The 115343-nt window shown below is 54.7% G+C and carries 97 protein-coding genes, 2 tRNA genes and 1 pseudogene (2 of these 100 running past the window's edge); 56 read left to right on the top strand and 44 right to left on the bottom strand.

Features of this window, described 5'->3' with window-relative positions; all coding sequences use genetic code 11:
- Both BXP70_RS15700 and BXP70_RS15695 read left to right on the top strand, forming a co-directional pair.
- On the top strand, positions 1–1191 hold the final stretch of the coding sequence (locus tag BXP70_RS15700) for an efflux RND transporter permease subunit (protein WP_086595039.1). 1920 nt of this gene lie to the left of the window's left edge; only the last 1191 of its 3111 coding nucleotides appear in the window; its start codon lies beyond the left edge, outside the window; it ends in the stop codon at positions 1189–1191.
- Between the two features lie 144 nt (positions 1192–1335).
- The gene (locus BXP70_RS15695; protein ID WP_086595038.1) at positions 1336–2754 is read left to right on the top strand and encodes a TolC family protein; all 1419 of its coding nucleotides are present in this window, start codon (positions 1336–1338) and stop codon (positions 2752–2754) included.
- Positions 2755–2848: 94 nt separating this feature from the next.
- Here the strand turns inward: BXP70_RS15695 and BXP70_RS15690 are convergent, their stop codons facing one another.
- Complete coding sequence (locus tag BXP70_RS15690) at positions 2849–4009, bottom strand: zinc dependent phospholipase C family protein (protein WP_179197711.1); 1161 nt, start codon at positions 4007–4009, stop codon at positions 2849–2851.
- 522 nt (positions 4010–4531) lie between these two features.
- Between BXP70_RS15690 and BXP70_RS15685 the strand changes: the two genes are divergently transcribed.
- The 3 genes from BXP70_RS15685 (at position 4532) to BXP70_RS15670 (ending at position 7522) form a co-directional block, all read left to right on the top strand.
- Positions 4532–4999: a VOC family protein gene (locus BXP70_RS15685; RefSeq protein ID WP_086595036.1), complete on the top strand. Its 468-nt coding sequence runs from the start codon at positions 4532–4534 to the stop codon at positions 4997–4999.
- Positions 5000–5672: 673 nt separating this feature from the next.
- Positions 5673–6269: a hypothetical protein gene (locus BXP70_RS15675; RefSeq protein WP_086595034.1), complete on the top strand. Its 597-nt coding sequence runs from the start codon at positions 5673–5675 to the stop codon at positions 6267–6269.
- Positions 6270–6937: 668 nt separating this feature from the next.
- The gene (locus tag BXP70_RS15670) at positions 6938–7522 is read left to right on the top strand and encodes a cysteine hydrolase family protein (RefSeq protein WP_086595033.1); all 585 of its coding nucleotides are present in this window, start codon (positions 6938–6940) and stop codon (positions 7520–7522) included.
- Positions 7523–7847: 325 nt separating this feature from the next.
- On the opposite strand, the gene BXP70_RS15665 is transcribed toward BXP70_RS15670, so the two are convergent.
- The 8 genes and pseudogenes from BXP70_RS15665 to BXP70_RS15635 all read right to left on the bottom strand — a co-directional run bounded on the left by BXP70_RS15665 (position 7848) and on the right by BXP70_RS15635 (position 19022).
- Entirely contained in the window at positions 7848–9932 is a 2085-nt protein-coding gene (locus BXP70_RS15665; protein ID WP_086595032.1) for a CehA/McbA family metallohydrolase domain-containing protein, read from the bottom strand.
- Between the two features lie 342 nt (positions 9933–10274).
- The gene (locus BXP70_RS15660) at positions 10275–10637 is read right to left on the bottom strand and encodes a MerC domain-containing protein (protein WP_086595031.1); all 363 of its coding nucleotides are present in this window, start codon (positions 10635–10637) and stop codon (positions 10275–10277) included.
- Positions 10638–10853: 216 nt separating this feature from the next.
- Entirely contained in the window at positions 10854–11393 is a 540-nt protein-coding gene (locus tag BXP70_RS15655; RefSeq protein WP_143436524.1) for a hypothetical protein, read from the bottom strand.
- A 448-nt stretch (positions 11394–11841) separates the two neighbouring features.
- Positions 11842–12021, bottom strand: coding sequence for a hypothetical protein (locus BXP70_RS31060; RefSeq protein WP_394334992.1), 180 nt, complete (start codon positions 12019–12021; stop codon positions 11842–11844).
- Positions 12022–12233: 212 nt separating this feature from the next.
- A pseudogene (locus BXP70_RS31055) lies at positions 12234–12749 on the bottom strand (glycerophosphodiester phosphodiesterase family protein); the annotation flags it as partial.
- A gap of 310 nt (positions 12750–13059) precedes the next feature.
- Complete coding sequence (locus BXP70_RS15645; protein ID WP_086595029.1) at positions 13060–14634, bottom strand: RagB/SusD family nutrient uptake outer membrane protein; 1575 nt, start codon at positions 14632–14634, stop codon at positions 13060–13062.
- Between the two features lie 87 nt (positions 14635–14721).
- The gene (locus BXP70_RS15640; RefSeq protein WP_086595028.1) at positions 14722–18099 is read right to left on the bottom strand and encodes a SusC/RagA family TonB-linked outer membrane protein; all 3378 of its coding nucleotides are present in this window, start codon (positions 18097–18099) and stop codon (positions 14722–14724) included.
- Positions 18100–18158: 59 nt separating this feature from the next.
- The gene (locus tag BXP70_RS15635; RefSeq protein WP_086595027.1) at positions 18159–19022 is read right to left on the bottom strand and encodes a hypothetical protein; all 864 of its coding nucleotides are present in this window, start codon (positions 19020–19022) and stop codon (positions 18159–18161) included.
- A gap of 244 nt (positions 19023–19266) precedes the next feature.
- Between BXP70_RS15635 and BXP70_RS15630 the strand changes: the two genes are divergently transcribed.
- From BXP70_RS15630 to BXP70_RS29510, 4 genes are all read left to right on the top strand, one after another.
- Positions 19267–20541 carry a YdcF family protein gene (locus BXP70_RS15630; protein ID WP_086595026.1) on the top strand — a complete coding sequence of 425 codons (1275 nt, stop codon included), beginning with the start codon at positions 19267–19269 and terminating at the stop codon, positions 20539–20541.
- A gap of 389 nt (positions 20542–20930) precedes the next feature.
- The gene (locus BXP70_RS15625; protein ID WP_086595025.1) at positions 20931–21911 is read left to right on the top strand and encodes a Na/Pi cotransporter family protein; all 981 of its coding nucleotides are present in this window, start codon (positions 20931–20933) and stop codon (positions 21909–21911) included.
- A gap of 202 nt (positions 21912–22113) precedes the next feature.
- The gene (locus BXP70_RS15620) at positions 22114–22572 is read left to right on the top strand and encodes an energy transducer TonB (RefSeq protein WP_086595024.1); all 459 of its coding nucleotides are present in this window, start codon (positions 22114–22116) and stop codon (positions 22570–22572) included.
- 925 nt (positions 22573–23497) lie between these two features.
- Positions 23498–24097 (top strand): hypothetical protein, encoded by a 600-nt coding sequence (locus BXP70_RS29510; RefSeq protein ID WP_143436523.1) that lies wholly within the window; start codon positions 23498–23500, stop codon positions 24095–24097.
- Positions 24098–24489: 392 nt separating this feature from the next.
- On the opposite strand, the gene BXP70_RS15615 is transcribed toward BXP70_RS29510, so the two are convergent.
- From BXP70_RS15615 to mltG, 5 genes are all read right to left on the bottom strand, one after another.
- Positions 24490–24574: transfer RNA gene (locus BXP70_RS15615), tRNA-Ser, on the bottom strand.
- Between the two features lie 82 nt (positions 24575–24656).
- Positions 24657–24743, bottom strand: a tRNA-Ser gene (locus BXP70_RS15610).
- 101 nt (positions 24744–24844) lie between these two features.
- A complete protein-coding gene (locus BXP70_RS15605; RefSeq protein ID WP_086595071.1) occupies positions 24845–25828 on the bottom strand; it encodes a YihY/virulence factor BrkB family protein in 984 nt (327 codons plus the stop codon).
- 98 nt (positions 25829–25926) lie between these two features.
- Entirely contained in the window at positions 25927–26430 is a 504-nt protein-coding gene (locus BXP70_RS15600; RefSeq protein ID WP_086595023.1) for an acyl-CoA thioesterase, read from the bottom strand.
- A gap of 116 nt (positions 26431–26546) precedes the next feature.
- Positions 26547–27623 carry an endolytic transglycosylase MltG gene (gene mltG, locus BXP70_RS15595; protein WP_086595022.1) on the bottom strand — a complete coding sequence of 359 codons (1077 nt, stop codon included), beginning with the start codon at positions 27621–27623 and terminating at the stop codon, positions 26547–26549.
- 279 nt (positions 27624–27902) lie between these two features.
- On the opposite strand from mltG, the gene BXP70_RS15590 reads away from it, so the two are divergent.
- The gene (locus tag BXP70_RS15590) at positions 27903–28532 is read left to right on the top strand and encodes an L-threonylcarbamoyladenylate synthase (RefSeq protein ID WP_086595021.1); all 630 of its coding nucleotides are present in this window, start codon (positions 27903–27905) and stop codon (positions 28530–28532) included.
- Positions 28533–28561: 29 nt separating this feature from the next.
- On the opposite strand, the gene BXP70_RS15585 is transcribed toward BXP70_RS15590, so the two are convergent.
- Positions 28562–29461: a lysophospholipid acyltransferase family protein gene (locus tag BXP70_RS15585; RefSeq protein ID WP_086595020.1), complete on the bottom strand. Its 900-nt coding sequence runs from the start codon at positions 29459–29461 to the stop codon at positions 28562–28564.
- The gene (locus BXP70_RS15580; protein WP_143436522.1) at positions 29458–30324 is read right to left on the bottom strand and encodes a hypothetical protein; all 867 of its coding nucleotides are present in this window, start codon (positions 30322–30324) and stop codon (positions 29458–29460) included. The genes BXP70_RS15585 and BXP70_RS15580 overlap by 4 nt, the downstream gene beginning before the upstream one ends.
- A gap of 275 nt (positions 30325–30599) precedes the next feature.
- Here BXP70_RS15580 and BXP70_RS15575 point away from each other — a divergent pair, with 275 nt between their 5' ends.
- From BXP70_RS15575 to BXP70_RS15550, 6 genes are all read left to right on the top strand, one after another.
- On the top strand, positions 30600–31232 hold the full coding sequence (locus tag BXP70_RS15575) for a WbqC family protein (RefSeq protein ID WP_086595070.1): 633 nt from the start codon (positions 30600–30602) through the stop codon (positions 31230–31232).
- 122 nt (positions 31233–31354) lie between these two features.
- Positions 31355–33961, top strand: coding sequence for an ATP-dependent Clp protease ATP-binding subunit (locus BXP70_RS15570; RefSeq protein WP_086595018.1), 2607 nt, complete (start codon positions 31355–31357; stop codon positions 33959–33961).
- A gap of 197 nt (positions 33962–34158) precedes the next feature.
- Positions 34159–35727 carry an acyl-CoA carboxylase subunit beta gene (locus BXP70_RS15565; RefSeq protein WP_086595017.1) on the top strand — a complete coding sequence of 523 codons (1569 nt, stop codon included), beginning with the start codon at positions 34159–34161 and terminating at the stop codon, positions 35725–35727.
- Between the two features lie 16 nt (positions 35728–35743).
- The gene (locus BXP70_RS15560) at positions 35744–36040 is read left to right on the top strand and encodes a hypothetical protein (protein WP_143436521.1); all 297 of its coding nucleotides are present in this window, start codon (positions 35744–35746) and stop codon (positions 36038–36040) included.
- A 39-nt stretch (positions 36041–36079) separates the two neighbouring features.
- Positions 36080–37150, top strand: coding sequence for a M42 family metallopeptidase (locus BXP70_RS15555; protein WP_086595015.1), 1071 nt, complete (start codon positions 36080–36082; stop codon positions 37148–37150).
- Between the two features lie 100 nt (positions 37151–37250).
- Positions 37251–38051, top strand: a complete 801-nt coding sequence (locus BXP70_RS15550) for an ABC transporter substrate-binding protein (RefSeq protein WP_086595014.1) — start codon at positions 37251–37253, stop codon at positions 38049–38051.
- A 91-nt stretch (positions 38052–38142) separates the two neighbouring features.
- Here the strand turns inward: BXP70_RS15550 and BXP70_RS15545 are convergent, their stop codons facing one another.
- A complete protein-coding gene (locus tag BXP70_RS15545; protein WP_086595013.1) occupies positions 38143–39384 on the bottom strand; it encodes a 3-phosphoshikimate 1-carboxyvinyltransferase in 1242 nt (413 codons plus the stop codon).
- Positions 39381–40421: a 3-dehydroquinate synthase gene (gene aroB / locus BXP70_RS15540; protein WP_086595012.1), complete on the bottom strand. Its 1041-nt coding sequence runs from the start codon at positions 40419–40421 to the stop codon at positions 39381–39383. The genes BXP70_RS15545 and aroB overlap by 4 nt, the downstream gene beginning before the upstream one ends.
- Positions 40422–40752: 331 nt before the next feature.
- On the opposite strand from aroB, the gene BXP70_RS15535 reads away from it, so the two are divergent.
- The 7 genes from BXP70_RS15535 to lysS all read left to right on the top strand — a co-directional run bounded on the left by BXP70_RS15535 (position 40753) and on the right by lysS (position 49593).
- A complete protein-coding gene (locus BXP70_RS15535) occupies positions 40753–41175 on the top strand; it encodes a hypothetical protein (RefSeq protein WP_086595011.1) in 423 nt (140 codons plus the stop codon).
- A gap of 182 nt (positions 41176–41357) precedes the next feature.
- Positions 41358–42548: a proline dehydrogenase family protein gene (locus tag BXP70_RS15530; protein WP_086595010.1), complete on the top strand. Its 1191-nt coding sequence runs from the start codon at positions 41358–41360 to the stop codon at positions 42546–42548.
- A 110-nt stretch (positions 42549–42658) separates the two neighbouring features.
- A complete protein-coding gene (locus BXP70_RS15525) occupies positions 42659–43048 on the top strand; it encodes a hypothetical protein (protein WP_086595009.1) in 390 nt (129 codons plus the stop codon).
- Positions 43049–43197: 149 nt separating this feature from the next.
- Positions 43198–44058 (top strand): hypothetical protein, encoded by an 861-nt coding sequence (locus BXP70_RS31050; protein ID WP_394334991.1) that lies wholly within the window; start codon positions 43198–43200, stop codon positions 44056–44058.
- A gap of 365 nt (positions 44059–44423) precedes the next feature.
- Positions 44424–46577 (top strand): carboxy terminal-processing peptidase, encoded by a 2154-nt coding sequence (locus tag BXP70_RS15515; protein WP_086595008.1) that lies wholly within the window; start codon positions 44424–44426, stop codon positions 46575–46577.
- A 318-nt stretch (positions 46578–46895) separates the two neighbouring features.
- Positions 46896–47921: a hypothetical protein gene (locus BXP70_RS15510; protein ID WP_086595007.1), complete on the top strand. Its 1026-nt coding sequence runs from the start codon at positions 46896–46898 to the stop codon at positions 47919–47921.
- 109 nt (positions 47922–48030) lie between these two features.
- Positions 48031–49593: a lysine--tRNA ligase gene (lysS, locus tag BXP70_RS15505; RefSeq protein ID WP_086595006.1), complete on the top strand. Its 1563-nt coding sequence runs from the start codon at positions 48031–48033 to the stop codon at positions 49591–49593.
- 323 nt (positions 49594–49916) lie between these two features.
- Here the strand turns inward: lysS and BXP70_RS15500 are convergent, their stop codons facing one another.
- The 3 genes from BXP70_RS15500 to BXP70_RS30940 all read right to left on the bottom strand — a co-directional run bounded on the left by BXP70_RS15500 (position 49917) and on the right by BXP70_RS30940 (position 51194).
- A complete protein-coding gene (locus tag BXP70_RS15500) occupies positions 49917–50123 on the bottom strand; it encodes a hypothetical protein (protein ID WP_086595005.1) in 207 nt (68 codons plus the stop codon).
- 74 nt (positions 50124–50197) lie between these two features.
- A complete protein-coding gene (locus tag BXP70_RS15495) occupies positions 50198–50629 on the bottom strand; it encodes a YtxH domain-containing protein (RefSeq protein WP_086595004.1) in 432 nt (143 codons plus the stop codon).
- Positions 50630–50759: 130 nt separating this feature from the next.
- Positions 50760–51194 (bottom strand): YtxH domain-containing protein, encoded by a 435-nt coding sequence (locus BXP70_RS30940; RefSeq protein ID WP_086595003.1) that lies wholly within the window; start codon positions 51192–51194, stop codon positions 50760–50762.
- A gap of 265 nt (positions 51195–51459) precedes the next feature.
- On the opposite strand from BXP70_RS30940, the gene BXP70_RS15485 reads away from it, so the two are divergent.
- From BXP70_RS15485 to BXP70_RS15470, 4 genes are all read left to right on the top strand, one after another.
- On the top strand, positions 51460–51702 hold the full coding sequence (locus BXP70_RS15485) for a Kazal-type serine protease inhibitor domain-containing protein (protein ID WP_086595002.1): 243 nt from the start codon (positions 51460–51462) through the stop codon (positions 51700–51702).
- Between the two features lie 15 nt (positions 51703–51717).
- A complete protein-coding gene (locus tag BXP70_RS15480) occupies positions 51718–52089 on the top strand; it encodes a cupin domain-containing protein (RefSeq protein WP_086595001.1) in 372 nt (123 codons plus the stop codon).
- Between the two features lie 288 nt (positions 52090–52377).
- Entirely contained in the window at positions 52378–53235 is an 858-nt protein-coding gene (locus tag BXP70_RS15475) for a dienelactone hydrolase family protein (RefSeq protein ID WP_086595000.1), read from the top strand.
- A gap of 990 nt (positions 53236–54225) precedes the next feature.
- Positions 54226–55248 (top strand): acyltransferase family protein, encoded by a 1023-nt coding sequence (locus tag BXP70_RS15470; protein ID WP_086594999.1) that lies wholly within the window; start codon positions 54226–54228, stop codon positions 55246–55248.
- A 177-nt stretch (positions 55249–55425) separates the two neighbouring features.
- Here the strand turns inward: BXP70_RS15470 and BXP70_RS15465 are convergent, their stop codons facing one another.
- The 3 genes from BXP70_RS15465 to BXP70_RS15455 all read right to left on the bottom strand — a co-directional run bounded on the left by BXP70_RS15465 (position 55426) and on the right by BXP70_RS15455 (position 61728).
- A complete protein-coding gene (locus BXP70_RS15465) occupies positions 55426–56982 on the bottom strand; it encodes a M20/M25/M40 family metallo-hydrolase (protein ID WP_086594998.1) in 1557 nt (518 codons plus the stop codon).
- A gap of 126 nt (positions 56983–57108) precedes the next feature.
- The gene (locus BXP70_RS15460) at positions 57109–59205 is read right to left on the bottom strand and encodes a tetratricopeptide repeat-containing sensor histidine kinase (RefSeq protein ID WP_086594997.1); all 2097 of its coding nucleotides are present in this window, start codon (positions 59203–59205) and stop codon (positions 57109–57111) included.
- 81 nt (positions 59206–59286) lie between these two features.
- Positions 59287–61728 (bottom strand): outer membrane beta-barrel protein, encoded by a 2442-nt coding sequence (locus BXP70_RS15455; protein ID WP_086594996.1) that lies wholly within the window; start codon positions 61726–61728, stop codon positions 59287–59289.
- A 127-nt stretch (positions 61729–61855) separates the two neighbouring features.
- Here BXP70_RS15455 and BXP70_RS15450 point away from each other — a divergent pair, with 127 nt between their 5' ends.
- From BXP70_RS15450 to BXP70_RS15435, 4 genes are all read left to right on the top strand, one after another.
- A complete protein-coding gene (locus tag BXP70_RS15450; protein ID WP_086594995.1) occupies positions 61856–62950 on the top strand; it encodes a sensor histidine kinase in 1095 nt (364 codons plus the stop codon).
- A 23-nt stretch (positions 62951–62973) separates the two neighbouring features.
- On the top strand, positions 62974–64116 hold the full coding sequence (locus BXP70_RS15445; RefSeq protein ID WP_086594994.1) for a sensor histidine kinase: 1143 nt from the start codon (positions 62974–62976) through the stop codon (positions 64114–64116).
- Positions 64113–64814 carry a LytR/AlgR family response regulator transcription factor gene (locus BXP70_RS15440; RefSeq protein WP_086594993.1) on the top strand — a complete coding sequence of 234 codons (702 nt, stop codon included), beginning with the start codon at positions 64113–64115 and terminating at the stop codon, positions 64812–64814. Before BXP70_RS15445 ends, BXP70_RS15440 begins: the two co-directional genes overlap by 4 nt.
- A 111-nt stretch (positions 64815–64925) precedes the next feature.
- On the top strand, positions 64926–66212 hold the full coding sequence (locus BXP70_RS15435; RefSeq protein WP_086594992.1) for a M20/M25/M40 family metallo-hydrolase: 1287 nt from the start codon (positions 64926–64928) through the stop codon (positions 66210–66212).
- Between the two features lie 157 nt (positions 66213–66369).
- Here the strand turns inward: BXP70_RS15435 and BXP70_RS15430 are convergent, their stop codons facing one another.
- Both BXP70_RS15430 and BXP70_RS15425 read right to left on the bottom strand, forming a co-directional pair.
- Complete coding sequence (locus tag BXP70_RS15430; RefSeq protein ID WP_086594991.1) at positions 66370–66936, bottom strand: cupin domain-containing protein; 567 nt, start codon at positions 66934–66936, stop codon at positions 66370–66372.
- Between the two features lie 77 nt (positions 66937–67013).
- Entirely contained in the window at positions 67014–67841 is an 828-nt protein-coding gene (locus BXP70_RS15425) for an AraC family transcriptional regulator (protein WP_086594990.1), read from the bottom strand.
- A 334-nt stretch (positions 67842–68175) separates the two neighbouring features.
- Here BXP70_RS15425 and BXP70_RS15420 point away from each other — a divergent pair, with 334 nt between their 5' ends.
- The 3 genes from BXP70_RS15420 (at position 68176) to BXP70_RS15410 (ending at position 70960) form a co-directional block, all read left to right on the top strand.
- Positions 68176–68466 carry a putative quinol monooxygenase gene (locus tag BXP70_RS15420; protein ID WP_086594989.1) on the top strand — a complete coding sequence of 97 codons (291 nt, stop codon included), beginning with the start codon at positions 68176–68178 and terminating at the stop codon, positions 68464–68466.
- A gap of 77 nt (positions 68467–68543) precedes the next feature.
- A complete protein-coding gene (locus BXP70_RS15415) occupies positions 68544–69044 on the top strand; it encodes a phosphoribosylaminoimidazolesuccinocarboxamide synthase (RefSeq protein ID WP_245849647.1) in 501 nt (166 codons plus the stop codon).
- A 104-nt stretch (positions 69045–69148) separates the two neighbouring features.
- Positions 69149–70960 (top strand): ABC transporter ATP-binding protein, encoded by a 1812-nt coding sequence (locus BXP70_RS15410; protein ID WP_086594988.1) that lies wholly within the window; start codon positions 69149–69151, stop codon positions 70958–70960.
- Positions 70961–70968: 8 nt separating this feature from the next.
- Here the strand turns inward: BXP70_RS15410 and BXP70_RS15405 are convergent, their stop codons facing one another.
- The gene (locus tag BXP70_RS15405; RefSeq protein WP_086594987.1) at positions 70969–71838 is read right to left on the bottom strand and encodes a DUF4261 domain-containing protein; all 870 of its coding nucleotides are present in this window, start codon (positions 71836–71838) and stop codon (positions 70969–70971) included.
- Between the two features lie 184 nt (positions 71839–72022).
- Between BXP70_RS15405 and BXP70_RS15400 the strand changes: the two genes are divergently transcribed.
- Positions 72023–73036 carry a hypothetical protein gene (locus BXP70_RS15400; protein ID WP_086594986.1) on the top strand — a complete coding sequence of 338 codons (1014 nt, stop codon included), beginning with the start codon at positions 72023–72025 and terminating at the stop codon, positions 73034–73036.
- Positions 73037–73133: 97 nt separating this feature from the next.
- On the top strand, positions 73134–73955 hold the full coding sequence (locus tag BXP70_RS15395) for an alpha/beta fold hydrolase (protein WP_086594985.1): 822 nt from the start codon (positions 73134–73136) through the stop codon (positions 73953–73955).
- Positions 73956–74091: 136 nt separating this feature from the next.
- Here BXP70_RS15395 and BXP70_RS15390 read toward each other — a convergent pair whose 3' ends face one another.
- Positions 74092–75267, bottom strand: a complete 1176-nt coding sequence (locus tag BXP70_RS15390) for a hypothetical protein (RefSeq protein ID WP_143436520.1) — start codon at positions 75265–75267, stop codon at positions 74092–74094.
- Between the two features lie 336 nt (positions 75268–75603).
- Here BXP70_RS15390 and BXP70_RS15385 point away from each other — a divergent pair, with 336 nt between their 5' ends.
- From BXP70_RS15385 to BXP70_RS15365, 5 genes are all read left to right on the top strand, one after another.
- Positions 75604–76302, top strand: coding sequence for a hypothetical protein (locus BXP70_RS15385; protein ID WP_086594983.1), 699 nt, complete (start codon positions 75604–75606; stop codon positions 76300–76302).
- A gap of 146 nt (positions 76303–76448) precedes the next feature.
- A complete protein-coding gene (locus BXP70_RS15380; RefSeq protein ID WP_143436519.1) occupies positions 76449–77693 on the top strand; it encodes a M1 family aminopeptidase in 1245 nt (414 codons plus the stop codon).
- Positions 77694–77750: 57 nt separating this feature from the next.
- Positions 77751–78152 (top strand): ACT domain-containing protein, encoded by a 402-nt coding sequence (locus BXP70_RS15375; protein WP_086594981.1) that lies wholly within the window; start codon positions 77751–77753, stop codon positions 78150–78152.
- Positions 78153–78284: 132 nt separating this feature from the next.
- Positions 78285–79379 (top strand): lipase family protein, encoded by a 1095-nt coding sequence (locus tag BXP70_RS15370; RefSeq protein WP_086594980.1) that lies wholly within the window; start codon positions 78285–78287, stop codon positions 79377–79379.
- 56 nt (positions 79380–79435) lie between these two features.
- A complete protein-coding gene (locus BXP70_RS15365) occupies positions 79436–80122 on the top strand; it encodes a metallophosphoesterase (protein ID WP_086594979.1) in 687 nt (228 codons plus the stop codon).
- Between the two features lies 1 nt (position 80123).
- Here BXP70_RS15365 and BXP70_RS15360 read toward each other — a convergent pair whose 3' ends face one another.
- Positions 80124–80540, bottom strand: coding sequence for a TerB family tellurite resistance protein (locus BXP70_RS15360; protein WP_086594978.1), 417 nt, complete (start codon positions 80538–80540; stop codon positions 80124–80126).
- A 275-nt stretch (positions 80541–80815) separates the two neighbouring features.
- Here BXP70_RS15360 and BXP70_RS15355 point away from each other — a divergent pair, with 275 nt between their 5' ends.
- Positions 80816–81223: a hypothetical protein gene (locus BXP70_RS15355; protein ID WP_086594977.1), complete on the top strand. Its 408-nt coding sequence runs from the start codon at positions 80816–80818 to the stop codon at positions 81221–81223.
- 67 nt (positions 81224–81290) lie between these two features.
- Here the strand turns inward: BXP70_RS15355 and BXP70_RS15350 are convergent, their stop codons facing one another.
- On the bottom strand, positions 81291–82172 hold the full coding sequence (locus tag BXP70_RS15350; protein WP_086594976.1) for a sterol desaturase family protein: 882 nt from the start codon (positions 82170–82172) through the stop codon (positions 81291–81293).
- Positions 82173–82233: 61 nt separating this feature from the next.
- Positions 82234–83208, bottom strand: a complete 975-nt coding sequence (locus BXP70_RS15345) for a pectinesterase family protein (RefSeq protein WP_086594975.1) — start codon at positions 83206–83208, stop codon at positions 82234–82236.
- A gap of 410 nt (positions 83209–83618) precedes the next feature.
- Here BXP70_RS15345 and BXP70_RS15340 point away from each other — a divergent pair, with 410 nt between their 5' ends.
- From BXP70_RS15340 to BXP70_RS15295, 10 genes are all read left to right on the top strand, one after another.
- Complete coding sequence (locus BXP70_RS15340; RefSeq protein ID WP_086594974.1) at positions 83619–84185, top strand: RNA polymerase sigma factor; 567 nt, start codon at positions 83619–83621, stop codon at positions 84183–84185.
- Between the two features lie 212 nt (positions 84186–84397).
- Complete coding sequence (locus BXP70_RS15335; RefSeq protein WP_086594973.1) at positions 84398–85429, top strand: FecR family protein; 1032 nt, start codon at positions 84398–84400, stop codon at positions 85427–85429.
- Between the two features lie 141 nt (positions 85430–85570).
- Positions 85571–88900, top strand: coding sequence for a SusC/RagA family TonB-linked outer membrane protein (locus BXP70_RS15330; protein WP_218779801.1), 3330 nt, complete (start codon positions 85571–85573; stop codon positions 88898–88900).
- A gap of 17 nt (positions 88901–88917) precedes the next feature.
- Entirely contained in the window at positions 88918–90450 is a 1533-nt protein-coding gene (locus BXP70_RS15325) for a SusD/RagB family nutrient-binding outer membrane lipoprotein (protein ID WP_086594971.1), read from the top strand.
- An 80-nt stretch (positions 90451–90530) separates the two neighbouring features.
- Positions 90531–92159 carry an alpha-L-fucosidase gene (locus BXP70_RS15320; RefSeq protein WP_086594970.1) on the top strand — a complete coding sequence of 543 codons (1629 nt, stop codon included), beginning with the start codon at positions 90531–90533 and terminating at the stop codon, positions 92157–92159.
- A gap of 32 nt (positions 92160–92191) precedes the next feature.
- Entirely contained in the window at positions 92192–94492 is a 2301-nt protein-coding gene (locus BXP70_RS15315) for a glycoside hydrolase family 20 protein (RefSeq protein WP_218779800.1), read from the top strand.
- 6 nt (positions 94493–94498) lie between these two features.
- Positions 94499–95815, top strand: coding sequence for a gluconate:H+ symporter (locus tag BXP70_RS15310; RefSeq protein WP_086594969.1), 1317 nt, complete (start codon positions 94499–94501; stop codon positions 95813–95815).
- 188 nt (positions 95816–96003) lie between these two features.
- Positions 96004–96468 carry a RidA family protein gene (locus BXP70_RS15305; protein WP_086595067.1) on the top strand — a complete coding sequence of 155 codons (465 nt, stop codon included), beginning with the start codon at positions 96004–96006 and terminating at the stop codon, positions 96466–96468.
- Positions 96469–96488: 20 nt separating this feature from the next.
- Positions 96489–97592, top strand: coding sequence for a D-TA family PLP-dependent enzyme (locus BXP70_RS15300; protein ID WP_086594968.1), 1104 nt, complete (start codon positions 96489–96491; stop codon positions 97590–97592).
- A 3-nt stretch (positions 97593–97595) separates the two neighbouring features.
- Entirely contained in the window at positions 97596–98666 is a 1071-nt protein-coding gene (locus tag BXP70_RS15295) for a dipeptidase (RefSeq protein ID WP_086594967.1), read from the top strand.
- 193 nt (positions 98667–98859) lie between these two features.
- Here BXP70_RS15295 and BXP70_RS15290 read toward each other — a convergent pair whose 3' ends face one another.
- Entirely contained in the window at positions 98860–99318 is a 459-nt protein-coding gene (locus BXP70_RS15290) for a YybH family protein (protein WP_086594966.1), read from the bottom strand.
- An 85-nt stretch (positions 99319–99403) separates the two neighbouring features.
- On the bottom strand, positions 99404–99910 hold the full coding sequence (locus BXP70_RS15285) for a YMGG-like glycine zipper-containing protein (protein WP_086594965.1): 507 nt from the start codon (positions 99908–99910) through the stop codon (positions 99404–99406).
- Between the two features lie 366 nt (positions 99911–100276).
- Here BXP70_RS15285 and dinB point away from each other — a divergent pair, with 366 nt between their 5' ends.
- Both dinB and BXP70_RS15275 read left to right on the top strand, forming a co-directional pair.
- Entirely contained in the window at positions 100277–101317 is a 1041-nt protein-coding gene (gene dinB / locus BXP70_RS15280; protein ID WP_245849646.1) for a DNA polymerase IV, read from the top strand.
- Between the two features lie 162 nt (positions 101318–101479).
- Complete coding sequence (locus tag BXP70_RS15275) at positions 101480–102310, top strand: maleylpyruvate isomerase N-terminal domain-containing protein (RefSeq protein ID WP_086594963.1); 831 nt, start codon at positions 101480–101482, stop codon at positions 102308–102310.
- 70 nt (positions 102311–102380) lie between these two features.
- On the opposite strand, the gene BXP70_RS15270 is transcribed toward BXP70_RS15275, so the two are convergent.
- From BXP70_RS15270 to BXP70_RS15235, 8 genes are all read right to left on the bottom strand, one after another.
- A complete protein-coding gene (locus tag BXP70_RS15270; protein ID WP_086594962.1) occupies positions 102381–103211 on the bottom strand; it encodes an enoyl-ACP reductase FabI in 831 nt (276 codons plus the stop codon).
- Positions 103212–103339: 128 nt separating this feature from the next.
- Entirely contained in the window at positions 103340–105013 is a 1674-nt protein-coding gene (gene recN / locus BXP70_RS15265) for a DNA repair protein RecN (protein ID WP_086594961.1), read from the bottom strand.
- Positions 105014–105180: 167 nt separating this feature from the next.
- A complete protein-coding gene (gene porD / locus BXP70_RS15260; RefSeq protein WP_086594960.1) occupies positions 105181–106095 on the bottom strand; it encodes a type IX secretion system protein PorD in 915 nt (304 codons plus the stop codon).
- Positions 106088–106843, bottom strand: coding sequence for a phosphopantothenoylcysteine decarboxylase (locus BXP70_RS30935; protein ID WP_317044472.1), 756 nt, complete (start codon positions 106841–106843; stop codon positions 106088–106090). The genes porD and BXP70_RS30935 overlap by 8 nt, the downstream gene beginning before the upstream one ends.
- Positions 106844–106852: 9 nt before the next feature.
- Complete coding sequence (locus tag BXP70_RS30930) at positions 106853–107401, bottom strand: flavoprotein (RefSeq protein WP_086594958.1); 549 nt, start codon at positions 107399–107401, stop codon at positions 106853–106855.
- Positions 107402–107416: 15 nt separating this feature from the next.
- Positions 107417–107773, bottom strand: a complete 357-nt coding sequence (locus BXP70_RS15245) for a DNA-directed RNA polymerase subunit omega (protein ID WP_086594957.1) — start codon at positions 107771–107773, stop codon at positions 107417–107419.
- 127 nt (positions 107774–107900) lie between these two features.
- Positions 107901–108731, bottom strand: a complete 831-nt coding sequence (locus BXP70_RS15240) for an outer membrane protein assembly factor BamD (RefSeq protein ID WP_086594956.1) — start codon at positions 108729–108731, stop codon at positions 107901–107903.
- A gap of 56 nt (positions 108732–108787) precedes the next feature.
- Positions 108788–110449 (bottom strand): OstA-like protein, encoded by a 1662-nt coding sequence (locus BXP70_RS15235; RefSeq protein ID WP_245849645.1) that lies wholly within the window; start codon positions 110447–110449, stop codon positions 108788–108790.
- A gap of 152 nt (positions 110450–110601) precedes the next feature.
- Here BXP70_RS15235 and tilS point away from each other — a divergent pair, with 152 nt between their 5' ends.
- Positions 110602–111936, top strand: coding sequence for a tRNA lysidine(34) synthetase TilS (gene tilS, locus BXP70_RS15230; protein WP_086594954.1), 1335 nt, complete (start codon positions 110602–110604; stop codon positions 111934–111936).
- Between the two features lie 130 nt (positions 111937–112066).
- Positions 112067–113008: a malate dehydrogenase gene (gene mdh / locus BXP70_RS15225; protein WP_086594953.1), complete on the top strand. Its 942-nt coding sequence runs from the start codon at positions 112067–112069 to the stop codon at positions 113006–113008.
- A gap of 84 nt (positions 113009–113092) precedes the next feature.
- Here the strand turns inward: mdh and BXP70_RS15220 are convergent, their stop codons facing one another.
- The 3 genes from BXP70_RS15220 to mutL form a co-directional block, all read right to left on the bottom strand.
- Positions 113093–113983, bottom strand: coding sequence for a rhomboid family protein (locus BXP70_RS15220; RefSeq protein ID WP_086594952.1), 891 nt, complete (start codon positions 113981–113983; stop codon positions 113093–113095).
- Between the two features lie 12 nt (positions 113984–113995).
- Positions 113996–114790, bottom strand: coding sequence for a rhomboid family intramembrane serine protease (locus BXP70_RS15215; protein ID WP_086594951.1), 795 nt, complete (start codon positions 114788–114790; stop codon positions 113996–113998).
- Positions 114791–114903: 113 nt separating this feature from the next.
- Positions 114904–115343: the final stretch of a DNA mismatch repair endonuclease MutL gene (mutL, locus tag BXP70_RS15210; protein ID WP_086594950.1), read on the bottom strand. 1495 nt of this gene lie beyond the right edge of the window; 440 of the gene's 1935 nt are visible here — the last part of the coding sequence; its start codon lies beyond the right edge, outside the window; its stop codon occupies positions 114904–114906.

The raw sequence follows: 115343 nt of genomic DNA, 5'->3' as shown, positions 1-115343 counted from the left end.
AAGCCCTTGACCGGAGCTAGGGTCTCGGTATCGCAAGAACAGAGTATTGGTTCGGGCGGCGGTCGAGGGGGCGGGCTCCCGGTGCAGTTTGTGGTACAAACCCAGGATTTTGAGAAGCTAACAGAGATTGTTCCGAAGTTCTTGGATGCCGCGCGCAGCAACAACACGTTTAGCTTCGTGGATGTCGACTTGAAATTCAACAAGCCGGAGCTCCGCGTGATCATTGACCGTGAGAAAGCGCAGAGCCTAGGGGTATCGGTGCAAGACATTTCGCAGACGCTACAGGCTGGTTTGAGTGGCCAGCGCTACGGGTACTTTATCCGCAACGGCAAGCAATATCAGATCATCGGACAGGTGGCGCGCCAAGACCGGAATCAGCCGCTGGATGTGCGCACCCTGAACGTGAAAAGCAGCTCCGGCAAGCTCGTGCAGCTCGACAACGTTATTCGGCTGGAAGAAAAAAGCACGCCCCCTCAGCTTTACCGCTTCAACCGCTACAACTCCGCTACGTTCTCGGCGTCGCTGGCCAAGGGTCAAACCCTGGGCGATGGCATTGCCGCCATGCGCGCCATTGCGGATAAGAACCTAGACGATTCTTTTACCACCTCGCTGGCCGGTACCTCACGCGACTTCGAGGAAAGCTCCTCGTCGCTGGTGTTTGCCTTCGGCCTGGCCCTGGTGCTGATCTACCTGATTCTGGCCGCGCAGTTTGAGAGCTTCCGCGACCCAGGCATCATTATGATCACGGTGCCGCTGGCACTATCGGGCGCACTTCTGAGCTTGTGGTACTTCAACCAAACGCTCAACTTGTTTTCCCAGATTGGCATTATCATGCTCGTGGGCCTCGTAACGAAAAACGGTATTTTGATCGTGGAGTTTGCGAACCAAAGCGTGGAAAAGGGCGCCGATTATATGACGGGGCTCATTGAGGGCGCCACGGCCCGCTTCCGCCCTATCCTCATGACCAGCCTTTGCGCCGTGCTCGGTATTCTGCCTATTGCCGTTGCGACGGGTGCGGGTGCCCTAGGTCGGCGCGCCATGGGTATTGGGGTAGTGGGCGGTCTGTTCTTCGCAACGGGCCTCACGCTGTTTGTGGTGCCGGTAATGTACTCGTACTTCGCCACGGCGAAAAAGCACAAACCGGAGCCTAAGTCGGAACCGGAGAAAAAGCGAGAAGCGGTGCCCGCCTAGCCTTCTGCCACGACCTAGGGTAAGTTACCCTAGGTCGTGCGCTACTTCCTTTTTATAGCATCATCTTTATAGCACTGGCCTTCCACAAGGGATAGAACAGCCGCAGCAAGGCATCCGCCACGCCCCTCCCTACTTACTTTGCCAATGGCTCTTTTTACGCTTCGTCTTAGTATTTTTTCTTTCTTGCTCTTACTGACGCCTTTCGTGCAGGCGCAGCAACAAAATCAGCTTGCCAAGCCCCAGACCGTAGCCGATGCCCCGCCGCTTACGCTTCAAGATGCGATTCGACTTGGCCTAGAGCACAACTACAGCATCCGGCTGTCGCAAACGGACCAGGAAATTGCCCGCAACAACGTGACCCGCGGCAACGCGGGACAGCTACCGATTGTGGATGCTAGCTTTACGCGAACCTACAACCTCAACTACTCGCGTCAGCAAACCGGCGACAATGCCCCTAGCGTAGTGCGCGGCGGACGCTCCAACGCATTGGTAGGCAACGCTGGCGTTACCTGGACGATCTTTGATGGCTTCGGGATGTTCATTGCCTACGACCGATTGCGGGCGCTGGAGCAAAGCCAACAGCACCTCACGCGCGCCACGGTCGAAGAAACCGTTGAGGACATCAGCAATGCGTACTACGACGTGGTGCGCCAGTCCGGCAAGATCAAATCGTTGGAAGAAGCCTTGCTTATTGGGCAGCAGCGCATCGACTTAACCCAGGCGCAGGTTGACGTAGGCGTAAGCGCCAAAGTGGAAGTCCTGACAGCTCGCGTCGATTTCAACGCCGACCGCTCTTTGCTAATCCAACAGCAGGAGCTATTGACCACGGCCAAGATCAACCTCAACAACCTGCTAGGCCGTACTGCCACAACTGACTTCAGCCCCGCCGACTCTATTGTCGTGGAGCGCACCCTCAACCAAGAAAGCATCTTGCAGGATATTGCCGCCCGCAACCCACGCTTGCAGCAAGCGCGCGTAGGCGTGCAAGTCGCCAACTATGACCGCCGCCTCATTCGGGCTAACCGCTTTCCGCAGCTCGACCTGAACGGCAACTACGGCATCAATCGCAACATCAACAACAATGCGATTGTCATCACCCGGACCAACAACACCATCACCACGAGCGTCACGACAAATACCAACCGGATATACGGCCCCAACTACGGCTTTACCATTGGCTTGCCGGTTTTTAATGGGTTCAACAATCGGCGCCTAGAGCAGAATGCCCGCGTGGTAGAAGCCCAAAGCCAGCTGCTGCTCGAACAAACGAACCTCAACCTGAGTACCGAAGCGGCGCAAGCCTTTGCGCAGTACCAAAACCGGTTACAGCTGCTTCAACTGGAAGAGGATAATATTACCCTAGCTCGCCAGAACGTTGCTATTGCATTAGAGCGTTACCGGTTGGGTTTGCTCACGCCGCTGGTATTGCGCGAAGCCCAACTCAGCCAAATTGCCGCGGCCACGCGCCTGCTCGATATTCGTTTTCAGGCCAAACAGGCTGAGCTAGCTTTGCGGCGCCTAAGCGGCACGCTGGTTCAGGAAAGCGCTACGCAACAGCCGTAAGCACCTAAGTCTCATTGCGGTAAGTGACACCAATATCAAATAGTGGCGGCCTGTACATTCGCGCGAAGCTTAACGCCCTAGTTTGGGCTCAGCCCTAGCCGCCCGTTGCTCCCTTCGTCGCTCGCAGAGCCTTAATTGCCTCCTGCGTTTGGCGAATAGTATTCGCTTCTTTCTCGTCTTCTGCGGCTGGCGTTTTTGCCCCTTCAAAGAAGCTCAGAATATTCTTTCGTAGCTCGGGCTCAATATTTTCAAACTTGTGCTCGGCTAGCTTGCGCACCAGTTCCCCGTACGTTTCATCGGCCAGTGGGTACTCTCCTACTTTGGTCGCGTGCCCGGTATCGAAGTCGTAGTTTGGCAGCTCCGGTGATTTACCTTTTGCACTGGCATTTTCTTCGCGTTTGAGCGCCATGCAATAGTCCTGCATCACGTCCGCAAAACTTTGCTTGAAAAACTCCTGCGCTTGGGGCGTAGGCAAGCGAAAAGCAAAAGGCTTTAACGGACCAATTTTCGGTAGCACGGCCACCAATTTAGACAACAGACGCGCCCCAAAGCCGGGTTTTTCGTACGCTACGCCGTATTCACGCCGGAATTCGCGGGGGCTTTGGTGATACACGTAGTCCCGGCGTCGAGCACGCGGGCTGAGCTTGCGAATTTGCTTGCGCTCGGCGTGCCAGGCCGCACGAGCAGCCGTCGGGATAAGTTGCTGCACCGAAAATCGAAAGCTCCCTACGGCTAGGTCTATATTGAATATCACCTTGCTTAGCTCCAAGCCATAGGTTTTGTAAAAGGCTCTTTCCAGCAAAGGCTTACTCACCTGAAAGCCAATGAAATCGTGGTAAGTATCGGAGCGGTAGCGGCCAGCGGCGAGCTGTACCACGTCGAAAGCAAACTCTAGCTGCGTGTGCTGCTTAGGGGCTTCCTCGTACGTAATAAAGTTACCGAACTTAGCCGCTAGCTCGGGGTACACCGACGCCATAGCCCGGTTTGTTCCTTCTGAGTGGCCTTTTATATCGGCTACGTAGTGCGCCAAAGCACCTAGGGCAAAGGCGTACTCGTTGCGGTCGTGCGCTTCGTCGAGGAGGTTGCGCACTAAGTCGCCGCTGCGCACATAGTGCGCTAGGTTGGTGAATAGCTGCGAGCCGAAGGGGTAGAAACCCATATCCTGAATAATGGAGCCGCCATACGCATACGATTTGGCTTCTTTCCACTGCTCATAGGTCGCGCCCGGATAGCGCTGGTTCAGTAAGGGTACCAAGCATCTACGCCAACACGAATCGACATTTGCTTGATGGGTAAGCACGGAATAGGCAGATACCGAGCCTGGTGCAAATACCAGCCAGACCAAGATCCAGAGTAGCCTTTTTAACATGAAAGTAGAGCGCGAAATGCAAAGACGTAAACTACTTAGCCGAAGGTGTGTCAAACAGCAAGTAGCAACTTACAAACTTCCTTATATAGGAAAATTACTACATATACGAAAAAGCTCAAGCATAGTTGTAACCTCAACAGTAGTATTCATGCCTGCCTTGATACTGGCGCGCTTAGAATACGGGTGAGGGTCTACCTAGCTTTTGGCTGCATTGCGCAAGGCGTCAACGACACGCAGGCACGGCCCGAAGCTTCTACAAAAGCTGAAACAATCACCATTGCTGCGGAAATATTCACCATATATCTCGCTCGGGCAACCTAGACCTTTGTACTACCTAGCTCAGTCGCCTCGGGCTTTATCATTGCTTATCACACTTCGTCGAAAACGGCGACGCTCAACCTGCAGTACATGCAAAACCCAATAGACACTACACCGCTTGAGATGCCGCAAAAAACGTCGGATGGCATCAACGAAAAAATGCGCGCCGCTCATGTCGGGCTGCGCACCCCCGATTACGAAGGAACCATTCGATGGTACACAGAGAAGCTAGGTTTCCGGTTGCTCCAACAATGGACAGTAGGCGACTTGCAGCTCGCCTTTCTGGCACCGGCGAATGATGATGCCTTCTGGCTAGAAGTGCTGAGCGGCGGAATCCCAAACACCCAACCAGCTCCCTCCCACCTAATTAGTTCGGGCTTCCAGCACTTATGCCTAGAGGTTGACAACGTTGAAGAAACGTTAGCGGTACTGCGCACCCGTGGGGTTGAGGTTGTTCGAGAATCATTCAACGTGCCAGCTATCGGAAAGCGTTGCGGCTTCATTGCTGACTTGTACGGCAACGTAATCGAGCTAGTATCAACCATCGAGGCCAACTAGTTCCGGTTAGCTACTGCAAAGAGCGGATGCTCAATGAACCCTTCCTCCTAGCGATACCCTGAAAAGCAAAAAGCCCCGTCTCCTACTCGGAAACGGGGCTTTTTGCATAAGTAAAGCTTTGATCTTCGCATTCGACACTCAAGCTCATGAAAACGCCCTGTTGGCAGCGCCTGATAACTTATTCGGGGAAACAGCTGCAAGGACGAGTGAGTACTTCGAGCTACAAATGAGTGGTTTTGCTCTCTTATCTGAACCTGGAGATATCGCAGTTTTGAGTGGCAACTTTACCATCCGTTAGGGCTATCATCTCTCCCTTGAGAGATCCGAAGATAGATAAGCAGACAGTGTTTTTGCATTTGTCAACCTTGGAGGCTAGCGCATCAAAGTTCACAGTAACCAATCCATCCTACCCGCGCAAAGGAAAAAGACCTTTCACTTAAACTAATCCGGCAGAGAAAAAGGGGAATCCCGCTGGCAAAGGTTGGGGCGTAGCTTGGGAGGTAGTTTTGCCGGCAGTCCCAGGCGGCGTAACGGCGTCCGGGCCATCAGTTAAGTTACTTCCAGTAGTCGTGCTTTGCGTGCTATGCCACGAAAACTTCCATCCACTACCTCCGATTCTAGTCGTCAACGAGAAATGGTACGACCCACCTTTACATGGTGCAGCGCCCTGTTAATGAGTTTGAGCGTAGGGGCCGCAGCGCAAACGCTTGACTCCACCACAACTCCCGGTGGCAGCCCAGTATCCACGAAAAAGGCGCTGTTAGTTAAACTAACAACTGGCTTTACGCGGCCTTGCCCCACGGCGTACTCCGTAGGAACGGTGCCCTTAGTAGTCGGGCTAGAGTATGCGCTGCCTACAGGTTGGAGTGTGTACGCGAACGGGTTGAGCGGCTTTTTGGTGAGTGTGGGGCAACCAAACCTCGTGCAGCTAGGGGTTGGCGGGTTTGAGGCGGGGGTGCGGCACTACTACAACCAGCCGCGCCGGCAGCAGCGCGGCCGCCGTACTGGCGCGGGCATTGGCAACTACTGGGCTTTGCAAACGGCTAGTTTATGGCAGGAAGGCAACGGGTATCAGGCCGCATACGAGTACACGGCCGGCACAGCCCAATGGGGCCTGCAACGCCGTTTGGGCGGGCACGGACTCGTAGATGTTAACCTAGGCCTGGGAGTCTACAATCCGGAACGGACCTCAGGTTTTCGCTCGGAGATTCGCACCCGTAAGCTGGAAGTACTGCCAGAGGTAGGTCTAAAGCTAGGTTTAGTCTGGTAAGCGACATCTCGCTAAGGCCCGGCTTGTTGCATTCCAGGCTTGTGGCCCTAGCTTGCTTCGCGCCCAAAGCAAAAAGGATCATCCGTTAGACCAGCATGGCATGGCTAAGCCTGTCTTCTGATACTGAGCTAGAATCTTTCGAAGAGACGCGCGAAGCTTTTACCAAGGCACCAATACAGGAAAGCAAGGCAGACGGCAACTAGTTGTTGCGTCTACCGCGCAGGCGCGGCCAACACGTTATGCTTAAAGCAAGGTTGATGTCCCAGGCAGAAAGTCCTGCCAAACGTTTGATGACAAAAATCCGCTTGAGATAAGTGGAAATCCGTTTGGCGAAAGTGAGCCGTAATGAGCTTTCCTAGTTTTGGCATGACTCTGCGGCCCGCTCTCCTCCGATTATTTGACTAGCCCTGAGGTTAGCAAGGTCCTATTCGGCACGGTGCTTTCCCTGGTTTCTACTCCCTCCCGATGCACACCCCTCACCTACTGCTTCGGCAATAACACCCGCATAATTTAACCGCGCTAAACGAGAATGCAAGAGTGATGGAGCCTTTTCCGGCATAACTAGGTCACGCGGATAATTATCTAATACCCAGCCAACCGGAGGTGTTTCCGCTGCACGATCGAATGCTTTTTCCATCTACCTACGTCTTCCTATACGCATCCATCGTATGCCGCTTTTGCCAACCACTAAGCCTGCTTTGTTGCTGATTGATATACAGCAAGGCTTCGATAACCTAGCGTACTGGGGTGAGCGCAACAACCCCGATGCGGAGCACAACGCTGCTAGGCTGCTAGCGTACTGGCGCGCTAAACAATTGCCCATTTTCCACGTGCAGCATTGTTCTACTGATCCAGCTTCCCCCTTGCGACCTGGGCAAGCGGGTCATGCCTTTAAGAAAGAAGTTCGTCCCGTCTTCGGCGAAACAGTAATTCAAAAACAGGTCAACAGTGCTTTCATTGGGACGGACCTCCACGCGCAACTAGCGGCCCAGCACCTCACGACGTTGGTTATTGCAGGCCTGACCACCGATCATTGCGTTTCGACCACCACCCGTATGGCGGGCAATTTTGGGTTTGATACCTTCTTAGTGGCCGATGCGAGTGCTACGTTCCCCAAAAAGAGCCTTGAGGCACAAACATTTGGGGCCGAACTCATCCACCAAACTGCACTAGCTAGTCTGCAGGGGGAGTTTGCCACTGTAGTCGATACGGCCACTATCCTTCACCAACTAACCGAAGGCAAACCCGCGTAAGGCTGTGCGTATGAGCCAGTGGCGGATGCATACATGGCAGCAGGCAGAGCCGTTAAGCCACCTAGCACTTTACGGTCTGACGGCTTTCGCCCTTACTCCCACACGCGTACCGCGCAGATAAGCAGCTAGCATTCTTCCTGTGCAAGCCACATTCTTAGCAGGACCTTACCGTTGCTGCTTCGTTCCAAATACCTTGAGCTATGCCGACAGGAGTTCTAGCATTTTGTATCCTTGTAGCTGCCCTGCCACTACACGTCCTAGGACAAACCTGCTGTGTTCAACTTTTTTTGAGCTTCCTGATTTTGCGCATACGTGTCGCGGCCAGCTAGTTAACTAGGTACACGGTTTGGGTAAAGGCGCCATTGGCGGCCACGTCCCACGCTTCTAGACGCACCCATTTTTTACCGGTTAGATCGGCCGGCACGTGGAACACCTGCTGGCCGAGCGCCTGCGTGCTGCTCAGATCTACCCGTTGCCGATAAACCCGCTGGCCGTCGCCCGAGATGATTTCGGCAAAGGCCAGCGGAAAGGTCCACCGTAAGTCAAACGTCACGTCCGTTTGGGCGGGATGAGGGAGCTTCGCCGTCTCGCCCGCGCTTTTCCCAGCCACAGTAAACTGCGGAATTAGCACCTCACCGGTAGAGCAAAAAAACCGGCCTTGTTGCAGCGCATCTAGCACCGGCTGCCAGCCCGCCTGGAAAGCAGGAAGGGCCGGCAGCTGCACGTAGTTGACGTTCAGGTGCGCGTACATCTCATTGGCAAAGTTGACGGTGAACAGGTCCGCTTCCGCCAGCATCTTCTTCTGCGTGCCCCAATTGTTGAGGTCGTCTAACAGGTCCAGCGCCCGTTTGCCTAGGCGGGGTTGGGAAAGGTCGGCGGGCAAGGCTTTCCAGGCGGCACCGAGGAAGCGGTCGGCGGTAAAGAACGCCTCTTTCCTGTATTCGTCTGGGTACCCCACCGACCCTTTAGTACGCGCGTGAGCCGTCCAAGCCAAGCCGTTTTCGGCTTGTAGCAAGTCCAGCAGCTGCGTCTTGTCACCAACGTGGTACACCGTACCGTAGCGGGCATCCTGCTGCACAAACGGCACGTCCGGCTTGCGGGCCATTACCCAGTAGACTGGCCGAGGAAACAAGGCCAGCCAGTGTCCGCCCAAGAACTCGTTGGGCTCCTCGCCCGGCAAGAGCAGAAATTTCTCGTCCGACGATTGTCGGCATAGCTCAAACAAAGTAGCTAGCTCCCGCAGACGCTGGTCGTCCGGGCCTTTCGGGTGGGCGGTGTAGTGAAACTCACCTAGGTGCACGATGTCTAGACCTACGCTCTTGAAGAATCGCACGAACTCTGGAACACCTGCTTCTGGCTTGCCAGCCAGCAGAGCCTGCATCACGTACTCGTTGTGAAAGTGGCTGGCCATGGTTTTGTAGCCCGGCACCGTGGCGTACGTATCGTCGTGCGTGTAGCGCTTCACCTGCGTCAGCAGGTTGGCCGCCGAGCCGGCACCGAGCAAGCAGTAAAAGTGCAAGCGTTGCGCCGTGTTCGGCGGCGCATTAAACCAGGGCACGTAGCGTTTATCACCGTACAGGTCTTGCCGAATACCTAGGCCGTAACCCGGCAGCAGCTGGCGGTAGTTGGTGCCAAACCACGTGAATTTCAGATTGAACGCTTCATCTAAAGGGTAGAAATACTGGTGCGGCGCCGGAAATACTGCCAAGCTCCCCCCGGCGGTTTCGCCCAGCACCGTGCGGTATTTTACGGCCACATTGCGGCTGCTATCCGTAGCACCGACCGGAATGCTATGCCACTGATCGTCGGGCGTGGCCCAGCCCACGCTACGCCAGTTCGGCTGCGCGCTTACTAGGCCTGCGTCGTAGAGAATGGCCGTTGAATCTTGCGAGGTCGTCAGCACAGCGGCCACGTTAAACAACGGGCTACCGTGATAAAGCGTCAGCTCCAACTGGCCGCTAAAGCCTGGCGCATGCAGCCCGCCGAGCGTTACTGTGGTGCGCGCACCCGTGCTGCTGACTGCCGCTGTTAGGTGGTCGCGGGTTAGCCGGTACGCCCGAAAGGGCTTCTGAGGCACCTTGTCGAAAAAAATATTCCAGCCATTCTGCGACACTAGGTCCCGCTTCCCTACCGTTAGAATAAATGCGGGCTCTAGGTTGCGGGCAATAACTTGGTTGTGGCCGCGTGTGCGGAGCTGAATGCTGCGAAAAAGGGGAGCGTTGGCCGTTAGGTTCAGCACTACCTTGCCACGATCGGCGCCGGATGCGGGCCAACTTACTTCTAATCGCCCTTGTCGGACCAAGGCAGTGGCGCCACTTTTAGGGTTGAAGGCCGTTAGATCTGCCGTCTGTTGCGCGCGCACCAGGCAAGTAGGTAGCAGCAAGAACAGCAGCAGAGCACCCGCTTTCATAGGCAAAACAAAAGGTAGCAACAACCTAGGCAAGGTAGCGTCCAAGCACACGCTTGCTGCGCCGCCGGTTGCCCTCACGCATAAGGTACCGACAACGGCTTGCATGTGCAAACGATGTATGCCGACTGCGCGCGTCGCATCAACCCATTGGGGCGTGAGCAACAGATTTTCGATGTTTCGCCCTAGTAGTGCGTTTTTCTCGTTTAAGAAAAAGCTCTTTATACTTCTCTTGTTTAGTTATACCAACTTCTGCTACTGAGCTTCTTGGTGCAGGATATTACGCCCTCTACTACGATGATCAGTACTACCGTGGTCAGCGAGAACAAACCGGAGTAGTATCTCCTAAGCACATGTCCGACGACAATAGCGCATATTCAGCAGGTGCGTGCCGATCAGCCCCGCTGAGGCCCCATACTGCACGATTTCCAGCCAAGGATAGTGGCCCTCCCACAGACTCGCTCCCACAAACAACGTGAAGAAACCCCAGAGCGCTATCCGTAGCCTCGTGGCAGACATGCGCCAGGTAGCTAGCATCACTAGCAGCCCACTAGCTAGCAGAAACACACGTTCCCATTGCGCCGTCGGATGATGGTGCACGCCCCAAAATGTGACCAGTAAGGGGCCCGCTACACAATGCAGCAGGCACAAGCTGCTGTTTAGTATGCCGCCATAATCGGCGGCTAAACGAATCCATTGTGTTTTCATATTCCTAGAAGTGAGGCCTACCGGTCTGCAACCGAGTCGCTACGCTGCCAAGACAAGAAGCAGCATACGGGCAGTAGCGAACACGCGAATAAAGGCAGCAGCGGAACAGGGTTGTTCCGCGTAACAAAGGTAAACGGCGGGTCTATTATATGCAACAATGTTACATATAATAGACCCGCCGTTCTACCACCAAGGGGTGTAAGACAGTGTCGCGATTTATTTCTTGGCCGCTAGCAAGGTTTGGTGTTCCGCCTGTATCTTTTTGTGATCGTTGACTAGCCGCTGGTGTTCTTGCTGAATCTGCTGGTCTTCGGTCTTCATCTGGGCATGGTCCTGCTGCATCTGCTCATCGGTAACGTTGCCACTGGCGTGCTTCTGCTCTAGTTCCGCATGGCGCTTCAAGACGGCATCATGTTGGGCCACAACCTGCTGATGCTGCGTAATCAAGCTATTGTGGCGCTTTTCTAAGTCGGCAAAAGCTGGCTTATCGGTGATTCCAGCGGCCTTTGCTGCTGCTACAGCTTGCTGGTGGTCCGTTTCCATTACGGAATCTGCCTCCTGCATCGTGCGATGATCGGCTTCCATCTTTTGGTGGTCGACCACGAGTTGATCGTGTGTAATAGCGGTAGCGGAGGAAGTTGTTTCCGTAGCTGCTCCGGTTGTCTTTTCCGGTGAACTCTGGCAACTGGCGGTCAGCAGGCTAAAACTTAGTAGCCCTAAGGACAGCATAGGGTAAATGAGAGGAACTCGCTTCATGTAGTAAGAAGTGAAGAATATCATATGAAACTATGTTGCAAGTATACGCAGTACTATTCTTCTGGTTGGGAAATTTATAGTTGGGGTCGGCTTAGGATTACTGCGGATGACCTACTAGCTAGGTGGCGTTACTACTAACACGGTCACGCGGCTCAGGCAGTACATGTGCCGGCATGCAGTGCATTTGAAGTGCACACAGTCTGGTGCAGCCGCAGCAGCAAGGTGGTGCCCACGGCACAGCGCGATTTCAGAGTCATTAATGGATCGATGAATCCTTTTCCTCAGTGCGCAAGGTCCGATAGAGGAACCACAGCTAGCTTGGTACCAAGCGGCTGTTTGAAAATGTTTTTTCAGGCCGGCTTGCACCCCGAGCTAGTATCGAAGCAGGTAGCTAGTTTCCGTTGAGTATTAACCCCTAGTAGCAGGTGCTCACGTCGAGCATGGGTGTTTATGGGTGCAGCTTCTTTTTGCGCAGATACGCAATTAGCTCGGCGGGGCGGTCGGTCTGGATAATAGTGGCTCCGTGCGCCAAGAGCCAGCCCCACCCCGCTTCGGGCTGGCGTTCTTCCACGCTGCGCTCATCGTCGTGGCCGGCGTCAAGGCTCGCCCACAAGCTATTGTACCAGATCCGGCCGTTGTCTTTCGGAATAAGTTGGTAGTTGGAGCGCAGCAGCGCACTGTCGGTGGCGAGACCACCTCGACGGCTACGGGATTGAGCTTTTGCTCGTAGTCGCGCAGCATGGTGGCGGCATTGGGCTTGCCTAGGTCCACGATGGGCATGTAGGCTAGCTGCTTGTTGCTGAGCAGATTGCCATTCTCAGCCTTTACCTTCTCATACGGCTCACTCGACTTGATAATGGCGTGGTCGACTGTCCCGATTTTCTCCAGCACGGCGTAGGCTTCCTGGAAGTAGTCGTAACCCTTGTCGACGTTGATCATCACCCGGCCTTTGGCTGCTAGCATGCACTGCTCGAAGGTGGGGATGCGCTGGCGCGTGGGCGCACCGTGCGGGTTCTTGAGGGTGAGCTGCTGTAGCTCAGCCCAGGTGTAGTCCTCGGGTTTGCCCTTGCCCGACGTTGTGCGGTCAATGGTTTGGTCGTGCATGAGTATGAGCACGCCATCTTTGGATTTCTTTAAATCAATCTCGACCACATCCACGCCTTTCTCAATGGCGTACTCGATGGCTAGCAAGGAGTTCTCCGGGGCATTGCGCCAGTCGCCGCGGTGAGCCACCACCAATACCTGCTTGCTAGCAGGGTCGCGCAAGCTGCGGATAATGCCATCTACCCGGCGCTGTTGGGCTTGCGTGGTTCCGACGAGAAGAATGCTGAGAAGAATCAAGGAAATACGAATCATAAAAGGGAATAGGCTAGGTTTTCTGTTGAAATGTAGCGGTGCGGCGGCAGCCTGTTTTATGCTAAATAGGGCTTCAAAAGCGCTTCCGCGACTTTCGAAGCCCTACTTGAATGAGGTACCTACTGTACACCCTAGGTACATTGCTTTATGCCATGCTTTAGGGGCTTAAGCTATTCAACTAAGTTGTCCTTTCGACCAACGGAAAAAATCTTGCTTGTTCCAGGTAGCGCCATCTAGCGTCAGCATGCGAGGTTTCTCCCGTTGGGCAAAAGGACATCTGCTTTGCTGGAACACCTAGTTGGACACGCCCTTAATAGCCGGGGTTCTGGTACATGCCCGCCGGGTTCAACCTGACTTCGTTGAACGGAATGGGATAGTAGTAATCCTTGGCGCCGAAGTTCGAGAGCTGCGCGGCCCCGAAGTCGGCCTGGCTCTTGGTGCGGAAATAGGCGACCAACTCCTCAGGCGTGAAGAAGCGTAGCAAGTCGAACCACCGCTGGTTTTCGAAGGCTAGCTCTACGCGTCGCTCGTGCAGAATGGCGAGCTTGAGCGTGGGATACTTGGCGCTATAGACTGGGTTAACGCTGGCTACTGCGTAGAGCGGCAAGCCGGCCCGCTCGCGCACTTGGTTGAGCAGGCCAGTAGCAGCGGCCACGTCACCTAGGTAGAGGTTTACTTCGGCGAGCATCAAAATCACGTCGGCGTAGCGGAGCAGGAGCCAGTCGTTGCCGCCGTAGCCGTTGGTGCCAGCGGCTGCGCTGGTGTCGCGAAACTTTGTGATGAAGTAATCGCGCACGACGGCGGCGTTGGCGTACTTAATGGAGAACTCCTTGCGCACGTCGCCGGTTTCGTAGTCCTTCACTAGGTCGGGCGTCACGTTGCCGCCCACGCCCGTATTCGGACGCAGCGAGTTAACGGTTTCTCCCTGCGCCTGGGTGTTGGCCGCAATGCGCGAGGAATAGTTGATGTCACCCTGCCGGTACACGATGCGGAAAATAGCTTCTGGGTTCGCCGACTTCTTGGCCACGTCGAACACGTCGGCGTACGGGATTTCCTTTAGCTGCCCAAACGTGCGCTTGTTGTAGGCGTTGGTCAGGTACGTTTTGGCTTGGTTCAGGTTGATGGTGCGGTTGGCTGGGTCGAGCGTAGTGGCCATGGTTAGGTACACTTTGCCTAGCAGGGCCTGCCCCGCCACCTTCGACACGCGCCCCGTGTTGGCAGCCGCTTGCACGTCGGGCAATGGGCTGTTCACCACGTCGGTTAGGTCGGCTACAATCTGCGCGTATACAGTTTCTTTCTTCTCCCGGAACGTGTTGGTATTCGCCTGTTCCGGCGTGGTGAGTTGCGTGGTTACCAGCGGCACATCGCCCCACTTGCGCACTAGCTCGAAGTAGATCAGGGCCCGGATAAACTTGGCCTCGGCTTGGTACTGCGCTTTGGTTTCGGGCTTGGCGAAGGTCACCGTTTCCGAGCCGGCCAGCACGTTGTTGGCCCGCGTGATGATCTGGTAGAGGGCCGTCCAGTGCGTTTGTAGGTACGAGTTGCTTGGCAGCAGCGAGAAGGCGTTGAACTGAAACGGCTCGCCCGCATTCGATTGATTGTCGTTGGTACCGGTGTTGTCAGAGCGTTCTTCCGAGTACAGGCCGCTGCTCTCGGCAATGCCGCTGTTGCTGCGCAGGCCCTGGTACACACCATTCAAGGCGAGCAGCACGTCGTTTTCCGACTTATAATAGTCGGTGGCCGGAATGGCGTTGGGGTTATCTTGGTCCAGAAAATCTTCGCGGCACGCGCCAAGCACCAGCGAGCCGCACAGCAGCACCAAAGTAAGGCCCGAAACCGTGCGGGGCCAAGTACGCCGAAATTTAGTAGGAAAGAAACGTAGCATAGTTTCGGTTGATGAGGGATGAAGAAGCTACCCTAGGTCGCTCACGAGCTAGCGAGCGAACTAGCGAGCGAACTAGGGCAAAGCGACTTAGAAAGAAACGCGCACACCTAGGTTGTAGCCGCGGGCCAAAGGGTACTTGCCGTAGTCGACGCCGGGGGCTAGGTTCGAGCCGTTGTTGTAGTCCACCTCCGGGTTGTAGCCCTTGTATTTGGTGAGGGTGAAGACGTTGTTGGCGTTGACGTACACGCGCAAACCGCTCACGTGCACCTTGCTCACCAGCGCCACGGGCAGGTTATACCCTAGGGTCAAGTTGGTGCAGCGCAGGTACGAGCCGTTTTGCAGGTAGAAGGTCGACAGGCGCGTGCTGTTGCTTTGGGTGCCGCCCCGCGAGGCGCGGTACACCTGCCCGTTGCCTGGCTCAGCCTCGGAGCGGTAGCGCTCCGTTACCACCGAGTACTGGTTGCCCGAACCCTCCATGTTGTAGAGGTAATAATCCTGCCCGTCAAGCACTTGGTTGCCATAAATGCCGTTGAACGAGGCGTTGAAATCCAAGGCTTTGTAGGTGGTATTCAGCGAGAAGCCGTACGTAAACTTCGGATAGGGCGAGCCAATTACTTGCTTGTCGGCGTCGTTCACCACGCCGTCTTTATTGACGTCCTCAAACAGCAGGTCGCCGGGGCGGAGCGGGTTGGTGGAAGCCGTAGAGCGGGCCGGCCCTTGCAGCACGTAACCAGCCGGAAACGACTGAGTAGCCGCGTTGTACACGGCGTTGTCGGCGGCTAGCTTGTCCATGTCGGCTTGGCGCACCATGCCGATTACCTTGAAGCCGTAGAACATACCCACGGGTTGCCCTTCCTGGGTGATGTGCGTGATGTAGGAGCGCTCAGCGCCAGCCACTTGAATGGTGTTCGAGCCGCCCATATCGAGCACTTGGTTGCGGTTGAAGGAGATGTTACCGCTCAGATTCAGGTTGAAATCTTTGGTCGACACGGCCCGGCCATCCACCTGAAACTCTAGGCCTTTGTTGCGAATGCGCGAATCACCTAGGTTGGTGAGGATGCTGGTAGTGCCCGAAATAGCCGAAATGGGCTGGTTGAACAGCAAGTTGTAGGAGTAGCTCAGGTAGCCGTTCGTAACGAGCGTCAGGCGGTTGTTGAACAAGCCAAGGTCCAGACCTAGGTTGAACTGCGACGTCGACTCCCACCCTAGCTTTTGGTCCCGGAGCGCGCCAGCGTAATAGGCCGTTTGAATGGTGCCGGCTCCGAATACCGCGCCCGTCGGGCTGGCTATGGTTTGCTGGTAGCCATAAAGCGGAATGTTGTAGTTGCCGGTCAGGCCCCAGCTGCCGCGCAGGCGAAGCGTAGAGCCCGCCCCGAGCCAGCTGTTGTAAAACGACTCATTTGAAATCGTCCAGCCCGCCGACACCGAGGGGAAGTTGCCCCAGCGATTGGCCGGGCCGAAGCGCGAGGAGCCGTCGGTGCGGAAGGCGGCCGTCAGGAAGTAGCGCTCATCGTAGCTATACTGCACCCGGGCTAGGTACGAGAGCAACGTTTCTTCTTGCTTGCCCGTGCCGGTGAAGCCCACGCTGCTGGTGGCGGTACTCGTGCCCGTGAGGCCTTGGCCACTGCCGGCAAAATTTTGGAAGAAGTTGGTTGGGTCGGCGCCCTGGGCGGTGATTTCCGGCACGGCGTCGTTCTGGAAGCCCTGCGCCGACACGCTGATCTGGTCGAGGTTGGTTTTCTGGGCGGTATAGCCCACTAGGCCGTTCAGGTTGTGCTTACCGAATTGATGCACGTAGGTAGCCGTAAATTCACCAAGCACGTTTTGAGTATTGACCGTCAAGGCAGTAGCGGTGGCGGCCGCAATGGCCTGGGGCGAGTAGGGCGGGTTATTGCCGCTGCTCAAGCTCGTGGGCAGGTAGTACTCATACTTCTCGTTGTAGGTCTGCAAGCCCACGTTTGCTTTCGCCACTAGCCCCGGCAGCACCTCGTAACTTGCTGTGCCATTATAGGTACCACGTAAGCCTTTGCGCGTAATCTTCGTTTCTTCAGCTAGGGCCACCGGGTTTTCCACGGTCTGGTAGCCGTAAGCCGATTGCTGGGCAGCTACTTCGTTTTTCACGAGGTTGCCGTTTTCGTCGCGGGCGCGGAACGTCGATGGGTAAATGAGCGCCCCTAGGATGGGGCCTTGGTTGAAGCGGCCTTCCTGAATTTCGCGGTTGTTGGTAGAGGTCACGAACACATTGGCGCCGACCTTCAGCTTCTTACCAACGTCTCCGTCGATATTGGCCCGGAAGTTCACCCGGTCTTGCTTCGTAGCCACCACGATGCCCTGCTGCGTTTGATAGTCGCCGCTAAGCAGGTAACGCACGCCGTTGCTGCCACCCGAGAAGGTGAGGTTGTGGCGGTTGAGGGGCGCGTTGCGGTACAGCTCATCCTGCCAGTCGGTGTTGTACTGCGGCGCAATCAGCTTTTGGTTGGTGAAGTCGTAGATGTCGGTGGGGATGCTGACCGAACCGGCGTTGCCGACCCGTGCGATGCGGGTGGCGTTGTTGTCGGAGAACATCCCGTCGTTCCAAGGGCGGCCGCTGTTCTGCACTAGGTCGCGGTACGTGTTGTTGCGCGCGTCAATCATCAGCTGGGCAAACTCGCTGGCATTCAGCAGGTCTACCTTTTTAGCGAGCTGGTTGACGCCGAACTGATACTCGTAGTCCAGCCGACCTTTGCCTTCCTTACCGCGCTTGGTGGTAATGAGCACCACCCCACCCGAAGCCCGCGAACCGTAGATGGCGGCCGACGCGGCATCCTTCAGCACGTCGATGCTTTCAATATCATTGGGGTTGATAAACACGTCGTTAGCGGCCGGGAAGCCGTCGATAACGTAGAGCGGCTCCGAGCTAGCATTGATGGAGCCAATGCCCCGCACCCGGATTTTGGTGCTCACGTAGGGGGCACCGCTCACCTGCGCGGCCTGCACCCCGGCGAGCTTGCCCACCAGCGCCTGACCTAGAGTGGGCGCGGTGGTGTTTAGCTCCTTAGCTTTCACGTCGGCCACCGCGCCGGTCAGGTCGCTTTTGCGCAGCGTTTGGTAGCCCACGGCCACTACCTCGTTGAGCTGGTTTGTTTCGGCCTTCAGCCTGACGGTATACGTTGATTGGGAGCCCACTACAAGCTCTTGTGTGGCGTAGCCGATGGAGGAAATGACGAGCGTCGCGCCCGGATTTACCTCAATGCTGAACTGCCCTTGCGCGTCGGTGGCCGTGCCGTTGCGAGTTTGCTTTTCAATGACGTTGGCGCCCGGAATGGGCTCGTTCTTGTCGTCCGTCACGGTGCCGGTTAGCCGCACGAGGCGGGCCGGGCGCCGCGTGGTGCGCAGCTCAGCGGCGTGCGCAACGTGATAGGTGGGCACGCTGCCCAGCGCGAGTAGCACCAGCAACCGGCTCAACGGAATGGAGTAGCCTTGCATGTCAATAGACCTAGGGGTTGGTTGTGAAAGAATACAGGGAAGGTTGGTAGGGCCGTTTTCTACCAAGCCAAGCGCATGAAATGCGCATTATCACGGGGCGAAGACGTTACGGCTAGGCCCGTGGCAGCATCACCTAGCAGCGTAAAGCCTTCTAGCTCATCAGTTTTATCAACATCCACCACTTTGCGGACGACCTCATGGCCCGTCGCTAGCGACTTGGCTAGGTCCACGAACGTGAACCGCCAGCGCCGGCCTTCTACTTGGTTCTGAATCAGTACCAACACGCCTTGGGCCGGAACCCAATGGAGGTTTTGCACCCAAGGCGAGCAGGCAAACTTCTTGACCAGCACGCCCGGCTCGCTGGTCTTGCGTGCCTTGGCTAGGCGGGCGGGGTCGTAGAGGCGCACTTCGTTGCCGTGGTCACCATAATCGGCCGTGGCAACATACTGCTTGCCTTGGTACTGTACGTATTCGGGGCGGGTGCCTTGGATGCAGGCGTCATCCTCGATGGTGTTGAGCAAGTTACCGTCGAGCGTGCCAGTGCGGAGCAGCCCTGCCCAATCGACGCAGTAGATAACAGCCCGCCACTTTGTGCCCTCGGGGTTCAGGCGGATGCTGTTACCGATGAATGTGGGACCTTGCCCGTTCCAAGCGATGCCCGTGGGGTGGTTGATAACGTCTTGGCCTTTTTCAGTCAGCTTTACTTCTTGCCCGGCGTACGTTAGCGAATCTAGCCCGGCGGTGTAGGTTCGAATGACGCCCACTTCCCGGTCGCCATACAAGTACACTTGGCCCCGCTGGTAACTCGCTCCTTGGCAGGCGCCCAATGCGTTAACGGTCGTGGAGGCGGTGAGCGTCAGATGGATAGTGGCGTAGAAAAAGGCTCCCGTCAGACCCGACGCGAGCAACAAGAGCATCTTCATGAGCCAACGAATTAGAAGCCAAAGCAATGCTGATTAACAGGGCGTTACACCCAAACAGCTTGCACCTTGCCAAGCGGTAGTTAGCGGCTGCAAAGGACCGACACCACTATTATCTAATAGTTACAGCAGTGTTGTGATGCCATTATGTTTGCCCTAGTCGATGCCGAATGAGCTGACTATTTCGCCTGACTAACGTAGGTTGCCGAGCCATACATTTTGCCGCCTTCCTAGCTTGTTGTCCTGTATGCTCACGGAATTTCTAAACCAATGTCGGCTAGCCTGCTTGTGTAGCTTGCTGCTTCTGTTTACCCACGTCGGGTACGGACAAGCTCTGCCGGCTCAACCTAGCCTTGCCCGCGTCGATTCGATCATTGTGGCCAAGACTTTTCCGTTGCTCGCGCTCATGGAGGCTCAACCAGCCTTGCGGCGCGCATTGCAAGAATCAACGGGCCTGCAACAACTGGCGCGCCGACAAGCACAGCGCAGCTACCAAGTGTTGCGCAAGCAGCCGGTGGTAGTGTCGCACTACGTCGATTCGCTGGTGTGGCAGCCACGGGAAATTCGCGCGGTTGGGCAGCAGCTACAGCAGCTCTACGCTACAAATGCTAGCTTCCGAGCAGCGGTGGCGTCTATATTTACCCAAACGGGCAGCTACCCACTTTATGCCTCCCGGCCTGACACGGCAGTGCTGCGGCTTGCCTGGCAAGATGCCGCCCAAGGGCTCAACCGCATCTTGCGGGTGTACCTTGCGAATGCCGCTCCGCGCTACCCAGTCATCGACTCCAGCAGCTTTGCTCGCCGCGACGCCTACCTAGCAGAGCAAGTTCGTCAGCAGCTCCGACCGCTCACGCAGACCACTCGTCGTCACCCAGTGGCCTTCTATCATCTGCCCTTGCGAGCTGGCCTGCTGGCGATGCGCCTCAACGGGCGCGACGAAGCTGCGCGCTACGAGCCGCTGGTAGCAGGCCTGAACGCCGGGCCCAAGGCCGCCGTGTCGCGCACCGATTGGGCGCGGTATACTTACAGCCTTATACTGGTGCCCGGTAGTGGCCCGAGCAAGCCCGGCGTGGCGCTCGATTCTATGGGTGCGTATCGGTGCCGGCTTGCGGCGGAGCGCTACCGCTCCGGGCAGGCGCCTTTCGTGGTCGTGTCGGGCGGGCATGTGCACCCAAACAAAACGCCCTACTGCGAAGCGGTAGAGATGAAGAAATACATGGTGGAAACCCTAGGGCTGCCTGAAACGGCGGTACTCATTGACCCGCACGCCCGGCACACCACCACCAACCTGCGCAACACCGTGCGCATGCTGTATGCCTTCGGCTTCCCGACCAATAAGCCCTTGCTGACGGTTACCGATGCCCGCCAAAGCCGCGGTATTCTAGGGATGGAAACCCGCTGTCGCCGCGAGCTAGGCTACGTACCCTACAGCAACTTGCAACGGGTGTCGGAAACAGACAACGCGTGCCAGCCCGTGCCCGAAGCCCGTCAACCTGACCCATTCGACCCGCTTGATCCGTAGGAGCTCTCGATCACTACATCCTACCCACGGAGAATAGGGCCTTCTACACCAGGGAAGCACGCGTTTGTACGCAAACCAGCTCAGCGCATTTCGCGGCAGCTTTAGCTACGTGTACTCTGTCAAGCTTTTCGTAAACACACGGATTGTCTTATCTGGGAATAAGTGGACAGTTTTTGCTTTCCTCCCCCTAGGTGACCTAGCCGCCACTAGTCTATTACTCTATGCTTATCGCTATGCTGGCTTGTTTTGGTGAGGCCAAAGCACGCTAGCCTTCACTGGCCTAGGTAGTAGCAGTTCGGTAACAATTTCTTCATGGCGGCGGCGTGCCCGCTCGTTGAGCCGCTACGTTGGATGACTTACAGGTGGTAAATCTCACCTGCTCAGTTCATATGGCTTCTTCGTTAATATCCATTATTTTGCTCGGGGTCAGTGGCTTGGTGCTCTTCCTGTACGCAGTGAGTCGCCTAGCCTTGGCGCTGAAGCACGTAGCTGGCGACCGAGTAAAGAAGACCCTCGACCGTTTCACCAGAACGGTGCCCATGGCCATCCTCACCGGCACGGTGGTAACGACCTTACTGGATTCCTCCTCCGTGGTAATCATTTTAGCTATTGCCTTGGTGAGCGCCGGGGCGCTGCCTTTTCGCAATTCGCTGGGGGTGGTGCTAGGCGCCAACATTGGCACTACCATTTCCAGCCAGCTTTTCGCCTTCGACCTTGGACAATACGCCGTGGTTGCCATGTTGCCGGGTTTGCTGCTCCTTACTTTAAGCAAAAAGCGCCAGGGCCGTACGATCGGACGGGCGCTGTTTTGCTTCGGGCTGTTGTTTTTTAGTTTGTACATCATTGGCGAAGCCGTATCGCCTCTGAAGGAATACAAAGGCGTACAAGCGTGGCTACTCAAGCTTGAAAATCCGGTACGCGGCGCCGGTGCGGGCGCTTTGATCACGTTGCTCATTCAGTCCTCGTCGGCTACGCTGGGCATGGTGATTAAGCTCGCGGCCAAAGGCTTGTTAACGCTGCCCGCGGGCATTGCGGTGATGCTAGGTGCAGAGCTAGGCACCTGTTCTGATACGCTGCTGGCCACCATTGGAAGGGGCCGCGCTGCGCTGAAAACGGGGCTGTTTCACCTAGGTTTTAACTTGATTTCTATTGCCTTGGGGCTCTTGCTAATTACGCCCTTCACCGCCTTCGTGCTGCGCCTAGCCAGTCACGCCGACGTCGCCCGGCAGATTGCCCACGCGCACGTGCTCTTCAACGTAGCAGGCGTGTTGCTCTTCGCGCCGCTGGTGCCGCTGTGTCAGCGCCTGCTCGACGCGTGGCTCCCAGAGGAAGAAGAGCCAGCAGCACCCTTGGCCGTGTCAGCGGCCTAGCACGCACGACCGGCAAGGGTGTACTATCCCGCGGCTAAGAACACCGAGCAGGTGTAACCAAGCAGCCGTTGTTTTTCCTGTTCCAGCGCCCTTTGCCCTGGCCGTGCCCCCCTGCCCAATCATAACAAAGAGGTGATGTTGCCGCTGCTGGTAGGGTATATTTCTTGTGCTAAGACGCAGTCGTTACCTGCTCACTTGTCTTATGCCTCGAACGCGTACGCTGTTAGCGCTGACTATTCTCTCGGTCCAGCGCTTGCTAGCTCAATCTTTATCTGCCCCGCTGGACGCCCCCGCGGGGGAACATGTCACGGCGCTGCCCAGCACCCAACCTGCCACAGGCGACCCACTGGTATATTACACTGCCGAGGAGATGCCGACTTTCCCCGGCGGTGACCAGGCGTTTCTCCAGTTTATCAAAGCCAAGGTGCACTACCCGGACGAAGCCCTGCAACGCAACCTTTCCGGCAAAGTATACATCGGCTTTGTGGTCGATGAGGAAGGACGGATTCTGGACCCGAAAGTGGTACGGGGGCTCGGGGCCGGGCTCGACCAAGAAGCGCTCCGTTTGGTGCGCATTATGCCCTGGTGGCGGCCTGGCCGCGTCAACGGTCGCCCTGTGCGCGTGGCTTATACCTTGCCCGTTGTCTTTCGCTGTCAGTAGCCGGTTCGCCAACCGCACCTGCTTAGGCGTCTAGCGCGGCGACTCCGCAGAATTTATGAGACGCAACTGCCTAGCCGCGAGCAGGAAATAGAAGGCTCCGAAGGCGGCGTACCCAGCCAGATTTACTATTTCCTGCGAGGGAGCATGGGCCAGGAGGATGAAGGAAGTGCCGGCAATCGCCGACTGTCCTCCGCTTAGTATCATGGGCCACTGGCCACCTAGGGTCTGGCGGCGAAACTAGACTAGGTTTAATTGAATCAGCCCGATTAGGATGGCCTACGCTCCAAAAACGCGCAGTACGGCGGGAGTGCCTTGTTGTAGGGCGACGGCCACGGCCCCTGTAGCGGCTACAACTCAGCTACCTCATGCCCCGCGGAGAATCCTGTACAGCCGACTGCTGGCTTGCACCGAGCACAGTACTAGGTACAATTCAGTAGTCTTAGATCTGCTTTTCGATAGAGTCTTGGCGAGTGATTTTATCTACTGTTGGGTCCCTAACATTACTTAAACGTCGAATTAAAAGACGTTACAAGCGATACTGGCATTTGCAAGAACAACAGCAATGCACTTTCAACTCTCAAAGTGCACGGAGTAAAACTGCATTTGCAGCGAAGGTACATTAGCAGTGCAGACACTGTACTTAGTGTACGTCTAAAAACAATTTATTTTTTCTTAGAGCAGCAACATTGCTCTATTCAGAAGCCTCAAGCTAAAGAGCCGAGGCTTTTTTGTTTGTAGTTACATCAACTGCTATTCCTATGTCTCGATGGGGAGGGAAACAGAAACTTCTACAAGGACAGTTCTTGAACAATAATATAGTTGAGTATTCCGTACTTATGCGTTCTTGTCCAATGCTGCTTTCATCATCGTCTAGCAGATTGCGATCTATACCTTGTTACCTATCCCTTATTTTTCTCCTACCATCATGCTTACATTATGCTATGGCGCCTTCCTACTGGCGCTTCCCCTAGGTAATGCAGCGCACCCCACCACTCCTGACTCGACGGCGGCTCCCCACCGCCACCTGCTCACGCTGCATACGCTGCGCATTAGCTCGCCATTCGTGCCGGCCTTGGGCTATGAAGCACCGGTCCGCCCCCGCTGGAGTGTGCGCACCAGTCTAGGCGGCTATCACAACAGCTATCGTTATAGCTATAACACCGTAGACGAAACAGGGACGCTCCATGGGCCAATCTCTAGAAGGTACCGTTCTACCACACTAGTTGTTGACGCTTCGCTCAACTATTACTTGCAAGGTTCCAAACCAGCCTTGGTTGGTTGGTTCGTCGGGGCCGGTCTAAGGACTGGCCTGCAGCGTACTCGCATTACGGATGACGGCATCTTAGCTTTCTCCCCAACGCTTCGTGTCTTATCGGTACGACCCTTGCTGCGGGCTGGTCGCCATTGGGCACTAGGGCAGCGCTGTTTGGTAGACACCCACGTAGGCCTTTTGGTGTCGAGCTATCGTACCCAAAGAGTATCCCTGGTAAGAGTGATCGGCGTGGGGTTAGGTTACCGGTTGTAACCAGCGTGGGTAGTTCGACCTATTCAAGACGGCAACTTGTCTTCTCTGCAGTGCACTTTCGAAAAGCAAAGTGCATTGACTAAAACATCATTTTCAGCTTACTAGAGCACATTAGCAGTGCAGATAGTGTACTTAGTGTACGTCTAAAAACAATTTATTTTTTCTCCTCCCTCAAATAGGATCCGACACCAACGAAAAAGGCCCGCTCTGTCGAATGCCAAAGCGGGCCTTTTGCCCTCTAAAGCAAGCTGGCAACTATTTCTGGTTGGCTACTTCAAAGATAAGCAGCCATTGTACAAGGTGTAGGAAGGTGGGTCAACTAGGTTTGTACCCTTAGCTGTACCCCTGAAAAGCGAAAAGCCCCGTCTCCTATTCGGAAACGGGGCTTTTTGCAGAGGAGGAGGGATTCGAACCCCCGGAGGTTTAACCCTCAACGGTTTTCAAGACCGCCGCAATCGACCACTCTGCCACTCCTCTAATAAACCACTTGTATAGAAACGTACAGAATACGTTTTTGCACGAGGGTACTCTTCTTACGCAGCTAGTTAGCTACTCGTTGCAGAGAGGGGGGGATTCGAACCCCCGATACCGTTGCCGGTATAACGGATTTCGAATCCGTCGCATTCGACCACTCTGCCACCTCTCTAGACCCCAAGAAGCGTGTTTGGGGACCGCAAAAGTAAACGGCAGCGGATAATTAACAAGAAGCGGAACGTATTTTTTATTCAAAATCCTTGGCCTAGCTTTTCAGCTACGGGCTCCGTGCGCTGCTACACGCTTAGTATCAGCTAGTACGGTCTTAAGGCGACCAGTTGCCGCATCGATGCTAACGTTCACTTCAAACCCGAGAATAATAGTCATGCACACAAAGTCGAGCCACACCATGAAGCCCACGAGCGTGCCGATGGAGCCGTAAAAGTGGTTGTAGCTGTCGAAGATCTTCACGTAAAGAATAAATAGGAACGAAACCACGAAGATGAGCAGCGTCGCTACCACGGCCCCCACCGACACAAAGGGCCACTTATTATGCACCGGCGGCACGTAATAGTAGACCAAACAAGTAGTTAGCAGAAAGAGCCCAACCAAGGAGCCGTACTTGATCAGCGTAATTAGCTGGGAGGTAAACTGCTCTGGAACTACCTCATTAAAAACCAATGCATCAATGATGTACGTGCCAAAGAAAATACCTACAATGGCCACCAGCAGCACCGCCGACAACACCACGGTTAGCAGCGTGGCAATGACACGCTTGCGTAGATAAGTGCGGCGTTTGAATGATGGATACTTCTTTTCAAAAGCATCGAGCAGCGCCATAATACCGTTGGAGCTTAGTACCAAGGCCGCCAAAAAACCGAACGATAGCAGACCTCCGTGGGGAATATTGACAATATCCTCGATGGTAGTAGCCGTAGCAGCGTACATCTCCCGCGGCATCAGGTCGCCCAAAAACTGGAGAATATCTACGTTCAGGTTTGGGATAGGAACGTACGGAATGAGCGTAAACAAAAAGATGATTGTTGGGAACAGTGCCACCGTAAAATTGAAGGCCATATAACTGGCCCGCTTGGTAACGCTATCTAACTTAATCTCTTGAATTAGCCGATCTATCACATCATACACGGACGTGCTGCCGGGTCCGATGTGCAGACGCTTGAGCCATACAATGAACTTGCGATAAGAACGACGGCGGCGCACATCGGGCAGGTGATAACGGCGCACAGGCAAACGCATAGTCATTTAACAGTTACTAGTGCACAATAGATGGCGGCGTAAGGTTCTTGCCAGTACGGCCCTACTTTTTTAGCGGACAACTACGCATGGCTATTTGTTCATTGCTCGTTGTCTTTCAGGAAGGCAGCCGGAGCGGGCGCGTCCGCAGAAAGTTTGGGAAGTGGTGGCGCAATGGGGCTAGCCGTTTCGTCTTCCGTGAAGAAGGGAGCTAGCTTCGCCTGAATATCTGCCGGGATGGGCACCGGCCGACCGTTTGCCGTGCTCACAAAAACCATGAGCGTGTGCCCTTCGGTGAGCAGCTGCTCGGCTTCGTTGTAGATTTCATACTCGAACAACACGCGCGTGCCTTCCCCCGGCTGGCGGAGCAACAATCGCACGGTAAGCAAATCGTCGTAGCGGGCCGGGCGCCGAAAGCGCGTGCGCAATTCCCCTACCGGCATACCTACGCCATCGGCTTCCAAGTCTTTGTAGCGGATACCTAGCTGCCGAAATGCCTCCGTACGGGCTACTTCGAAGTACGCAGCATAATTACCGTGATATACATACCCCATCTGGTCGGTTTCGGCGTAGCGGACGCGGATATGCGTGTCGTGGGAATACATTTCGGAAGTACTAAGTGTTGAACGCTGCGTGTTAAATTCTAAATGCTCGAAGCGGGCTCTCTGTGGTTGGTGTACGTGAAGGTTCATCCTTAACTCGACCAACGTGTAACACTTCTTTACTTCATAATGCCCGTTCGGTTCAGAGCTGCTTGGTAGCGCCGGGCGTTGACGAGGTGAGCTGCTTCGTTGGTAGCAAATGCATGGTACCCGCTAAAATCCTCTTTAGCACAGAAATACAGATAATCGTGCTGCTCCGGATTGAGTACGGCATCGATGCTAGCAATGCTCGGCAAGTTGATGGGTCCGGGCGGCAAGCCGTTGTGCATATACGTATTGTAGGGCGAGTTTTTCGCTAGGTGCACGTTCAGCACGCGCTTAATAGTGAAATCATTGTTGGCATACACCACTGTGGGGTCAGCCTGAAGCTTCATGCCACGTTTGAGGCGGTTTAAGTACACACCCGCCACGCGGGGGCGCTCGTCGGGGTGCTGCTGTTGCTCGGCTTCTACAATGCTCGCTAGGGTGCTCACTTGCGCGCGCGTCAGACCTAGCTTCTCGCGCTTGGCATCGCGGGCGGGCGTCCAAAACTTCTCGTATTCCTTCTTCATGCGCTGCATGAGGTTGTCAGCCGAGGTGTTCCAATACAGTTCGTAGGTGTTCGGGATGAACATCGTCAGGATGCTCGTGGTGTCGAAACCTAGGCTACGCGTGTAGTTGGAGCTACTGAGCAGGCTGTCGAACTCATTTGGCCGAGCATCAATGGTGGTGCTGAGCTTCTTAGCTAGGTCGGAACGCAGCCGGATGTTCTGAAAGGTAAGCTTCAGCGGTGACTGAATGCCCTTACGCAGGTCGTTGATCAATTCTCGGTTGGTGTAGCCGTCCTTCAGCTCATAGCGGCCGGGCTTCACGAGCTTGTCGTACTTCATGAGACGCGCCACGAAGTGCAACGACAATTTATCGACAATCACCCCAGAAGCGTCGATGGAGTCGAGTACGGCTTTGGCCGTCTCGCCCCGGCGCACGAGCACGAAGGTTGGCTGCCCTTTGGTTTCGACGTTGGCGGTGTAGAAAACCTGGTAGAAGTAGTAGGAGAACGTGACCAAGAACAAGCCTAGGATGCCCGTAACGTAGGCATATTGCTTGCGGCGGCGCAGGGCTTTGGCTTTGTGATCGATGCGAGGCGGTTGGGCCATTTCGGAAAGAAAGCGGTGAAAACGAAAAGTGGATGACCAGCAATACTTTTTGCAGCGCCAAAAGTACGCTAATCTGCGAGGGTTTTGCGGTTAGCCTGCTAAAGGCCTAGCTTTCTGCCCGTCGCAGTGAAGTTGCTTTTCAGACATAAATCGATTCCGATCGTAACCTAAAAAGCACAAAGTGCGAATGAATAGTCCTTACTTGCCTGCTCGCCCCTACTGCTGCTGATACGCACCGCACGCCAGAATTTTCCCTCCACTCCTTAGCTCTTTCTCCCTATGTCTGCTACGCTGCTTCGCATTCATCCCGATAATCCGCCCCAAAACCGTTTGCTGCAAGCCTTAGAAGTGCTGCGCAAGGGTGGCGTTATTATCTACCCGACCGACACGATTTATGGTTTGGGCTGCGATGTTTTTAATGCTAAAGCGGTGGAAAAGCTTTGCCGCATCAAGGGCGTTCATCCCGAAAAGGCTAATCTGTCCTTTATCTGTTCTGACTTAGGAAATATTACTGATTACGCCCACGGCATCACAACTCCCGTGTATAAAGTGCTAAAGAAAGCACTGCCCGGTCCCTTTACCTTCATTTTTGAAGCTAGCCCTAAAGCCCCACGCTACGGCGGCGTGAAGCGCAAAACCGTCGGCATCCGTGTCCCCGATCATAACATCTGCCTGGGCCTGGTGCGGGAGCTAGGTAACCCAATCGTGACTACGTCCATCCACGACGACGACGAATTGCTCGAATACACCACCGACCCCGACCTGATCTATGAGAAGTACCGCTCCCTGGTGGACCTCGTGATTGACGGAGGCTTCGGCAACAACATCGCCAGCACGGTAGTCGATTGCACCAACGAAGACTTCGATATCATCCGTCAAGGCGCTGGTGATATTGAGCAGTATCTTTAAGGAGTGACTGAGTGCAGTCGTTCACCGAATCACTCAGTCACTCTCTTGTGTTTCCAGCGGCGGTGCGACCACAGGTACTGGTCTGGAGCAGCTTGAATGTCGCGTTCTAACTGGCGGGCAAACGCTTCGGTGATGAAATGCGCGTCCCCATCAAGGGGCGTAAGGCCATCGTGTATTTCAGTTAACAGAATGTCGTAGTAGCCACGACGCACGCGGCGAATGCCCACGTAAAACACTGGGCACTGGAAACGTGCTGCAAGTCGGTCGGCACCGGTGTAAAAGCCGGTGTCTTGGTGCAAGAAAGTAGTCCAGTAGGGTTGATCCTCGGGGCCGGCTGCCTGATCCGTCAGCAGCGCCAAACAACGTGCTTGGTTACGGTGGCGGATAATATCCCGTAGCGTGTCGCGCATGGGCACCAAGTGTGCCCCAGACCGAGTGCGCAACCGCCTCATGAAATACTCAAAAAATTTGTTACTCAGCGGCTTGTAGACGCCATGGGCTCGCTCATGAAAGTACAGAGCCCCCGTTGACAGGATCCACTCCCAGTTGCCGGCGTGTGACCCTACTGCAAGCACCGTTCGCCCTTGTTCCATAGCTTTTATTGCCAACTCCGGATTGCGAATCTTGGCACGCTCGTACAGCTCGTCCATCGAAATGGTCAGTAGCTTCAAGATTTCGACGATAACTTGAGCAAAGTGCCAGTAGAAAGCCTTTGCCAAACGCTGCACTTCCGCTTCCGACTTCTCCGGGAAAGCATTGCGCAGGTTTTCGGTAATTACCCTCCAGCGGTAGCGCACAACGTAAGCGAGCAACAGATATAATCCGCGAGCTACCACGTAAAGCACGGAGAGCGGTAAGCTAGCTAGGCCCGTAAGCAGCCAAAAAAGTGGCCGGTAATACCACGGGAAAGACTTATCGTTGTTACTCATTTGGGTGCAACGGCGCCAGCTGGCGCGAAGGTTTCGGTTTCGCGTCGGACACGGGCAGTTTGAGTGACTACAACTTGCTTGCGGGCATCGAGTACATCCACTTGGAGCGTGTAACTACCCGTTGGGAGTGGGCCAAGTGGCATCTCTCCGGCAATACTGGTCACGCGGCCTAGGTCGATATGTTCGAGCGGCGCTTCTGCCTCGGCACCAGCTCCTTCCTCCGACTGCAGCCGATAGCGCAAACTCAACTTCTGACTTTGCGTTACCTGGTAGAGTTCCGCGTAAAAATAGAGCCGCTCTGCTCCGCGGGCGTATAGGCCACCCGGCGCGCGCGTCAGCAAGTAGCCGCCGCGCGTAAAGTTGTTTTGTCCCGGCGACTTTGCAGCCGGGCGAGCCAGCACCACTAGGTCGCTCATGGCAGCACCTTTGCTCGTCGACTGAAGCACCAGCGGCATCTCGACAGTTCCTTCCACTCCGGCGTGGTATTGGTCGCGCACCCGACCGCGCAACGTGTAGCTACCATCGGGCAACGCGATACGCTTCTGAAAGCTAAGCGGGTTTTTGATGGCAGCCGTAGTATCATTGAGCACGGGTGGTTTCAGCGTGATGGTTTCCTGGTAAGCAGGTTTGCCATCCGCTCTCAAAATTTCCAACGTCACAACGGCAGCGGCTTGGAAAGCTTTTGGCGCCCGTTGCTTATACGTCAGCGACTGAGTTGGCACCGTCACGTAGATTTCCACTTCGGCCCCTTTCACCGTCAGGTTTTGGTTGCGGAAGCGGGCTACGTCGAGAATTAGTTGTGGAGTGGCTGCTCGCGCCACTGAGGCAACTAACGCAAGTATTAGTAAAGGAAGCAAACGCATAGAAATACAATGACCTAGGTATATGACAGGCACAAGACAAAGTGTCGGTACCCACCTCAAGTAGGACGCAATGCAAGAAAAGAACATTCTTTCTCCTGACAAGAGAAGGAGTGGGCACTAAGGTACCACCCCCTCCCCAGAAGCAAGTGCTATTTCTCCCACAGGGCGAAATGACATTTTCTTTGTTGGCACTTCTTGGTGACGGTGGCGTCGAGTTCACGCAAGAAAAAGCTAGGTTGACTAGCAAAGCTCCTCATTTACCCGTAAACAATACAATGCCCGTTTTATTTGAAGCCCAGTACCACCCGCCAGCAACGTTTTTCGCCGAACTTGTAGGGGCCGATTCGTTGTTAGTAGAAAGTAAAGAGCACTACCGCAAGCAAACGTATCGTAACCGCTGCTTGATCTTGACGGCACAGGGCGTTAAGCCGCTCACGGTGCCAGTTGTGGATGGAAATCGAAGCGAGAAAGTTGGAATAACAGAACTGGAAATCGACTATCGGCAGAACTGGGTGCATCAGCATTGGCGCACGCTTCAGACTGCGTACGGGGGCACTCCTTATTTTGAATTTTACGCCGACTATCTCCGTGATATTTACGTAAAGAAGATTCCGCTCTTATTTGACCTTAACCTAGCGCTTTTGTATTTTTATCTGCGTTGCCTTCGGATGCGAATTCCCGTGGAATTTACCACCGAGTACCACCCGCATTATGACCTCACAGCCGTGCGCGACCGGCGCGATTGGCTGACACCAAAAGGTGTTTCCGACTCCGAACCTGACAGGACGTCCGGCTCTGACAGGGTTCGACCCTACCAACAGTCCTTTGGCGCACGTTTTGTACCCCACTTAAGCATCCTGGACCTGCTTTTCATGCAAGGCCCAGCCGCCGGTGGATTTCTCGTGTAGCTTCACCACCGCCCCGAACCTTCGCCCGACTTATCCTGTTTTCAGGTTGTATCGGCCCAACCCGCTCGAAAATCGCTCCGGCGTACTTGCGGGGTTCCCTTTTTCTTCACTACCTTATCTGCATGGAAGCTAAATTCTCAAATCGTGTCAAGGAGGTCATCTCCCTGAGTCGGGAGGAAGCCATCCGGCTTGGGCACGACTATATCGGTACCGAACATTTGCTATTGGGCATGATTCGCGAAGGCGAAGGCACTGCTATTGGATTACTCAAGAAACTGGGTGTATCGGTAGAGGAGCTGAAGTACGCCTTAGAACAAGCCACGCGCAATACGGCTACGCAAGGTACCAGCATTACGGGCTCCATCCCGCTGACCAAGCAAACCGAGAAAGTCCTCAAGATTACCTATCTCGAAGCCAAAATCTTCAAGAGTGAGATCATCGGCACAGAGCATCTGTTGCTATCGATCTTGCGCGACGAAGACAATATTTCGTCTCAAATCCTTAGCAAATTCAACGTGAACTACGAATCTGTGCGTGACTCGCTGGATTATCACGGCAATGCCGCTAATAATCCCACGTCGGGCCCCGAGGCCGATGACGACGACAACGACCGCCTGTTTGGTGGCAACGCCGGTCGCGGTGGTGCCGGTGGCAGCGGCGCGGCTGCCAAGAAGCCAGGCGAAAAATCGCGCACTCCGGTGCTCGACAACTTTGGCCGTGATCTTACGAAGCTAGCGGAGGAAGACAAGCTCGACCCCATTGTAGGTCGTGAAAAGGAAATTGAGCGCGTAGCTCAGATTCTGAGCCGCCGCAAGAAAAATAACCCCATCCTGATTGGTGAGCCTGGTGTTGGTAAGACAGCTATTGCTGAAGGCCTAGCTCTGCGCATCATTCAAAAGAAAGTTTCACGCGTGCTGTTCGGCAAGCGTGTTGTTACGCTCGACCTCGCTTCGCTGGTGGCTGGTACCAAATACCGCGGTCAGTTTGAGGAGCGCATGAAAGCTGTAATGAACGAGTTGGAGAAGTCGCCTGACGTGATTCTGTTCATCGACGAGCTGCACACCATCGTGGGCGCTGGCGGTGCTTCGGGTTCGCTCGACGCTTCGAACATGTTCAAGCCAGCCCTAGCGCGCGGCGAAATTCAATGCATTGGTGCTACCACTCTCGACGAGTATCGTCAGTACATCGAGAAGGACGGCGCCTTAGCTCGTCGTTTCCAGATGGTAATGGTTGATCCGACCTCGCCAGAAGAGACGATTGAGATTCTGCACAATATCAAAGACAAGTACCAAGATCACCACCATGTGGTGTACACCGACAAAGCCATTGAGGCGTGCGTAAAGCTGTCGGATCGTTACATGAGCGACCGGTTCTTGCCTGACAAAGCCATCGACATTCTGGACGAGGCTGGTGCCCGCGTGCACATCAACAACATCGTGGTTCCCGAAGATATCTTGAAGCTCGAAGAGCAGATCGAGAATATCAAAACGGAGAAGAACCGCGTGGTGAAATCGCAGAAGTACGAAGAAGCTGCTCAACTCCGTGATAAGGAGAAGAAGCTTCTCGAGCAACTCGACACCGCCAAGAAAAACTGGGAAGACGAGACCAAGAAGAAGCGGTACACCGTGAAAGAGGAAAACGTGGCAGAAGTTATTGCCATGATGACCGGCATCCCCGTGAACCGTGTTGCTCAAAACGAAGGCGAGAAATTGCTGAACATGGGCAATGAGCTGAAAGGCAAAGTAATTGGTCAGGATAAGGCAATTGCTCAACTTGTGAAAGCCATCCAGCGCACCCGCGTTGGTTTGAAAGATCCGAAGAAACCGATTGGTTCGTTCGTGTTCCTAGGCCCAACGGGTGTCGGTAAGACAGAGCTAGCCAAGGTGCTTGCCACTTATCTTTTTGACAAAGAGGATTCACTCGTGCGTATCGACATGAGTGAGTACATGGAGAAATTCAGCGTATCGCGCCTAGTTGGCGCGCCTCCCGGATACGTGGGTTACGAAGAAGGCGGTCAGTTGACGGAGAAAATTCGCCGCAAGCCGTATTCGGTAATCCTGCTCGACGAGATTGAGAAGGCTCACCCCGACGTATACAACTTGCTGCTGCAAGTATTGGATGACGGTATCCTGACGGATGGCCTAGGTCGTAAGGTTGACTTCCGTAACACGATCATCATCATGACCTCCAACATTGGAGCCCGCGACTTGCAGGACTTCGGCGCTGGTATCGGTTTCGGCACCAAAGCTCGGAACGAGAATATGGATGAGATTACGAAAGGCACTATTACCAACGCCTTACGGAAGACTTTCTCACCAGAGTTCTTGAACCGTTTGGACGACGTGATTGTCTTCAACTCGCTCGAGAAGAAGGATATTCACCGCATCATCGACATCTCGCTGGCGAAGCTGCTGGGCCGCATCCAGGCTCTAGGCTACCGCGTAGAGCTAACTGAAGCCGCCAAGGACTTTGTAGCAGAGAAAGGCTACGATCCGAAGTACGGTGCTCGTCCGCTGAACCGCGCTATCCAGAAGTACATCGAAGATCCGATTGCGGAAGAAATCCTGAAAGCTCAAGTAGCGCAAGGTGACGTCATCACCGCCGACTATGAAGAAGGCAAAGATGAGCTAACCTTTGCCGTGAGCAAGAGCGGTGAAACCCCCAACCTAGCCAGCGATGAGCGCCCTGAAGAGGCACCTGAGTCGCCGGAAGGAAAGAAGGGTGAATAACTTCAATTGAATACGAAAAGGCCGGTTCCTTCACAGGAACCGGCCTTTTCATTTTATTATAGGAAAGCTAGCTCAGCTAATTCATTACGCTATCCTATATTCATACTGATTGCAAAAAAAGCTGCCCAAAATCTGGTGCGGCTTTTTTTGTATCCTTCGGTTACCTTTGAAAATCTCGTTTATCCCACCCTTCTAGCATGTCTCCATCAAACCACGACGCGCACCTGAACAAGTTTGAAGCTCTTGAACGCAAGAACGCCGAAGCGCTGCTCGGTGGCGGCCAGGCCCGTATAGATGCCCAGCACAAAAAAGGCAAGCTCACTGCCCGCGAGCGAGTAGACCTCTTACTTGACGAAGGCTCATTCGAGGAAATTGGCAAGTTCGTGATGCACCGCTCCAAAGACTTCGGCCTCGACAAAGAATATTATTTAGGGGATGGGGTGGTAACAGGTTATGGCACCGTGAACGGCCGCTTAGTATATGTTTTCTCCCAAGATTTCACCGTGTTTGGTGGTTCCTTGAGCGAGACGCACGCCGAGAAGATTGTGAAGATCATGGACCTAGCTATGAAGAATGGTGCGCCCGTGATTGGGCTCAATGACTCAGGCGGGGCACGTATTCAAGAAGGCGTAGTAAGCCTAGGTGGCTACGCGGATATTTTCTACAAGAATACCCTAGCTTCCGGCGTAGTGCCGCAGTTGTCGGCTGTGATGGGGCCGTGTGCAGGCGGCGCGGTGTATTCGCCCGCTATTACTGACTTTATCCTGATGGTAGAGGACACGAGCTACATGTTCGTGACGGGCCCAAACGTGGTGAAGACGGTGACCCATGAAAACGTAACCAGCGAGGAGCTAGGTGGTGCCAGCACCCACTCGGCCAAAAGTGGCGTGACGCATTTTTCTTGTGCTAACGAAGTCGTCTGCATCAACAATATCAAGCAGTTGTTGAGCTACATGCCTCAGAACTGTGAGGAAACCGCTCCGCTCCTCCCCTATACTCCCGCCGGCGACGAGCTACGACCGGAGCTCAACAACATCATTCCCGAAAACCCTAACCAGCCCTACGATATCCGCGACGTCATTCAAGGGGTGATTGATACAGATTCATTTCTGGAAGTGCACCAGAATTTTGCCGAGAATATTGTGGTTGGTTTTGCCAGGCTAGCTGGGCGCAGCATTGGTATTGTGGGCAACCAGCCGGCTGTGTTGGCAGGCGTGCTCGATATTAATGCGAGCACCAAAGCGGCGCGCTTTGTGCGATTCTGCGACTCATTTAATATTCCGCTGCTGGTACTGGAAGACGTGCCTGGTTTCCTACCTGGCACTGACCAAGAGTGGCGCGGTATCATCACGAACGGCGCCAAGCTGCTCTACGCCTTTTGCGAAGCCACTGTGCCACGCATCACCGTGATTACCCGTAAAGCCTATGGTGGGGCCTATGACGTAATGAACTCCAAGCACATCGGGGCCGACATGAATTACGCGTGGCCAACCGCCGAAATTGCGGTAATGGGCGCAAAGGGTGCCGCCGAAATCATCTTTAAGCGTGAAATTGCGCAGGCCGAAGACCCCGAAGCTAAGCTTCAGGAAAAAGTAGACGAGTACCAACAGAAGTTTGCCACACCCTACCGGGCGGCCCACCGCGGCTTTGTAGATGAAGTAATTGTGCCCGCCCAAACGCGGCAGAAGCTGATTCGGGCTTTCAAAATGCTGGAAAACAAAGTAGATACGATGCCCCGCAAGAAGCACGGCAACATTCCACTGTAGATTTACTTACTTGGTTATGCATCTTCTTCCAGCTATCATCTTCGTTGCGGTAGGTGCTCTCGTCGTTGTTTTGGCTCGTTCGGTGCGCGAGGGCAACGTGGAGCTGTTAGCGGGCTATGATGCGACCAGGGTAACAAATAAAACTGGACTAGCAGCCTGGGCTGGCGGAAATTTGCTTATGCTTGGGTACGGACAGATGCTGGCGGGTTTGCTGACGTGCATTCATATTGAGACTGGTGCTGTCCTGTTTTTCTTTAGTACATTAATTTTAGTCGCGCGTACCGCTTTAGGCAGTCTACGATTTTATCGTTAATGACCTCACTTTTCATTCTCTGTATTACCTGTTTTATTTATGCGTCAAGAATCATTTGACTTCCTTCAGAAATACCTGAATAACCCTTCGCCTACAGGCTTCGAGAAAGAAGGGCAAAAACTATGGCTTGACTACCTTAAGCCTTACGTAGACACGTACTTCGTCGACACGTATGGTACGGCCGTTGGGGTGATTAACCCCGATGCAAAGTATAAGGTCGTGATTGAGGCACACGCCGACGAAATTGCCTATTTCGTAAACTATATCACGAAGGAGGGCTACATCTACCTGCGCCGCAACGGCGGCTCTGATGCCCTCATTGCTCCTTCCAAACGGGTGAACATTCACACGGCGAAGGGTACGGTGAAAGCGGTATTTGGCTGGCCGGCCATTCACGTGCGCAAGCCCGAGCAAGAGAAAGCACCGAACATCGAAACCATCTTCCTAGACTGCGGCGCTTCGTCGAAGCAGGAGGTGGAAGAGATGGGCGTGCATGTAGGCTCCGTAGTCACGTTTGAGGACGAGTTTACGGTGATGAACAACAAGTACTATGTAGGACGGGCGCTCGATAACCGCATTGGCGGTTTCATGATTGCGGAAGTTGCCCGGCGCTTGAAGGAAGAAGGCAAGCAGTTGCCCTTCGGCCTCTACATCGTGAATGCCGTGCAGGAAGAAATTGGTCTGCGCGGGGCTGAGATGATTGCGCACCGCATTCAGCCAGACGTAGCCATCATCACGGACGTTATCCACGACACTCAGTCGCCGATGTACGAGAAGAAGACGGCCGGCGACCTAGCTTGCGGTAAAGGCCCGGTAATCACCTACGGCCCCGCCGTGCAGAATAACCTGCGTGACCTTATCATCCAGACGGCTGAAGAAACCGAAACGCCTTTCCAGCGTGCCGCTGCCACCCGTGCTACCGGTACTGATACCGATGCCTTCGCCTACGCCGGCGCGGGTATTGCCTCGGCGCTTATCTCGTTACCGCTGAAGTATATGCACACCACTGTGGAAACGGTGCACCAAGACGACGTAGACAACGTGATTAAGCTCATCTACGAAACCCTGTTCCGCATTGAAGATGGCCACGACTTCCGGTACTTTTCTTAAGGTTTAACTAGCCCACTTGAGCAAGGGCCGGCGTAGGCTAGGATGAATATCACCTAGCCTACGCCGGCCCTTACGCTATTTACAAGCTAGGTTCTTACGCATGAATCTTCCTACCCCTTCCCTCCCACTCACGCTCACCGACCAGCTAGGTCGGCGGGTAGTGGTGCCGTTTCCACCGCAGCGCATCGTGTCACTGGTACCTTCCCAGACGGAACTGCTGTTCGACCTAGGGTTGGCGGCGCGAGTTGTGGGCGTAACGAAGTTTTGCATTCACCCTAGCCAAGCACGGCAACAAGCTACGGTCGTTGGTGGCACGAAGAATTTTGACTTCGAAAAAATTGCCGCGCTCCGGCCAGATCTAATCCTCGGCAACAAGGAAGAAAATTACCAGCAAGGCATTGAGCAACTTGCGGAAAAATACCCGGTTTGGCTGAGCGACATCAGCACGCTTGAGGAGGCACTACGCATGATTCGGCAGGTGGGCATGCTCACCGGTACCCAAGCGAAAGCGGAAGCTTTGGCCACTGTAATTTCTGGGTCCTTTACGAACCTAGCTCCCACGGCTTTGCCCGTCTCGGTGGCGTACTTCATTTGGCGCAAGCCGTACATGGTGGCGGCAAACGGTACATTTATCGATGATATGCTACGCCGTGCAGGCTTCATCAATGTTTTTGCGAAGCAAAGCCGCTATCCGGAAGTCACCCGCGAGCAGCTAGCTGCTGCTGCGCCGCAGGCTATTTTTCTCTCTTCAGAGCCCTATCCATTCAAGGAAAAACACGTGGCGGAGTTTGACGAAATTTGTCCAGACGCCACCATTCGGGTTGTCGATGGCGAGCTGTTCAGCTGGTACGGCAGCAGACTACAGCACTCCGAGGCGTATTTCCGAGAGCTACAGCTATAAACTACCATTCCGAGCACAGGCAGGAATCTGAATTATCTAGGTTGGTAACTCGGCCCCGTGCCCGGAATGGCAGCGCTAAGCCAAACCGTAACTATCCAATCTGGAAACCGGCTTTCTCCAATTCACTCCAGAACTGCGGATACGATTTGCGCACCACTTTCGGGTCCTGAATTGTTAGGGGGCCACGTAGCGCCAGGGGTGCAAAGGCCATGGCCATGCGGTGGTCATGGTAGGTGGATACCTCTTGCCCATCGACGCGAAAGCTCTCAGCCGTGACGCGGAAATGCTCGTCGGCTTCTTCCAGCAAGTAAGCCCCGAAGCTAGCTAGTTCCGTTTGTAACGCCGCAATGCGGTCGGTTTCTTTGATGCGTAGGCTTTCTAAGCCCGTCATAACTAAGTTGGTGCCTTGCGCAGCGGCTACCACGGCTACCGTTTGGGCTAAGTCGGGGCAATCGGTAAAGTCGTGGGTCAGCTCCGGGGCGGGCGGTATTTGTGTGAGGCGGACGCCATCGGCCACAAATTCAGTTGCTACTCCTAGCTTTTCCATAATGCCCACAATGGCTTGGTCGCCCTGCCAGGAGTACTGACGCAGGCCGGGCAGCGTAATTTCCGACCCAGCGGGCCCAAGCGCCACCATAGCGTACCAGTAGCTTGCCGCTGACCAGTCAGACTCAATTGTGTAATCGGCCGCTTGATAGGCGGCGGGGCGCACTTCCAATACGGTACCTAGGTCGCGAAAATTGGCGCCAAAGTGCTGCATCAAAGCCTGGGTCATGCGAATGTAAGGGCGCGAGCCAACTTTGCCGACCAGGTTTACGCGCAAGCCATTGGGCAGCATGGGTCCGATCATGAGCAGCGCCGAAATGTACTGGCTGCTGATGTCGCCGCGGACGCTCAGTTCCGCTAGCTCGCCATCGGCGGTAGGTCCGGGTTGCCAACCTTGCAGGCGCAAGGGCGGGAAGCCTTCCGTTTCGGCGTACTCGATCTGGGCACCTAGCTCGCGCAATGCATCAACTAACACCATAATGGGGCGCTCCTTCATGCGGGCAGTACCGGTTAGCAAGGCGTGGCGGTTCGTCACGGCGAGGTAGGCCGTCAGGAAGCGCATGACAGTGCCAGCGTCTTCCGCATCGAGGGTTTCGGCGGCACCATCGGCCAATAGGCGCTGCATAAGCTGCGTGTCATTGGCGTCAGACAAGTTGTCGAGGTGGCCGCTGCCAGCTAGCGCCTGAATGATGAGGGCGCGGTTGCTTTCACTTTTGGAGGCAGGCAGCTGGGCCGTGCCGCTAAGCGGGCCGCCAGACCAGCGGAGCGTCAGAGAGATCGAATTCACAGGCGATGGTAGTAACGGAGCGACTCGGCCAGTTCGGCCAAGGTCACAGGTTGATCGTATACGGCGTGGCCAATGCCTTGCAGCAATGTACAGTTGATGGTAGCCCCAACGTTCTTCTTGTCTTGCAAAGCGAGCTCGGCAATGGCGTCGGTTTCGAACGTTACAAAATGAATTTTCTCGTAAACTGAGAAGATAAACGTTTCGATTTTATCCAGCTCTTCGGGGCTGAGTAAGCCTTTTTGCACCGCTAGCCAGCTCTCACACACTATACCCGCAGCAATAGCTTCGCCGTGCAGCACCTCTCGGCCAGGCTGCCCCAGTAGGAAGCTTTCCAGCGCGTGCCCCACCGTGTGGCCGAAGTTCAGAATCTTACGCAGGCCGCTCTCCAGCGGGTCAGCCTCCACGATGCGCTGCTTGGTAGCCACCGACTCACGAATGATGGGCGTCCAGTCTTCCACAAACATGCCCTGACGACGCTGCTCCTCAAAGGCCGCGGCATCAGCAATAAGCCAGTGCTTCACAATTTCGGCGTAACCCGATTTGAGTTGGCGTGGGTCGAGCGTTTGCAGAAATACGGGGTCGATGAACACACCGGCCGGCTCCTGAAATACGCCAAGTTGGTTTTTGAAGTTTTGGAAGTCGACGCCCGTTTTGCCGCCCACGCTGGCATCAACCTGGGCCAGCAGCGTAGTGGGCACCTGCATGCACCGGATACCACGCTTGTACAGCGCCGCGCACAGGCCCCCTAGGTCCGTCACTACGCCGCCCCCTAGGTTTACTAGCACCCCAAAGCGGTCAGTGCGGTACTCTGTGAGGCAATTCCACACGTTTTCGCAGGTCGAGAGCGTCTTGTGCTCTTCGCCAGCCGGAATTTCAATCAACTTATGATCGTCGGGCAGGTGCGGCTGGAGCAGCGGATAACAGAGCCGGGCAGTATTGGAATCGGTTAACACCAACACACGGCTTACGGCGGGCTGGCGAAGTAATGCTGCCAAGGTAGGCAGCGCGTCGGAACCGAAAGAAAGCGGAGCGTTCAATAGAAAGTGCTTTTGCGAAACAGAACGTCATCCGGAGCCGGATGCGAGGCAAAAGTAACGGGTTCCGCTTAAAGCAGCTTATTTCTACAGCACGGATTGAAGTTCTTCCTACCAAGCCCCTACCAATTGCCAACCTAGCTCGGTGTAGCTTGCAAACTCTTTTTCGCAGCCCGGGGTTGTTCTTATACCCTTGAACCAGACCTAGGTAGCAACTTAATAGGCACCTGCAACCTTACGCGTCGGTTCTCAGTCATCCCTATAAGCCGCTGACGTACCTCTATTTTCACGTTCAGCAAAAACACGCCTGTCTCTAGCTTGTCAGTCTTTTACTATGAAACAGTACTCATCCCTTCTTTACGCTTTCTTTCTCTTATTTGCCGTTGTTACGGCGGGTTGTAAGAAAGACAAAGACACTGTGGCCCCGAAGAGCACCGGGCTTGTCGGCCGGTGGGACTTATACCAAACAAGTGGAGGCATTGCCGGCACCACTACAGACGTTGCAACGGGCACTTCCGAGTTGGAATTTATGGCGGATAGTACCATGAACGTTTACAGCAAGAGCAAAGTGGTGGACACGCGGCAGTACTCGGTGCGACGCAGCACCGAGCCCGGCGATAGTCCTTCGGCGAAGCTCATCTTTTACATTGCCCAGGGCGTGCGCTACACGCCGCAGTACATTGAGCTGAATAACGATCAGCTTACGCTAAAGGATAACATCGCAGACGGTTTCGTCTACCGTTACCGTCGGCAGTAGCGCGTAGGGGCTGAGACTCAAGTACTAGCTTCCAGGAGCAGCCGTTAGGCGGAATTTTACGTATAAGAAAGCGGTTAGGGAATAGTATCCGCCGGCTCAGTAAGTGTACCAGACCTAGCACCCAAACTGCCGCTGGCTGGCTATCTTCGCGTCGCCGTACGTTCTCTTAAGCTCCTTTTAGTATGCCCGCAACCCAGGCTCCTGCTATTTCCTTCGATAACACTGCCATTGCCTTCGCGGGCAAATCAGACGGCGAGCTACGCCGCATGTACGCGCTATTTGCGGCCATGAATAGTAACTCCCTCGTCAAGACCGGAAGTGGCCTGATGAACTTTGCACTGAAGTGGAATCTTCCCGTCAAGTTTGCCATCAAGCAAACCATCTTTCGGCAGTTTTGCGGGGGCGAAACAATTCGGGAATGTCTGCCCGTAATTGAAGAGCTCGGTCGCTACCACATCGGCACCATCCTCGACTACTCCGTAGAAGGGGAAGGCAACGATAAAAGCTTCGATGCTACTTGCCAAGAGATTCTGGGCACCATCGACATGGCGCATCGCTCCACGCACATTCCTTTTTCGGTTTTTAAAGTAACAGGTGTAGCCGAAAGCAGCATCTTGGAAAAAGTGCAAGCAGGCAAACCGCTTTCCCAAACCGAACAAGCTAGCTTCGAACGCTCCAAGAACCGCGTAAATGCCATCTGCGCACGGGCACATCAGTACGGCGTACGGGTATTTGTGGATGCCGAGGAAAGTTGGTTCCAACAAACCATCGACGACTTGACGTACGAGATGATGGCACGCTACAACCGCGAGTCGGCTATCGTCTGGAACACCTACCAGCTCTACCGCCACGACCGCCTTGATGCAATCAAAGCCGCCGCCGAAGTAGCCGAGCGCGAAGGCTACTACCTAGGCGGCAAGCTGGTGCGCGGCGCTTATATGGAAAAGGAAGGCCGAGTAGCTACGCAGCGTGGCTATCAGAACCCGATCAACCCAACGAAGTCAGCCACCGACGAGCTGTACGACGAAGCTTTGCGTTACTGCGTAGAACATGTTGAGCGCATCAGCATCTGTGCTGGCACGCACAATGAGGCTAGCTCCCTGCTCCTCACTGAGCTGATGCAAGAACATAACCTGCGCCCTGGTGACCAACGCATTTGGTTTGCCCAGCTTTATGGCATGAGCGATAACTTGAGCTATAATTTGGCTGACGCCGGTTATAACACAGCCAAGTATGTACCCTATGGCCCAGTGGAAGCAGTAATGCCCTATCTGTTGCGGCGCGCCAACGAAAATACAGCCATTGCAGGCCAGAGCAGCCGTGAGTTTCTACTGATTCAGAAGGAGATGGCGCGGCGTAAGCTGGCCAAATAAAGCGAAAGCTCGGCGGCATAGTTTTGGTGCATGACAGGGTTACTGCGCAGGATTTCTATCTTGACCAGTGTTTTAGGTCCTATTTCCCTACATAAACCCACCTTTTGCGCATGATCAGTCGCCTTCGCAACCATCTCATTCGCTTTTCCCGTCATCAAGTAGGCACTACTAGCTACCTAAATCTGGTGCAAGAAGCAGAGCTTGGTTTCAACCTTGATATATCACACGAGAAAGCCCGCCTCAACGAACTACTGGCGGAGTTGTCGGAAGCCGAGTATCATGCCGGCCGTCCTTTGCTGAGCTGTTTGGTAAAAGTAGAAGGCTCGAAGGGACAAGGCGACAATTTCTACAAACTGTGCGAGCGGCTAGGTCTTGGAGAGTGGCGCACGCTCAAGCATGACCCTAGCTTTCTGAAAGAGCTGCGCACAACCTGCCGAGCTTTTTGGCAGAACGATGTCAATTACGAAAAATTCGGGCATACCGATAAGTTATATAGTTAGCCAGCAGGGATTTAGGAGAAAGTAAATAATATTTTCTGTAACCCCCGCGGAGAGGTACCCGTTAAGCTACACAAGTCCAGTTCTTCATCGCTTTTGAGGAACATTAGGATGCTAACTCTCTCCCAATCAACTTTTAACTTTCTCCACCCATGCAAACTAACGATTCAATCAACCCGGAAAACGCAGGTACTGGCTCTGGCGCAAACTATGGCACTGGTGCTTCAGGCACTGGCTACAGCGCTAGCAATCCTTCTACTTCTAACACCACGTCGAGCGGCAACCTAGGCAACTCAAGCACTGGTGACAGCAGCGTATCTGGCGATTCTTCATTCGGTACCACTGGCGGAGACGCTAATTCGCACCATGACTACAGCGCCACGCAAAAAGGCGGTGAAATTGCTGGAACAGCTGGTGCAGTAGTTGGCCGCGGTATCGACGCAGTACAGAACACCGCTGGTGACGCAGCACGTGCCGTAACAGGCAACGACAAGACATATGGTACGACCACGTACGGTACGTTCAAAGATCGTTCGAGCGCTGAGCGTGCTTATAACTCTTTGGCCTCACGTGGCTACACGAAAGACGACGTCAACGTATTGATGTCGGACGACACACGTAAGACGCACTTTGGTGAAGATACCCCAGAAACTGACCTCGGCGACAAAGCGATGGAAGGTGCTGGCGTAGGTTCAGCAATCGGTGGTACGGCTGGTGCTATCATTGGTGCTATTGCTGCCATTGGTACATCGGTAGCGCTACCAGGCCTAGGTTTGGTAATTGCTGGCCCAATTGCCGCAGCGCTAGCTGGTGCTGGTGCAGGTGGTCTGACAGGTGGCCTGGTAGGCGCTCTAGTAGGCTCGGGCATTCCAGAAGAGCATGCTGCTGAATACGAAAGCGACGTCAAAAACGGCGGTATCGTAATGGGCGTGAAACACCGCAACCCAGAAGACGCACAATACCTCCACGACGAGTTTACCAACAGCAGCGCTGATAAAGTACGCAGCTACTAGTTTTCTGCTACTACCCTTCTTTTAGGTAGTATCGTACATTACAAAAGGCCTCTCTTGCTACAAGGGAGGCCTTTTGTGTATTTCGGCGATTAATCTTACCTCTATTTCATCAATCGCTCAGCCTTCATCTATTATTTTGGGATTATGTGCTATATCCTTTTACCTTTTACACGTTAAAGGGAGTAGCTCCCTAGCACTGCTGGTGTCAAAACAATCGCCGTAAACACCTCCGCGACCAGATTTGTTAGCAGGGCACTTATTTACCTACTGCGCACGTTTTAAAGTCGAAACAGGCTGCTTTCGTCTATAGCACCAGGATCGACTTTTACGTATATTTGATTTTCCTCCAATTTACAGAGCATTCCATGACTTTCCCCCGACTGAAAGTAGGGCTGTATGCTTCGTTGGTGCTGGCCGTTTTTGTGCTAGCTTCCTACAAGCTGTACCGGCGCAATGATACCAGCATACCTCAGAAAGATGAGGTCCTTATCAAGGCGATGTTGCAGGGGCTAAGCGCCGCGCATTATCAACCTGAGCGCATTGACGATAACTTCTCGAAGCGTGTGTTCGACTTGTACCTTAAGCGCGTCGACGTAAATAAAAAGTTTTTGCTGGCCAGCGATGTTACGCAACTTCGCCGCTACCAAGCTGATATCGATGACCAAGTACATCGTGGTACCCACGAGTTCCTGGATATGACGACGCAGCTTATGGACCAGCGCACAAAGGAAATTCAGGCGCTCTACCGCGACATCCTCGCCAAGCCGTTTGAGTTCACCACCGACGAGTCGTATCAGTCGGAGCCAGATAAAACGACTTTCCCAGCTGATAAGGCTGCTCAGCGCGAAGAATGGCGCAAGTACCTGAAGTTTCAGACGATGATTCGGGTTTCTGAGATGATGGATGAGCAGGCTAAGCGCAAGGAGAAAAGCAATGCTACTGCTTCTACTGCCAACAACATCGTCGCGACAGCTGAACCTGATCGCACTCCGGTCCAGATGGAAGCCGAAGCTCGCAAGCGTGTGCTGAAGTACCTGAATGAGCAGTTCAATGACATGTCTCAAACAGATGCTAATGAGCGCCTAGCTTCTTACGCCAATACCATCGCTAATACCTACGACCCGCACACGGAGTACTTCGCGCCCCGTCAGAAAGATGATTTCGACGAAGCACTAACGGGCCGTTTCGAAGGTATCGGTGCCTCTTTACAAGAGAAAGATGGCCAGATCAAGGTAGCAGACTTGCTTCCAGGTAGTGCTTCTTACCGCCAAGGTGAGTTGAAAGCTGGTGACATCATCTTGCGCGTGGCTCAAGGTCCTGCGGAGCCAGTGTCCGTAGAAGGTTTGCGCTTAGACAAGGCCGTGGCTTTGATCAAGGGCAAGAAAGGTACTGAGGTACGCCTAACGGTAAAAAAACTAGACGGCACCATCAAGGTGATTCCGATCATTCGTGACGTTGTTATCCGCGAAGAGACATATGCCCAATCTGTGCTGATCAATGACAGCGGCAAGAAGATCGGCTACATTCGTCTGCCTGGCTTCTACGCCGATTTCAATGACAACAACGGAGGCCGCAGCAGCGCCGATGACGTGAAGAAGGAGCTAGCGAAGCTGAAGCAGGAGAATGCCCAAGGCGTGGTGCTCGACCTGCGCTTCAACGGTGGTGGCTCCTTGCAAGATGCCGTTGAGATGGCAGGCTTGTTTTTCGATAGTGGTCCTGTGGTGCAGGTGCGTTCAGGCCAAGGCCAGGCGAGCATCCTCAACGACCGCGACCCTAGCGTACAATACGGTGGCCCGCTTGTTATTCTAGTAAATAAATACAGTGCGTCGGCCTCGGAAATTTTGGCTGCTGCTATTCAAGACTACAAGCGTGGTGTGATCATGGGCTCGGCTAGCACGTACGGCAAGGGTACGGTACAGCGCATCTTCGACCTCGACGATGCAATGCCAGCTGAGTTCAACAATATCAAGCCGTTTGGTTCGTTGAAGCTGACAACGCAGAAGTTCTACCGTATCAATGGAGGCTCTACCCAGTTCAAAGGAGTCGTGCCTGATATTATCCTACCCGATGTATTTAGCTACCTCGATGAAGGAGAGAAAGAATCAGATTACCCGCTGAAGTGGGACGAAATTACTTCCGCTCGGTACCGGGTGTGGAACACTCCTGCGCTTCCTATTGACAAGCTCAAGACGAGCAGCCAGGCACGTGTAGCTGCTAGCCCAAGCTTTAAGCTGATTGGTGACATGGTACAGCGCCGCCGCAAGCGTAAAGACGATACAATGGTATCCCTGAAGCTAGCTACGTTCCGTGCAGAGCAAACAGAAGCTAAAGCAGAGTCTGACAAATATGAGCAAATCGAAAAAGGCATCCAGCCATTGAATATTGCACCGCTTGCCTTCGACTTGAAACAGTGGGGCCCCGACTCGGTGAAAGTGAACCGCAACTTGCGTTTCACTAAATCATTGAAAAAAGACGTGACTCTACGTGAGGCTGTAGCCGTGGTGAAAGACCAGATTTAAGGCTAGGTTCCACCGTGCTTAGAAAGCCCTGCTGACTTGCGTCAGCAGGGCTTTTTGCTTATAGCTATTCTCTGTTGACACTCCGTGCAAGCTATGCTATTGATAACGAATCAAACAAAATACTTGACAGACAACGCAGCACTTTACAGGCTAAATAACTTGCTAGTGATCAGACTAAAAAAATTAGTTATTTTTATTTTATTACTAGTCATAACATACTGATATACAACAGTATAATTTACTAAAAATCATGTCAAAAAATACTGCAAAATGCAACTACTAGCTAGGCAGAGCTGTTTACTTAGCATGACGACTACAATGGAAAACAACATGTTCCCGCTCGTGACAGACGAGCAGAAGCAAGCGGAGGAAACTTGGCGCAAATCCATTCCCGCCCAGGTTTTCCTGAACTACTTCTTTGCCATCAACTACCACATTCAGGAGGGCGACGATGCCCAAGGCGGCTTGCAGCACCTGCCCTATTTCCGGGCACATCAGGCTGAGCTAGCTGACTCTGATGTGGCAGCCATCACCAAGCTGTTGCATGCTTGCTGGAGCACCGAGTACGCTCTGCGCGCCACAGCTGAGCTAGGTGATGAGGATTACCTGCGCAATGCTTTGCACTGGACATTTCCACAGGCGTATCACACAATTCTGTCGGGTTTGCAGGCTTTTCTGTACACGACGGGAGTACGTTCCAATAACCCGGCGCTTATTCAGCGGGAGGTTGGCCGTTTAGTTGTACGCAACGCTTATCCACGGCCAGTATCCTTTTACGCAGCTGGTGCTTACGGCGACTTCAGCATTCATCGTTTGCCATTAGCGGGATACAAAGCCGGGTTGCACATCGCGAGCAAGGAAATAGACGCCCAAGCGCAGATTGGTCAGTTCCTACGCACCACGCGCAAGCAGAAGGCAATGATTGTGCGCCAGCAGGTACAAGCCAATCCGAACACGGCGCTGCGCAGCCAGAAGACAGGCAAGGTACTCGATAAGTGGACGGCCCAGCACTGGCAGCAAATCACGTGGCGCCTCGGTTACACTACTATCTTTGATCTGCTTAGCCGGTTGCGCATCTCTCAGACGAGCCGGGAGATTGGTCGCTACGTGGAAGCTGAGATTGACTTCAAGCTCTTCCACCAGTCGCTACTCAACATCGTGAGCTACCTGAACGGTATTCACGAGACCTACATTGCCAAGGCCATTGGCTTGGAGCGCTACCGCCAAGTGGTAGCCGAGCTCCCCAAGCACTTGCAGCACAGTTTCGTAGCAGAGCGTTTGCGCAAGCAGGTGGAGCCTACCATCACCGGCGAAGCACCGACGCAAATGGGCATTGCCGCCTAACATTTTCCTGCTCAACTAGTTTCTTACTACATATACACGTAAGCGCCGCCCCTTTGGGACGGCGCTTTTTGTTTATCTACCTTTGCAGACTTAATAACCATCCTTCCCTATGCACCACCTTAGCGAACAGGAGCAGATACGCCGCCAGAAGCTGGAAGAACTCCAAAACCTTGGCATCGAGCCTTATCCCTCCGAGCTGTTCGATGTGAATTTCTATGCTCAGGAAATTCTCGATAACTACCACCCCGAGTTGAACAACTTTCAGGACGTGAGCCTAGCCGGCCGCCTGATGTCGATACGGGTGAAGGGTAAGGCGTCGTTTGCGGAGCTGCAAGATGCTTCAGGCCGCATTCAACTCTATATCAACCGCGACGAAATCTGTCCCGGCGAAGACAAGGAGTTGTACAACACCGTGTTCAAGAAGCTGATGGACCTAGGTGACTTTGTGGGCGTGACGGGTCGTGTGTTTAAAACGATGGTAGGCGAAACCTCGGTGCACGTTACAGGCATCACGCTACTTTCCAAAGCACTCCGCCCACTGCCCGTTGTGAAGGAGCGCGTAGACGAAGCCACCGGCGAAAAAATAACCTACGACGCCTTCACTGACTCTGAGCAGCGCTACCGTCAACGGTACGTTGACTTGGTGGTGAACCCGCAGGTACGTGACGCTTTTGTAAAGCGGACACAGCTAGTGCAAGCCATGCGCAACTACTTGAATGATAAAGGCTACTTAGAGGTTGAAACGCCAATCCTACAGCCGCTGTATGGCGGGGCAGCAGCTCGTCCGTTCAAAACGCACCACAATACGCTGGACATGACGCTGTATCTGCGTATTGCCAACGAGTTGTACCTGAAGCGCCTGATCGTAGGTGGCTTTGATGGCGTGTACGAATTCTCAAAGGACTTCCGCAACGAAGGCATGTCGCGCTTCCACAACCCGGAGTTCACTCAGATGGAGCTGTACGTAGCTTACAAAGACTACTACTGGATGATGGACTTAGTGGAAGAAATGGTGGAGCGCGTAGCCCTAGCCTTGCACGGCAAGACCGAAGTAAAAGTAGGTGAGAACGTTATCAACTTCCAGCGTCCCTGGAAGCGCTTCACAATGTTCGAATCGATCAAAGAATATACGGGCATCGACATCACCGAGATGGACGAAGCGGCGCTACGCGAAACGGCAGCTAGCTTACACGTGCAGCTCGATCCGAGCATGGGCAAAGCCAAGATTATCGACGAAATCTTTGGCGAACATGTAGAGCCGAAGCTGATTCAACCCACGTTCATCACCGATTACCCGGTGGAAATGTCGCCGCTGGCTAAAAAGCACCGTTCGAAGCCCGGCTTGGTAGAGCGCTTTGAAGCTATTTGCAACGGCAAAGAAATCTGCAACGCTTTCTCGGAACTCAATGACCCCATCGACCAGCGTAAGCGTTTTGAGGATCAATTAGAGCTAGGCAAGCGCGGCGACACTGAAGCCATGGTGCTCGACGAGGACTTCTTGCGCGCCCTGGAGTACGGTATGCCGCCCACGGCAGGCCTAGGTATCGGCATCGACCGCCTGAGCATGATCATGACGAACTCCAATTCCATTCAAGACGTGCTCTTCTTCCCGCAGATGAAGCCGGAAAAAGCCGAGAAGAACACGGAGAAAAGTGACAAGCCAGTAGAATAACGCTGAGCGCGTATACAACACGAGCCCACCACCTAGCTAGGTGGTGGGCTCGTGTTGTATAGCACCAGACTAAAATTCGAAAGGCCTCCCGCACAAGATGCGAGAGGCCTTTCTTTTAAAACAAGCTTACCCTTCTGATCGGCAGAAACTTTGAAGAAGCTTGCGATGAACGAGTCCGATTTTACTAACAGGCTGATAAACCAAAATTCCTGTTAGAAGCTCTTACTGTCGGCAATTTTACAACTAAGTACTTTTCGATCTTCTTTCAAGCTCGTTATATGTTCTTTAACGAGTGCTATTGAGGAAGGTTACGCGAACCATATTTATTTTTTCAAAATATTATCGACAGGCCCTTCCTCGTCACGCTCAGCCGAATTTTCGCTGGTTGGGTTGTAGTCGTAGGCTTGGGCTTCGGTAATGCTAGCCGCAAAGTCGTCACTGCTTGGGTCGGTGCTGCTGCTCCCTCCCTGCATCGGTTGCGGCGCCTCGTTTTCTTCGGGCGGGTTGGCCTGATTGGTTGGATCGATCATGGAGTAAAGTTCTGGTTCTATAAAGCCTAGGCGTAGCCAGAGCAGTCGTATGAGTGATGGGTTAGCTCCAAATGCTAAAGCGTCCGTCCGAAGGTCGGGTCACCAGAGTGCCGTCCTTCGCCCCCGCTGCCATCGTAGTCGGAGTTGAAGTCGTCGTAGGTGCTAGGGACGCTCTCGATGCCGGCCGCGTAATTGATAGAAGTGCTCCGGCGGGGCTCCGCAGGGGCACTCGATTTTCCGGTGCTATACAAGGAGTTCAAGGCATTGTTAGCGTCGGCAAAATCCCGCGAAACAACGTCTGTTTTACCCTTACCTGTTAGCTCATTGAAACGCGACACCCCCTGCTTAAATACCTTACCTAGGTCGTCGCTAAGCTTATCTGCTGATTGCTTTAAGCTGGCGCGGGTTCCTTCGCCAGTCTCGGGTGCTAGCAAGAGCCCAGCTACGGCACCAGCCGTGGCCCCTACCAGCAGCGAAAGAATGATTTTACCATTGTTATCTTTCATGAGCTTAGAAAGTTGAGGGTGAGATAATCAGAGTACTATTTCAACGTGAAGACACGTCAGAGGGTTAACGAAAAGCCCCTCTCCACGGGGAAGAAGGGCTTTTGATATACTCAGGAAGTGCTATTCAGACCTACAGGTCGTTCAGCAGCTTCACGATTTCACTTTTGCCTTTGCCTAGCTTTTGCTGCAAGCGGCCAATGAGCTCGTCGCCTTTGCCTTCAGCATAATCTAGGTCTTCGTCGGTGAGCTGAGCGTACTGCTGCTGCAATTTGCCCTTGAGCTCGTCCCAGCTACCTTTCAACTTCAGGCCACTGCCGGGGAGCGATACACCTAGCTCCTCTAGTTTCTCAACGTAGCCTTTGAACTTAGTGTCGAGTTCCTCGCCATATTTGGAGAGTTGCTCACCTACTTGGCCGCTGTACTTGGTGGCCGTATTTTTTATGTTCTCGCGCGTTGCTTTGCCTTTATCGGGCGCAATCAGCAGGCCAGCAATGATACCAGCACCGGCACCAGCAAGAGCAGCGAGGAGAATTTTACCAGTGTTGTCTTCTTCTTGGTAGGACATGATGTAGAGAGAGAATATGTGAAAAATGAGAACAGGAGTAGCGTCAGCAGGCCCCCAAGGGGAGAGAGGAAGCCAAGCGGAAGATGCGTCCGTTGTTTTCGCCAATCTGCCTGCTATACGAAGCCCAGCAACAGGGGTTATAATTACGAATTAAAAAATAGATAGACTAAAATATGCATTGTCATAGACACACTTTTCTCGTAGCACCCGTATTTTGCCCCGATTATTCGGCTAATTGACCTAGCTCTTTTCTACGCCTACTCCCATGTTTAAGCTCTGCTGTACCCTGTTGCTCTTCCTAACGGCCACTAGCTGCCACCGTGCGCCGGACACCGCCAAGACGCCTTGCATTGACGCCGCCAAGATCCGCAAGGACGCCATATGCACCATGCAGTACGACCCCGTCTGCGGCTGCGACGGCAAAACCTACAGCAATGCCTGTGTGGCTACAAATGCCGGCGTAACTTCATACACAAAGGGCGCGTGCGCAGGTACCACTACCAACTGATTGGCTTTCTGCTCTATGTCTGAGAAAAAATACTTCCGCCAACAAGCGCCGTTCCGCGTGCCAACCACTGATGGCAAGCTCATTGAGGAGCACATTGGCCTGGCTAGTACCCACACCAGTGCCTATAGTGTGGCGCACATGGTGGCGCCCCCACACTGGAGCGAGCCGCACCAGACACCAGAGTTCGACGAAATTACCATCGTGGTACGCGGCCGCAAACGGTTCGAAGTCGATGGAGACCTGATTGAGCTAGCAGCCGGTGAGTCGCTGCTGATTAAGGCCGGCGCCCGGATCCGTTACTCAAACCCGTTTGAGGAGGAGTGCGAATACTGGTCGATTTGCGTACCGGCCTTTAGCCCAGCCACCGTCAACCGAGAAGACGCTTGAATGGCTACGGGAACGTTGCACAAGTGTACAGGCACCTAGGTACTCCTTTTGTTCTACCCTCCGAACGACGCACGTGTTAGGAACCGCACTCTACGCATAGAGCATTGCATTGCTCGTCTCGTCGCGGAACAGATTCGCTACTAAGCACATCCTAGCTATTTATGCTAGGTAGCCGGTACTGCGTAAGCTGCCTAGTTGCAGCGCCTGACACTTAGCACAAGCTTCCAAAAAAGCCCGGCTTCTGGTCGGGCTTTTGTCTATATTTAAGCACTACCTCATCTCCCTTTTATGGACCAGCGCATTATCAATCTATTCGACGAATACACCCATAAGCCTCTCTCCCGCAAGGAGTTTATGGAGCGACTTGTGAAGCTCACGGGCGGTTTGGCGGTGGCCATGTCAGCGCTGTCGGTGCTGGAGCCGGGCTACGCGCACGCCGCCACCATTACCGAGGACGACAAGGGCCTGACGATTGAAGAAGTAACCTGGCCCGGCGATAACTGCACCATGAAAGGTTACCTAGCCCGCCCAAAAGGTCGCAAGAAGCTAGGTTCGGTGATTGTCATTCACGAAAACCGTGGCCTGACGCCCCATATTAAGGACGTGACGCGGCGCGTGGCCAAGGCAGGCTACCTAGCACTCGGCGTGGATGCGCTTTCCCCCCTAGGTGGTACGCCAGCCAACGAGGACGAAGGCCGCACCCTAATTGGCAAACTCGATCCGCAGCAAAACTTAACGAACTACCTAGCTGCTCTTACTTACTTGCGGCAGCGTAAAGATGGCAATGGCCGCACGGGCTGCGTGGGCTTCTGCTGGGGCGGTGGCTTAGCCAACCAACTAGCCGTGCACGACCCCCAACTGAACGCCGCCGTGGCTTACTACGGTTCGCAGCCCAAAGCGGAAGACGTACCCAATATTAGTGCAGCGGTGATGCTACATTACGCCGGGCTTGATGAACGCATCGATGCCGGCATTCCGGCCTATGAGGCAGCGCTAAAAGCCGCTGGTATCAAGTACCAACTTTTCGTGTACGATGGGGTGCAGCATGCCTTCAACAACGACACCTCCCCGGCACGCTACAACGCAGATGCCGCGAAGCTAGCCTGGGACCGGACGCTACGCTTTTTCAGCGAGAAGCTAGGGTAGTAATATCACTGGTAGAGAGAAAACAGCACCTAGCTATTTTAAAAAAACTTCATCTAATTATTCTTCGCCTCGTTCACAACTAATTACTTAGAATATAAAAATTAGTTTTTATCCAAACGAGTAACATTTCATAGTGAATCACATACGAAAACGGCCCGCTAATAATTAGCGGGCCGTTTTCGTATGTGGCTATGTTATTTTCCTGTCAATAAAGACAACCTACTTAAACCCTCCGAAATAAACGTACTTAAACAGTAGTATGGCAGCTTAGCAGCTCACTACTTGGAGCTCTACTATAAATTCTGCGTAGCCTACTCAAAACAGTCAAGATGTGTATGGTTTTTTGTCCTGCATCAGACACAGACAAGAAACAAAAAGCATATTCGATTAACAAATTCATATTTCTCCATACAACTTGGTATAGTTCTATAACTTATGCTCTATACCCTACAAAATGGCAGGGTATTCTATCAATTGCGCACCTTAAGTTTAATGATATATAGAAGCTATAAACTCCCTTTTATTTAATTATCCTATCAAAAAATTGTTATTTTCTAACAAAATACTTGTTATGAATTGCTTCACTATTAGGTTCGTTATGACCCTATTAATGTCATTATTCAATCAACTCTTGATTGAATCCAGTAATAACCTAAAGTAAAGCTGTTCTGACCGACACTTACTGACAGTCCCCGAGCGCCTGATAACAGATCTGGCCGGTGAAGGCTTTTCCATACCACCCTACCCCCACCTACTGCACAAAAGCAACCAGTGGCAACACTGTATTTGCTTTAATTTTTGACGAATGTTAATTCTTTAAAAATATGCTTCAATAGGCTCCCTAGCATCACAAACAGCTCTGCTACATTTCTAAAAAAGCTGTCTGCCTTTTTATCTCCAAGCCTCTTTTCCGAAAACAACTTAGCACAGAAAAACAGGCGTTATATAAATACCCTGTCATTCTTTCACCAGCCTTAACTGCTGTAAAACATGATTAAACCTGGCCTTCTGCGCTTTATTCTCGCTTCACTTGTTGTCGTCTTTCACGTCGCTAGGGTGGTGTTCGTCGGCACGCTAGCCGTTTACTGTTTTTTCATCCTTAGCGGGTACTGGATTTCTTTGATGTACGACAGCAAGTATAAAAAACTTGATTCGCCCGTTCAGGATTTCTACATGAGCAGAATTTACCGATTATTTCCGGTTTACTTTCTTTTTGCCATTCTAGCGGCTGTACTGGTCATTTTCTTCGATCCCACTGCCGCGCATACGATCAGTCATTTCTCCGTTGTTGAGAAAGCTCATTTTTGGTTTTCCAATCTCACGCTTCTCGGTTATAACCTACTGCCGTTCCAACCCATTGCGCCGGCCTGGTCGCTAGATATAGAGCTACAGTTCTACATTCTTTTTCCGGTAATGCTCGTGCTGTTGAATAACAAGGCTAGCCGAATTTCCGCGCTGGTATTCTTCGGACTCGTAACCTTTGTGGTGGAAATGTTCTTCAACAAATCTTTTCTACACGAGACGGTAGCCGTTTACCTGGTTTACTTCGTCATCGGCATTTGCTTGCACAAGGATGCTGTTACTTTCCGCCGAAAAACGGAAGTGATCTGCACTGGTTTGTTCTTCTTGGTTTTGGCCGTGCACTACGTAGTACCTAGCTTGTTTTCCGCGGTAAGAGACTCCTTCTCCGTTTATCACCTGCGTTTCAGCGAAACAGCCTGCCTGCTGCTCATCCCAATGCTCGCGAACAGCGTGCGGGTGAAGAGCGACAAACTTGACAGGAACTTGGGTGATATTTCCTACGTCCTCTACTTATCGCACTGGATCTGGTTTATCCCCTTCAACTACTACACGCAAGAACTAAGCAGCCTTCAGCGCTTGCCTTACATGGTGGTGTATCTGGCGCTGACTTTCACCATGGCGTATGTGTTCTACACGTATTACGACCGGCCAATTGAGGAGAGACGCCGCCGTTTGGCGGAGCTAAGCAAAGGCAGGCCAGCCGCTGCTTAGCCGTAACGGAGCCCTCTTATCAGGCAAAAAATTGCTGCAAAGCTTTTTCCCGGCCGATTCGAAAGCTAGCCTCCACCTCCGACAACCTAGCTTCTGTAGTCGTCCCACACTGCGTAGCAGCCCATCAAAAAAGCCTCGCTAGTAACTAGCGAGGCTTTTGCATGCATGTCGGGTGGTTTATTGTGCTGGTTTGGTCACCGCTACGGGCTTGCGTGGCAGCTTTTGGTCGCGCATGGCCGTGTTGTACACAAAGGAGGCTACAATCACTGACGCCTGCTTTAGGTCGTCGGGCTGGAGACGCTCGTAGGTGTCCATGTTGGTATGGTGGGTACGGGTGTTGTAATCAATGCCATCCTGAATGAACTGGAAGCCTGGAATACCTACTGCGTCAAACGAGAGGTGGTCGGTGCCACCCGTGTTACGCGGCGTGATGGTAGTGGCACCTAGGTCGGCGAAAGGCTGAAGCCACGCCGTGAAGATAGGCCGCACACCCTCGTTGCCCTGCAAGTAGATCCCGCGAATTTTGCCGGTGCCGTTGTCGAGGTTGTAGTAGCCAGCTAGCTTTTCTTGCTCGGCAGTAGGCTTGCCCGCTTCGCCGAAGTGGTTCTTTACGTAGTTCTTGGAGCCGTGCAAGCCCTCCTCTTCTTCACCCCACAAAGCAATCCGAATCGTGCGCTTGGGCTTCACGTTCAAGGCTTTCAAGATGCGAACGGCTTCCATCATTACGGCGCAGCCGGCCGCGTTATCAGTAGCACCGGTAGCGGCATGCCATGAGTCGAGGTGGCCACCTAGCATTACTACTTCGCTTTTCAGCTTTTTGTCGGTGCCCGGAATCTCAGCTACCACGTTGTAGCCTTTCAAATCTTGGGTCTGAAACTTGGTTTTGGTTTCCATCTCCACCTCTACCGGAATACCAGCTTCCACTAGGCGAATCAGGCGCAGTTGGTCTTCGGGTGCGGTTTCGATTTCGGGTAGCACCGGCTTTGCATCGGCGGCGTAGGGTGCGCCATTGCTGGTAAAGAACGTGCCGTCGGAGCCGCCGCGGGGGTTACTCAGCACGGCTACAGCACCTTCTGCCAAAAGAAATTCCGCCATTTTACTGCGGAGCGCCAGTCTGGCCCGGTAAGTTGCCATGGCATCGTCAGTCATGGCCGGGCGGGCGCTCGGGGTAGCAGGTGCATCTGCCATTTTCTTTAGGTCTTCGTCGGAGTAGCGCTTGGCATCGGCTTCGAAGCCCGTCTTAGGCGGCGAGGTTACTTCCGTCACCACAATCTTGTCGCGCAGCTGGCCTTTGTACTTATCCAGATCCGCTTCCGCAGCAGCTTTCACGTACACAATCTGCTTTTTCACCGGTCCATTCGTGCCAGGCGTCCAAGCTTTGGGCGCCCCGATCATGGCGTGATAGTACGGCTTGGTCATGGCCACGTACGACTTCTCCACGTCCCAGCCCCGACCAAAATCACCCCAGGGTTCCACGTTGGCATTCACCAGTCCCCATTTGGTGAGTTGGTCTTTGGTCCACTGGTTGGCGCGTTGCAAGCCTTCCGAATTAGCCAAGCGCGGGCCGCACACATCCGTTAGGTAGAAGGCCGTTTCCATTACTTTGGAGCGGTTCAGACCTTCATCCTTGATTTTGGCAATCATGGCTTGGTCTACTTTCTCAGCTTGCTGGGCTACTAGTGACGTGCTAACGGCGAGGTTGCACACCACAGAGAAGAATACTAGTCTTTTCATGAAGAATAGAGTTGAGAGCGTTTAGGCAATGTTACGTCACTGACGCGCCGCCCACGGAAACGTTGCTTCTAGGCGGCGGCTTACCGTACCAGAACTCTACCATCTACTAGTCAACAGCTTGGCCAACTATCCTTCGACAGAAGCACTTTCACTCGCTACTGCTTCCGGTTGTGCTTTCACGGGTAGCGTCATGATGAACTCGGTAAATTCTCCTTCGCGTGACTCCACGCGAAGTGCCCCGCCGTGACTTTTGATAATATCGTAGCTCAAGGGCAACCCTAGCCCAGGGCGCTCGTTCGTGGTGTTGCCCGTCGAAAACCGCTGAAATATAGTGTTCTGCAACTCATCCGTCAGGCCTAGGCCGTTGTCGCGCACGCGTACTTCGACGTGTTTGACTAAGCGGCGGGTACTAACGGCGACTTGCGGCACGTAACCTTCTTCATCCAAGCTTTGCCGCTGCTGCACGGCGTTGAAAGCGGTAAGAAACAGTTGAATCAGTGCCCGGGTCAGGTCGTGGCGCACAACGTCGAGCATGCCCACTGCTGGGTCTAGCGTTGGCAACAACGCCGCGTTGAAGGTGCGATGCTTACCCCGCATCTCATGATACGCCATGCGCAAGCTGCTTTCTACCATCACGTTCAAATCAGTAGCTTGGCGCAGGCTAGGTTCGGCCGATGCGTACTCTAGCATACCGAGCACAATGGAATTGGCCCGCCGTCCGGCCTGCACAATCTTCTCCTGATATTGCCCTAGGTTCTGGAGCGTTTCATCTAAGTACTCCCAATCGTCATCAGGCAGTGCTAGCTTGTTGAACTCCGCGTGCAGCTCCTGGCACAACGCTTGGCTGATGCCGGCAAAGTCGCGCACTTGGTGTACGGGTTTCTGAATCTCCTGGGCTACACTGGTCATCAGCTCGCCTAGGCTCGCCATCTTCTCGCGCAACACCAGCTGACTTTGTGCTTGCTTCAGCTCTAGCAGTGTTTGGGCTAGGTTGTCGCGCTGCACCATAAACTCCTCTTTCTGCTGAACCACCTGCTGGTTAAGGGCTTGCAACTTCGCGTTGGCCTGCTTTTGCAGCTTGTTGTTGCGCCATAAAAGCAGCGCCACGAGCACGAGCACCGTGATACCGGTAGCTAGCGCATACAGGCGCATGCGTGCCATGTACTGTACCCGCTCTAGCTCCAACTCCCGTAGGCGTTGCTGTTCCGCAAAGCCAATGGCGTCGAGCTGCTTGATGCGATGCGGATCGTAGAGGCTATCCTCGGCCCGCAGCATAATGTTCATGTATTTCAGCGTACTGTCGCGTTGTTTGCGGGTCTGAAAGGTTTCGGCCAACAAGTTGCTGGTACGCACTACGCCCACAATAAACGGCAGGGACTGCCCCATCACCAAGGCTTTGCGCGCATAGTAGACGCTCGAATCAGGCTGCTGGCGGCGGCCATATAGCTCGGCTAGGTATTGGTAAGCCCGGCTGCTGCTGCGTAAGTCATTTTCCGGAATGGCGGCCTGCGCACTAAGCCGGTAATAACGGATAGCCTGGGTTGTATTGCCTAGCGCACCCTGCAACAAGCCTAGCTCTCGCAGCACGTAGGGCGCGGGGTTGCCCCAGCAGCTTTGGTTGACGTTGCGCGACTGCTGGGTGAGTTGGTACGCCCGGTTCAAAAAAACAGCAGCTGAATCGAGGCGCCGTAAGGCCGTGTAGCTGGCCCCAATGTTGGCCAGTACGCTGATAAGCTGCGAATCATCCCGGACCCGGATCCGCTCATAAATAGTTTTCGACCGGAAGAAGTACGCTAGCGCCGGCCGTTCGTCGTCGAGGGCGTGATAGAGCAGCCCGGTTTGGTTGAGCGTACGGGCTGTGCCTTCTAGGTCATGGCTTTCCTCGTTGATTTTCAGTGCCTCTAAATCGGTGCGAAGCGCTTGCGGCAGGTTGCCTCGCTCCCCCATCAGGATGCCGATGCGCGACAAGCAACGGCCCTCCCCCTTGCGGTAGCCAATCTTCCAAGCGAGGTGCAACCCTTTCCGGGCGTACCACTGCACCGAGTCGAAGCGGGAGTAGCGGTAGGAGGCGGCTAGGTCGGCTAGAAGCAGCACCCGGCTAGTGTCGGTAGTGGCGCGGGCCAAGGCCTGCCGCAGCCTAGCCGTTTGCGGGCTTTGCGCCCGCCCGATCAATGATCCAAGTAATGCAAATAGGAAAAACAGACAGCGTACTCGTTGCTTCATACGTGAAGATAATTGCCGCCCGTAGTTAAGCACAACTTTAGGGCGTGCCGCGTGGGTGCTGCCTAGGGTTGTGCTTCAAGCCTACATGCCTAGGCGGCCCCGCTCGTCGGCATTGCTTTTGGTTTCGACGCGCTTGCTCTTCAGGTCAGCCTTGCCGAAGTTGAAGGTAAAGGCGAGCCGCACCTGACGCGTATCGTTGCGATACAACTCGCTCAGCACCACGGGCACAATCGTGCTGCTCACCCGCGGATTCGTGTCGTAAAACAAGTCAGCCACGGATAGATTAAGCGAGGCCCGCTTGTTCAAGAACGTCTTCTTCACGCCCACCGACACGTAGGAGTAAGCATCCCAATCGAATAGGCCGTTCATGGAAGGCGAATTATAAAGGCCATACACGCGCACCGACCAGCCCTTGCCCCAGGTGAGCGTGTTGTCGCTGCTGAGCATGTAGTAGGTTTTGCGCTTGGTCAGGTGCATGCTGTTGTCGAGCGGATTGGGGAAGTTCAGTTCTTGGTAGAACACGTTGGCGCTGTTGTTCATTGTCCACCACTTGGCAGGCGCGAAAGGCGCCGTGAACGTGGCAGTAGCTAGGTGGCGCTGCGCTAGGTTTTGTTGCGTGGTCGTCAGGCGCAGCGTGGCGGCATCGTAGAGGTACACGGACGAGATGGCACCAACGGTTTGGGTATAGGCGAGTTGCAGTCCGAAGCCCTTGTAGAGGTTGTTCCAAGAGAAGCTGTGCATGTACTCAGGGCGAAGCGAGGCATTGCCGCGGCTGGTGCTGTAGGTGTCCTGAAACCGCTCGTACGGAATGAGGCTTTCGTAGGCGGGGCGGCGGATATTCTTGGCGTAAGCCAGCGAGGTCGTGAAGTCATCCGACACCTTGTAGTCGGCGCGCAGATTCGGGAATAGGTTGAAGTAGCTCGAATCGATGCCGCTGACCACGCCGTAGTGCGTGCGCTCGGCCCGCAGCCCACCCTGCAAACCTAGCTTCCCGATGGTATGGTTCAGGCTGAAGTAGCTGGCGGCTACGCGCTCCTGGTACCCTAGCTTCGAGAAGGGCGACAACGCTTGCGCGACCCAGTTGCCGTCGGTGAGGGTGGCGGCATTTTGGCGGCTTTGGTTACGCGTATCGGTGTATTTCAGGCCCGCTTCCAAGCGCGTGTTCGGGTTCCATACTTTGGTGTAATCGGCGGCAGTAGTGGAAATGTGGTACGTAGCTGGAATGAAATTGCGGAAGGTGCTTGCCACGGCGGAGTCCTGAGGGCCTTGCAGCAGCTGGTCAAATGTCTGCTGCTGCTTGTTCTGGTAGGTGGCGTAGTTGCTGGTCAGCAGTAGTGCCGAGCCGAGGCTATCGAGCTTGTGCTTGTAGAAGAGGGTGTAGTTGCTGAAGGCATCTTGCAGTAGCACGCTCTCCTGCATGCGGCTCGTGGTGAGACCGTTACCCTGCGTCAGGTATGACTGGGTCCAGCCGGCGCCATCTAAGCTACTTTGCAGCACGTCCACATCAAAACCTAGCGTCGTGTTGGCGCTGAAGTGATAGTTGAGGCTGGCGCTGAAGCTGCTGTTGAGGATGGTCTTGTTCAGGTCGCCGCGCTGCGCTAGGCCGGCGGCTGGCGTCAGGCCTTCGTAGATCGTGCGCTCCGAAGTGCTCCGCTCGAAACCGCCGCGCCGATTGAAGCTGCCATTCACGGCTAGGTCAAGCTTCGGCGTGCTCACCCGCACACCGCCGTTGAGGCCGGCGCCCGTGCGGTAGCCTTGGCGGAAATTAGCACCTAGGTTCGCCGTCCAACCTAGCTCTTTCGCGCGCTTGGTATAAATCTCAATTACCCCGCCCGAAGCATCAGCGTCGTACTTTGCCGACGGATTACTGATGAGCTCGATGCGTTCGATCTGGTCGCCGGGAATGCTCGCCAGCAACGTTTCTAGGTTGGTGCCGCTGGGGAGCCGCTTCCCGTTGAGCAGAATGAGCACATTGCCTTTGCCACGGAAGGTTAGCCGCCCATCGATGAGCTGTACAGATGGCGCGGCGGCCAGAATGTCGTAGGCATCGTTGCCCGCGGCCAAGATGCTGCCGTCCACGTTCATCGTCATGCGGTCGGGCTTCTGCTCAATCAAGGGCCGCTGACCCGTCACAACGACTTCACCTAGCTTTTGCGCTGTTGCGGCTAAGCCCAGCGTACCTAGGTCTAGGCTGGGGGTGCCGGCCGGGAGCGGAACTGCCTGCACATGCGTCACAAACCCAATCATCAGCACCTGAAGCTGGTAGCTGCCGGGCTTTACATTCTTCAGGCTAAAACGCCCGTTCTCGTCGGCCAGGGCGGTTTGCACAACGCTTTCGGCACCCGCCGCTTTCAAGACCACATTGGCAAAGCCCAAGCCTTCCTGCTTCTGCTGGTCGAGCACACGGCCCGTGATAGTGGTTTGGGCCTGGGCCGCAGCGCTAACGCAAACCAATAAACAGATCAACAGCCGTAAGGCGAGGCGGCTAGCTTGGGCGAAGGCAGGGAATAGAGAAGGACGCATTTCGTGGTTTCTTTTGGCGTTGGGAAGAAGCTGGAACGAAGAAACTGCGCACCTTTAAGGAGCCGAACTTATTTCGACCAAGTCACGGCCCCACACCACCAACGTGCGAGTTGGTCTGCCTTTTTTCATGCCCGAACTTCTACCTAGCCCCGCGGAGCCCCGCCTAAGTCCCCGCGCTACTGCCGTGCTGATGCAGCTAGTGCTATGGCTCTTGCTATGCGGGTTCTACTTTGCCTGGAACAATCGCCCCAACTACCACTTTACGGGTCCCATCTGGCCCTATGTGCTGCTGGAATGGGGCTTCGCTATCGGGCTTTTTAACTGCTTGGTATACCTGATTATTCCGCGCTGGCTGCTCCGCGGCCGCTTCGGCCTCGCCCTGCTGGGGGCAGTGGTGCTCATCTATACCTACCGTCTGTGGATGTACGCGGGCGCTTTGCTGATTATTCACTACGCTCCCATAAGCGCCGATTTGCGCTACAACCTCCAGAAAAGCTACGCCGAAAGCCCTTGGCCCGACCTGACAAGCTGGCGCGGACTGCTGGGTTCGTTGATGGATTTACTGGCCACCGTACTCTTCCCCATTGTCATCAGCTTTGTCACGTATGCGCTGGTCATCGAACGCCGCCGCCTAGCCTTAGAGCGCGACCATCTACACCTAGAGCTGAGCTACTTGAAAGCCCAAATAAATCCGCAGTTCTTGTTCAACACCCTCGGCACCTTGCAGCGCCTGACCCGCAGCCGCGACCGGCGCGCGGGCGACGTCGTGCTGCACCTAGCCGATTTGATGCGCTACACCCTCTACGAAACCGACACGGAGCGCGTCGCACTAAGCCGGGAGCTGGAGTTCCTGGAAGATTACCTAGCCTTGGAGCGCCTGCTTCATCCGGAGGCTACCATCACGCACGAGGTTGAGGGCATAGTCACCACGCAGCAGCTCGCGCCCTTGCTCTTGCATCCGTTTCTGGAAAGACTTTTTGTGGGAATAGAAGCGGTTCCGGGCAGTTCTGTGCATATTCAGAGCACGATCCAAGTTGACGCTGATACGCTGACGCTGCTGATAGTCCGCACAACGGGGGTGCCGTTAGCGCACCTTTACCGCACCGATGCGGCCATTGAAGCAGCGCTGCGGCGGCTAGCATTGCAATACCCTCATCAGCATACCGTGCAGCTCAAGGAGGAAAATGCGCACTTACGTTTGCACCTTCGCCTTCAACTTTAGAGGAAAGTGCCAGCCTTGCTCTTATGACTTATCCGCTTCCTTTCCGCATCCCACGCATGCAGGTCGTACGGCCGCTGCTTTTATGGGCGTTGTATATTGGGTTTGAGTACTTCACGTACAGCGGCTGGCACAAGTCGCCCTTGCTTACGTGGTGCTTCGCGCTCAAGGACACGGTGGCCGCGGTGGTTGGTTTTTACTTTTTCTCGCGGATAGTGCTGCCCCGCTTTGTGCTGCAAGGCCGCTGGCTCTCCACGGCTTTGAGCTTAGTGGCCATCTATTACTGTTGGGCCCTAGCTTCGTACGTGCTCTTCCTAGGCTTCGACTATTACCAGCTAGACCCGAAGGAAAGCTACATCTACCGCATTCTGGATAAAGGAATTTGGGTGGGCGTCTTCTCGTGGTACGGGGTCAGCATCGGCCTCTACGATTTCAGTATCACCGTGATGCTGCCCATCTTCGGGCGGTTCTTACAATTTCTGCTCACGACAAGCAACCACACCCTGCGCCTGCAACGCGAAAACCTCAACCTGGAAGTCAGTTTTCTGAAAGCCCAGGTCAATCCGCATTTTCTCTTTAACACCCTCAACAACATCTACACCATGGTGGTGAAGCAGGACGAGCGTGCCCCTGATATGGTGCAGCACCTCTCCGACCTTATGCACTACACCGTGTATGAGTCGGACGCCGCCCTGGTGCCGCTCACGAAGGAAACGGCTTTCCTGGATGCCTACCTAGAGCTAGAACGGCTGCGCTACGGTAAGAAAGTCCGCATCACTTACCAGAAATCGGGTATCACGGACCAGCAGACCATCACGCCGCTGCTGTTTTTTCCTTTCGTCGAAAATGCCTTCAAGCACGGCGTCGATAGCAGCCTCGATGCTTCCTGGGTCGCTATTTCCTTGGCGGCGGACGCTACCCAGCTACGATTTGAAGTCAGCAACAGCTTTAGCCCTACGGCCACACGGCGCGAGTTTGGGGGCGTGGGCATCGATAACGTAAAGAAGCGCCTAGCACTCCACTACGCCCCCACCGAGTACGACCTCACCATCACCCGCGACCAGGAAGCCTACACGTACCGCGTGGCCCTAACCATTCGGCTGACGTCTACCGCGCCGCCACTTGCGCGGCCGGCATTATTCTTCCCCCGTTTTGCTCCTGCCCAATGATTAACTGCCTCATTATCGACGATGAACCCTTCGCCCGCGAGTTGCTCGAAGATTACGTCGCCAAAATACCGTCCCTGAACTTACTAGGCAGCTGTGAGCATGTGTTCGAGGCCTTGGAAGTATTACAGCAGCAGAAAGTAGACCTGGTCTTTTCCGATATCAACATGCCACAAGTCAATGGCATCGAGTTCATTCGGTCCTTGCACAATCCGCCGTACGTCATCTTCGTTACGGCCTACCCGAACTACGCGCTGGAGGGCTTTGAGCTAGATGCGTTGGATTACATCGTCAAGCCCGTGTCGTTTCCGCGCTTTTTGAAGGCGGTGAATAAGGCGTTGGCTGTGCTCCATAACCGGCCCGCTACCCTAGCTCCGCCGGCACCGGAGTACCTGTTTGTGAAAGAAGGTAACTCGTTGCAACGGGTGCTCTTCGATGAAATCTACTACATCGAAGGCATGAAGGACTACATCAAAATTATTCTGAAGAACCGGGTCATTATCACGTATCTGCGCATGAGCCGGGTGGAAGACCAGCTGCCCGCCAGCCGCTTCACCCGCATTCAGAAGTCCTACATCGTGCGCATGGACGCCATCAAAGCCATCAGCGGCAATGAGGTAGAGCTGTACAACTTGCCTGAGAAATTGCCCATCGGCAAGCAGTATAAGGAGGCGCTGCTGGCGCAGTTTGGGCTGAGCTAGCACCACCGCAACCCGCGACCAGTAAGGTACTTATCTGCCCCTCGGATGCACAAGTAACGGCAGTTTTGAATAGTATTAGGCTCATTTCTGCAAACTGACCTAGCCTATTCGATGAGAAAACGCCTACTCCTAGCCTGTGCTTTTGCTGCTACTTTCGCCGCGCAGGCCCAAAAACTCACGGCTACCGAAAAGAAAATTGTGGCTACTGTGCAGCGCAACATGCCCCAAAGCGAGAAGCTACTGGTGCAGGTGGTAAACATCAATAGCGGCACTTTGAACCTGAAAGGCGTGCGCGAAGTAGGCGACATTTTCCGCAAAGAGTTTGATGCCATTGGCTTCAAAACCTCGTGGGTGGATATGCCCGCTGAAGTGCAGCGCGCTGGCCACTTAGTAGCCCAGCGCAAGGGCAAGAAAGGCAAGAAGCTCTTTCTCATCGGCCACCTCGATACGGTGTTTGAACTCGACATGCCCTTTTCGCCCTACACCCAGCTCAACGACTCCACCGCGACGGGTCAGGGCGTGAACGACATGAAGGGCGGCGACGTGGTGATGCTGGCGGCGCTACAAGCCTTGCAACAAAACGGCCTGCTCGATAACACGACCATCACCGCCTACTTCACCGGCGACGAAGAGCGCAAAGGCACCGGTGACGCCGCTCGCGCCGACTTCATTGCGAAAGCCAAAGAGTCGGACGTGGCCCTCGCCTTTGAGTCGGCGGCGGGGCTACACTCGGTAGCGACGGCGCGGCGAGGTTCCAGCGGCTGGCAGCTCAAAACGTACGGGCAAGCGGCGCACTCGTCGGGCATTTTTAAACCGAATGTGGGCTACGGCGCGGTGTTCGAAGCGGCACGCATCCTCGATGAATTTCGGGAAAAGCTAAGCCAGGAGCAGTACCTCACCTTCAACCCCGGCTTGATTGTGGGCGGCTCAGAGGTGAAGTACGACGCCGCCAAAGCGCACGGCGAAGCGGTCGGAAAAACCAACATCATCTCGCCGGAAGTAGATGTGGCCGGCGACTTGCGCTTCCTTACCGAGCAGCAGAAGGAAGATGCTCGCACCAAAATGCGCGACATTGTGGCCCACAGCCTGCCCAACACCCGCGCAGAAATCACCTTCACCGACGGCTTGCCCGGCATGCCGCCCACGCCCGGCAACCAAAAGCTAGCCACCCTCGCCGACCAAGTAAGCCGCGACCTAGGTTTTGGCCCCGTGACGGCCGGCGACCCTGGCTCCCGCGGCGCCGGCGACGTGTCCATCGTGGCGCAGTACCTCGACTGCTTGGATGGACTAGGGTCGTCGGGCAAAGGGGCCCACGCGCCAGGCGAAACCATGAACACCAAGGAGTTTCCGCTGCTGGTACAACGCGCCGCGCTAATGATCTACCGCTTGACGCGGTAAAATGCGGAGAAAGCTCGTATTCCGTTGGCCATCATGCCGCATGTAGCATCGCGCATGTACTGACAACTTCTATCGTTGCGGTTTACCACCACCACGTCAGCGCGCGATACTACGCGCTGACGTGGTGGTCTGAGCGCTGAACTTCGTTGGGGTATTGCTACCCCACACTCACCCTAGGTCCTACAATCTTCATGTGATGCGCCAGGTGTAACTGCTGTACTTGCTCCAGCGAGGCGGTGCTGCTTAGCTGGGAAAGTTGCTGGAAGAATGCCTCGGTGGTAGCACTGGGCTGGGTCAGGAACAGCATTTTGGCGGTTTCGCTCAAGACCAGAAAGCCGTGCGGGATGTTGCGCGGCAAAAAGATCAAGTCGCCGGCCTTCAGCGTGTATTTTTCCTCCCCTACCTGCACCAGAAACTCGCCTTCCAAGATGTAGAACTCCTCATCTTGTTGGTAGTGGACATGCAGAGGCGGACCATCGTGTTGGCGGTACACGCCCGTAAACACCGAGAATTGCTCCTGTGTATCTTGGCCGGAGAGCTTTAGGTACAAGTCGAAGCCCATGATGCGGTAGTGGGCCGCGAAACGGCCCTCGGCACCGCGCACAACGAAAGGTTTGCTCGGCGTGGGCTGGCCAGCACTGAGCGCGGAAGAATCTAGAAGCGTCATACCGAATACGGCGGAAGAAAGGTTTTTGAGTGCCGTACGGCGGGAAGATGGTTGCATAGCGGTTGCCGGTAATGAGTTGCTTTTCAGCAAAGCTAGGTTCCGACACCCACGGCTAGTGGTCAAAAAACGATATCTTACCGCAGCCGCAACACGTGCTCGGGCGAGTGGGCCGCTTCCCGTAGGAAGGCAACGGGCGTAACGCCGGCAAACTGCTTGAAATCTTTTGCCAAGTGCTGATAGTCAGCGTAGCCGCAGGCGAGGGCCACGGTCAGCCAGTCGTGTTCGGGGCTTTTTTCTTTGAGCGCCTGCGCCTTGTTGAAGCGTACCAAGCGGGCAAAGAGCTTTGGACTAACCCCCATCCGGTCGCGGAATTTGCGCTCGAACTGCCGGTAGCTCAGGCAAGCTTGCTGGGCGAGATACTCCAAGGCAAGCGGCTGATTATGAGCTTGCAGCAAATGACTCATCTTATCGATGGGCTCTAGGCGCACCGTGCGCCGGCGGAAACGTTGAAAAAGGTACGTATCCACGACCTTGATCATTTCGGCATACTGCGCCGTGTTCATTAGGTGTTGCGTGAGCGGGCTGATTTCCGGACCTAGCACACTTTCCGCCTCCAGCGTGGCATCGGTCAGTTCGGCCAGGGGCATGCCACCCAGCAGGTGATAAAGCCCGCCCGGCTGAAAGACCACCTTCATGACTTTAAACTGGCGCGGATAATGGTGCTGCCAATGCGTAAGCGGCTGGCCTTGCACCACCGCGTGCGGAATCACAAACTGCTGCTGGCGCTCGGCATGGACCTTAGTGTACGCCTCCTCAGGGTAAAAAATCAAGCTTTGTTCGGCCCGAGCAGGCATGAGCTTGGTCGGAATCGTGTCCAAGCCCCTGAAATCAAAGTGTAGCAGCACATACTCTTTGACGTAAGGCGCCAAGGCCGGATGCGGCGGCAGTTGCTGGTAGATCATGAGTCCTTGCTTTTGCTACTCACCGGAGCAGGCTAGGCGGTAAGGAAGTTATAAGAATATCTCTTACAGTGAGATAGTTAAACTTGATCTTCGCACTTGCGCTTCTTGGCCAGACTCACTTCAGCTGTCGAAAGCACCTTTAGTGAATTGATCAACCATCAGGCAACGCCTTTTGTATGGCAGCTTCGGCCTGCCACCTATCCTAACTACCTGTAAGCCAAAACCTAGTTAGCATACGCAATACCTAGGTTGGAGACAGAAGCTCAACAAGGCAGCGCACTGGCGGCGCCAACGCGAAACTCGTATCTTCAAGCTGTACCTAGCTCCTACTGTTATGACTGTCGAATACATTCGCTACCGCATTGCGCTTGAGCAACAACCGGCTTTCGTGCAGGCCATTAAAAGCGCCTGCCAGCTCCTAGCCGCCTCGCCCGACTGCCTCAGCTATCAACTCACTCATTGCGACGAAGACCCCTCGCTATTCATTTGGCGCATCGAGTGGACTTCGGTGGAGCGGCACCTCAACGGCTTTCGCAAAAGCGCCGAGTTCGGTGCGTTTTTCCAATTGGTGAAGCCGTTCTATTCAGGTATTCAGGAAATGAATCATTACTCGGTGCTGGTCTGAGTTTTGATTAGATTAACTACGTACTTAATCACGTTTGTATATTTTAACTTTAATTATAGATTTCAATTCCATCGAAAGTGTCCCAACTTATAACGAAAGAACATAAAGTATTCAAAACCAAAACTGGTTACTGCCACATCTTACCAGATAAGATCGTTTTAGCTCGAGAGGGACTTATTGGCAGTTTAGCAGAAGCTCACGTTGGCAACAACATAGCCCGGCCTCTGATTACTTATGGAGTATTTGCTACCCTTCTAGCTTATTGGTCTTACAACAATTACAAAGACGCTGAATATATCATGGCTGGTTACCTAGGTTTGCTGGCAGTAATTCTAGTTTACGTTATCTTAATCAGCTTAAAAAATTCAGCTCAACCAATTATAGAAAGAAAACAAATTCAAAAAATAGTTTTCAAACCCGCCTTCCGTGGTCTAACCCGAGCGCGTTTTGAAATTCTGTTTCGCGATAAGAATGGCAAGATGAAAAAGCGCCTTATCATGCTTCCCGGTTCACTAAACGGCGGCAAAGCAGGAACTGACAAAGCCCTGATTATCATGCAGGAAGAGAACTTAATATAGCATTTAAAAGACAGCCAACTAGTCAAGCTTTTATAGCGTATTATAACCCCACTCCCGCCAAGCTCGTCTAACCAAGCTAGCCCCTTACCTAGCCCTAACGACGCATGAGCCTCTGGGAGATTATCCAACGCCTTTTTCCCTACGTCCGCCCGTACCGGGGGCTGGTCATTGCTACGTTGCTGCTCACGCTGGTGGGCTCGTTGGCGGCGCAGGTCAACCCATTTGTGCTGCGCTACACCGTGGATACGGTGCAAAGCTTGCTGAACCGCAACCTAGGTCTGGCTCAGGGCGGGTCGTTGCTGCTGGCGGTTAGTGGGTTGCTGCTGGGCAAGGAAATCGTAAACACGCTCATCCAGTTCGGGCAGAAGTTCTACGGGGAGAAGATCCGCATCAGCGTGTCGAGCCACCTCATGCACGATGCGGTGCACAGAGTAGTCGGCTACCAGCTAGGTTTTTACGCCGACAACGGCAACCAGACCGGCAAGCTCCAAACCCGCATCGACCGGGGCGTGGAGAGCCTGATGAAGCTGGTGCAGAACTTCTTCATTGATATTCTGCCGCTGTTCGCCAACTCCATTGTGGCCTTGGTGGTCATGTTTATGGCCAATGTGTACGTGGGGCTCGTGGCCGTGGCCGTGCTGCCGGTGTACTTCTGGCTCAGCTACCGCCAAGCCGATAAGCTCAACGGCACCCGCCGCGCCTTACGGGGTTTGCGCGAAGCTAGGAGCCAAGGCCTAGTCAACCTCATTGACTCGGCTGTGGTCATCAAGAGCTTTGTGCGCGAAGACTACGAGGAGCTAAAGCAGAACACCCAACAGGACGCTTTGCAGGAAGCCCAGCTGCAAACCCGCAAAACCAACTTTCTCTACGATGGCCTGAAAACCTTCACCGAGCAGATTGGCGTGGTGCTCATCATCATCCTGACGGCCTACTTGGTACTCGACCGGCAGATTAGCATTGGGGCCATCATGTTCCACATCTTGCTGTTCAACAACGTGTCGGCGCCCATCCGGCAGCTCCACCGCATCTACGACGAGATGAACGATGCCCTCACCTACTCTGAGGGCTTCTTCGACATCCTCGACGCGAAAGACGCGGTAGAGCCCACCGGTCCGCTGAAGCCTCAGCACCTGCAAGGCACCTTCGACATCTGCAACGTCGACTTCACGTACCCCAGCGGCACCCAGGCCCTGCACGACGTCTGCCTGACCATCGAAGCCGGCAAAACCACTGCGTTGGTGGGCCTCTCGGGCGCTGGCAAGAGCACCATCATCAACCTGCTCTGCAAGTTCTACGCCCCCGACCGCGGCAAAATGCTGCTCGATGGCCGCCCCCTAGCCGATTACGACACCCATGCTCTACGCCAGCAAATCGGGCTGGTGCTCCAGAAAAACCACATTTTCAAGGGCACCATCGAGGAAAACATCCGCTACGGCCTCATGGATGCTAGCTTCGAGCAGATTCAGCACGCAGCCCAGCAAGCCTACCTGCACGAGCAAATTATGGAGCTACCGAAGGGCTACCAGAGCGACGCCCAACAGCTCTCCGGTGGGCAGCAGCAGCGCATTGCCATTGCTAGGTTGTTCCTGAAAAACCCGCCCATCATCTTCCTCGACGAGCCCACCGCCTCCCTCGACGCTATTGCCACCGAGCAAATTAAAAACTCGCTCGAAGCCATCAAGCAGGGCCGCACGGTGGTCATCATCTCCCACAGCCTCGCCCAAATCGTAGACTCGGACTGCATCTACGTGATGAAGCAAGGCCGCATGGTGGAAAGCGGCACCCACGAAGAACTGTATGATCTGAAAGGCACTTACCGCGAGATTTTCGACGCCTCGGCGCGAAGCTTGAATATCGAAAAGCTAGCTCGGGTGATGGTGGATGATGGGGATGAGGTGGCGGATACGGCGGGGTGAGCTAGAGCTCAGGAATCTGTTTCCAAATCTATTACCACACGCTTAGGTTCTACTGCGGCGTCAGCGTAGTAACAGGTCCATTTGTCGTTTGCGGACATGCCTTGTATGGTATTTCCTGGCTCGATAACAACACCGTTTTCGTAGATGTAATTAGCATAACTCCACAGTCTACTTACAACCGCATTAGGATCAAATTCTTGAAAACGAATCTGAAAATCAGGCAGGCCGAGGGCATGCATGCCTAAGGTATCCAAAAACATTTCTCCCTCAGGACTATTCGCGATATTGAAAAAACGCACGTTCACCAAGCCATTAAGTACATCTGGCTCTTCTTCTGACACCGCAAAAGCATAAGCAAACGGCTCCACTAGCTTATCGCTTTGCATAAAGTGGACTGCTTGCGGTCTAGTAGCTTTAATTATCGCTGAAAGAAATTTCTGGTAGCATTCCGCGCGCTGTTTATAGTCCAAGCCGCGCGACATCATATCACTAACTAGGCATTCATACTTGCAGGTTTCAACAGCGGCTGCAGCTTCAGCCCAATGCCAACTTTGTGTCAGAGCCGTTGCTACTGATTGTGCGTCAAATGTTGGTTCTTCGGTAATGAATATTGCGCCCTGCGCAGGAACGCTACCATCTTGGTACTGCACACTATAATCAGGAAAATAATATAGCAACGTATTACCCTGATTGTCTGCTTCCTCAACGTTATCGAATGCTTCTTCCAGCTCGGCTGCTATTCGCCTTTTATCGAAGCTTATTTTCTCTGTAAATAAAAGCCTGGCATAAAGCATCTGAGGCGCATTTTCCACTGTTTCTTCAGCGTCTTCCTCTGGTTTTGGTTTGTCGCCTTTTCCAAATAAGTCAAATAGTCCCATGCTTCCAGATGGTGAATGTGAAGTAGATAGCGCAGTTGCTGCAGTTAAATTACCCTCAGCTAGACAGCTGTGTAAATTTAGTTTAGCTTAACTTATTTGCATTTGAGGCTAGCATATCCATGCAATCTTTGCGTGTCGTTCTGCCTTGCGGAGCATTTGTCCTCACTCATCATCCTACCACCAAGTGCAGCGCCTGAAACGCTTTATCTTTTTCGTCCTGGTGTTGCAAGCGGCTTTGGCCAGCGCCCAGAAGGCTCCTTTTACCATTCACACGCTGGTTCTGCCCAAGGAAATTGCGGACCGGAACAACCAGTTTTCCGGACTATTTCTGCGCAACAAGCAGTTACTGCTCTTGTCTGAAAGCCGCTTGCAAGACCGCGCTGAGGCCAAAGTATATGCCCTCGACCTAGCTAGCCTAGACGACCAGCTAAGCAAGAAGTCCCAAGCCCTAGCGTACAAAAAGTACGCTATTCAGAACCTCGATAAAGTCAGGGCACGCCTTGACAGTGCCTGCCAAACGTACGAAGGACTAGAGGGCCTCACGCTGGTGGGCGACACGGCGTATTTCACCATCGAGACGACCACGCCTTCGACGTATTGCTATCTGGTGAAGGGCGCTTTAAATGACGCCACCACCAACATCACCCTGGACCTGGATTATCTGGTGCCGCTACCCAAACCGGCTCTTACCGACGGCTCCCACATCAGCAACGCGGGCTTCGAGGCAGCTACTGGCTATAATAAGAGTTTATTGCTGCTGTTTGAGTACAACTATTTCGCCCACGACAACTACGCTTTTCGTATTCCGAACGCCTCACGTCTGCCCGATATTCCGCAGTATGTGCCAGTAGCTAGGTTGCCTTTCCGCGTCACCGACTTGGTTTACGAAGGCAAGAACCGCTTCACGGCCATCAACTACTTCTTCAACGGCGCCGACGACAGCGTATACCGCACCCCGGCCGGTGACCCCAATACTCGGCTCATCCAAGACGGGAAGAGCTATAAGAACTATTGCCGCCTCATCAGCTTGCATTACAAACGGGACAAGGTGAGTTGGAAGCCCTTGTTTGAGTTGCCCGCCGAGTACATGACCTACAACTGGGAAGGGTTGGCGGCTTACAAAGGCGGCTATTTTCTCATCAATGACAAATACGGTCCGTCGGGCCAATCGACTCTGCTGTACTTACAGCGGAAGTAAACGCCCGTAAGTAGTAGGCATTGAGTACAAGATAGTAGACCATATTCTCGGCTTCAACTTCTTGTATCTTACTACTCCGTACCCTAGCCTTTCCGTTATGCGCCGCTACTGCCTGCTCCTACCGTTTTTGCTCCTTAGCTACCTAGGTTTGGGCCAAGCGGTGCCGTACGGCAACAACCCCGCGGCGGGGCATTACGCTACCGTGCGCGGCGTGAAGCTGTACTACGAAACGTACGGCAAGGGCGCGCCTTTGCTGCTTATTCACGGCAACGGCGGCACCAGCAAAGATTTCAGTCAGAACATTCCCTACTTCGCAAAAAAGTACCGTGTTGTTGCCCTCGATAGCCGAGCGCATGGCAAGTCGACGGACGCGGGCGATTCCCTCAGCTTCGAGATGATGGCCGATGACTGCGCGGCTTTGCTCACACAGTTGCACCTCGATTCGGCCTACGTGCTCGGCTGGAGCGACGGGGGTATCACGGCGCTGATACTCGCGATGCGCCACCCAAGCAAGGTGAAACGGCTAGCTGCTACCGGCGCCAACCTCTGGCCCGATTCCACGGCGCTGATGCCGGAGCTGTGGCAGCAAATGCAGCGCGGCTACCGGGAAGGCAAAAACCAGACGTTTACCGATCCGAAGCGCAAAAACGACTGGAAGGTGTTTCTGCTCGATTGGAAAGAGCCTCACGTGCCGCTCACTGCGCTAGCGAAAATCAAAACGCCTTCCTTTATCATCGCCGGCGACCGGGACGTGATTCGCCCCGAGCACACGGTGGCCATCTACCAAAACCTGCCCTACGCGTGGCTCTGGATTGTGCCCAACAGCGGCCACGGCACCTTACAGGAGCACGCCGACGAATTCAACCGCAAGACTGACGCGTTTTTCCAGGCGCGTGCTCTTCCTATGAAAGCGAAGTAAGGTCAACCAGTTCCCGGCGTTTTGTAGAGCAGCCCCTAGGTTCTTTTTACGTCCAATAGCAAAGCCCGTGATGAACGTGTATCATCACGGGCTTTGCTACTAAAGTCGTTTTCTATCAGCTATGCAGAAGAGCCTACTACGGCAACGACAGCAGATAGCCGATAGTAAAATTGGTATCCCAGCCAAAAATAAACTGCTGACAGCCAGTAGCGGCGGCGATGGCCCGGTAGATAGTCAGGCCGGCTTGCGCCTTGGCGCCTTGCAGCTGCGAATACGCGGCGGCAGGTTGCAGGGCCGTGTAAGGCTCCTTCTCCTGCCGGCCCACTTTAGCCATTTCGAAGGGTACGCCTCCCATAATGAAGCAGGTGCCGCGCAGCGAGCTAGGTACCTGCGCAGCCTTGGTGCGTACCTCGCGGGCCACAACCGCGGTATCAGTGGTTTGCTGGAAGTATTTCGCGCCGTACGTGTCTACCACTTTCGCGTTGCCGTTTTCCATCCAGGCAATTTTGGTGTTACCCGAACCGATATCCACCATAAAGGCTTTGTCGACGTAGGGCTTCGGTACGGCCGCTTTGAAGCCAAGCGCCCCTTCGCGGGCAGGCGTGACGGTGGTCACGACGTAGCTCAACGCTTTAAGATTTTGCACAATGGGCGCCGTCACCTTGGCCATATCGGCGCCGGAGCTCACAATGAAGTGAATGTCGTGGCCGCCCACGCCAAAGTCCAGCATCTGCCCGATGTAGGCCTTCAGGCCCTTGCGAATGTCGTCTTCAGTGGCCATGTTTTCCATTACCAGGCTGTTGCCGTACTCCACCTTCTCCAGCTTCCAGTTGCGCTGCTCGTCCACGCGAATGATGAACATGTTGAAGCCGCTGGCACCTAGCTCCACTACCCCCTTCAGCTTCCCGTTGACGGGTGCTACCGGCTGATAGGTAAAGGCAGCCGAGCTACCGCCCCAGGTAGCGGCTGCTTTCGCCCGCGGCTTGGCAGTGGCAGCAGAAGCTAGCTGCCCATTGGCACTCAAAATATCCCCTTCCTTCAGCTCTACCCGGCTTCCATCTTGCCTGACCAACGAATGCGTCGCGTAGTCTAGGTGCATGCCATCCGGAAACGCGACATCCTTCGTGACGGGAGTCGTTTTCACAGGCTTGTTTTTGTTGCTGGTCCGCAACACCAGCGTGTTGTTCTCCATTGTGTACCACGACATCCGATCGGAAGCGGCGTCGGTGGCACCCTGAGCTGCCGCTTGCTGGGACGAGCCTAGCAGCAGTACTCCGCCAAGTAGCAATGAAGTAAGTAATCCGTTTCTCATGCGGGCAAGTTGTTTGAACTGAGGTATATAAGTAGAAAATGCAGGTAATGTGACACTTACTAAGGTTGTGCTTGACTACGTAAGTAAATTCTGTACCAAACTTCCCGCTCCGCCTAGGTTTTCGGCGCGCCGCTGGCTGCTCAGGAGGCTAGCTGTTGTTCGGGGCCGTTGCCCAATCGAGGGGCTATTGCCCGCCCGTTTTAGCGCGTTACTCGGTAGGCGGCTCCGACCTAGCGCAGAAGTTCGCCGGAATTTTATGGTTGCTTCGGGGCCTTCGCCGTAAACACGACGGGTACACGCCTGGCTACTCATGCCTACCCCCTAGATCTTTCCCTTATGCAGACTTTCACCGTAGAGCGGCTTTCATTTGACAGCCTCACGGAGTTACCCAACTCCTGGCAAGCCAATGACTACAAAGCGCTTCTGACCAAAACCGGTTACGACAACCCCGAAGAGCTAGCTCCGGATGAGCTAAAAACTATGTGCCTGATGGCCTTAGCCGACCTAGAGCCCGCTGAAGCTGCCCAAGCTGTGCTAGAACACCTGTTTGAAGACCAACTGACGGCCGGCCAAATTGAAAACCTAGCCCATCAGATGCTCACGGAAAAACTCTGGGAAGAGAATCCGGAGCTCGAGCAGCACGAAGGCTTCTTCAAGGCCACACAACTGCTTTACACCGCCTACAATGGCAAATTTCCTAGGGCAGAAGCGGTGCAGTTCCAAGTGAAGCTCACAGCGGATGATTCCGAGGCTTTTGCCCTTTTCGACACGGATCCGGAAGCACCTCTGCTGCGCCTGTTGGCCCAAGGCATGCCCGATAACGCGCTGCTGAAACGCCTGTTTCATGAGCAGCTCGATGGCACCAGCTTCCCCGAAGCGCCTGCCATTGTCTGGCAGCTACGCCCCGTGAGCAAGGCAGAGCAGTCGGCCACGTTCGAGGTAGTGAGTTCCGCCTACTGGCTCGACGATTTCAAATATGCCGACTCTTATCAGGCAACCACCCAAGCCGATACGGTGACCGAGCCAGCCGAGTAACGTGCGGGCACTTAGGGCGATACGTCGCACCAGAGATGCCCAACAACCAGCGGCCCTAGGCTACCCGCAGCCTAGGGCCCACAGGTAAACGATTAGTGTGAGCGGATACGCGTAGTTTCGCGGGTCTACGTATCGGCTTACTACTCATGAGAGTTTTAGTATTTTTTTGCGCGTTGTTGCTTACCACTCACCTAGCTTGTGCGGTCAGGAACAAAGCAACGGTAGAGCTAACGATTCGCCCAGAAACCCACTCCTTCTCGTGCCGCTACACGCTGGAGGCGGCTGTTTCGCCGGGGCCCTTTTTACTTACTGTAAACAAGCAGTTTACCGTTGCGAAAGTAACGGGCGCCGCTCTGCGCGCTTACACCGCCACGCCTTTCTTCGATAACTATCAGAAAGACACGCTTCGCCGGCTCACGCTTCAGTTTGCCAATGCCAAGCCGCGGCAGACGATTACGGTGGAGTACAGCGGCAAAATAGGTGAGCGATATTATACCGATAGCTTGGCGGACTTCACGGCGCAAGCAAATTGGCTGCCCACCATTCCAAACCAGGAATACGAGTTGGTGGACTACCACCTCACTGTACACGTTCCTCCGGCCTACCAAGTGATTAGCACCCACGAGCCCGTCCGCGCGACGCCGGGCACCTATACATTCGCGGGAACAGGGCCCAACATTGAAATTACTGCCATGGCCGCTCGGCGCTTTACGAAGCTAGCTTCCACGGCTGATCAGGTGCGCGTTACCCTGTATAAAGCCAACCGCCCCTTCAACGCCAACGACACTTTACTGCTGGCGGATGCTCACAAAATAATTGCCTACCAAAATCGCCAGTTTGGTAGCAAAGATCCAATCCGCACCTTCACCTTTCTACTGCCTAGCATCAACCGCTCGGCGTCAGGCTTACTGGATAACGCCGCGGTAATTGCCTACCTAACTTTCGATACCAAAGACCCCGGCGACTTGATGATTCTGGCGCACGAAATCAGCCATAAGTGGTGGGGCTACGGCGTTTGGAACACGTATGACAACTGGCTGAACGAGGGCTTTGCCTCCTACTCGGGCTTGCTCTACCTAAAGGCTGTTGGCGACACGGCTAGCTTCCAAAAGGAACTTACTAAGCGCCAAAAGTCGGCAGCCACGGCGCCCGCTCTGATCAACTTTGACGTGACGAAGTACGATTACCCTAGCCTGCGGCGGGTGATTTACGACAAGGGCGCCGTAACTTTATTCGAGCTGCACCAGCGGGTGGGTGATGCGCAGTTCTTCCGGATTCTCACGGAGACGGCAGCAGCCAAAGTGGCTACCACGCAGGCCTTTCTGGCGATAGTGGAGCGCCAAACTAACCGCGCAACGCGGGACTGGCTTGCCACCAAGCTAGGTACCTAGGTCTGCCGTACTACTGAGCAGCCCAACTGCTGGAAAACTCACGCAACTTCCTGAATCATGAGCGGTGAAACAAACCTTGCGCAACTGGTGCGCACCATGCAGCCGGCGCTTCAGCCGGGCACCTACGTATTCTGCCCCGTGGCTTCCCTCGATGGGCTCGATCTGGCAGAGATTATTTGCCTGTTTCGGGAGCAGGAAGCCATTACCGTAATCCTGCCGCAAGCCACCGCCGACCGCTTGCAGCTGCCGTATTCCTTCGTAGCTGCCTGGATCACGCTGACCGTGCACTCATCCTTGGCAGCCGTCGGACTGACGGCTGCTTTTGCTCAGACCCTAGCCCGCGCCAGCGTAAGCTGCAATGTGGTGGCTGGCTATTACCACGATCATATTTTCGTGGCCACCCAAGACGCCGAGAAAGCCGTGCAGCTCTTGCAGCAGCTCGCCGAAACGGGGGTTTAGCACCTGCTATTTGCTTGCCCGACCGAAGGAGCTAGCCAGTACTAGCGGCTATAAACGGCACATATTCTGACTATTGTGCAGCTTCCCTGCGTTATTGCGCGTATAGCTAGCCCGTTCACCGTTGATGGCCCAATGAAACAGATCTTACTTGTGGGTTGGCTGCTGCTGGCACTGCTCCACGGCGCAGAGGCGCGCCACTTGCAGCCCGGCTTCGACAAGGCCGAGTACCTAGAGTTGCTGCGCCTGCACGCCCGCATTGCCGACACCGCCTTTTTCGGTCAAATCCCAAGGCCTACCCGCTTTCGAATGGTGTACCGCTCGCCCGTGTTAGGTTTGGACAACCGCTGGGACTTGTGGACCAGTCGTGATTCGGTGGCCGTGCTCAGTATTCGGGGCACTACGGCCAACTCGGTGAGCTGGCTCGAAAACTTCTACGCGGCCATGCTACCGGCCAAGGGCGAGCTGAAGCTTTCGGCTACGCGCACCTTCCCCTACGAGCTTTCCACGCACCCGCAGGCGGCAGTGCACGCGGGTTGGCTTTTAGGGATGGCCTTCCTCGCCGACAACGTGGTACATAAAGTGGACTCCTGCTACCGGCGCGGTATCCGCGACTTTGTGATAATGGGCCACAGCCAAGGTGGTGGCATTGCCTACTTGCTTACCTCGCACCTACGGGCCTTGCAGCGGCAGCAAAAGCTCCCGGCTGATATCCGGCTGAAAACCTATTCTAGTGCCGGCCCCAAACCCGGCAACCTCTACTACGCCTACGACTACGAAGCCCAGGCGCATAGCGCCCAAGGTAGCTGGGCGCTTAACGTAGTGAACTCCGCCGACTGGGTACCCGAGGTGCCGATTTCCATCCAAACCATTCAGGACTTTAACACCACCAACCCCTTTACGAACGCCAAAGAAGCCATTGGTAAGCAAAGGTTTGGGCAGCGCCTCGTGCTCAACTACCTCTACCGCCAACTGGAACGCCCCACCCGCAAGGCCCAGCGCGCCTATCAGAAGTACCTAGGCACCGTGGTGGGCAAGCGCGTGGCTAAGCAGCTAGAAGGCTACCAGCCAGCGGCATACTACCCAAGCAGCAACTACGTGCGGGCCGGCACGCCAATCATTCTTTACGCCGATGCCGCTTACCTTCAGCGCTTTCCGGACGTAAAAGGCAAAATCTTCCAACATCACCTGTTTGAACCGTATTATTATTTAGCCCAAAAGCTTCCCTAATGCGCGGCTCCTGCGGGCCGCGCCGGCCTCACCGTTTTACCTAGCTTTTTACTTCTATGGAAACCTACGTTGTCGGCGATATTCACGGCGCTTACCGGGCCTTAGAACAGGTGCTAGAGCGCAGCCCATTCCGGCCCGGTATTGATCGGCTGGTGCAGATTGGGGATGTGTCGGATGGCTGGCCCGAAACGCCCGAGTGCGTGGAGCAGCTGCTTGCTATTCCGAACAGCATCTGGCTCCAGGGCAACCATGACTGGTGGACAACCGACTGGATGGCCATCCAACCCGCGTTTGAAGACATTGAGTATATCTGGTACCGACAGGGCGGCCAGGCCACCTACGAAGCCTACCAGCGTTTCGGGCCAGAAGTCACGCAGCGACACTTCCAGGAATTCTTCGGCAAACAACTCCCCTACTTCATCGACGAGGATGACAACCTCTTCGTGCATGGCGGCTACGACCCGGAAGAACTCATTGAAAATCAGGAGCCGTACGACCTCGTTTGGAACCGCGAACTGTGGACCACGGGCGAAATTGCCCACGGCTACGCCGCGTGCTTTATTGGCCACACGCCAACTTGGCCGGAAAGCGTAGTGCCGGTTCAGCGCACCAACGTGTGGAACGTGGATCAGGGGGCAGCCTACGGCGGACGCCTCACCATGATGAACGTGCGCACCAAAGCGTTTGTGCAGAGTGATACCGTTAGGGAGCTGTACCCTGGCGTGAAAGGCCGCGGCCAGTAAGCTAGCTTACCGTGGGCGGGTTGCGGTTGGGGTCGGGCTGACCACCGGCCAGCTGACTTACCATATCGTCGAGGATGGCTTTGCTGTAGCCAATGCGGTTGGCGTACTCCATGCACAAGCCATATTCGCGGGCATCAATCTGGCCGTCTTGCAGCATCATCTGCACCAAGGTTTGCAGCTCCAGCGTCCGCTGAATACCCTCGGCCGGCACAATGAAGCTAAGCACACCTAGGTTGTCCGCAATGGGCATCACTTCTTCGGGTTTCAGACCTAGCTTATCACCGATTTGCACCAAGAACTCACCTTCCTCTTGGCTGAGCTGGCTATCGGCGGCGGCAATCAGCACCAGGTTCTGAAAGAAAGCTAGCTTCTTCTGCTGCGTGTTTAGTACGTCTTCGAGGGAATGTTGCGGCTGCATCTTCTTAGGTAATAGTAACGGAGGGGATAGACACCCAACGAGGGTGAAGTAGTCAAACGAGGCCTTTCGGGGAAAGTTATTGTCTTGCTTCAGGAGTGCAAAACTGGCAGGGGTATTTTGTGCCTATTTCAACCACCATGTAGCGGCTGCGCGTTCGGGCCGGTCTGTTCGGCTTACTAAGTCAAACAATAGCCGCATGGCTTCGTTAAGCTCTTTTACTCTTGCTTTCTGCCCCACGATTACCTGACACCTATTTTCAACTTAATTACCCGTTCATGATTACTTCGCTGCGCCGTGGCGACGGCAGCGTGTACCTTACCGTAGAGCGCAACCAACCCGAAAACTGGATTCATGCCCGCTGGCACGGCCGCCAAACCCTAGGCAGCATCATGGATGGCGGCCTCACCTACGTGGATATGCTACGCGAACAGCCTAGCCCTAGGCTCCTGAATGACCACCGTGAATTGATTGGCAACTTCACCGAAGCCAACGACTGGATTGAACACGTCTGGACGCCGCTGATCATTGGAGCCGGACTGCGTTATTTTGCCCAAATTTTGTCACCCGATATTTTTGCTCAACTCTCCATCGAGAACTTGCAGCTACGCATCGGCGACCAATTGCACATCCACATGTTCGATAGCTTGGAAGCTGCGCAGTACTGGTTGCGCATCCAAGCCTAGGTTCCGTTTTGATCAGGGCCCTGAATAAATTTACGGCTCATCAGAGGCAGTACTTTCCCAACCGTAGCTACTCCACAAGGCGACTTATGGGGCCAGGCTGGGGCGCACGTTCCGGTACGGAGCCATTGGGCCTAGCCCATGGGCGGAGCGGCTCCAGGGGCAGCCTTAACAAGTGCGATACTGTATCTTCCGCCGGATCTGGGTGGGCTGGCACCCCTATAGTTAGTTCCTGCTGCGGCACATTCACGCGCCATGTCCGGTGTAGCCGGTCCCACAGCGTGAGCACTACCCCGAAGTTGCTTTGCGTTTCGCGGTGCACCACGGAGTGATGAATACCGTGTACGCGCGGTGTGACGAAGAAGTGCGTCAACCGGCGCTCAAGCGTGATAGGCAAGCGCCAGTTGGAATGATGGAAGGCCGTGCACGCTTCAAATACAACTTCGTACGCTAGCAACGTGCCAGGCCGCACACCTACCAAGGCCGTCACCCCGCCCCGGTACGGAATACTTGCTAGCATCTCCCCGGCATGAAACCGCCACCCGGTGCTCAAATCCATATCTAGGTCGATGTGATGCACCCGGTGAAACCGCCACAAGAATGGCGCGTGCAGCAACCGGTGCCACGAATACGCCACATAATCCAGCACGAGCAGCTCAGCGAGTAAGCGTACCGGCTCAGGTAAGCGAAGCCGATGCAGGCCCCAACGCTGGCGAGCAGCTAGCTGGGTGAGCCCCACCATTGCCGGCAGCAGGGTCAGCCGCATCCCTACTAGGGAAGGCGCAGCCAAACCCACATTTACGGGCCACCGCTTGCCACGCGGACGCGTGCGCCGCCGCAATGGCCGCACAACTTCGCCCACAAAGACGGCCACGGCCACCACCGCCAGCACCGGCGTCGCCCACCGATCGAACCGGCGTAGCAAGGTAGAAACACGAGGAGAAGCAGACATACAGAAGCTAGGTCGACGAACACTCTACGTATGTAGGCCCGCGCCAGTCAACTGACCTAGGTTATTTCTGCGTGGGGTTCCAGGGCAGCGGGCCGGCAAAAATCTGCTTCAGCGTGTACTGCTTTGCTTCCTTAGCCGTAAGCTGGTGCGACCAAGGCACCCGGCTCTGCGGCTTGGCGCCCGGCCCCGTTGACTTGTACTCAGCGTAATAAGCGGTTTTCTCACTTTCGGGCTTGCTCCAGTTGTGCCAGCCAGCCGGCACAATGTGGTTGCCCATTTCCGTGTGCAGAAAAACCACCCGCGCACTCGGCCGCCACGGCCGACCTAGGTGCACTTGCGTAGCTAGGGTAGTATCGGCCGTTAGTTTGCAGTTCAGAAACACAAACCCATACGGGTGCCCCGCCGGGGTAGACGCCGCCGTGATGTAGGAGTTTTTCTTGCTGTAAATGGTGCAATGGTCAAACACGGCCGTGCTGGAGCCGAAGATAAAGTCGGTCGTGCCTTCGATGTAGCAGTCTTGGTAATACTGGCGACTGTTGTCGGTAGCAAGGAACAATACATCCTGATTGCCCACCATCCGGCAGTTCCGGAACACGCAACGGTCGGCTTCTACGTGCAGAGCCACAGCTTGCCCAGCCGTATAGCCAGCCGTGTTTTCGAAGGTGATGTTCTCAGCTCGGAAGTCGTTGCCCTGCACCAGCACTGAGTGCGAGGTGTAGGTATTGATGTCGCCTTTGCCGGTATGGTCGTCGTAGGTGATAATGGTGGCATTCTTATCCTCCCCCACTAACGAAATGTGCGTTTTCAGCGCTGGCACCACCAATTTCTCGCGGTAAGTCCCTTTTTTCACCCGGATAACCACTTGCGTTTGCACTTGGTTAGGCACGGCATTTACCGCTTCCTGCACCGTGCGGTACGTGCCGGAGCCATCCTGCGCCACCGTGATAGGACTTGTCGGGGTCGCTTCCTGGGCCTGCGCGGTAATGCAGGTTACAAGTAGTAAGCTGCACAGGTACAGCAGGTTCTTACACTTCATGTCTATAAGGGGGATAGAATATGTTAGGCTAAGCTAGCTATTCTAACGCGGCATATGATGCTTCGCAGCACTGTATCCTGTAATGATTTAAGTTCGCGCACCCAATAACTGCACAAGCTAACAGTAAATACCCGTTACACTCTTCAAATAACTACTGTAGCTAATATAATAGTTGTGCAAGCATTTTTTGCCCGCGCAAGCCGACGGTCAGCTGGCTTTAGCAGGATACTAGCTTAATTAAATGAAAAGAAAACGCTTAAAGATTCTAGGCGTTTGTGATATAAAGCGTTACTTGGTAACCGAAACGTATACCGCTTGCTGAATAGTATTTTTCTTGCGCGGCCGTGTACACTACTCCAACTTAGGCAACGCTGCGGCGGACCAGTTTTTTACTTAGCACAAACCGTAGCATGTCCTCCGCAGAAGACGCCTTACTTTTATGGGATTTATTCAAGCAAGGTGATTGGAATGCGTATACCAAACTATACAATCAATACTTTAAACTATTAAACAACTATGGCTATAAATTTACCAAAGACATTAACTTTATTGAAGACGCTGTTCAAGATTTGTTTGTCAAGTTGTGGACTACCAGAAGCAACTTAGGAAACCCACTATCTGTCAAGAATTACTTATATAAATCACTGCGCAGCACCCTTTTTAGAAAATTACAAAGCAACTCCCGCTTTACTGAAATTCAGGACGATAATAGCCTACCTTTTGAAGCCTCGTTCGACCAAGCCGTAATTGCTACTGAGCAAGAACAAGAATTACGGGTAAAAATAAAAGTAGTCATAGATAAATTACCAGCTAGGCAGCAAGAAATTATTTATCTGCGATTTTACGAGAGTTTTGATTACGAAGAAATTTCCGACATCATGAATATCACTATTGCTTCTACTTATAAGTTACTCTACAAAGCATTACACAGCGTCGAATCTGTGTTCAAAGATTCGAACATAAGTAATTCATTTTAAAATTCTCGTTGATCCGCAAGTAGTCTAACGGGCAGAGCTCCGGTTGCAAAGCGTTAGCAAGACTAACCTAGGTTGAGTGGATTGCAGAAGCTTGAGGCGACTGTTTGCAGCCTCTGCTACGCTAGTGTTACGATTTGTTTAAAAAATTTCTTTTCCGAAGGGATAATCGGGGTACGGTGAGGTATATAAGGAGTGTTTAGCACGCTCCCCGCATGGATTCCAGCAGATACGCTTCATTCACTACCAAAGACTTCCTAGCGGACGACGACTTCGTCAGCGCGGTCATCAGCCCTACCGATGCGTCTACCCGTTTCTGGAAGCAGGTAGCCGAACACTATCCGGATAAGCAAGAGGCTATTGCGCAGGCTACCACGCTCATCCGAGGTTATCGGGCGCAAGATACCTTCACCAATGCGAGCCGGCAGGCGGAGCTTTGGAAGCGTATTGAGGCTGAGGTTGGACCGGTAGAAGCGCAACCCAAGGTGCTCCAATTACGCCCCCGCCCTCTGCCCGCTTTGCTGCGGATTGCCGCTGCTGTGGTGCCGCTCGGCCTAGGCTCGCTGTTTTTCTGGTACAACCAGGACCAGCATTTCGAGACGGCCTTTGGCGAAATCAAAACCGTTGAAATGCCCGACGGGACTCAGGTGCTGCTCAATGGCAATTCGTCGCTGACGTACGAGCGGGGCTGGGGCAAAAACTCGCGGGAAGTGTGGTTGAAGGGTGAAGGCTTTTTTCGAGTTGCGCACTTAAATAAAGATTCAACGCACATTAAACCGGGTGAGCGTTTTGTCGTGCATTGCAATGACCTCGCCATCGAAGTACTGGGTACGACATTTAATGTGAACAACCGCCACGCCAAGGTTGACGTGGGGTTAGTGACAGGCAAAATTAAATTGACCGTTGCGGCAGCTAATAAACCAGCAAGCTCTGTGGTGCTAGCACCGGGAGATTACGTGGAATATGCCGCTAAAACTATTTCTCCGAAAAAGAAGCTAGCCCACCCGGAAACGTTGGTGACTTGGTGCAAGCGCCAATTTATTTTCAAAGATGGTAAGCTAGGTGATATGCTGAAGGTGTTGGAAGACACGTACGGCTATCAAATTAAGTATTCAAAAACCGCGGTTCAAGAGCTGAAAATAGAAGGTGAAATCAACGTCACCGGCGTCGAAGCACTACTGGAAACTATTTCGGCTTCCTTACACGTGAGTATTTACCAAAATGGAAAGCAGATAATTGTCAACTAACCCTTTCAACCTAAATGCATGAGAAACTTTGACTCGACAAGTTCCTTTACGTGGTGTGCTCCGTTGTTGTTATTTATGTTGAAAGGTGCGCCTAGCCACGCACAATTTGCGTTAGCAACGAAGCCAACTTCCAGTAGAGCGTTGTACAGAACACAAGGCGAACAGCCGGTAGTTGAAACGCGAAAATCTCTGAAAGAAGCCGTCGATAATTTAAAGTCGCACTACCAAATTCAAATTGCCTTTAAAAAGGGTTTATTGGATAATAAATTCGTGCCGTCGACGCTGGACGCAAACAACCTAGAGGGCGCAGTTGAAAATACATTAACCCAATTGGTAACGTCTTTTGATTTAAACGTCAAAAGGATTACCGATAAACAATACGTCATTTACCAGGCCGATTCGAAAAGCGTGGCCGATGATGTGGTGAAGGGCAAAGTGGTGCTGGAGGATGGCGCCGGCGTGCCGGGCGCTACGGTGGTCGTGAAGGACACGAAGCTAGGCACTGGTACCGACGGCGACGGCAACTTTAGCCTGACGCTACCCGCTGACTACCAGGGCAAGCCCGTGACGCTGGTGGTGTCCTTTATCGGCTACGCGAAAGTGGAGCTGAACGTGAGCGACCGGTCGGCGCCCGTCACCATCAAGCTCGCTAAAAGCAGCCAGAACCTAGAGGAAGTCGTGGTAACGGCCCTGGGCATCAGCAAGCAGAAGCGCGACCTAGGGTACGCCGTGACCGAAGTAAAAGGGGAAGAGCTGACCCAGGCCCGCGAAAACAACGTGGCCAACGCCCTAACCGGCAAAGTAGCGGGCGTGAACGTGGCGGGCCTTTCCACGGGGCCGGGCGGCTCTAGCCGGGTTATCATCCGGGGCAACGGCTCGTTGTCGGGCTCGGCCAACAACCAGCCCCTGTACGTGCTCAACGGCATGCCCATCGACAACTCGGTGCCAGGGCTAGCCCCGACGGCCAATGGCGGCGGCAGCAACGTCGACCGCGGCGACGGTATTGCCAGCATCAACCCCGATGATATTGAGTCGATTACGGTGCTGAAGGGCGGTACGGCGGCGGCGCTGTATGGCTCGCGCGGCGGCAACGGCGTTATCCTGATTACTACCAAAAAAGGCCGCGCCCAAAAGGGCATCGGCGTTGAGTACAACTCGACTGCCACGCTCGAATCCATTTCCGTTTTCCCCGACTTTCAGTATGAATACGGGCAGGGCGACGGGGGCGTGAAGCCCACGACCCTAGCTGCCGCCCAAGCCACTGGCCGCCGGTCGTGGGGCGCCAAGATTGACGGCTCGACCGACTACGTGGGCGTTGATGGGCAGACGCATCCGTACGTAGCGCAGAAAAACAACCTCAAAAACTTCTATCGGCTCGGCAGCACGTTCACCAACACGGTCGCCTTCACGGGCGGCACCGAGGCCATTGCCTACCGCTTTTCGTTGGCCGATTTGCAGAGCAAAAGCATTCTGCCCAACAGCACCTACAACCGCAAAACCGGCAACCTGAACCTGAACGGCAAGCTGAGCCCCCGGCTGAGCTACGAGGCTCTGGCGCAGTACAACATCGAGACGGCGCAGAACCGGGCTAGCGCTGGCGACGCCACAGCCAACCCCAACTGGTCGCCCTACATGATTGCCAACACAGCCGATGTGCGCTGGCTGAAGCCCGGCTACAACGACGCGGGCAACGAAACCGTCTGGAACGACGCCAGCGTGGCGACCAACGGGTACTTCGTTATCAACAAGTTCAAGCAGAACGACCGAAAAAACCGCTTTATCGGGCAGGGTTCGGTTAGCTACGAGCTAGCGAAAGACCTGGTCCTCAAAGGCACCGTCAGCCAAGACCACTACGATTATAACTACTCGAACGTCACGCCGACGGGCACGCTCTACGCCCTGACGGGCCAGTATGTGGGCATCAAATCGGACGTGAGCGAAACCAACGGGCTAGCCACCATCACCTACCGCAAGCAGATCAAGGAAGTGGGGTTGTCCTTCCTGGGCGGGGTGAACAAACGCCACTCCGAGCTCAACGAACTCGACCAAGCGGGGACCGGGTTTACCATCCCGTACTTCTATAGCTACAACAACCTAGCCTCGGGCACCACCCTAGCGTTGGCGCAGAAGCAAGAAGTGAACTCCGCTTTCGGCTCTATTGATTTTAGCTTCAAAAACCTGCTTTTCCTCACCGTTACGAGCCGCAACGACTGGTACTCCACGCTGAGCACCAAGAACAACAGCCAGTTTTACCCGAGCGTCAACGGCAGCTTTATTGTGTCGGATGCTCTGCCGCTGCCCAAAGCCATCAACCTGCTCAAGCTGAAAGGCGCCTACGCGCAAGTCGGGCAGGGCGCCCCGGACCCCTACGCTGTCAACCTGACCTATAGCAACGTCCCGAGCTCCGACCGCCCTCTGCAGAACGTGAGCAGCAACACGCCTGGCTCGGGCATCGCGGGTATCACCAACGCCAACCTAGGCCCGGTTTTGTCCACAACCTCGGAAGTGGGCATCGAAGGACAGTTTTTGGATAACCGCTTCAACTTCGATTTCACCTTGTATAACCGGGTGACCGACAAGGACATCATCAATTCCACAATCAGCTCTACCTCCGGCTACAACAGCGTGTACCTGAACGCCGGCAAAGTGCGCAACCGCGGCATCGAGGCCTTGGTGGGCGGCACGCTGATAAAAGGGTCGGACTTCTCCTGGAACACGAGCTACAACCTCGCCTACAACGACAACGAGGTCCTGCGCCTCGTCGACGGCATCACCTCCATCAACCTAGCTTCTACGGTTGGTAACTGGGGCAATATCAACAACATCGTGGGGCGGTCGGCCTTTGAGATTGTGGGTACGCGCATTCAAAAAGATGCGAACGGCAATACCGTGTTCGACCCGGCCAGTGGCTTCCCCGTGGCAACGGGCTTGCAGCCGCTGGGCAAAAGCGTAGCGCCGCTCACGATGGGCTTCAGCAACGATTTCCGCTACAAGCGTTTGTCCTTAAATGTGTTGCTGGATGGCAAGTTTGGCAACAAAGTCTTTTCCATCAGCGAGGTGTACGAAACCCGCCTAGGTCTGCTGAAATCGACTTTGCCCGGTCGGGAAAACGGCTTGCAGCTGCGCGGCGTCACGAAGTCCGGCGACGTGTATGAGCGTGTGGTGCCCGTGAGCGGCCTGCGCAACTACTACGACAACTACAAAAACTACTCGGAGCTGTTCGTGCACGATGGCAGCTTCATCAAGCTGCGCCAGGTGATTCTGTCCTACAACCTGCCCGCGTTCCACATCAGCGCGCTCAAGCTGCAGTCGGCCTCCATTTCCTTCGTAGCCCGCAATCTATTCATCCTCATGAAGCACACCGACTTCGACCCTGAGCAGAGCTTCAGCAACAGCAACTACCAGGGTTTGGAGTCGATCGGCTTGCCCCGCACGCGTTCCTACGGCCTGAACCTGTCCGTTAAATTCTAATTCCTGAGACGACAACCATGAACAGACTTCTATCTAAATGTGCTCTTTTTGTCGGTGTCGGGCTGCTCGGATTGACGGCGTGTACCAAGGACTTCGAAGAGATTAACACCAACCCCAACGCAGTAGGCACTATCACGCCCGAGTTCGTCTTCACCAAGGCGCAGTACGATGGGGTATCCAACATGCTGAACTCGCTGCTGGGCACCATGCAGTACACGACCAGCTTCAACGACGTATCGGGCTTCGGCTCCAAGTACATTGCGAGTCAGGTGAACACCTCGTCGTCGTCGTTCAGCTCCGCCTACCCGAATGCGCTGAATGAGATAACACTGGTTATCAACGCGGTAAAAGACGACCCCAACAAAGTAAACCTGCTCTCGGAAGCTAGGATCTGGCGGGTGTACTGCTACAGCCGCCTGACCGATCTGTACGGCGATATTCCCTATTTCCAGGCCAACCAAGGCTACACGGGCGCGCAGTACACGCCAGCCTACGACGCGCAGAAAGACATCTACGCTGACATGCTCAAGGAACTGGACGAGGCCGCCGCCAGCCTCGACCCTGCCAAACCAACCTTCGGCGTGGCCGATTTGATGTACGCCGGCAACCCGGTGCAGTGGAAGAAATTTGCGTACTCCATGATGCTACGCCTCGGCATGCGCCTGACGAAAGTGGATGCCGCCGCTGCCAAAACGTGGGCCACGAAGGCGCTGACCGGCGGCGTGATTACCGACGATGCCGACATTGCCAAAGTAACTTACCTAGCTAGCGGACAGATTATTAACCAAAACCCGCTCGCGTACTTTCTGTGGATCAATGACTACATCGCCGCCAACGGCAACACCAACCAGGAAGGCGGCAAGTACCAGGATGTGTTCATCAACTACCTCAAAGCGACCAAGGACCCGCGCCTAGGGGTCGTTTCGGTGGTGTACACCGGCGGCTCGCCGAATCGCACGGACACCACGTTTGCCAAGCAGCAAGGCATGCCGGCAAACCTAGGGGCCAAGCCTGCCAACTTCGCCCAGCTCAGCGAGCCGAACCCCAAAACCGTGCTGCTGCTCAACTCCCCACGGTTGGTTTTCACCGCCGCCGAGTCGTACTTTTTGCAAACGGAGGCCGCGCTGCGGGGCTGGTCGAGCGGTTCGGCTAGCACCTTGTACAGCAACGGGGTGAGTGCGGCCCTGCGGCAGTGGTCCATCATCAGCCTAGGTTCCAGCGACGGCACGTTGTCGAGCCGGCAGATCACGACCTACGTGAACAACAACCGGCTGGTGACGAGCAACTTCGACGAGCAGATGAAGCAGATCTACACGCAGTTTTGGGTGAGCGTGTTCCCGGATGCACAGGAGGCGTTTGCGAGCTACCGGCGCACCGGCTACCCCGCCCTCACGCCCAACAACTACCCCGGCAACGCCACCGGTGGGCAGTTTCCGCGCCGCTTCCTGTACCCGCTTTCCGAGCAGAACCTGAACGCCAACGCCTACCGCGCCACCATCGAGCGCCAGGGCCCCGACAACCTGCTCACCCGCGTGTACTGGGATAAGTAAGCTAGGTCGTATTTCGCTGTATTACTGAATTTTACTTCCGGTAGGGCCGCGCATTCTACCGGAATACTTCACGCCCCAAGATGATCAAAAAAGTACTTGCCTGCTTGACGTTAGCGTTCTGCTCTCACGCCGCGTTTGCCCAAAACGACGTGGTGAACGACGACGAGAAAAGCAGCTACAATTTGAATAAGCCTGAGCGCGAGCAGTGGCTGAAAAACACGGGCGCTGGCCTGTTTATCCACTTCAGCGTCGATGCGCAGCTAGGTGTTGTGATTAGTCACTCGCTGGTGGGCGCTTCCGAAGACTATGCGGATCGTTTCTTCAAGGAGCTGCCCAAAACCTTTAATCCGAGCAAGTTCGACCCTTACCAAATAGCGGTGCTGGCCAAGCTAGCCGGCATGAAGTACATCGTGTTTACCACCAAGCACCACTCCGGCTTTTGCATGTGGGACACGAAAACCACCGACTTCAACATCACCAAAACGCCCTACAGAAAGGACCTGCTGAAGGAGTTTGTGGACGCCACCCGCGCCGCGGGCCTCGATGTTGGCTTCTACTTTTCGCCCGAGGACTTCTACTTTCTGCACGAAAACAAGCTCCCCATCAGCCGCGACAACGTGAAGATGGACGCGGCCCTGGCCAAGAAGTACGAGGACTACAACCGCCGCCAGTGCGAGGAGCTGATGACCAAGTACGGCAAGATTGACGTGTTCTTCATCGACGGCGAACCCAAGGAAGTGGTGAAAGAAACCTGCTGGAAGCTTCAGCCCAATCTGCTCATCACCCGCGGGGCTATCAAAACGCCGGAGCAAACCTTGCCGGGCACGCCTATTACCCAGCCCTGGCTGTCGCCCATCACCATCGGTACGGCGTGGCAGTACCAACCCACCAACGAGCGGTACAAGTCGGGCACCCAGCTGATTGACTTGCTGGTAGAAGCGCGCTCGAAAGGCGGATCCTTGCTGCTGAACGTAGGCCCCAAGCCCGACGGTTCGCTGCCCGAAGAGCAAGAAGGCCGCCTGCGCGAAATGGCGGCGTGGTACTTTCTCAACCACGAGTGCATTGATAGCACCAAGGCTTGGGTAGTCAACAAGGAAAACAACGTCCTTTTCACAGCTAAGGGGCAAGATGTGTACGCCATCGTGACGGAAGTGCCCAACTGGAAGGAAGGGGAACGGAGAACCTTTACCTTGCACTCGGTGAAGGCGCAGAAAAACACCCAAGTGAGCGTGCTCGGCCAGAACAGCAAGATCATGGAGTACAAACCCAACCTCGACGTGAGCTGCACCTACAAGCAGATGGCCAACGGGCTGGAGGTGTCGGTGGTGAAGGCCCAGCGTATTTACGACGACCACCGTTGGCCGAACGCCGTCGTGATAAAGCTCGCCAACGTGCTGCCCGCCATGGCCGAAGCCGTGACCGTGGAAACCGTGACGGCCAAGCCCGCCGCTGCCGGCTATGCGCTGAGCGGCCGCCTCTACAACTTCAAAAACAAGAACGTGACGCGGGCTAGGTTTGCCTACCGCGCCTACCGCGGCCGGGTGGAAACCCTGTACGCCGACCCGTGGAAGTACTCCGACTGGGTTACGGTGGGAGCCGATGGACGCTTCAACGCCGGCATCAAAACGCTGAAAGGCGCCTTCGAATACAAGGCCGTGGCGGAGCAAAGCGGGGTGGCGGTTGAGGGCGACAACAAGCTAGTCAACTAACGACCATCACATTGCAGCGAACATCAACCTTCGTGAAGAGGACCTGGGCTAGCTTACTTTTCCTAGCTTTCTGCTGCCTAGGGCTGGTGCGCGTGGGTGGGGCACAGCCGGCTGGCTCCGGCGCGGTGCTGCCACTCATTCCGCAGCCGGTGCAGGTGTCCACCACGAAGCAGCACTTTACGCTCAGCAACCAGACTACCCTGCACCTGGGCCAAGGCATTGCCCCAGGCAAGGCGGCTTTCTTTCAACAGTACGTCCGCAAAGTGAGCGGCATCAGCCTCAAAACGGCTAAGCAGGCAACCAACAATGCCATTCACTTGCGGCTCGATAGCCTCGCGGTACCGCAGAAAGAAGGGTACAAACTAGTAATTGACCAGAAGCAGGTAACGCTGACGGGGCACGACGAGGCGGGCGTTTTCTACGGGCTCCAAACCCTCAGCCAGCTCATTAGCCCTGGCCCAGCTGCCAGCGTGCAGCTGCCCGGCTGCGCCATTTCGGATTACCCGCGCTTTGCCTACCGCGGCATGCACCTCGATGTGAGCCGGCATATGTTCCCGGTGGGTACGCTAAAGAAGTGGCTCGATGTGCTAGCTTTTTACAAGATCAACACCTTCCACTGGCACCTCACCGACGACCAGGGTTGGCGCATTGAAATTAAGAAATATCCGCGCCTGCAAAGCGTGGCGGCCTACCGCAATGAAACCCTGATCGGCCACAAAAGGGAGCTGCCGCACCGCTTCGACGGGCAGCGTTACGGCGGCTACTACACCCAGGAGGAGGTAAAAGACATCGTGCGCTACGCCACTGAGCGCCACATCACGGTCATTCCCGAAATCGAAATGCCCGGCCACGCCTTGGCCGCCCTGACGGCCTACCCCGAGCTAGGCTGCACGGGCGGGCCGTACCAGACTGCCACCTTCTGGGGCGTGTTCGATGATGTGTATTGCGCCGGCAACGACGCCACTTTCACCTTCCTGACGGGCGTGCTGGACGAAGTTGTAGGGCTATTCCCCAAGTCCTACATCCACATCGGCGGCGACGAGTGCCCCAAAACGCGGTGGCAGGCGTGCCCAAAGTGCCAAAAGCGCATCAAAGACGAGCACTTGCGCGACGAGCGGGAGCTTCAGAGCTATTTTATCCGGCGCATCAGCCAGCACCTAGCTTCCAAGAACCGGCAGCTCATGGGCTGGGATGAAATCTTGGAAGGCGGCTTGGCTGCGGGCGCCACCGTGATGAGCTGGACCGGCGAGCAAGGCGGCATCGAAGCAGCCAAGCTAGGTCACCACGTGGTGATGACGCCCGAAAAGCAGGTGTACCTCGATTACTACCAGTCGTTGTATCCCACCGATTCGCTGGCGGCCGGTGGCTATACCCCGCTCAGCAAAATCTACCGCTACGAGCCCGTGCCCGCCGTGCTGACACCAGCGCAAGCGCGCTACGTGCTAGGCGTGCAAGCCAACGTTTGGAGCGAATACCTGCCCAATGTCAGCAAAGCGGAATACATGATGTTTCCCCGCGTGCTCGCCCTGGCTGAAATAGCCTGGTCGCCGAAAGCTGCGCGGAACTACACCTCGTTTTTAACCCGAACCCGCGCCCAAAATCAGCGGCTGCAAGCCATGCACGTGGCGCCAGCCCGCAGCTACGACTGGATAACGGATTCTACTTGGGCAGGCAAAGGCAATCTGCCCATGCTTCAATTGAAATCTACAGCCAAGGGAGAAATCCGTTTTACCACGGATGGCAGCGAACCGACCAGCCAAAGCCCTCGGTACCAAGCGCCTTTACTAATCGCGCAAAGCAGCTTGGTGAAGGCGGCGGTATTTGAAGGAAAGACTCGCACGCAGCCCGTCTACAGCAAGCAACTAACTATTAGTAAGGCAACTGGCAAGCCCGTTACATTGGCGAATCAGCCCGCCGGCAACTACAACCCCGGCACTACTTGGGCTCTGGTGAACGGCGTGGCGGGCACCAACCGTTACAACGACGGGCAATGGTTCGGCTTCAGCGGTACCGACCTCATCGCGACGCTAGACCTAGGTTCCTCGCAGCAGATAAGTAACTTGGGCACCAACGTACTGAACTATCACTGGCAAAAAATGTGGGCGCCAACCGAATTGGTGTTCTCGGTTTCGACGGATGGGGTGAGCTACCGAGAGGTGTACCGCCAAACTCGTTTTCCCGTGAACGGCATCAATCCGGTGCGCGCCACCATCGCGCCGGTGTCGGCTCGCTACGTGAAGATCAGCGCGGTCAACCAAGGCACCATCCCCGCCGGCGAATACGGGGCGGGTGGCAAGGCGTGGCTGCTGGTCGATGAGCTGCTTGTAAACTAAGACTACATGACCCTAGCTATTGTGCTGCTGTGCATTGTCGCCCTTATCGTCCTGATATCGGCCTTCAAGATCAATGCGTTTACGGCTTTTCTGGTGATTTCTCTGCTCGCCGGCGTGTTGCTGGGCATGCCCCTGGCCACTATTCCGAAGTCCATTGAGAAAGGCATTGGCGACACCCTAGGGTCGTTGGTGATGATTCTGTGCCTAGGCGCCATGCTGGGCAAGCTGCTCGCCGAAAGCGGGGCGGCCCAGAAAGTAGCGGCGGCGCTAATGCGGGCGTTTGGCCCCAAGTATATTCAGTGGGCCATGGTGGTGGCAGGCTTCGTGATTGGCATTCCGCTCTACTACGGCGTCGGCTTTGTGCTCATGGTGCCGCTGATCTTCTCCATCGTGTACCAGTACCGGCTGCCGGCCATCTACCTAGGGTTGCCCATGCTCTCGGCCTTGTCGGTTACGCACGGCTTTCTTCCCCCGCACCCTTCGCCCTCGGCGCTGGTGGTGCAGTTTCACGCCAACATGGGCCTGACGCTGCTCTACGGCCTAGCCGTGGCCGTTCCTACAATTATCGTCGCTGGGCCGCTGTTTGCCCAAACCTTGAAGAAGATCGAGGCGCACCCATTGGAAACCTTCGTTTCGATGCCCGCCGCCACCGCCAACGAACCTGGCACGGCCAACAGCTTCTTCACGGCGCTGCTCCCAGTGCTGCTGCTGATGGTGGCAGCGCTCTTTCCGTTGCTGTCCAACAACCCGCAGTTTCATAACGTGGTGACGCTCTTTGGGCAACCCTCCGTCGTGATGCTGCTGGCCGTGGTTTACGCCACGTACTCACTCGGGCTCCGGTCGGGCCGGAGCATGACGCAGGTTATGACGATTTACGGCGATGCCATCAAAGACATCAGCATGATCTTGCTCATCATCGGGGCCTCGGGCGCGCTGAAACAGGTGCTCACCGACAGCGGCGCCAGCAACGAAATAGCCGGCTTGCTGCAACACGTGGCCTTGCCGCCGCTGGTGCTTGGCTGGCTCATGGCAGCCATCCTGCGTGCGTGCGTGGGCTCGGCCACCGTGGCAGGCCTCACCACGGCGGGCCTGATCGGGCCGCTGCTGCTGCAAACCCACACCAACCCCAACCTGATGGTGCTAGCCGTAGGCGCGGGCAGCCTGATGTTTTCGCACGTCAACGACTCCGGTTTCTGGATGTTCAAAGAATACTTCAACATCAGCGTGAAAGACACGCTCCGCTCATGGTCCGTCATGGAAGCCCTCGTCGGCACCGTGGGACTCGTGGGCGTTTTGGTTTTGAATGAACTTGTTACCTATTGAGTTCAGTGGGCCTTTAGCAAGCTTCTTAACTTAGTTAGAACGTCATGCTGAGCCTGTCGAAGCATCTCTACCGCGATGGTAATCCTGATGTGAGAACGAAGCGGTAGAGATGCTTGGCTGACGCCTTCCTTCGGTTCGACAAGCTCAGCATGACGGCCTTTTGTTTACTACAACACTCTAAACTCTTCATGGCTACTCCCGAAGAAAACTTCGCCCAAACTGGTCTTAACCTACCGCCCGCACCCGCGCCGCTTGGCGTGTACAAACCCTGCCTAATCGACGGTAACTACCTCTACGTGTCTGGGCACGGCACCGTGCAAGACGATAAAAGCCTGATTATCGGCCGCATTGGCGAAGCCCTCGACATCGAGGAAGGCAAGCTAGCCGCCCGGCAAGTGGGCCTAGCTATTCTGTCGACCATCGTGGCCAACCTAGGTAGCCTGAACAAGGTAAAGCGCGTGATCAAAGTGCTCGGCATGGTGAACTGCACCCCCGATTTTGAGCGGCACCCCTACGTTATTAACGGCTGCAGCGAGCTGTTCGCGCAGGTGTGGGGCCCCGAAAACGGCATTGGCGTGCGCAGCGCCGTGGGTTTTGGCTCCCTGCCCGACAACATTCCGGTGGAGATTGAGGCGCTGTTCGAGCTAGCCTAGGTACGTTATTGTTGATCAACATGGAAGAGTGGTTCAGCATCACGGACGCCGACGCGCTAGATACGCCCGCGCTGGTCGTGTACCCGGCCCGGGTGCAGCACAACTTGGCGCAGCTGGTCGCGAGCATTGACGACGTGAGCCGCCTGCGGCCCCACGTGAAAACGCACAAAAACCAGGAATCGACCTTGCTGACGATGGCGGCGGGCATCACCAAATTTAAGTGCGCCACCATTGCCGAAGCCGAGATGCTAGGTCTCAGCGGGGCGCCCGACGTGCTGCTAGCCTACCAGCCCATTGGCCCCAAGGCCGCGCGCTTCGTGCAGGTAATCAAGCACTACCCGCAAACCAAGTTCTCCTGCCTCATCGATACCTACGAGGCGGCACAGCACCTGAACGCCCTGGCTGCGGCAAGCGAGCTGACGGTTCCCGTATTCATCGACCTGAACGTGGGCATGAACCGCTCGGGCATTGCCCCGGCCGCGGCGTTTGCCTTGTACCAGCAGTGCACGGCCCTCGCCAACCTGCAAGTGGTGGGCTTACACGCCTACGACGGGCACATTCGTGACGAAGACCTAGCCTTGCGCACTGAGCACTGCAACAGCGCCTTTGCCCTGGTGGAAAAGCTAGCCGCGCAGCTGCGCGAAGTGGGTGCTGAGCCAATTATCGTGGCCGGCGGCAGCCCCACGTTTCCCATCCACGCCGCCCGCCCGAGCATAGAATGCAGCCCCGGCACCTTCATCTACTGGGACAGTGGCTACGGGAACGTGTGCAAAGAACAACCATATTGGCCCGCCGCTTTGGTGCTGAGCCGGGTTATTTCTCTGCCCGATGCTACCAAAATTTGCGTGGACCTAGGTCATAAATCCATTGCTGCAGAAAGCCCATTAGATAAGCGCGTTACTTTCCTCAATGCCCCGGAGCTGCGGCCCATCGGCCAGAGCGAAGAGCACCTAGTGCTGGAAGCTGGGCCAAACCATGGCTACCAAGTAGGCGACTTGCTCTACGGGTTGCCTTACCACATTTGCCCCACCGTGGCTTTGTACGAGCGAGCCATTACCATACAGGATCAAGCGCCCACCGGAGAGTGGAAAACCATTGCGCGCGACCGTAAAATCAACTTGTAGAATATGCTAATAGTAGATGCTCACCTGGATTTGAGCATGAACGCGCTGGAGTGGAATCGGGACCTAACGCAACCCGTGGCGGCCATCAACGCGCGCGAAGCCGGCCTGACCGATAAGCCCGACCGGGGCAAGGCCGTGGTGAGTTTGCCCGAGCTGCGCAAGGGGAACATCGGCTTGGTGGTGGCTACGCAAATTGCCCGCTTCGTCGCGCCCGATAACCCCCTGCCGGGGTGGCATTCTCCCGCTCAGGCCTGGGCCCAAACGCAAGGCCAGCTAGCTTGGTACAACGCCATGGAAGCGGCTGGCGAAATGGTGCAGGTAAACAACCGCGCTACGCTAGAGCAGCACCTAGCCCTTTGGGCCGATGGCACGCCCAACGAAGGCAAGCCCATTGGTTACATTCTGAGCCTGGAGGGCGCCGACTCGCTGGTTACCATCGGGCACCTGGAGCAAGCATATAAGAACGGCCTTCGCGCTGTGGGTCCTGCGCATTACGGCCCCGGCCGCTACGCGCAAGGCACCGACGCTACCGGCTTTATGGGCCCCGTTGGCCACGAGCTGCTGAAAGAAATGGAGCGCCTGAACATTATTCTCGACGCCACCCACCTGTGCGACGACAGCTTCTGGGAAGCCCTGAATCATTTCAACGGACCCGTGTGGGCGAGTCATAACAACAGCCGGGCGCTAGTAAACCACAACCGTCAATATAGCGACGACCAAATCAAAGCCCTCATCGAGCGTGGGGCCGTGATTGGCGGCGCCCTGGACGCTTGGATGATGGTGCCCGGCTGGGTTAGGGGCGAATCGACTCCGCAGCGCATGAACTGCAACCTGGAAGTGCTAGTCGACCATATCGACCACATCTGCCAATTGGCGGGCAACACCCTGCACGTGGGCCTAGGCACCGACCTCGACGGCGCCTTCGGTCGCGAGCAGTGCCCCTACGACCTAGAAACCATTGCCGATCTGCAAAAGCTGCCAACTCTGTTTACCAAACGAGGCTACACCGAGCAGGACATTGAGAACATGCTGCACGGCAACTGGCTGCGGTTTCTCAGAAACGCCTGGCACTAACCGCGGATCTACTTGCTTCGCGCATCAGTACCACATCATCTAACCCAAATTTTACTACAGAAAAGCCCCAGCGGGACGACATTTAGGTGTCACTCCGCGGGGCTTTTTCACGCTAGCAGCAGTATTTTTTATCGAGGTCCTGCCTTATTAGAACTGATCGGCGATACAACCGCAACGCGCATCTTTGGCTGAGCTATCGGTTTTTAACTTGCACGGGCAGGTCTTCAAGCTGTGCGTAGCTTAGTTTCCACGCGCCATCCGCGCCTTTTTTCCACAGCAGAATGAAGTTGCCTTCGCCGAAACCCTGTGGCTCCTGAGGCCCCGCCGGTAGCACATCGACGGAGAAAGTGCCAGCCTCGTATGCGGTGTTCGTATCGGTCTCGGAGCTTACGATGCTGGTTTTCAGATTAGTGATAGTGCCAAGCGTAGCTTTCACCCATTTGTCGGTGATTTCGGACTTACCACTGAAATGGGTTTCACCTTGCAAAAACTGAGCATCGTCGGCAAGCAGCGCAGTTACCTTATCGCTGTCCTTGTTGTTCCAAGCCTGAATAAACTGCTGGTTTAGCGCTTGTACATTAACTTTCTCAGTGGAACCTGAGCACGAGGCGAGCAAAACGGTAGCGCACAGGGCGCTAACAAAAGCTTTCATGAGAGGGGGTGATGAAGGGGATAATGAGCGATGTAAAAAGCCCAAGCAACTGTGCCTGGGCTTTTGAAACGGAGGCAGCTAGGTTTTACCAGCTTTTTCTTCTGTACTCCGAGGAAGAATAAGGCGTCGAACGGTCGCCGTATGATGGGTTTGGGAGGAAAGCAGCGTTGCCATTGGCGTCAGAAAGCACGGCAGCATTGACGGCGGCGAGGCTAGCAGCGGGCACGGAAGTGGGCGCCGCTTTTGCTCGGTTGGCTTCTTGGCGGGCTAGCTCAGCCCGCCGATTGGCTGCTGCAACACGAGCAGCAGCTGCCCGATTAGCGGCCGCAATGCGTGCTGCTTCTTTGTTCTTGTTGTCTTTGTGTTTGCCGATAGCATAACCGGCAGCACCACCTACCACTCCGCCCACGGCGCCACCTACTACGCGGTTGCGCTTGTTGATAACGGCACCCGTAATGGCGCCGGCACCTAGACCGATAACGGTACCCTTCGCTTGGGGGCTCCACCGTTTCCTTTCTTGCGCCTGAGCGGCTTGGCCAAACAACAGTGAAAGGACAAGTACCAAGCTCAGCAGTTGACTGATCTTTTTCATGGCGATGTTTATTTAGTTCAAAAAAATCCTGCTATAGGAATAACTTAGGAGTGCAAGCATCTTGCCATAACACTAAGTCTGCTGTTGTGCTTGATTGAACGTAATAAATTAAATAAAGTTTATATTATATCTTATTACTTACTCCTTTAATACAACATTTGACGCATTATTGCAGCACAAATAGCAATAAAACAACACCTTACCTTGCTCATACTATCTCGCCAGAAAGTAAAAATCTCTTTGTTCTACTTAGGTAGCACAACGGATGCCTGCGCTATGGCACCGACGTAGCTGTTGTATCTTTGTGGGGTGCTGACAGCAGAGATGAACGAGCAAGAAAGGCCGCGTAAAATCATCCATTTGGACATGGATGCTTTCTATGCGTCGGTCGAACAGCGCGACGAACCCGCGTTGCGCGGTCGGCCATTGGCCGTTGGGGGAGCCCGCGAGCGGGGCGTAGTAGCAGCAGCCAGCTACGAGGCCCGGCAGTTTGGCGTGCGCTCCGCCATGTCGGCAGCTGTTGCACGTCGCTTGTGTCCAGAGCTGCTATTTGTGCCACCTAGGTTTGACGTGTACAAAGCCGTGTCGCGGCAGATCCACACTATCTTCGCCGAGTACACACGCCTGATTGAGCCCTTGTCGCTGGATGAAGCCTACCTCGACGTAACCGACAACCTGCGGCAAATCCCTTCTGCTACGCGCATTGCCGCCGAAATCCGGGCCAGAATTTTCCAGGAAACCCAGTTGACAGCTTCGGCTGGCATCTCATACAATAAGTTTCTGGCCAAGCTAGCTTCCGATTACCGCAAGCCCAATGGCCAGTTTGTGATTCTCCCCAGCGAGGGGCTAGCTTTTGTGGAGCAGCTGGAAGTTGGCCAGTTTCATGGCGTGGGCAAGGTAACGGCGGCCAAGATGAATCAGCTCGGCATTCGCACCGGCTGGGATCTGCGCCAACAATCAGAAGCTTTTCTGCGCCAACACTTTGGTAAAGCGGGCTCCTATTACTACACCATTGCTCGCGCCATCGACCACCGCCCCGTAGTAGCCGACCGCCTACGCAAGTCTATCGGGGCCGAAACCACCTTTCCGCGCGACCTAGCGACGCTGCCGGAGCTTACGGACGCCTTGCAGCCGTGCGTGGAAAAGGTATGGAGCTACTGCGAACGAACTAGCTTACGCGGCCGCACGCTCACGCTGAAAGTGAAGTACGCCGACTTCCAGCAGATCACGCGCAGCCGCAGCTTTCTGGCTCCTTTATGCGAACAGGCGCAAGTGGAGCGCTTCAGCCAGGAGTTGCTGACGGCGTTGTTCCCGCTGCCCCAAGGGGTGCGCCTCATCGGCGTGACGCTGTCGAACCTAGATACGGCTACCGAAACGGCAAGCCGACAGCTAGCTTTAGGATTTTAACACCCGGAAGTGTCGTTTCGGGCGCAGCGAGAACTCTGAGGTAGCTACGCAGGTAGCTAACCCAGACTCCTCACCGCGCTCGAAGTGACAGCAGAAGTCGTTAAGGATAGTGAACTTCTTCTAGGTTTGCCACTTATCTAGCTTCTGCTAACGCCCTAGCTTATGTCTCAGCCACCAATTGACATCGTGCATCTGCTTCCTCAGCTCGACGAAAAGCTGCTAGCACTGCTCAAGTCACTCACCCCGGACGACTGGCAGCGCCAAACGATTGCTAAGCTGTGGAAGGTGAAGGATGTAGCCGCCCACTTACTCGACGGCAACATTCGGATTCTGTCCATGCTGCGCGACCATTATGCCGGGGAGCCGCCCCCTCCTATTCACTCCTACCAGGATTTAGTCAACTTTCTGAATGGCTTAAACGCCGATTGGGTGAAAGCCATGAAGCGCGTTAGCCCAGAGGTGTTGATCTTGTTGCACGAGGTAACCGGCAAGCCATTCTGCGACTATTATGCGTCGTTAGATCCGTTTGCGCCGGCGGCCTTCTCCGTGGCGTGGGCTGGCGAACGTGAAAGCCAAAACTGGATGCACATCGCCCGCGAGTACACGGAAAAGTGGCTGCATCAGCAGCAGATCCGTGATGCCGTGCAGCAACCCGGCCTCATGACCCACGAGTTTTTCTTTCCGTTCATCAATATCTTTATGCGGGGCTTGCCACCGACCTACCACCACGTAGCTGCCGAAACAGGCACCGTGGTACAGCTCACCATTCCGACGGATATTGGCGGCTCGTGGTATTTGCAAAAAACAGAAAATAGCTGGACGCTTGTAGAAACGGCCACGCATGTGGCCTCTGAAGTTGTCATACCACCCGACGTTTCCTGGCGCTTGTTTTCCAAGAGCCTTCGCCCCGAGCACGTGCGGGAGCAACTAGTGATTCGAGGCAACCAGCAGCTTGGTGAAGTAGCCCTGCAGATGGTTTCGGTAATGGCCTAGGTTCTCTACAAGCAAAAAGCCCGGCTACCTAGCCGGGCTTTTGAGAATAGGAAACGTACTGTAAAACAGTTTATTCGCTCTGCTTCGTCACGGCAGTAATTGCTTCCACAATTTCTTCTGAAATACCCGTTGTACTGAAGCCGCCGTCGTGCATGAGGTTCTGCATGGTTACGTAGCGGGTCAGGTCCGAGAAGAGGCTAATGCAGTAATCGGCGCAGGCTTCGGCAGGAGCATTGCCCAATGGCGACATTTTGTTGGCGTACTCAAAAAAGGCATCAAAACCCGAAATGCCCGTTCCGGCCGTTGTCTTGGTAGGCGATTGGCTTACGGTGTTCACGCGCACTTTCTTTTGCTTACCGAGGCGTTGGCCGTAACTGCGGGCGATGCTTTCGAGAACAGCCTTGGCTTGCGACATATCCGTGTAGTCGAGGAAGGCACGCTGGGCCGCGATGTACGACAGCGCCACCACGGAGGCCCACTCATTGAAGGCGTCTTGCTTCTCGGCCACGGCTAGCATTTTGTGGAATGACAAGGCCGAAATGTCGAGCGTCTTCTGAAACCAATCGTAGTTGAGCTCGCCGTAATGCTTGCCCTTACGAATGTTTGGGCTCATGCCAATGCTGTGCAGCACGAAATCCAGCTTACCGCCTAACTGCTCCTGCGCACCAGAGAAAAGCTTCTCTAGGTCTTCTACCGAAGTAGCATCCGCTGGGATGATCGGAGCATTACACTGCTCGGCGAGCTTGTTGATTTCGCCCATCCGCATGGCTAAAGGAGCATTGGTCAGCACGATGCGGGCGCCCTCTTCGTGGGCTTTGAGTGCCACTTTCCAGGCAATGGATTCTTCGTTGAGGGCGCCGGAAATGATACCGACTTTGCCAGCGAGTAGGTTATTAGGCATGAAAGCAGTGTTTTGATATTGGAACTACAAAGGAGGCAAAAAAAAGTCATTCCGAGCCGGGCAAAGAATCTGACAGCTGAAGCCTATCAGATTCTTTGCCCGGCTCGGAACGACAAGGCTAGGCGTTTTTACGCTGCTAACAGCTCCCCACCTAAGGCTAGCAGTTCGCGCGCGCTCTGGAAAGCGTTTTCGCTCGGGTTGGCGCCCGAAATCATCTGGGCAATTTCGCGGATGCGCTCTTCCTCCGACAGCTTCCGAATGCGGCTCACGGTGCGGTCGGCGCGGTCTTCCTTGTATACGAAATAGTGCGCATCGCCAGCGGCAGCCATCTGCGGCAAGTGCGAAATAGCTACCAATTGGTGCTTTTTGGCCATTTGCTGCATCATGCGCCCCACTTTCACCGCAATTTCGCCCGAAATACCGGTGTCAATTTCGTCGAATACAATAGTAGGGAGTGCCGTCTTGTCGGCGAGCATATACTTGATGCAGAGCATCAGGCGCGAGAATTCACCGCCCGAAGCGGCCTTACTGAGCGTTTGCGGCTGAGCACCTTTGTTGGCCGTAAATAGAATGCTGATGACATCGGTACCGCTAGCCGTAGGTTGGCCCGTGTTGTGCTGCACCACAATGCGCGAGTGTGGCATACCTAGGTCGGCCAGCAGCGTACATAGCTCTTTCGAGAACAGCGGAAATGCCTTCTGCCGATTCTCCGACAGCTTGGCAGCCTGCCGCTTCACCGTGGCCAGTGCCCCATCAGTGTCCTTGCGCAGGCGGGCAATTTCCTTGTCTAGGCTAAACACCGACCCAACTTTCTGCCGCAGTTCATCGCGCACCTGGATTAGCGACGCCACGTCGCGGACCTGGTGTTTGCGCTGCAGGTTATACAGCACGTTGAGGCGCGCTTGCAGTTCGTCGATGCGGGCAGGATCTCCTTCGGTGCGGCGCTCAGCAGCTTCTACTTCATCGGCAATGTCGTGGAGCTCAATCAGGCAGCTGTCGAGGCGCTCTTTCAATGCGCCAAATGTATCGGAGTAAGCGGCAATTTGCCCCAGCAACGTAGCGGCCTCCTTCATGCTCCCGGTAGCGCAGTATTCGCTCTCGCTTAAGCTCTGGTAGGCTTGGCTGAGTTTGTACTTAATTTCTTCGGCATGCTCCAACTGCTTGATCTCTTGCTCTAGGTCCTCCTGGTTTTCGTCATCGAGACGGGCATCTTCCAGTTCACTTAGTAAGAAGCTGTTATAGTCCAGCTCTTTATTAGCTTGTGCTACTTGGTCTTCCAAGGATTTCAAGTCCGCTTCCAGCTTGCGGTACTGCCGGAAGGCATTGCCGTAGTGGGCCCGGGTGGGCACGAGACCGGCGTAGAGGTCGAGCAAGTTGAGTTGGAACACTGCGTCTCCTAGCAGCAGCGTATCATGCTGGGAGTGAATGTCCATAAGGTTCGCCCCGATTTTGCGCAGTGTATCGAGCGTCACGGGCGTGTCGTTCACGAAAGCGCGCGACTTCCCGGTGGGACTTATCTCGCGGCGCAAAATGCACTGCGTATCATAGTCAAGATCTTCGGCCTCGAAGATGTCTTGCAGTTGGTAATCGGAGATGTTGAACTGACCTTCAATCACGCACTTACGCTCAGTGTTGAACAGCATGCGTGAGTCAGCTCGATTGCCGAGCAGCAGGCCAATAGCCCCGAGCATGATCGACTTACCGGCGCCCGTTTCGCCAGTTATAATATTGAGCAGCGCCGACGGCCGAAGCTCAAGTTGCTCAATAAGAGCGTAATTCTGAATACGAAGATCGACGAGCATAAGGAGCCAAAATAAAAGATCAGAGCCTTAGGAAAGGCTGAATACTGGCTTACCCGACGGCGAATGAGCCGCCCGTTACCTACAAATCTACTAAGTGATTTAGTTTACTGCTAATTATTTTATTATAAACCTTGCTTGCCGTTCAAAATAGGCGTTTTGGTTAAGCCTTAAGGCTGACGTAAGATAGTCTGGTACTTAGCAACGTTGGTCGGGTCTATTTCCGACATGATGGATATCACCTGCTGCTTCTGCTGGGCGTCTTGACTAGTACGGAAGATATTAGCAATTTCGTCAGACTTGGTCTCGAAGAAGAACCGCGCCAGCATCGTACCGGGCCGGCGCACGACGGCTTGTTGCAAGCCTTGTATAGCCGTGAACACACTGGCTCGCGCATCATCTGGTTTAGTAATAAACACGTCTAACCCCTGCCGATAATAGGCGTAGAACCCGGTGCGGAACGCTTCAAAAATAGGGTCCTGCAAGTTATTGATCAGCCAATAGCGGTTGCGCTGGTCGGCGTCTTTCCATGAAGGGTCCTGCTCGCTGGTGTTGTTTTGTGAGGCGGCATTGAGCATAATCGTCCGGGCGCGGTCGTAATACGGCGAGCCCCCTAGCTTAGAAAAGCTGTCTTGATCCATGCCTACGATGATGTAGGCGTAGAAAGCTAGTAGCGACGACAAGTTCGAAACGAAGGTATTTTCGGAATAGTCGAGCGGGTTCTGAGGCGAATAGTTGAAGATCCAGTTAGGATCGGAGAAGGAAAGCAAGTTGGTCTCGTACCCAGTGCCATACACCGGCCGGGTAGAGATAATGCGGACCGTTGCCCGGTACGTCCCCGTCTGCGGAATCTCCCTGATGCCAACGAAGAAACGACACCGAATGCGCTCTTCCGGTCGATACTCCTGGTTGGTCCAGTGGCGCGTATTCAGGAAGCTCTTGATATCATTTTGCAGTTGCGTGACGAGTTGCCGATCCGAAATCGTTACGTTTTCGGTAGTCACGGTTACGTCGGCGAGCAGTTCCTGCGCTTTGCCTAGGTAACTAACCAACAATAGCAAGGGCAACAACAAAAACTTACGCATGATGAGGGAGGCGGGCAAGAATGGTGCGGACAATGTCTTCAGCGACGGCGGCTTTTGGCTTCAACTCAAAGATAGTCATTTGCCCATCGGCCTCCAGCAGCGTCACTTTGTTTGTGTCGTGCCGAAATCCAGCGCCTGGGTCGCGCAAAGAATTGAGCACAATCAAATCAAAGTGCTTACGAGCTAGCTTCTCGCGGGCATTAACTTCTTCGTTATTGGTCTCCAACGCAAAACCCACGGAAAATTGTGTGGCCCGTTTTGTCCGACCTAGGGTCGCGGCAATGTCAACGTTCTTCACAAGCTCCAACGTCAGCGTGTCACCTTCTTTTTTAATCTTCGTGATGGCTACCTCCCGTGGTTTGTAGTCGGCCACGGCAGCAGCAAACACCCAGATATCCGTGCTAGGTGCGGCGGCGGCGGCGGCGGCATACATCTGGTCGGCTGTATCCACCCGCACCGTCTTGATGTTTGGGTGCGCTGGGTCGGCGAGGTTTGTGGGGCCACTCACCAGCATTACGGCTGCGCCAGCCCCAGCGAAGGCCTCGGCCAGGGCGTACCCCATTTTGCCGGTGCTATGATTGCCGATGAAGCGCACCGGATCAATGGGTTCGTAGGTAGGCCCAGCGGTGATGAGGACGCGCATGTATTGTAAACCTAGGTTTGCAGGAGCGCGCCACGGCGCGTCCAATCGTTGAAGAGAATCGGTGGCCTTGATTGAAACGACGCAGACGGTGACCGAACGCACCATAGCGCGCTCCTAGGAGAAAAACGCTTCTAGCTCTGCCACAATTTCTTCTGGCTCTAGCATGCGGCCGGGCCCGGAAAGCCCACTAGCCAACTCACCGGCCGGCGACTCCCAGATGTGGTTGCCATACGAGCGCAACCGCGCAAAATTCTGCGTAACTGCCGGGTGTGCGTACATATCGAGGTCCATGGCTGGCGCCAAAAACACCGGGCAACGCGCCGACAGATACACGGCATCGAGGAGCGAATCGCAAAGCCCGTTGGCGAGGTGCCCAATGGTATTGGCGCTGGCGGGGGCAATCACCAAAGCATCAGCCCACAGGCCTAGATGCACGTGGTTGTGCCACTCGCCAGCCGCTTCGTTTTTCAGAAATCCGGTCAGGACGGGCTTTTTGGAGAGCGTACCTAGGGTAAGCGGCGTAACAAAAGCCGAGGCCGAGGCAGTCAGAATGACTTGCACCTCGGCCTCGGCTTTAACGAGGAGACGTACGAGCATGGCCGCTTTATAGGCGGCAATGCTACCACACACTCCCAGCAGAATTTTGCGGCCTTGCAGCGGCATTGTGGCAGCTAATGACTACTCCGTAGCCCGGGTGAAACCCGTCTGCTCGGGGCCAGCCACCTCGTCGGGGGTATTGAAGTGTACCTTGCCTTCCAAGAACTCTTCTATTGCCAAATTAGTCGGCTTGGGTAGGCGCTCGTAGTGTTTCGAAATCTCGATTTGCTCGCGGTTCTCAAATACTTCTTCTAGGTTGTCCACGGTGGTGGCAAACTCAGCTAGCTTGCTGTTAAGCTCCTCTTTCAGCTTCACCGAAATCTGGTTGGCGCGCTTTGAGATGATGGCAATAGACTCGTATACGTTGCCGGTCTCATTGGCTAAGTCCGCCATGTTGCGCGTCACGATAGAAGCAGGAACGTTGTTCGGAGTTTTCATGGGATGGATGAGTTTAAATTATTGATTGCTGAGTAGTTGAATGATTAAGTGGTTGCTTATCGTACTTCGAGGAAAACTATCCCGGTCTAGTTCAATGATCAACCCTTTAGCTATTTATTCATTCACCTCACTGATTTGCTGCCGTAGATTTGGTTTCCTTCATTTTTGCTAGCTGATCACGGCTCTGATCGTACATATTCTCAGCAGCTTTCAGGTTACGGCTTTGCGGGTACGTATCAATGAAAGCCTGATAAAAGGAAATGGCTTCCAAATACCGCTCCCGTTGCTTTTCTTCTACGCTTTCTTTGGCTAGGTTATACTGTGCGCTCAGCTTCAGAAAGGCTGCTTGCTCGTTGTAGCTAGAAGCTGGATATTGTTGCTGGAAGGCCGTTAGGGCCACCACAGCCGATTGATAGTAGCGCAGATTGTAATACAGCTCGGCACTCAGATAGGCCTTGTTCTCCAATTTCTTCTGGAGTTCTTGCGTCATACCCTCAGCCTCTTGCTTATACTTGCTTTCCGGGTACCGGGTCATGAACTCTGCAATCGACTCAATGGCCGAGTACGTGTTCGTTTGGTCTAGCTCGTAGTTGGGCGAATCGCGGAACAGCGATTTAGCATGCAACAGCGTTGCTTCTTCCGTGTACTGGGAATTTGGGTACGTATCGTAAAACGATTTGAAGTAGTATGCGGCCAGTGTGTAGTTGCGCTGCTTGTAATTAGTGTTGGCAAAGTAAAACTGTGCCTTCTCAGCCTCTGGCCGGCCTTTTAGCACCGGAATAAGCTCTTCGAGTAGCGTGCCCGACTTGAAATAGTCGCCGCTTTCGTAATACTTGATAGCTGCTTCGTACTTCGCATTTACGTCGGAGCTCTTGAGCAGCTTTTGGTAGCCCGAGCAGGAGCCAAGAACTAACGTGCTCAGCAGCAGAAGAAAGAATATCGGACGGGAAGTCAGCATAAGGGGGACAAAGATAACAGATGGTAAAACCGAATCAAAGGTCGCGCGCCAGATAGCTAGCGGGCAGCCGGCGGCCGAGCGGGCACTTTCACCGGAGCAGGCTTGGGCGCTGGGGCTTTGGGCGTCGCCGTTTTCTTCGGGGTGGTCTTTTTCGTTTTTGAATTAGGCTTTGCTTTGGATTTGGGCTTTACTGGCAACGCGAAATGTTTGCCTAACACTTGCCGACGCGTGGGCCGTTCCGGGGCGCGCCACGCAAAACCCTTTAGCTTAGCATCTTCGGGCTTGAGTTCTGGCGGTGGAATAAAGCTAGCATCGGGGTTCGTCAGAAAGGAAATAGAGCTTAGTTTACTTTCGGCAAAGCGCATCGCCATGTTTGCGCTCAAGGCCTTGTTCACGCCCGACACGACCGTGTCACCCTCAAGAGCATAATAAAGGCTCTCGGCGTTGCCACGTACGTCTACTTTTTTCAATTTATTTTCGCTGAAGTAAGCCACCATGTTGCGGCCTTTGACTTGGTTGAAGTTGAGCAGGGTGTCCTGGCCCACCACAAACGAGTTGGCGTAAAGCCTAATCTGGTCAATCTTGTTACGCCGCTGCCGCACCTCCATGCTATCAGCCGTCAGCTGGTTTTTGTCGGCCCACAGAATGGGGTTACGGTTCAGGTAGATAATGGAGTCCTGCCGATCGTAGGTCAACGAATCGCAGCGCCCTTGCATAGTGCCGCGGAAGATCTTCACTTTGCGAAAGGCATAGAGCACGCTTCGCGCCTCCGGCTGGGGCGGTTTCGGCTCGATGCTCAGCAGTGTATCGGCAGCCAAGTACATGGTATCCTTTCCGGAGATATTGCGCATTACGGGCTGACTACCATACACTTTAATACGACCTAGGTTGCGCCAATAACGCCCCACGTCGCCTCGAATTTCCAGATTATCTTTCTTGGAAGTCATTGAGACGTGACCCGTCGCGATGCCATACTCAGTGTTCTGATCGTAGACCAGCTTGTCGCCGCCGAGCAGGTACTCTGGCGTTTCGATCTTGGCGTTGCGCTGAAAGTTCGCCAGCTTAGTAATCGTGTTGTAGGTGCCGTTCTCAGCGTAAAGCGTGCGCTGCAACTTGTCTTTCATACGCGTCGGCCCGAAGAAATATGTAATCTTCGAAACCGTATTGTATTGCAGCGTGTCACTGTTGATTTCGTTACTCTTTGTGACTACGTGCACATTGCGCCGGAAGCTAAAGACCTTAGACGTGGTGTTGTAGTAGCCAAATTGGCTATCGAGCGTATTCTCGGGGTCTACGATGTGGCCACCAGTGTTGTAATAAGCTAGGTTGGTGCTCAGGTCGTAGTCGAGGGCGGAAGTAGTGAGCGTCATGCTCGGGTCGCGCATAACCACATTGCCGGTCATGCGGGCTTTGCGCGTATCGCCGTCGTAGGTGCCCCGGTCGCCGGTGATGGTGACAGTATCATTCTGGATAATACGCACGTTGCTAAACGCTTCTAGCGCATTGCGTTCGGTATATTGGTAGGCCGAGTCGCAGTAAAGCAGCGTGGTACCCTGCCGGAAGCTTACATTGCCGATCAGCTTTCGAATGGTAACGCCATTGAAGGAACCGCCAACCAGCTCGGCAGCGGTTAGGAGCTCAATACGTTGGCCTTTGGGCGGAGTAGCGGCACGCGGAGTGGGTCGCTGTTGCGCCATGCCTAGCACAGGCAAAAGCACAAGTAGAAGAAGATAAAGTGACTTAGGGGACGGCATTTGAGCGCAAAGGTACGGAAGGCCGACTGGTAACGCCCATCTTTGTATTGTAGTGCCCTAGCTCTGCGCTAAGTAATCAGGATTGCAGCAGCCTGCTGCGCCAGTATCACCCTCCTATGCTCGACCAAGTTCGCCAGTTTATTGAAGATCACCAGCTCTTCTCCCTTACCACCGATTCGCTACTCGTCGCCGTGAGCGGTGGCATCGACTCCGTTGCCCTCGCCGATGTGCTTCATAAGCTAGGTGTGCAGTTTGCCATTGCCCACTGCCATTTCGGCCTGCGCGGCGAAGAAGCTGATGCCGACGAGGATTTTGTGCGCAAGTTGGCCAAGAAGTACGACGTACCTTACTTTGCAGAGTTCTTCCAGACCAAAGCGTTTGCCGAGGAAGAAGGCATTTCGACCCAGATGGCTGCGCGTGTGCTGCGCTATGAGTGGTTTGAACGCCTGCGCCAGACGCAGCAACTCAGCTACATCGCCACAGCTCACCATCAGCGCGACGCTGCCGAAACCATGCTTCTGAACCTTACGCATGGCACGGGGCTAGCTGGTTTGCACGGCATTCCGGTCAAGAATGGCTACCTCGTGCGCCCCTTGCTCGGTATTGGCAAAGAAGAACTATTCGACTACGTGGTGGAGCGCCGGCTCACATGGCGCGAGGATTCTTCCAACGATAGCACCACCTACCAGCGCAACCGCCTCCGCCACGATGTGATGCCCGTGCTACGCGACATCAACCCCAACCTCGACCAGACGTTGCAATACACGGCCGAGCGGGTGGGCGGTGCCGAGGAAATTGTGCGGCGCTACGTAGCAGATACGGCTGCACAAGCACAAACGGTAGAAGATGAGGTGACGTACCTCAACATTGCTACGCTGCAAGCTACTGCCGCTGTCGCGCTGGTGTTGCACGAGCTGCTCCGACCTTTCAACTTCTCGTACTTGGTGGTGAAGGACATAGTAGCTGCGTTCAAAGCGCCGGCTGGTCGGCAGTTTGAGTCGCCCACCCACACGCTGGTGAAGGACCGCGACCAACTGGTCATTACGCGCAAGAACCTAGCTCGCTTCGGCACACATCAGCTCATGTCCGGTCAGCCGGAGCTTATCGCCGATGGCTTGCGCCTTGCGGCTACACTACGGGAGGCCGAAGGCTTCACCATACCGCGCGGCCGCAACGAAACCGCCCTCGACGCCGACCGTCTCCAGTTTCCCCTAACGGTGCGGCGCTGGCAAGATGGCGACTGGTTTATGCCGCTCGGCATGAAAGGCAAGAAGAAGCTTAGCGATTTCCTCATTGATCAAAAAGTACCGCTTAACCTGAAAGATGACGTGCGGGTGCTCGTTAATGCCGATGGTCGTATTGCCTGGGTGATTGGGCACCGTCCCGACGAACGGTATAAGGTAACGCCGGACACGGAACACATTCTGGTTCTGCGTGCGAGTAAAGCATAACAACCTAGCTTTTTGCGTGTTGCCGCTCAGCTTGTGTAACTCCTTGCGTTATTGGAAAATCTCCTGCTGAAGTGAACGGGTTTTACTTACATTTACACGTACCCCAACCTTCACCCCAACCCGTTCACCGATGAAAGTAACTGTAGTTGGAGCCGGAAACGTAGGCGCCACCTGTGCCGACGTTCTCGCCACCCGCGAAATCGCCAATGAAGTTGTATTAGTGGATATCAAGGAAGGTTTTGCCGAAGGCAAGGCGCTCGATATCTGGCAGAAGTCACCCATTATCGGCTACGATTCCCGCACGGTCGGCGTCACGGGCGACTACAGCCGCACCGCTGACTCGGAGGTGGTTGTTATTACCTCAGGCTTGCCACGCAAGCCCGGCATGAGCCGCGACGACCTGATTTCCACCAACGCAGGCATCGTAAAATCGGTGACGGAACAAGTGGTGAAGTACTCACCCAACGCCATTATCATCGTGGTAAGCAACCCGCTCGATGTGATGACTTACCAAGCACACCTCACGTCGGGGTTGCCGCGGAACAAAGTGTTTGGCATGGCCGGCATTCTGGATACGGCCCGCTACCGCGCTTTTCTAGCTGAGGCACTTAATGTAAGCCCCAAAGACATTCAGGCCGTGCTGATGGGCGGCCATGGCGATACGATGGTACCCCTACCCCGCTATACCACTGTAGGCGGCATTCCGGTAACTGAGCTGATCGGCAAAGAGCAGCTAGATGCTATTGTGCAGCGCACGGCAGTAGGTGGCGGCGAACTCGTGAAACTGATGGGCACTTCTGCTTGGTACGCGCCCGGCGCCGCCGCTGCTCAGATGGTAGAAGCCATTGTGCGTGACCAGCGCCGCGTGTTCCCTGTCTGCATCAAGCTAGAGGGCGAATACGGCATTGATGGTGTGTACCTAGGTGCGCCAGTTATTCTCGGCAAAAACGGCATCGAGAAAGTCATTGAGCTTCAACTTAACGATGAAGAAAAGCAGTTGCTCGAAACCTCCCGTGGCCACGTGAAGGAAGTAATGGATGCCTTGGACAAGATGACGGAAGCTACCGCGTAGCTTCTCACGTATACTATCCGTTGCAAACAAAAAGCCCACCTGAATTATCAGGTGGGCTTTTTGTTTGCAACTGCTGCACTCTTCTTATTTCTGGCTAGCGCGAAACAGCTTCTGCTTTTCATCCTTCGACAAGCTTTCGTAGCCGGAGCGCGAGATTTTGTCCAGAATCAGATCAATTTCATCTTGCTCGGGCTTCACTACTGTGCTGCGTCGTGCGGCCGCTGGTTCTTCCGTCCGGCCCCGATGCGTGACGCGCAGGCGCGGCCGACCGCTGAATACACTGCCCATAAAATCGCCAACAGCTTGCACTGGACGACCTAGGTCGGTGCCACGCTGGAGCTGCTTGATAAACACAAAACCTAGGATAGCTCCACCAATGTGGGCAATTTCACCGCCAGCGTTGCCCCCATCGATACCCGCCAGAGAAATTAGGACCACGACGGCTGCAATGTACTTGATGCGAACGGGTCCGAATAGGAACAGGTTGAATGTATAGTCAGGCAGCAACGTAGCTGCTCCCACAATAATGGCCGTGACTGCACCGGAGGCACCTAGCACCTCAGCAGGCGGCCCCATGCGGAAAACAGGAATCAGGTTGTAGCTGAGCAGGAAAAATATGGCTCCTACTAAAGCGCCTAAAATATACAGGCTTACCAGTTTACGGTCGCCGAGGTACTCGCGCACCAGTGAGCCGAACCAGTAGAGATTCAGTAGGTTGAAGATAATATGCAGAAAGCCCTGATGCAGGAAGGCATAGGTTAGAACCGTCCATGGGCGGCGAATCAGCGCATCCGGCTCCGAGGGCAAGCTGAAGATGCGCACGACATCTTCATATAAATCACCGCTACCAGCAATGAACGTGACAACTCTGATCAAGATCAACGCTACGAACACCAATACATTAATCAGCAACAACTGATTTAGCGCATTGTCGCGGCGGTCGAAGGCAGTACGAATGTCATTGAGAATACTCATGCGACAAAGAAATCAATAAAACTGTGAGCGGCCCCGCTCCCAGAATTTTAACACAATAAAGCCAATCAACAATCCGCCCAAGTGTGCAAAGTGCGCCACATTGTCGCCTGGAGTGCGATGGATGCCCGCGTACAGCTCATAGAGCGCATAAAGCGTGACAAAATACTTGGCTTTAATGGGAAACGGGAAGAAGAGCAGCATGAGCTCCGTGTTAGGAAACAAGTATCCAAACGCAAACAAGATCCCAAACAGTGCCCCCGACGCACCAAGCATACCCGCGTTTGGTGAGTTTAGGCTCTCCGTGTACACGGCCTGTAGCGTTTCATTGGCAGAGCTAATTAGCCCCTGGTCGTTGGGATTTCGCTGTAGCGCCGATGCTACTGTCTCGTAACCAGTCGCATCGGGATAGTAATTTTCAAAAAAATCTGCTAGGCCAACACCGGTCGGATGCTGCTTAAATTCAATTCGCGCTTCGTTCATCTGGTGCAGCTCGTAGTACTTCACACTGGAGTAAAGTACCCCGGCACCTAGCCCGCAAATCAACCAGAAGGTAAGGAACCGCTCCCCACCCCAACGCTGCTCCAATAAGGGGCCGAAGGAGATTAGGCCGAACATGTTTGACAAAATATGGCCCCAACTACCATGCAAGAACATGTAGGTAAGAAACTGCCAGAGCTGAAAGTGAATAGAGCCGATCGGATACAACGCTCCGAACAGTGACACTTGTGGCCCTAGCTGAGTTTGCAACAGATAGATACCGACGTTAATAAACAACAGAAGTCGAACCGTCGGGGTAAGATTGAACATGGCAGGCAAAGTAGCGCGAAGCTCCAGCTTCGCGGATCGGTGAACGTCATTCGTTGAACCAGCGCAGCCGCTAAACGTTCAACGCGGCACGAAGCTGGAGCTTCGCGCTACTGCTAGCCCTTACGGAAAAACTCCTGCAACTGACTAAGCTCTAGTAGCACCAGCGTACGACGACCATCAGGCGTGTAGCTAGGTACTGAGCACGCAAACAGTTTGTCGACAAGGGTGTTCATTTCCACTTCCGCTAGTCGGCTACCGGTGCTGCTGTTGGCTACGCGCCGGGCGAGAGCGCGCGCTATCTGCTCGCGCCGGTCGAGGCGCACGGAGCTGGCGTTCATGCGAAACTGCTCAATGAGCCCTTCAAACAGTTCCTTCTCGTCGCGGGCAGGTACGTCGGCCGGAATGCCTTCCACGGCGATGGTATTGGGACCAAACTCTGTGAAACGAAAGCCTAGGGCGTAGAGAGAATCCGTTACTTCGCGCAGCACGGAAAAGTCCTGGGGTGAAAAGGTAACGGTGCGCGGAAATAGCAGGGTTTGCGACAAGCCACTTT

It is taken from the genome of Hymenobacter crusticola (assembly GCF_002154225.1).
GTDB classification, from domain to species: domain Bacteria; phylum Bacteroidota; class Bacteroidia; order Cytophagales; family Hymenobacteraceae; genus Hymenobacter; species Hymenobacter crusticola.
Note: the sequence above shows the minus strand (reverse complement) of the source record. Positions and strands in the feature narration are given on the sequence as shown.

Bases quoted from the DNA above. Each gene is read 5' to 3' on its own strand.
- BXP70_RS15695 (WP_086595038.1), top strand. From the start codon at position 1,336: ATGGCTCTTTTTACGCTTCGTCTTAGTATTTTTTCTTTCTTGCTCTTA.
- BXP70_RS15685 (WP_086595036.1), top strand. From the start codon at position 4,532: ATGCAAAACCCAATAGACACTACACCGCTTGAGATGCCGCAAAAAACG.
- BXP70_RS15675 (WP_086595034.1), top strand. From the start codon at position 5,673: ATGAGTTTGAGCGTAGGGGCCGCAGCGCAAACGCTTGACTCCACCACA.
- BXP70_RS15670 (WP_086595033.1), top strand. From the start codon at position 6,938: ATGCCGCTTTTGCCAACCACTAAGCCTGCTTTGTTGCTGATTGATATA.
- BXP70_RS15665 (WP_086595032.1), bottom strand. From the start codon at position 9,932: ATGAAAGCGGGTGCTCTGCTGCTGTTCTTGCTGCTACCTACTTGCCTG.
- BXP70_RS15660 (WP_086595031.1), bottom strand. From the start codon at position 10,637: ATGAAAACACAATGGATTCGTTTAGCCGCCGATTATGGCGGCATACTA.
- BXP70_RS15655 (WP_143436524.1), bottom strand. From the start codon at position 11,393: ATGAAGCGAGTTCCTCTCATTTACCCTATGCTGTCCTTAGGGCTACTA.
- BXP70_RS15645 (WP_086595029.1), bottom strand. From the start codon at position 14,634: ATGCTACGTTTCTTTCCTACTAAATTTCGGCGTACTTGGCCCCGCACG.
- BXP70_RS15640 (WP_086595028.1), bottom strand. From the start codon at position 18,099: ATGCAAGGCTACTCCATTCCGTTGAGCCGGTTGCTGGTGCTACTCGCG.
- BXP70_RS15635 (WP_086595027.1), bottom strand. From the start codon at position 19,022: ATGAAGATGCTCTTGTTGCTCGCGTCGGGTCTGACGGGAGCCTTTTTC.
- BXP70_RS15630 (WP_086595026.1), top strand. From the start codon at position 19,267: ATGCTCACGGAATTTCTAAACCAATGTCGGCTAGCCTGCTTGTGTAGC.
- BXP70_RS15625 (WP_086595025.1), top strand. From the start codon at position 20,931: ATGGCTTCTTCGTTAATATCCATTATTTTGCTCGGGGTCAGTGGCTTG.
- BXP70_RS15620 (WP_086595024.1), top strand. From the start codon at position 22,114: ATGCCTCGAACGCGTACGCTGTTAGCGCTGACTATTCTCTCGGTCCAG.
- BXP70_RS29510 (WP_143436523.1), top strand. From the start codon at position 23,498: ATGCTTACATTATGCTATGGCGCCTTCCTACTGGCGCTTCCCCTAGGT.
- BXP70_RS15605 (WP_086595071.1), bottom strand. From the start codon at position 25,828: ATGCGTTTGCCTGTGCGCCGTTATCACCTGCCCGATGTGCGCCGCCGT.
- BXP70_RS15600 (WP_086595023.1), bottom strand. From the start codon at position 26,430: ATGTATTCCCACGACACGCATATCCGCGTCCGCTACGCCGAAACCGAC.
- mltG (WP_086595022.1), bottom strand. From the start codon at position 27,623: ATGGCCCAACCGCCTCGCATCGATCACAAAGCCAAAGCCCTGCGCCGC.
- BXP70_RS15590 (WP_086595021.1), top strand. From the start codon at position 27,903: ATGTCTGCTACGCTGCTTCGCATTCATCCCGATAATCCGCCCCAAAAC.
- BXP70_RS15585 (WP_086595020.1), bottom strand. From the start codon at position 29,461: ATGAGTAACAACGATAAGTCTTTCCCGTGGTATTACCGGCCACTTTTT.
- BXP70_RS15580 (WP_143436522.1), bottom strand. From the start codon at position 30,324: ATGCGTTTGCTTCCTTTACTAATACTTGCGTTAGTTGCCTCAGTGGCG.
- BXP70_RS15575 (WP_086595070.1), top strand. From the start codon at position 30,600: ATGCCCGTTTTATTTGAAGCCCAGTACCACCCGCCAGCAACGTTTTTC.
- BXP70_RS15570 (WP_086595018.1), top strand. From the start codon at position 31,355: ATGGAAGCTAAATTCTCAAATCGTGTCAAGGAGGTCATCTCCCTGAGT.
- BXP70_RS15565 (WP_086595017.1), top strand. From the start codon at position 34,159: ATGTCTCCATCAAACCACGACGCGCACCTGAACAAGTTTGAAGCTCTT.
- BXP70_RS15560 (WP_143436521.1), top strand. From the start codon at position 35,744: ATGCATCTTCTTCCAGCTATCATCTTCGTTGCGGTAGGTGCTCTCGTC.
- BXP70_RS15555 (WP_086595015.1), top strand. From the start codon at position 36,080: ATGCGTCAAGAATCATTTGACTTCCTTCAGAAATACCTGAATAACCCT.
- BXP70_RS15550 (WP_086595014.1), top strand. From the start codon at position 37,251: ATGAATCTTCCTACCCCTTCCCTCCCACTCACGCTCACCGACCAGCTA.
- BXP70_RS15535 (WP_086595011.1), top strand. From the start codon at position 40,753: ATGAAACAGTACTCATCCCTTCTTTACGCTTTCTTTCTCTTATTTGCC.
- BXP70_RS15530 (WP_086595010.1), top strand. From the start codon at position 41,358: ATGCCCGCAACCCAGGCTCCTGCTATTTCCTTCGATAACACTGCCATT.
- BXP70_RS15525 (WP_086595009.1), top strand. From the start codon at position 42,659: ATGATCAGTCGCCTTCGCAACCATCTCATTCGCTTTTCCCGTCATCAA.
- BXP70_RS31050 (WP_394334991.1), top strand. From the start codon at position 43,198: ATGCAAACTAACGATTCAATCAACCCGGAAAACGCAGGTACTGGCTCT.
- BXP70_RS15515 (WP_086595008.1), top strand. From the start codon at position 44,424: ATGACTTTCCCCCGACTGAAAGTAGGGCTGTATGCTTCGTTGGTGCTG.
- BXP70_RS15510 (WP_086595007.1), top strand. From the start codon at position 46,896: ATGGAAAACAACATGTTCCCGCTCGTGACAGACGAGCAGAAGCAAGCG.
- lysS (WP_086595006.1), top strand. From the start codon at position 48,031: ATGCACCACCTTAGCGAACAGGAGCAGATACGCCGCCAGAAGCTGGAA.
- BXP70_RS15500 (WP_086595005.1), bottom strand. From the start codon at position 50,123: ATGATCGATCCAACCAATCAGGCCAACCCGCCCGAAGAAAACGAGGCG.
- BXP70_RS15495 (WP_086595004.1), bottom strand. From the start codon at position 50,629: ATGAAAGATAACAATGGTAAAATCATTCTTTCGCTGCTGGTAGGGGCC.
- BXP70_RS30940 (WP_086595003.1), bottom strand. From the start codon at position 51,194: ATGTCCTACCAAGAAGAAGACAACACTGGTAAAATTCTCCTCGCTGCT.
- BXP70_RS15485 (WP_086595002.1), top strand. From the start codon at position 51,460: ATGTTTAAGCTCTGCTGTACCCTGTTGCTCTTCCTAACGGCCACTAGC.
- BXP70_RS15480 (WP_086595001.1), top strand. From the start codon at position 51,718: ATGTCTGAGAAAAAATACTTCCGCCAACAAGCGCCGTTCCGCGTGCCA.
- BXP70_RS15475 (WP_086595000.1), top strand. From the start codon at position 52,378: ATGGACCAGCGCATTATCAATCTATTCGACGAATACACCCATAAGCCT.
- BXP70_RS15470 (WP_086594999.1), top strand. From the start codon at position 54,226: ATGATTAAACCTGGCCTTCTGCGCTTTATTCTCGCTTCACTTGTTGTC.
- BXP70_RS15465 (WP_086594998.1), bottom strand. From the start codon at position 56,982: ATGAAAAGACTAGTATTCTTCTCTGTGGTGTGCAACCTCGCCGTTAGC.
- BXP70_RS15460 (WP_086594997.1), bottom strand. From the start codon at position 59,205: ATGAAGCAACGAGTACGCTGTCTGTTTTTCCTATTTGCATTACTTGGA.
- BXP70_RS15455 (WP_086594996.1), bottom strand. From the start codon at position 61,728: ATGCGTCCTTCTCTATTCCCTGCCTTCGCCCAAGCTAGCCGCCTCGCC.
- BXP70_RS15450 (WP_086594995.1), top strand. From the start codon at position 61,856: ATGCCCGAACTTCTACCTAGCCCCGCGGAGCCCCGCCTAAGTCCCCGC.
- BXP70_RS15445 (WP_086594994.1), top strand. From the start codon at position 62,974: ATGACTTATCCGCTTCCTTTCCGCATCCCACGCATGCAGGTCGTACGG.
- BXP70_RS15440 (WP_086594993.1), top strand. From the start codon at position 64,113: ATGATTAACTGCCTCATTATCGACGATGAACCCTTCGCCCGCGAGTTG.
- BXP70_RS15435 (WP_086594992.1), top strand. From the start codon at position 64,926: ATGAGAAAACGCCTACTCCTAGCCTGTGCTTTTGCTGCTACTTTCGCC.
- BXP70_RS15430 (WP_086594991.1), bottom strand. From the start codon at position 66,936: ATGCAACCATCTTCCCGCCGTACGGCACTCAAAAACCTTTCTTCCGCC.
- BXP70_RS15425 (WP_086594990.1), bottom strand. From the start codon at position 67,841: ATGATCTACCAGCAACTGCCGCCGCATCCGGCCTTGGCGCCTTACGTC.
- BXP70_RS15420 (WP_086594989.1), top strand. From the start codon at position 68,176: ATGACTGTCGAATACATTCGCTACCGCATTGCGCTTGAGCAACAACCG.
- BXP70_RS15410 (WP_086594988.1), top strand. From the start codon at position 69,149: ATGAGCCTCTGGGAGATTATCCAACGCCTTTTTCCCTACGTCCGCCCG.
- BXP70_RS15405 (WP_086594987.1), bottom strand. From the start codon at position 71,838: ATGGGACTATTTGACTTATTTGGAAAAGGCGACAAACCAAAACCAGAG.
- BXP70_RS15395 (WP_086594985.1), top strand. From the start codon at position 73,134: ATGCGCCGCTACTGCCTGCTCCTACCGTTTTTGCTCCTTAGCTACCTA.
- BXP70_RS15390 (WP_143436520.1), bottom strand. From the start codon at position 75,267: ATGAGAAACGGATTACTTACTTCATTGCTACTTGGCGGAGTACTGCTG.
- BXP70_RS15385 (WP_086594983.1), top strand. From the start codon at position 75,604: ATGCAGACTTTCACCGTAGAGCGGCTTTCATTTGACAGCCTCACGGAG.
- BXP70_RS15380 (WP_143436519.1), top strand. From the start codon at position 76,449: ATGAGAGTTTTAGTATTTTTTTGCGCGTTGTTGCTTACCACTCACCTA.
- BXP70_RS15375 (WP_086594981.1), top strand. From the start codon at position 77,751: ATGAGCGGTGAAACAAACCTTGCGCAACTGGTGCGCACCATGCAGCCG.
- BXP70_RS15370 (WP_086594980.1), top strand. From the start codon at position 78,285: ATGAAACAGATCTTACTTGTGGGTTGGCTGCTGCTGGCACTGCTCCAC.
- BXP70_RS15365 (WP_086594979.1), top strand. From the start codon at position 79,436: ATGGAAACCTACGTTGTCGGCGATATTCACGGCGCTTACCGGGCCTTA.
- BXP70_RS15360 (WP_086594978.1), bottom strand. From the start codon at position 80,540: ATGCAGCCGCAACATTCCCTCGAAGACGTACTAAACACGCAGCAGAAG.
- BXP70_RS15355 (WP_086594977.1), top strand. From the start codon at position 80,816: ATGATTACTTCGCTGCGCCGTGGCGACGGCAGCGTGTACCTTACCGTA.
- BXP70_RS15350 (WP_086594976.1), bottom strand. From the start codon at position 82,172: ATGTCTGCTTCTCCTCGTGTTTCTACCTTGCTACGCCGGTTCGATCGG.
- BXP70_RS15345 (WP_086594975.1), bottom strand. From the start codon at position 83,208: ATGAAGTGTAAGAACCTGCTGTACCTGTGCAGCTTACTACTTGTAACC.
- BXP70_RS15340 (WP_086594974.1), top strand. From the start codon at position 83,619: ATGTCCTCCGCAGAAGACGCCTTACTTTTATGGGATTTATTCAAGCAA.
- BXP70_RS15335 (WP_086594973.1), top strand. From the start codon at position 84,398: ATGGATTCCAGCAGATACGCTTCATTCACTACCAAAGACTTCCTAGCG.
- BXP70_RS15325 (WP_086594971.1), top strand. From the start codon at position 88,918: ATGAACAGACTTCTATCTAAATGTGCTCTTTTTGTCGGTGTCGGGCTG.
- BXP70_RS15320 (WP_086594970.1), top strand. From the start codon at position 90,531: ATGATCAAAAAAGTACTTGCCTGCTTGACGTTAGCGTTCTGCTCTCAC.
- BXP70_RS15310 (WP_086594969.1), top strand. From the start codon at position 94,499: ATGACCCTAGCTATTGTGCTGCTGTGCATTGTCGCCCTTATCGTCCTG.
- BXP70_RS15305 (WP_086595067.1), top strand. From the start codon at position 96,004: ATGGCTACTCCCGAAGAAAACTTCGCCCAAACTGGTCTTAACCTACCG.
- BXP70_RS15300 (WP_086594968.1), top strand. From the start codon at position 96,489: ATGGAAGAGTGGTTCAGCATCACGGACGCCGACGCGCTAGATACGCCC.
- BXP70_RS15295 (WP_086594967.1), top strand. From the start codon at position 97,596: ATGCTAATAGTAGATGCTCACCTGGATTTGAGCATGAACGCGCTGGAG.
- BXP70_RS15290 (WP_086594966.1), bottom strand. From the start codon at position 99,318: ATGAAAGCTTTTGTTAGCGCCCTGTGCGCTACCGTTTTGCTCGCCTCG.
- BXP70_RS15285 (WP_086594965.1), bottom strand. From the start codon at position 99,910: ATGAAAAAGATCAGTCAACTGCTGAGCTTGGTACTTGTCCTTTCACTG.
- dinB (WP_245849646.1), top strand. From the start codon at position 100,277: ATGGATGCTTTCTATGCGTCGGTCGAACAGCGCGACGAACCCGCGTTG.
- BXP70_RS15275 (WP_086594963.1), top strand. From the start codon at position 101,480: ATGTCTCAGCCACCAATTGACATCGTGCATCTGCTTCCTCAGCTCGAC.
- BXP70_RS15270 (WP_086594962.1), bottom strand. From the start codon at position 103,211: ATGCCTAATAACCTACTCGCTGGCAAAGTCGGTATCATTTCCGGCGCC.
- recN (WP_086594961.1), bottom strand. From the start codon at position 105,013: ATGCTCGTCGATCTTCGTATTCAGAATTACGCTCTTATTGAGCAACTT.
- porD (WP_086594960.1), bottom strand. From the start codon at position 106,095: ATGCGTAAGTTTTTGTTGTTGCCCTTGCTATTGTTGGTTAGTTACCTA.
- BXP70_RS30935 (WP_317044472.1), bottom strand. From the start codon at position 106,843: ATGGTGCGTTCGGTCACCGTCTGCGTCGTTTCAATCAAGGCCACCGAT.
- BXP70_RS30930 (WP_086594958.1), bottom strand. From the start codon at position 107,401: ATGCCGCTGCAAGGCCGCAAAATTCTGCTGGGAGTGTGTGGTAGCATT.
- BXP70_RS15245 (WP_086594957.1), bottom strand. From the start codon at position 107,773: ATGAAAACTCCGAACAACGTTCCTGCTTCTATCGTGACGCGCAACATG.
- BXP70_RS15240 (WP_086594956.1), bottom strand. From the start codon at position 108,731: ATGCTGACTTCCCGTCCGATATTCTTTCTTCTGCTGCTGAGCACGTTA.
- tilS (WP_086594954.1), top strand. From the start codon at position 110,602: ATGCTCGACCAAGTTCGCCAGTTTATTGAAGATCACCAGCTCTTCTCC.
- mdh (WP_086594953.1), top strand. From the start codon at position 112,067: ATGAAAGTAACTGTAGTTGGAGCCGGAAACGTAGGCGCCACCTGTGCC.
- BXP70_RS15220 (WP_086594952.1), bottom strand. From the start codon at position 113,983: ATGAGTATTCTCAATGACATTCGTACTGCCTTCGACCGCCGCGACAAT.
- BXP70_RS15215 (WP_086594951.1), bottom strand. From the start codon at position 114,790: ATGTTCAATCTTACCCCGACGGTTCGACTTCTGTTGTTTATTAACGTC.